Raw genomic sequence first — 110,660 nt, 5'->3', positions numbered from 1 at the left:
GGCTCGAAGGGCTCGGCCTCGACCACGGCGCGCTGCGCATCGACCGCCCGATCGGCACGATCGAGCACACCGAACCCACGCTCGGCACCACGAAGACCTATGAATACGGCCAATGGACGTCGCGGAGCCACACGCAGGGCTTCGACGCCTCCCAGCTGGTCGCCTCGTGGAACGCGAAGACGCCGGCCAAGACCTGGGTCAAGATCGAAGCGAAGGGCCGCACCGCGTCGGGCACCGAGACCTCCTGGTACGTCATGGGCAGGTGGGCGAGCGGAGACGCCGACATCAAGCGCACCAGCGTCGACGGCCAGAGCGACGCCAACGCCGCGGTCGACGTCGACACGCTGGTCATGAAGGCGGGCGTCGCACTTCGCTCGTACCAGCTGCGGGTCAGCCTGTACCGCGAAGCCGGTTCCCGCGCCACGCCGTCGGTGACGTCGGTCGGCGCGATGACGTCGCTGGTGCCGGACCGCTTCGAGGTCCAGCCGACGAAACCGGGCCGCGCCACCGGCATCGAGCTCAAGGTGCCCGCCTACGCGCAGAACCTCCACAAAGGACAGTTCCCGGAGTACGGCGGTGGCGGCGAGAACTGGTGCAGCCCGACGTCCACCGAAATGGTGGCCGAATACTGGGGCAAACGGCCCACGCCCGAAGACATGAAGTGGATCCCGGAGGGTTACGTCGATCCGACCGTCGCGTACGCCGCCCGCTACACGTTCGACTACGCCTACGACGGAACCGGCAACTGGCCGTTCAACACCGCGTACGCCGCTTCACTCGGACTGCGTGGGCACATCACCCGTTTGCACTCCTTGAACGAACTCGAAAAGTACATCGCGCGCGGCATCCCGGTGATCACGTCGCAGTCGTTCAAGGCCGAAGAACTCGACGGCGCGGGTTACGGCACCGCCGGGCACATCATGGTCGTCGTCGGCTTCACCAAGGACGGTGACGTGATCGCGAACGACCCGGCCGCGAGCAGCAACGACCGGGTCCGAAATGTCTACAAACGACACCAGTTCGAAACGATTTGGCAGCGCACCAAGCGGTACAACACGAATGGCGGAGTTTCGAGCGGTCCCGGTGGAGTCGCGTACATCATCACACCTGGGCGCTAAATCGATTCTGCGCGCGCAGCGCGTCCATTGAGGGCGGCGGCGGGGGCATGGATGGACGATACCGCACCCGAGCGGATGTCGCGATCCGGGTCGGCTTCGTGGCAAGCTGCGAAGTCGACTACTCGGAGGTGGGCATGCCGTACGAGGTCCAGGGCGTCGTTTCCCGCGCCAAGGGTGAACCGGTCTCGCTGGAGTCCGTGACGGTGCCCGATCCCGGGCCCGGCGAGGCCGTCGTCTCGGTCAAGGCGTGCGGCGTGTGCCATACCGATCTGCACTATCGCGAGGGCGGGATCAACGACGGGTTCCCGTTCCTGCTCGGTCACGAGGCCGCGGGGTTCGTGGAGGCCGTCGGCGACGGCGTGACCGACCTCGAACCCGGCGACTACGTGATCCTGAACTGGCGCGCGGTCTGCGGTACCTGCCGCGCCTGCCGCCGGGGCAGGCCCTGGTACTGCTTCTCCACGTTCAACGCCGACCGGCCGATGACGCTGGCCGACGGCACCGCCCTGTCGCCCGCGCTCGGCGTCGGGGCGTTCCTCGAAAAGACGCTCGTCCACAGTGGACAGTGCACGAAGGTCGACCCCGCCGCCGAGCCCGCCGTCGCCGGACTGCTCGGCTGCGGGGTGATGGCCGGTCTCGGCGCGGCACTGAACACCGGCGCGGTGAGCCGCGGCGATTCCGTCGCGGTCATCGGCTGCGGCGGTGTCGGTGACGCCGCGATCGCCGGGGCGAACCTGGCGGGCGCGAAGACCATCGTCGCCGTCGACACCGACGACCGGAAACTCGCCTGGGCCAAGGAATTCGGCGCCACGCACACGCTGAACAGCAAGGGGCTGAGCGAAGACCAGGTCGTCGAGGCGATCCAGGAGTTCACCGGCTCGTTCGGCGCGGATGTCGTGATCGACGCGGTCGGCAGGCCCGAAACGTGGCGGCAGGCGTTCTACGGGCGCGACCTGGCGGGCACGGTGGTACTCGTCGGCGTCCCGACCCCGGACATGCGGCTGGAACTGCCGCTGATCGACTTCTTCTCGCGCGGCGGCTCGCTCAAGTCGTCGTGGTACGGCGATTGCCTGCCCTCACGCGATTTCCCGATGCTGATCGACCTCTACCTCCAGGGCAGGCTCCCGCTCGACAAGTTCGTCACCGAGCGGATCGCCCTCGACGGTGTCGAGCAGGCCTTCGAGCGTATGCACCAGGGAGACGTCCTCCGCAGCGTGGTGACGTGGTGAAACTCTTCACCGACGCCGATTTCCCGGCCGATCCGTATCCGGGAGCGCGACCGGGGCATTCGTTCGTCCACTTCGACGGTGCCGGGCACAGCCTCGACACCGCGCCGGAGGGCTGGCGCGAACGCCAGGCGGTACTCGCCTACGGCTCGAACGCGTGCCCGTCCAAGATCACCTGGCTGCGGGAGAACATGGGCCTGGAGGGTCCGGTCGTCGTCTGCCACGCGCGCTGCACCGACCTCGCCGCGGTCTGGGCGTCCGGCCTGCGGTTCCGGGACGGGCAGCGCCCCGCGACGCTGGCCGCCGCCCCGGGCGTCGTCGAGGAGCACGCCGTCTGGTTCGCGACCCCCGGACAGCTGGCCGTGCTCGACGAATGCGAAGGCGCCGGCATCCGGTACAACCTGGTGCGGCTGACCGCCCCGGCCATCACCCTCGACGACGGCACCGTGCTCGACGACGTGCTGGCGTACGTCGGCGCCGCGGACATCCGCCTGCCGATCCTGGTGGACGGCAGGCATATCCGCGTCGCCGACCTCGAACAGCGCCGGGCCGCGGCGCTGAACGGGATCCCGGCCGAAACGCACGGCCTGGACTGCACGCTGGTCGAGGCCAGGACGTTGATCAGAGAAGCTTCCCGGGATTGAGGATCCCGCTCGGGTCGACGGTCTTCTTCGCCGCTCGCAACACTTCGACGCCGATCTCGCCGATCTCCGCCGCCAGATAACGCGCGTGGTCGACACCGACGGCATGGTGATGCGAGATCGTGCCGATGCCGGTGATCGCTTCCGAGGCCGCCGCCTTCGCCCGCTGCCATTGGGCGATCGGGTCGGCCTCGTCGCGCGGCGTGAGCACGGTGAAGTACAGCGACGCACCCGTTTCGTAGGCGTGCGAGACGTGGCACATGATGATGGCGTTGCCGAGCGTCGCGGTGAGCGCGGCACGGACCGCGTCCCGCAGGTCGATCAGTTCCGCCCAGTACGCGGCGGTTTCCAGGGTTTCGACGCAGACCCCGTTGTCCATCAAGGCGTCCCGCTGCCGAGGGCCGGAGAACCGGCCGCGGCGCCAGGATTCGCCGAGCGCGGTTCCGATGCGCACGGCATCGAACCGCGCCAGCACCCGGGCGGTCTCCTGACGCCGCCGGGCGACCTCGCGTTTCGACGCGCCTTCCCAGCCGACGATCAGCAGGCAAGGAGCGTGGACTCCCCGTGCCTTCAGATACCGGCGCAGCGCCTTGGTCTTCCAGCTGTCGTTGAGTGCGAGCGAGACCTCGCTTTCGTCCACATCAGACAGTCGCGTGACGTCCGCGAGCACGTGCCGCTGGGCGAGTTCACGGACCGCGTCGGTGCCCTTCTCCCAGCCGTCGAGGACGAAGCCCTCGTAACGGCGTGCTTCCGGCACCGGGCGGACGCGGAGGGCGACCTCGGTGATCACGCCGAGTGCGCCTTCGCTGCCGATGGCGAGATGCCGCAGATCCGGTCCCGCTGCCGACGCCGGCGCCACGCCGAGCTTCCATTCCCCGCGCGGGGTCGCGAGCCGGACCCCCTTGACCATGTCCTCGAACCGGCCGTAGCCCGACGAGGCCTGTCCGGCCGACCGGGTCGCGGCGAATCCGCCGATGGTGGCGCGTTCGTAGGACTGCGGAACGTGCCCGAGGGTGAAGCCGTGCGCGGCGAGCAGCCGATCGGCCTCCGGACCGGTGACCCCCGCCTGCAGGACCGCGATCCGGGACACGGGATCGACGGAGACCAGTTCGCCGAGCCGGGTGAGGTCGAGCGCGATCACCGAGGCCTTGCCCCCGCGCACCGCGGCGACCCCGCCGACCACCGACGTCCCGCCGCCGAACGGGACGACGCCGATGTCGTGCCGTGCGCAGATTTCCAGTACCGACTGGACTTCGGCGGGATTCTCCGGCAGGACGACGGCGTCCGGCACCGGAAAATCACCGAATCCCCGTCGCCGCATCAGGTCCAGATAGGACAGACCACTGGCCCGCGCGAGCCGTTCCCCCGGCGCCGTCAGGACGTACTCGGCGCCGACGAGTTCTTCAAGGTCTCGCTTGGGCCGTTCGTCCAGCACCGGTTCGGGAACGGACAGCGCCGAATCGGGCGCGAAAGGCGCCGCGGAGCCCAACGGGCCGATACGCTGGACGAGCCACCTCAGGGCCTTGGCCGGAAGGTGGGCGGCATCACCGGCCTCGGGCGTCCAGGATCGTCTTAACCGGTGGTCAATAAGCTCGGTCACGACTACAGTGTTACATATGGACGTAAAACGTCACTCACCTGCGGAAACAGGCGTTTCGGCGCTGGCGGACACCCGATCCCGCCAGGCCTCGACACGTGTGTCCGACGACGTTCTGCTCGACGCCGCGAAGAAGTGCGTGCTCGCCGTCGGCGTGCGGCGGACCACCCTCGCCGAGATCGCCCGGACCGCCAAGGTCAGCCGGATGACCGTCTACCGCCGGTTCCCGGACGTGCGCAGCGTGCTCGCGACCCTCATGACCCGTGAGTTCGGCGGCCTGCTGCAGGGCGCCGCGGAACCCGAAGCCGAGCCCGCCCACTTCCGCGAGAAGCTCGTCCAGAGTTCTTCGGCCGCCGTCGCCGCGCTGTCGGGCGATCCGCTGTTCCGCACCCTGCTGGACCTCGATTCGGAACTGGTCCTGCCGTACATCGTCGAACGGTTCGGGAAGACCCAGCGCTTCGCCGAAGGCGTGATCCTGCACCTGCTGAAGTCGGGCCACGAGGACGGCTCGATCCGCAAGGGCGACCTGGCCGCGCAGGCTCGCACCTTGCTGCTGCTCATCCAGTCCTTCGCGTTCTCGTACCGTCCCGCCATCACGGACGTGGACGAGAAGAAGCTGATGGCGGAGTTCGCCAACGTGCTCGACGCGGCGCTGCGCCCGTGACGCCGGGCTCGCTCAACGCACTTCGGCGCGACCGGGAACTCACGGCGCTGGCCGGCGGCGAGCGGGTCGATCTGGTGGTGGTCGGCGGCGGTGTCACCGGCACCGGCATCGCGCTGGACGCGGCCGCGCGGGGGCTCTCGGTCGCCCTGGTCGAGGCGTACGACCTGGCATACGGGACATCCCGCTGGTCCAGCAAGCTGGTCCACGGCGGGCTCCGGTATCTCGCCAAGGGCGATCTGGCGCTGGCACACGAAAGCGCCGTCGAACGCGGGATCCTCATGACCCGCACCGCCCCGCATCTCAGCAGGGCGATCCCCCAGCTGTTCCCCATGTACCGCAGGACCTCTCGCGGTCAGCAGGCCTTCATCATGACCGGGCTCGTCGCCGGTGACGGCCTTCGCCGCGCGGCCGGGACGCCTGCGTCGGTACTGCCCCGCCCGAGGTCGATTCCGGCCGCGGAGGCGCTGGCGCTCGCACCCGGCCTGTCCCCGCAAGGTCTGCGCGGGGCGCTACTGGCCTACGACGGCGCGCTGACCGACGACGCGCGCCTGGTGGTGAGCCTCGCCCGCACGGCCGCCGCACGCGGCGCGAAGATCCTGACGAGGGTCGAAGCGCTCCGGCTCGACGCGGAATCGGTGCTGGCACGGGACAGGCTCACCGGGCAGGAGATCGAGATCCACGCCCGGCAGGTGATCAACGCGACGGGTGTCTGGGCGGGCGAACTGGCGGAGTCGGTACGGCTGCGGCCGTCTCGCGGTGCACACCTCATCCTGGCTTCGGGGGCGGCGCGGATCGGCGCGACGTCGGTCAACGTGCCCGTTCCCGGCGAGAACAACCGGTTCGTCTTCCTCCTGCCGCAACCGGACGGCCGGGTGTTCGTCGGGGTCACCGACGAACCGATCGACGGCCCCGTGCCGCGGGTGCCGACCGTGCCGGAGTCCGATGTGGACTTCCTGCTCGCAGTGGCGTCGACGGCGTTCACCCGCCCGCTGACCCGTGCCGACGTCGCGGGCTCGTTCGCCGGTCTGCGGCCGCTGGTCGAAGGTGGTGGCGGTCGCAGCGCGGATCTCTCGCGCAAGCACGCGGTGGTGACCGGAGCCGACGGCGTGCTCACCGTCGTCGGCGGCAAGCTGACGACCTACCGGAAGATGGCCGAGGACGCCGTCGACGCCGCGCTGAACCGGTCCGGGCTTCTCGCCGGGCCGTCGCCCACGTCCCGGCTCCCGTTGCTCGGCGCGACACCGCGCGACCGTCTGTCCACTGTGGATGCCCCGCCTCGGCTGGTCGCGAAGTACGGCACCGAAGCGCCGCGGGTCGCGGCACTCGGCGAGGTCGACCCCGAACTGGGTCTGCCCCTGTTCGGCGGGACCGACATCAGCGCCGCCGAGGTCGTCTGGGCCGTGCGGCACGAGGGCGCTCTCGACGTCGAGGACGTCCTGGAGCGCCGCACCCGGCTCAGCCTGGTCGCTCCCGACGCCGAGGCCGCCCGCGCACGCGTCCAGGAGCTTGTCGGCAAGTCGCTCGCCGGCCTCTCCTGATCCTCCTCCCGCATTTAGTCCTCTCAATGCGGTGAGTCATGCCCTCGACTTGACGAGTCGTTGGGTTTTTGCAACAGTATGTTCCATGAGCCCGGTAAGACGCGGCAAAGAGCTGCCGATCTACAACCGGCTTCCCGTGCTCCGGGCCGAGCGTGGACTGAGCAGGGCCGCCCTCGCGGCGGCCGTCGAGGTCAATCCGCAGACCATCGGCGCGCTCGAACGGGGAGACCACTACCCGAGCCTGGACCTGGCGTTCCGCATCTGCGCGGTGTTCGACCTCCCGGTCGAAGCCGTGTTCAGCCGCGAACCGTTCACGCCGCTGTCCACTCAGGTCTACCGGGAGGGGGGAACATGAGCGAGGAGCGAGGCCGTCTCGCGGCGTACTGGGAGCGTCAGCAGGAACGGCTGGACGAGGTGGAACGCAAGCGAGCGCTCAAGCTGCCGACCTGGCGCACGCGGAAACGGCGGCGAGCGTTGAGTGTGCTGATACTCGTCGGCGACCTGATCCTGATCATCGGTGCCGCCCTGTTCCACGCGCAGCCCCCGCCGGTGTTCGTCGTGTGCTGGTTCGGCGGGGCCGTCATCGCCGGCGGCGCGCAATACCTGCTGCGGATCCTCACCGGCAAGATGAGCGGCGGGTTCTCGATGCGGCTCGACGAACGCGAGCGGGAATGGCGCCACCGCGTCACCTACGTCAGCTACCAGGTCCTGGTGGCCTTGATGCTGGTCGCGGTGATCTACGGCCTGGTCGTCTCGGGCACCGAGGACGGCGGCGCACGCGGCGCGATGATGGCCTGCGCGCTGCTGGTCACCGGCACCACGCTGGCCACCGTCATCCTGGGCTGGTCGCTGCCGGACGACGACCCCGAAGACTTCGAAGAGGTGAGCCACGCATGACCATCACCCGGACCCGGTCGGATCGCCGTCGTCTCGCGGTCGCCGCCGTGATCGGCCATCTGGTCGTGATCGTCGGTGCCGCGCTGCTGCGCGAGCCGACGCTGTGGTTCGCCGTGGGCCTGATGGGGCCCGGGCTGTGCCTCTGTGTCGGCACCGCGGCGGTGCTGCGCAAGGCCGTCGGCCGCCCCGGCTCCGCGGCGAAGGATCTCGACGAGCGCGAGCTGCTGCTGCGAAACCGCGCGCACTACGCTGCGTTCCAGGGGATCTGCGTGTTGATGCTGGTGGATCTCGGGTACGGGCTTTACGCGGCGGGGCAACCGGATGCCGGTTCCCTCCTGGCCGCGATGACAGCGGCGTTGCTCGTCTTCGGGACGTCGCTACCGGCGCTGTGGCTCGCGTGGCGGCTGCCGGACGACGACCCTGAAGACTTCGAGGGGGTGGCTCCGGCATGACCGGGGACAAGAAGCGGCACAAGGTGTCCATCGGCGTCGTCGCCGTCGTGCTGGTGGCGGGTGGGGTCCTCGCCGGCGCGGGCCGGGCGGTCCTGGTGTACCGGGCCAGCTCGGTGGTGAGCAACGTCAAGCTGGACGGGCTGATCGAGCGGAACCGCACGGTTTCCGGCGTCCATCGGGGATTCGCGGCGCTGGTGCGGTATTTCGAGGAGGGGAAGTGGAAATGAGCGAGGGGAAACTGGAGATCGACAAGGTCTCCAAACGCTACGGCGCCAAGGTGGCGCTGGACGAGGTGAGCTTCGAGGTCCAGCCCGGTGAGCTGTTCGGCTTCGTCGGCAGCAACGGCGCGGGCAAGACCACCACGATGCGGATCGTGCTCGGGGTGCTGGCGGCCGATTCGGGCCAGGTGCGCTTCGGCGGCGCGCCGATCACCCACGAGACCCGCACCCACATCGGGTACATGCCGGAAGAACGCGGGCTGTACCCGAAGATGAAGGTGCTGGAGCAGCTGGTCTATCTCGCCGAGCTGCACGGGATGTCGGCCAACGACGCCCACCGCAGTGCCGAGAACTGGATCGCCCGGCTCGGGCTGACCGAGCGGCGCAAGGACGAGGTGCAGAAGCTGAGCCTCGGCAACCAGCAGCGCGTGCAGCTCGCCGCCGCGCTGGTGCACGATCCGAAGGTCCTCGTGCTGGACGAGCCGTTCTCCGGCCTCGACCCGCTGGCCGTGGACGTGATGAGCGGGGTGCTGCGGGAGAAGGCCGCGACCGGGGTGCCGGTGGTGTTCTCCAGTCACCAGCTGGATCTGGTCGAGCGGCTGTGCGATCGGGTCGGCATCATCCGAAGTGGACGGATGGTCGCCTCCGGCACCGTCGGGGAGCTGACCGCCGGCGCGGGCAACGGTCTCGTCGTCACCGCCCCCGCCGCGGCGCCCGGCTGGGCTTCGGCCGTCCCCGGCGTCCGGACGATCGAGCAGAACGGCCAGACGACGATCCTCGAACTCGAGACGGGTGCCGACGACCAGGCCGTGCTCGCCGCGGCGCTGGCCACCGGGCCGGTCACCGAATTCACCAAACGCAGGCGTTCGCTGACCGAGCTGTTCCGCGACGCCGTCGCCGAGAAGCCGGCGGCACAGGGAGTTTCCGCATGAACACCGTTTCCTCATGGCGCGCGGTCTGGCTGATCGCCAAACGCGAGCTGAACACCCGGCTGCGCACCAGGTCCTTCGTGGTCGGCACCGCCGTGCTGCTGGTCATGCTGATGGGTTACGTCCTGCTGCAGTCCACGCTGATCGGCAACGAGGACAAGAGCAAGGTCGGCCTCACCGGCCAGACCGCCGGGATCGCGCAGCAGCTGCAGACGGCGGGCGCGGCGATCGGCGAGAAGATCGAGACCGTCACCGTCGCCGATCCGGCGCAGGGCCGGTCGCAGGTCGAGAACGGTGACCTCGACGCGCTGCTGTCCGGCAACGCGACCGAGCTGAAGGTGCTCGTCAAGTCCGAATTGGACACCAAACTGCGCACACTGCTGAACGGCGTTTCCCAGCAGGAAGTGTTGAACGGCATCCTTTCCGAAGCCCAGGAGTCCCCTGAGCAGGTGATGCGCACGGTCCACCAGACGCAGGTCGAGGTCGACTCGATCAAACCGCCGGACCCCGAGAAGTCGCAGCGGATGGTGATCGGGCTGATCGTGGCGGTGCTGCTGTACATCAGCATCGTGACCTACGGGACGCTGGTCGCGCAGGGCGTGGTCGAAGAGAAGTCCAGCCGGGTGGTGGAGATCCTGCTGTCCACCGTCCGCCCGTGGCATCTGTTGCTGGGCAAGGTGATCGGGCTCGGCCTCGTCGGGCTGACGCAGCTGGTGATCATCGGCGGTGTCGGGTTCATCGTCGCTTCGGCGACCAACGTGCTGACGCTGTCCGGCGTCGCGACGGGCGCCCTGCTGTGGGGTGTGGTGTGGTACCTGCTCGGGTTCCTGCTGTACGCCACCGTCTACGGCGCCATGGGTTCGCTGGTCTCCCGGCAGGAGGACACCCAGTCGGTGATCGGCCCGGTCAACATCGTGCTGATCCTCGGCTTCATCGTCGGGTTCAACCTGCTGGCCCAGGCTCCGGAGGGCACGGGCACGAAGGTGCTTTCCCTGGTGCCGCTGCTTTCCCCGGTGCTGATGCCCGCGCGGATCGCGGCGGGCACCGTCGAGGTGTGGGAGATCGTGGCGTCGCTGGGCCTGACCGTGGCCGCCATCGCCCTGTTCACCTGGCTGGGCGCGCGGATCTACCAGAACAGCGTCCTGCGGGTCGGCAGCCGGATCAAGCTTTCGGAAGCCCTGCGCGGCTAACCTTTGATGGCGCCGTAGCGCTCCAAGGCGACCTGCCGTTCGTGCGCGTGGTCGACCATGGGTGCGGGGTAACCCTTGACGTTCTCCGGTTTGTGCACGGCCTTGCCCGGCACAGACCGGAGTTCGGGGACGTAGCGGCGGACGTAGTCACCGGCGGGGTCGAACTTCTCCCCCTGCGTCGTCGGGTTGAAGATCCGGAAGTACGGCGCGGCGTCGGTGCCGCTGCCCGCGACCCACTGCCAGTTCAGCTGGTTCGACGCGAGATCGCCGTCGACCAGATGCTTCATGAAATGCCGGGCGCCGAGCCACCACGGCAGGTGCAGGTCCTTGACCAGGAAGCTCGCCACGATCATCCGGACGCGGTTGTGCATCCAGCCCTCGGCGAGCAACTGGCGCATCCCGGCGTCGACGATCGGGAACCCGGTGCGCCCCTCGCACCACCGCCGGAAAGCCTCGTCGTCGCTCTCGTGTTCCATGGCGTCGAACCGGGAATCGTAATTCTTCCGCGCGGTTTCGGGGCGGTGCCACAGGACGTCGGCGTGGAACTCGCGCCAGGCGAACTCGCCGCGCAGCGCCTTGGCGCCGGAGCCCTCGTTCCCGGCGAGGTCGGCCAGCAGGGTGCGCGGGTGGACGCAACCCCAGCGCAGATACGGCGAAAGCCTTGTCGTACCGGGACGATCGGGGCGGTCGCGGTCCTCGTCATAGGTTTCGAGGCCGTCGTCCAGGAACTCGTGCCAGCGCTCCAGCGCCGCCTTCTCACCGGGCTCGGGCAGCTCCATCCCTTTGAGCGAAGGGGTTTTCGGGAGCTTGACCGACCGCGGCGGCTCCACCCAGTCCACAATGGACTTACCGGTGTCGGCGGGGCGCGGCCAGCCGTGGCGCACCCACGCGCGGTAGAACGGCGTGAACACGCGATACGGGTCGCCGTCGGGCTTGGTGATGCGGCCGGGGGTGATCGCGTACGAGGAACCCGTTTCGGCCCAGGCGATGTCGTGCTCCGCCAACGCCTTCTTGACCTCGTCGTCGCGGCGGCGGCCGTACGGGCCGGTGTCGGCACTGACGTGCACGGTCGCGGCGCCGACCTCGCGAGCCGCTTTGACGACTTCCTCGGCCGGGTCGCCCTTGACGAGCATCAGCCGTCCGCCGAGCTGGTCGTCCAGCGCCTTCAGGCAGCCGTGCAGGAACGCGACGCGCGGGGCGCCGGAGGGTTTGAGGAGCGCGTCGTCGAGGACGTACAGCGCGAGGACGTGCTTGCTGTGCTTCGAGGCCTCCAGCAGGGCGGCGTGGTCACCGAGACGGAGGTCACGGCGGAACCACAGCACTACCGGGGCTTCTCTGGTCACCCCGAAAACCCTATGCGGTACCGGCGGTGAGCGCAGTCCCGGATGCTAGGAACGGGCCGTTCCTTGCGAAATTTGCAAGGAACGGCCCGTTCATAGCGCTTGCGGGAGGGGGGATCAGCGCTCCGAGATGGGCGCGTAGTCCCGCGACGCGTAGCCGGTGTAGATCTGCCGCGGGCGGCCGATCTTGGTGGCCGGGTCCTGGATCATCTCGCGCCAGTGCGCGATCCAGCCCGGCAGGCGGCCGAGCGCGAACAGCACGGTGAAGTACTTCGTCGGGAAGCCGAGCGCCCGGTAGATCAGACCGGTGTAGAAGTCGACGTTCGGGTACAGCTTCCGCTCGATGAAGTAGTCGTCCGAGAGCGCGGTCTCTTCCAGCTTCTTCGCGATGTCGAGCAGCTCGTCGCCGCCCTTGAGCTTGGAGAGGATCTCGTCGGCGGTGTTCTTGATGATCTTCGCGCGCGGGTCGTAGTTCTTGTAGACCCGGTGCCCGAAGCCCATCAGGCGGACACCCTTTTCCTTGTTCTTCACGCGGGTGACGAAGTTCGCGACGTCGCCGCCCTCGGCCTTGATGCCCTCGAGCATGTCCAGCACCGCGCTGTTGGCGCCACCGTGCAGCGGGCCGAACAGCGCGTTGATGCCGGCCGAGATCGAGGCGAACAGGTTCGCCTCGGAGGAGCCGACGAGGCGCACGGTCGAGGTGGAGCAGTTCTGCTCGTGGTCGGCGTGCAGGATGAACAGCAGGTCGAGCGCCTTGGCGACGTCCGGGTCGACCTCGTAGGGCTCGGCGGGGAAGCCGAAGGTCATCCGCAGGAAGTTCTCGACCAGGCCGAGCGAGTTGTCCGGGTACAGCAGCGGCTGGCCGACGGACTTCTTGTACGCGTACGCGGCCAGGGTCGGGACCTTGGCCAGCAGCCGGATGGTGGACAGCTCGACGTTCGGTTCGTCGAACGGGTTGAGCGAGTCCTGGTAGAAGGTCGACAGCGCGGATACGGCGCTGGAGAGCACCGGCATCGGGTGCGCGTCACGCGGGAAGCCGCTGAAGAAGGCCTTCAGGTCTTCGTGCAGCAGGGTGTGGCGCTGGATCTTCTCGGTGAACTCCGACAGCTGCGTCTGGGTCGGCAGCTCGCCGTAGATGAGCAGGTACGAGACCTCGATGAAGGTCGACTTCTCGGCCAGCTGCTCGATCGGGTACCCGCGGTAGCGCAGGATGCCGGCGTCACCGTCGATGTAGGTGATGGCCGAGGACGCGGCGCCGGTGTTCACGAACCCCGGGTCGTGGGTGATGTACCCGGTCGTCGCCAGCAGCTTCCCCAGCTCGATCCCAGGCGCACCCTCCACCGGGTGGATCACCTTGAACTCGTGCTCGCCATTGGGCAGGCGCAGCGTCGCGGTCTCGCCGGACTGCCCCGCAGCCGTCGTCGCGTCGGACATGTAAGTCCCTCTCACGTTCAGCACGGGCCGGCGGCGCCTGTAGGTTCCACAGGTACGCCCTCTTTCACGCGCGTGACCCACGGCCTCGCTGCACACCGCCCCGCTGGGGTATGAATTCCCCTCCACGCTAGTCGAGAATGGGGTCAACGCGCAGCGGGTGAGTTGCTCACAACAGCCCCTTTGGGACCAGGTTCACACGGCGGATGCCATATCCGCGGCCGTCGGCGGTTCCGCCCCACTCCGCGAGACGGTGATCGACGCCGCTTTCGCCGCGAATTCGAGCGCCGCGCGCCAGCCGCCGGCGTCGAGAGTGGACACGTCGCGCACCCCATTCGAGTACAGCCATGCCAGCAGGGCGCCTTGCACGGTGTCCCCGGCGCCGATCGTGTCGACCACGTCGACCCGGCGTGACGGGACCTGCGCGATTTCCCCCGCTCGTGTGATGACGGACAACCCCTGCGCGCCGCGGGTGAGCACGACGGCATCGACTCCGCTAGAGGTCCAGACCTTTGCCGCGTCGACCGGATCGGCGCCTTCGGCGAGCCATTCCGTGTCGTCGTCGGAGATCTTGAGCAGGCGGACATACGGCAGCCAGGACCGGAACCTCGCCCGGTACGCCGCCGGATCCTCGATCAGCGCCGCTCGGATGTTCGGATCGAGAACGGTCAGCACGCCGCGCGCGGATTCGCGGCGCAACAGCGTTTCGTACGTGCTCGCACCCGGCTCCAGGACCATGCCGAGGGTGCCGAGGGAGAGCGCCGTCACATCTTCGGGGAGCGGGCCGGGGTCGGCGACGAGCCTGTCCGCGGTGCCCTCGGTGTAGAAGGTGTACTGCGCGGAACCCTTTTCGTCGAGCGCGACCACGGCGAGCGTCGTCGGCTCGTTTCCCCTCTGCAGCAAGGCGGTGTCGACACCGGAGGCGTGCAACCGGTCCACCAGCGCGACACCGAAGCGGTCATTCGAGACACGGGACAGGAAGCCCGTCGGGACGCCGAGCCGGCCGGCGGCGAGCGCGACGTTGTAAGGACCACCACCCATCCAGGGCAGCAGCGCGCGCAACCCACCGTCCACAGTGGAATCCAACGGTTCACCAGGAACGAGGTCGACCAGCGCCTCTCCACCCACGACGATCACGGGCGCGATGCTAGCCGAGGCGGTGGTTCCACCACCAGAATTGTCAGTTCAGGACATTTTTTGTCGCTATGCCGCCAAGGAGGAGTTCCGACAGCGCGGTGAACGCTTCGGCGTCGGTCACCCCGGTGCGCTGCCCGATCACGCCGGTCTGGATTCCCTCGATGATCAGCCCCGCCATTTCCGCGATCAGCCGCGCGTGCACCTCGCGGAAAACACCGTCGGTGACGCCGCGATCGATGAACGACCGGATCCGGGCGGCCGCGGCGCGGCTGTTGAGCTGATAGGCGTCCCGCGCCGGCGCGAATTCGGCGATGTCGGTCATGAAAGCGGCCGAGGCGCGATTCAGGTATTCGGAGATCCCGGCGAGATACTCGCCGAGGATCTTGCGGGCGTCGTCGATCCCGGCGATCCGCTCCTCCAGCAGCTCGGCGGCCCCCTTGAAAAAGTGGGTGACGACCTTCACCGCGAGCTGCTCCTTGCTGGGGGCGAGCGCGTAGAGGGTCGACTTCGAGCAGCGGAGCCTCGCGGCCAGGTCGTCCAGCGTGAACGGGGAGAACCCCTCGGCGAGGAAGAGCGCTTCGAGTTCCGAGAGCAGCGCTCTCTGACGCGCGGTGGGCTGGCGGCGCGAGGTCATCGGATCACTATCCCCTACGCGAACGGTGTACCCCCAGCGCCGTCTACTGTACGCTGAATCAGCCCACAGTACTGTTTTTAGTACCGTTCAGCTCGGAGGAGCCATGCCGGCGGACCGTCTGCTGCCCAGCACCGAGGCCCAGGATCTGATCGACCTGGCCAAGGAGATCGCGCGCGAGGAACTCGCCCCGATCGCGAGCAAGTACGAAGAGACCGCGCACTTCCCGCGCGAACAGTTCCGGCTGCTCGGGCAGGCCGGGCTGCTCGGCCTGCCGTACTCGGAGCGCTGGGGCGGCGGCGAGCTGCCGTACGAGGTGTACCTGCAGGTTCTGGAGGAGATCGCCGCGGCGTGGATGTCGGTGGGCGTCGGGCTTTCCGTGCACACGATGTCCTGCTTCGCGCTGGCGCACCACGGCACCGACGAGCAGCGTGACCGCTGGCTGCCCTCCATGCTGGAAGGCGGCCTGCTGGGTGCGTACGCGCTCTCGGAGACCCACGCCGGCTCCGACGCGGCCGCTCTCTCGACCCGCGCGCGGCTCGACGGCGACCGGTACGTCGTGAACGGCACGAAGGCGTGGATCACCCATGCGGGTGAGGCCGACTTCTACACGACGATGGTGCGTACCAGCGACGACGGCGGGCAGGGCATCAGCTGCCTGCTCGTCGACGCGGCGACGCCGGGCCTCTCGGCCGCGCCGCCCGAGCGGAAAATGGGTCTCACCGGGTCGACCACGGCACAGCTGATGTTCGAAGACGCCGCCGTCGACGCCGAACGCCGGATCGGCGAAGAGGGCCAGGGGCTGAAGATCGCGCTGTCGTCGCTCAGCTCCGGGCGGCTGGGCATCGCGGCGTGCGCCGTCGGGCTCGCGCAGGCCGCGCTGGACGAGGCGCTCGAATACGCGAAGGGTCGCACGCAGTTCGGGCGGCCGATCATCGAGTTCCAGGGCCTGGAGTTCCTGCTGGCCGACATGGCCGCGACCGTAGAGACCTCGCGCGCGATGTACCTCGACGCGGCCCGCCGCCGCGACCGCGGGCTGCCGTTCCAGCGGCAGGCGTCCATCGCGAAGCTCGTCGCGACCGACGGCGCGATGAAGGTGACCACCGACGCCGTGCAGGTCCTCGGCGGCGCCGGATACACGAAGGACTTCCCGGTGGAGCGGTACATGCGGGAGGCGAAGGTGCCGCAGATCTTCGAGGGCACGAACCAGATCCAGCGCATGGTGATCGCGCGGGAACTGCGGAAAGGCTGACACTCCGCGCTGCTACGATCACCGATGGTCACCACTTGGCCGTGAGACACCGTGGAAGACGCGAGGAGACGCTGTGACAGCCGTTCCCTATTCCACGACCGGGTCGCACGGTGAACCAGGGTGGGCCATCCCGGATCACCTGCTGTCGGTCGCGGAGTACGCGGCGCTCGGTGAGCCCGATTCCGGATTCACCGAGCTCGTGGAAGGCCGCCTCGTCAGGTCACCGAGCCCCAAGAGGAGACACAACAAGGCGCTGTACGCCTTGGCCAGGCAGCTGGAGTCGCAGCTGCCCGAGCACCTGGAATTCGTCCAGGACATCGACGTCGATCTGGGGCTGGTACCGCCCGGTGAGCCAGGTTTCGCCAGGCGCCCGGGTCTGATCATCGCCCTTCGCGAGGCAGGCGAACGGATCGACGAAGAAGACACGATGTATCACGCGGACGACGTCGTCGTGGTGGTCGAGATCGTGTCACCCGGCTCGAAGCGCACCGACTACGTGACCAAACACGGCGAGTACGCCGACGCGGGGATCCCGCATTACTGGATCGTCGACCTCAGCGAACCGGTCTCACTTGTCGCCTGTCACCAGGCGGGCGAACTCGGCTATCAGGACGCTCCGGCCATGACAGGCGAATTCAAGGCCGTCGAACCGTTTCCGGTGAAGCTGGATCTCGACCGGTTGCTGTCGTGAGTGATTCGGGTCCGTGGAACGACCCGAATCACTCACGAGCGGTCAAGCCTCGCGGTAGCGCCGGTCTTCGGCCACGCCGACCCCGGTCGCCTCGTCGAAGTGGTAGACCTCGCGGCCGCGCACGAACACGCGCATCGCCCGGTTCATCACGTCCAGCGGGTCGCCCGACCAGATGACCACGTCGGCGTCGAGGCCCGGCTTCAGCGAGCCGACCTGGTCGTCGAGGTCCAGCATCGCGGCCGGGTTGACGGTCAGCGCCTTCAGCGCGGTCTCCGGGTCCAGACCGTCCTTCACCGACAGCGCGGCCTGGTACACCAGGAAGTTGATCGGCACGACCGGGTGGTCCGTGGTGATCGCGATCTTCACGCCCGCCCTGGCGAGGATGCCGGGCGCGCGCAGGGTGCGGTTGCGCAGCTCCACTTTGGACTTGGTGGTGAACAGCGGCCCGAGGATCACCGGCACGTCCCGCTCGGCGAGCAGGTCCGCGATCAGGTGCCCTTCGGTGCCGTGGTTGATCACCAGTTTGTAGCCGAACTCGTCGGCCAGCCGGATCGCGGTGACCATGTCGTCGGCGCGGTGGACGTGCTGGTCCCAGTACAGCTCCCCGTCGAGGACCTTGGCCAGCGTCTCCTTGGTGAGGTCGACGTCGAACGGCTTGCCCTCGCCGGCGGCGTGCTCGCGCTGGGCGGCGTAGTTGCGCGCGGCGGTGAAGGCGTCACGGATGGTCGACGCGACGCCGAGCCTGGTCGACGGCGTCTGCTTCTTCTCGCCGTACACGCGCTTCGGGTTCTCGCCGAGCGCGCTTTTCACGCTGACACCCTCGGCGAAGATCATGTCGAGCACTGTCCGGCCCCAGGTCTTGACGCCGATCGTCTGCCCGCCGATGGGGTTCCCCGAGCCAGGCTTGATGACGACGCTGGTGACGCCGCCCGCGAGCGCGTCGTCGAAGCCGGGCTCGTACGGGTCGATCCCGTCGATCGCGCGGAACCGCGCGCCGTTGGGGTCGGTCATCTCATTGGTGTCGTTCCCGGACCAGCCTTCGCCGTCTTCGTGCACGCCGAGGTGGGCGTGCGCGTCGATGAACCCGGGCAGCACCCAGCTGCCCGCGGCGTCGACCAGTTCGGCGTCGTCGGGGACGTCGACCTCGGCGTCCGTGCCGACCGCGACGATCTTCCCGTTCTCGATGAGGACCGTGCCGCCGTCGATGGGATCACCGTCGACCGGGACGACGTAACCACCGACGATGGCCTTGACCTGTGCTTTGTCAGACATACTTTGACACGCTAACGAACTGGGCCACCGGTCCGCACGCGGGGCTTTTCGAAATGGACCAGTTCGTAGTGCTTCTCCGGCGTGCGGTGCGTCTCGACGTAGCCGAGCTTCCGGTACATCCGCAGCGGACCGGCGCTCCGCTCCCCGGTGAACAGGCGGAACACGGTCACCGAAGGCGGCGCGGCCGCTTCGGCGGCGAGCAGCAAGGAGCTGCCGAGCCCGTGTCCCTGCCTGTCCGGCGCGACGATGAGCCTGCCGACGAGACCGGCGCCGCCGTCCACGACGATCCGCACGCTCGCCACCAGCCGCCCGGATTCCCTGACGCCCCAGGCGAAACACGCGGGGTCACCCAGGGCTTGTTTCGCCTGCTCGAAGGTTTCCACCAGCGGCGGGAGGTCTAGGTTCTCGTGCTCCCTGGCCTCCGGGACGTACGCCGCGCGCTGCAGCGTGAGCACCTCTCCCGCGTCCGCGGGGCCCAGCCGGAGCGGCGACGACCGTGGCATCGTCAACGTACCCGGATTCCCCAGCTCCCGGTCCACGACGACGCGGGCTCCAGCTCGATCAGATCGGTGCCGGTGTTGAGCGCGTCGGCGGGGCAGGTCATCGGCTCGATCGCCACCGCCCGGCCGCGGCCGACCAGGTCGTCCGGCGTGAAGACCTGCGCCCAGCGGAAGTCCGGGCCCGCCCAGACCAGCAGCTCCCGGTCCTCGTGCGAGAGAACGTGGTGGTGGTTGCCGTCCTCGGCGACGCTCAGCCCGCCGAACGCCGTGTCCAGGTCGACGCCTTCGAGCAGCTTGCCGGACCGGAAGTCGTACTCGGTCCCCTCGACGTCCTGCTCGTCGGCGTACGGCATCTGCTCGTCGCCGAGATACGGCCGGACCCGGCTCGCGGGCAGCGTCAGAGTCAGCTCGTCGGTGGGCGTGTCGCCGATGCGGAAGTAGGGGTGCGTGCCGAGCCCGACACCGATGGGGCTCTCGCCCTCGTTGCGGATCTCGTGTGTCACGACCAGTTCGCGCGGCGAGATCTCGTAGGTGATCGTCGCGCGCAGCGGCACCGGCCAGCCTTCCTGCGCCGGGACGTCGATGGCCAGCGTGATCGACGACTCCGCGTGCTCCAGCAGCTCCCACTCCTCGTGCCGGGTCAGGCCGTGGATCGCGTTGCCGCGCGCCTCTTCGGTGATCGGAAGCTGCTGTTTCTCACCCTGGTGCACCCACTGGCCGCCCTTGGTGCGGTTCGGCCAGGGCAGCAGCACCTGCCCGGCGCCCTTCGGCGGCTTCTCGTCCTCGGCGAACGCCTCGACGTAAGGCACTCCGCCGACCTCGAACGCGCGCAACCCGGCACCGATCTCGGTGATGACGGCTCGCGCGTTGCCGCGGGTGATCTCGAACTGCTCTCCGGTGGGATTGGCCATGCGGACGAGGTTACTGTGAGAACGCCACGCCCGGACGAAGGAGACCGCCGCGATGACCGTTCCCGGCTACCCCAGCACCGTCGGCCGCATCCTGGAACGGAGCGCGCGCCGCGTCCCGGGCCGGGTCGCCCTCACGTTCGCCGATCGCGTGTGGACGTACGCGGAGCTCGACCGCGCGGCGGGCCGGGTCGCGGCGAAGCTGCTCGGCCGCGGGCTCGTCCACGGTGACCGGGTCGCGGCCTTCGGCAAGAACTCCGACGCGTACTTGTTGCTGTACCTCGGTTGCGCGCGGGCCGGGCTGGTGCACGTGCCGGTGAACTTCAACGCCCGCGGCGAGGAACTCGAATACCTGCTCACCCAGTCCGAGCCCGCCGTCGCCTTCGTCGACCCCGCGCTGGCCGAGCACGTCGGCGTCGATCATTTGTCCACAATGGACGTTCTGGACTGGGCGCTGGACGAGACCGTCGAGCCGCACGAGGAATCCGGGGTCGCGGACGATGACCTCGTCCAGTTGCTCTACACGTCCGGGACGACCTCGCGGCCGAAGGGCGCGATGCTCACCCATCGCGCGCTGGTGCACGAGTACTCGTCCTGCATCGCCGCGCTCGACCTGAGCGACCGCGACGTGCCGCTGCACGCGTTGCCGCTCTATCACTCGGCGCAGATGCACGTGTTCCTGATGCCCGGGCTGGCCGTCGGCGCGACGAACCATCTCGTCGAAGGGCCCGACCTCGGCGACATCCTGGCGCGGATTCCCCGGCAGGGCATCACTTCGCTGTTCTTCCCGCCGACCGTCTGGGTGGGACTCGCGAACCACCCCGGTCTCGCGGACGCGGATCTGAGCAACCTCACCAAGGCCTACTACGGCGCGTCGATCATGCCCGTCCCGGTGCTGAACGCGCTCCGCGCCCGACTGCCGGAAGTCGGTTTCTACAACTGCTTCGGCCAGTCGGAGATCGGTCCACTCGCGACAGTGCTCCGCCCCGAAGAGCACGACGCGCGGCCGGATTCCGTCGGCCGCCCGATCCTCTTCGTCGAGACCCGAGTGGTGGACGCCGAGATGAACGACCTCCCGCCGGGCGAACTCGGCGAGGTCGTGTACCGCTCTCCCCAGCTGTGCACCGGTTACTGGGGCAAGCCCGAGGAGTCGGTGGAGGCGTTCGCGGGCGGCTGGTTCCATTCCGGCGACCTGGTGCGGCAGGACGAGGAGGGTTACCTGTTCGTCGTCGACCGGATCAAGGACGTCGTCAACACCGGCGGCGTGCTCGTCGCGTCGCGAGAGGTGGAAGACGCGCTGTACGCGCATGCCGCCGTCGCCGAGGTCGCCGTCGTCGGCCTGCCGCACGAACGCTGGATCGAGGCGATCGCGGCGGTGGTCGTGGTGAAGGAACCCGTCGGAGAAGCGGAACTGATCGAGTTCGCCAAGAAGTCGCTGGCGGCGCACAAGGTGCCGAAGTCGGTGCATTTCGTCGGCGAACTGCCGAAGAACGCGTCCGGGAAGCTGCTCAAACGCGAGCTGCGGCAACAGTTCGGCGGGTCAGCGTCCGCGATCGGTGTCCAGGGACCGCCCGGGCGCGGCGGATTCTCCGGATCCCAGCCGAGTTCGCGGTCTTGAAACACCTGCGTGAGCAACGGGCACCATCGCGGATCGAGATGTTCGCGCGCCCATCCACTGCGCGCATCACGTCCGGAGACGGTTCGTCGACCAGGTTCGCGATCGGCGGGCCGTCGTGTGGAGGCTGTTGCAGTCGGTGCACCAGATCAGGACGCTACCCGGTCTCGCGCAAGATCTCCCAAGCATTGAACCCGTCTTCGGCGTGAGGATCGCCGAGCGCGAGCCAGGCCGGATGCCGTGGGTCGTCGAGGCCATCGACCAGGCAACCGAACCGCGGCGTGAGCGGCGGGTCACCGGGAAAGAGCCCATCGGGATCGTCGACGAGCGAAGTCAGGAACGCGATGTCGGAGACATGACGGCTGAGCACGCCTGGCTTCGGCGGCTCATCGATCAGGGCCTTCACCTTGACCACCAAAGCCGCGGCCAGCCCCGGCAAGTACAGCGTCGCCGACCTTCCGCCATAGGTCGCGGTGAGCGGCCGCGCGTCGTCGAGCGCGGTCTTGCCACCCGGGATCGACACGATCTTTCCGGCGGGCGTCCGGAGTCGTGGCGTGGCACGAGCGCCGAGCTTGTCCGGCGCGAGGATGTCGACCACCATGCCGGTTACCGGATGAAGGTAGCGATGAGCCTTGCCGTCCGCACTGATGCCGTCGACCTCATAGCCCAGCCTCTTGAGCACCTGATGTGCACGAGGGAAGGCGTCGAGCGTGAACCGAACGTCGAAGAGTAGGTCGATGTCCTTCGTCACCCGAGGGATCGACCGATCGGCCAGCAGGCCGTGCAGGATGACCATCTGCCCGCCGATCATGACCCAGGGCTCGGGTAGCCGGTCGGCAAGGTCGAACATCGCGGGCCAGACGACTCGGTCATTCTCGCCCTGCAACAGCGGCAATGCCAGTGTTCCCAGACCGGCTCGCGGCGCGGAATCGCTCATTCGCCGAGCTTATGGACCTCGCCCAAACGAGTGAGAAGTTGTTGTGCCGCGAGGACAGAACGTTCGTCCCCAGCATCGAGGAGGTCCGCCGCGACAGCCGCCGGGATCGCAAGGCCGCCCGCACCCGGCGGACGCAGAACGCCGGACAGGGCGGGAACACGAATCACCACGTTGGGTTCCGCGCTGTTCAGGCGGAGCCGCCGTGACCGCGCGAGTTCGTCGAACCGGACGGCATCCACATAGAACTCTTCATCGGCGCTGCCCGCCATGAGGTCGGCACCGTGGCGCCCGGCAGCGACAGGACCACTGACGACGGCGTACGGATCTTCCCGGAGTCGCGCGAGCGGCCCTGCCAGCATTCGTACGCGGTGCACGCGCGCGCGACCGGAGAGCAGGCGTGGCCAGTGGGCGGGCACGCGTTCCCGCGCGTAGCGCTTGAGCCGGACCCGTTCCGACGGCGAGATCCATGACGGCTGGTAGCCGCTCAACGACCACAGGAAGCCCCACGCCATCCGCGAGGAGAGCGGACGGCCGGCAGCGGGCTTCACCACGCTCTTCCGATGCTCGACCGACCGGGCGTCGACAAGCAGTTCGTGACCTATCCGGACCGCGTCGAGCCTGCCGCCGTGCACGAGTTCGCGGACGCGCTCCCGCGAGATATCCAGAGCTCGCGCCGCCTGCGCGACCGGAAGCAACTGGGCCGAGTCGACCATGTCCACTCCCTTCGATCGCCGATCGGTTCACCGCCAAGTTTACACAAACATCCGTAAGCAAGAAGGTTTGTGTAAACCGCGCTTACTAGACCGGTCGTCATAGTTTGAGCTACAGTCGTCCGCATGGTTCGCCGCACCGACACCCGGCAGCGCATGCTCGACTCCGCCGCCGACCTCTTCCACCAGCAGGGTTACCACGCCACCGGGCTCAACCAGCTCGTCGCCGCCGTCGGCGCCCCCAAGGGATCGCTCTACTTCCATTTCCCCGGCGGCAAGGAGCAGTTGGCCGCCGAAGCCATCCGCCAGTCCGCCGACCGGCTCTGCGACCAGCTGCGCACGATCGCCGCGAACGCGCCCGACATCGTCACCGGTATCGAGAACGTGGTCGACGCGCTGGCGACCTCGCTGGAGGAGTCGGATTTCCAGCGCGGCTGCCCGCTCGCGACGGTCGCGCTCGACGCGTCGGGTGACAGCGAGGCGATCCGCCAGGCCTGCGCCGACGGCTACACCTCCTGGCACACCGTCATCGCCGACGCGCTGGACACCGCCAAGGCGGACCACCTGGCGACGGTCGTCCTCGCCGCCATCGAGGGCGGGTTGCTGCTGGCCAAGACGTTGCACGACACCGCGCCACTGCGCGCGATCGCCCCTCACCTCCGCACCACACTCGAACGGGAGCTCTCCTGATGCGCGTCCATCACCTGAACTGCGGAACCCTGCGGCCGCTCGGCGGCAAACTCATCGACGGCAAGCCCGGCCTGTTCCGCCGCGCCGAACTGATCTGCCACTGCCTTCTGCTGGAGACCGACAACGGGCTCGTGCTCGTCGAAACCGGCGTCGGCACCCCCACCGTCAGTCGGCCGGCTGAATGGCTCGGCGCCGGTTTCGTCCGGATGATCCACCCCGTCAGCGACGACGACCTCAGCGCCACCACCCAGATCCGCAAGCTCGGCTTCGACCCGGCCGACGTGCGCGACATCGTGCTCACCCACCTCGACCTCGACCACGCGGGCGGGCTCGTCGACTTCCCCCACGCGCGGGTCCACGTCCACGATCGCGAGCTTCAGGCGCTGGAGAAGCCGATCGACCGCAAGGAGGCGAGCCGCTACCGCAAGGTGCAGTTCGGCCACGGGCCGATCTGGCGGTCGTACCGCGCCGACGGCGAGCCGTGGTTCGGTTTCGACGCCGTCCGCGAGCTCGAAGGGGTCCCGGACGTGCTGATCATCCCCCTCGCCGGGCACACCCGCGGCCACGCCGGGATCGCGGTCGACACGGGTGACGGCTGGCTCCTCAACGCCGGCGACGCCGTCTTCCACGGCGGCGAACTGGAGCAAAAGCCGCACATCCCCTTCGCCTTGGGCGTCTTCGAGTCGTACATGCAGACGGAGAAGGCGGCACGACTGGACAACCAGCGCCGGCTGCGCGAACTTGTCAGTAACAACGGTGCCGAGGTGACGGTCTTCGCCGCGCACGACGCCACCGCATTCGAACGGCTCAGCCAGAGGAGCAGGCTATGAAGGTGCACCACCTGAACTGCGGCACGATGCGCGCACCGGGAGGCAAGCTGCTCGACGGCCAGCCGGGGCTGCTGCGCCGCTCGGAGCTGGTGGCGCACTGCCTGCTCATCGAGACCGGCGACGGGCTCGTGCTGGTGGACACCGGTTTCGGCCGCAAGGGCGTCGAGAATCCCGGCGCCTGGCTCGGGACGCCGTTCACGATCATGGTCGGCGCGAAGCCGGTCGAGACGGAGACGGCGGCCCACCACGTCGAGGCGCTCGGCCACCGGCTCGAAGACGTCCGGCACATCATCTGCACCCACCTCGACGTCGACCACGCGGGCGGGCTCGCGGACTTCCCGAACGCCGTCGTGCACGTCCGCACGGCGGAGCACGACGCGGCGACGTCGCCGTCCAATCAGAGCGAGAAGCTCCGCTTCCGCGCCAACCAGTTCGCCCACCGTCCACTGTGGAGCATGTACGACGAGGCCGGGGACGACTGGTTCGGCTTCCAGGCCGTCCGCGAGCTCAAGGGCCTGCCGCCGGAGATCCTGCTGGTGCCGCTCGCGGGTCACACCAAGGGCCACACCGGCGTCGCGGTCGACACCGGCGACGGCTGGCTGCTGCACGCGGGAGACGCATACTTCTTCCACGGTCAGATGGACCCGGTGAAGCCGCATTGCCCGCCGGGAATGACCGCGTTCCAGAACATGGTGCAGACGCTGCGCAAACCGCGGCTGGAGAACGTCGAACGGCTGCGCGAGCTGAGCCGGGAACACGCCGACGACGTCACCGTGTTCTCGGCCCACAGCCCGGTGGAGTACCAGGCGCTCAGTCGCTGAAAGAAGGCCGCGGCTAGCCGACCGGCGGCTCGATGGGCTGCCGGTCTTCTTCCTTGTGCGTGGCCCGCATGACGAGCCAGTTGATCCCCCACAGCACGATGCCGACGCCGAGCAGGATCGCGGCGACCTTGTAGTCGCGCGCCGGCCGCCCGGACAGCGGTGTCACCAGGTAGACGCAGAAGATCGCGGCCAGCACCGGGACGATCGTCGGTGCGCGGAAATGCTTGTGCGCCGCCTTTTCCTTGCGCAGCACCAAGACCGCGACGTTGACGATGGCGAACACCGCCAGCAGCAACAGCGCCGTCGTGCCGCCGAGCACCCCGATATCCACAAAGGACACGAGGCCGATCGCGATCAGGCTGGTGAACACGATCGCCACCCACGGGCTGCGGCGGAACGGGTGCACGGTGCCGAGCTGCTTCGGGATGATCCGCTGGTTCGCCATGCCGTAGAGCAGGCGGCTGGCCATCAGCATGTTGATCAGCGCCGAGTTGATGACCGCGAAGAGACCGATCGCCGAGAACACTTCACGCGGGAAGCCAGGCGCCCCGACGTCGAGCACCTTCAGCAACGCGCTGCTCTTGGCCGCCGCCAGATCGTCCGCGGGCACCAGCAGCGAAGAGGTCACCGAGACCATGATGTAGATGGTCGCGGCGATGACCATGCCCCACAGCATCGCCTTCGGGAAGATCCGGATCGGGTCCTTGCACTCCTCGGCCATGTTCACCGAGTCCTCGAAACCGACCATCGCGAAGAACGCCAGCGACGTCGCCGAGGTGATCGCCACCAGCATCGTCTGGTTCTCGGTGTCGAACTCGACCAGCCGCGAGGCGTCCCCGTTGCCGTTCAGCACCGCCCACACACCGACCCCGATGATGATCAGCAGACCGCCGATCTCGATGCAGGTCAGCACCACGTTGGTCTTCACCGATTCGGAGACCCCGCGGAAGTTGATCAGCGCGAGGCCGATCACGAACAGGATCGCCACCAGTGGCATCGGCGCGGTGATGAACTCCTTGAGATAGGTCTCCCCGAACGCCTTCGCCGCCGACGAAGCCGACGTGATCCCGGAGCACATCACCGCGAACGCCACCATGAAGGTGAGGAAGCGGATCTTGAACGCCTTGTGCGTGTAGAGCGCGGCCCCCGCCGCCTGCGGGTACTTCCCGACCAGTTCCAGGTAGCTGAACGCGGTCATGAACGCGACCACGAACGCGATCAGGAACGGCAGCCAGAGCGCGCCGCCCACCCGGCCGGCCACCTGCCCGGTGAGCGCGTAGACGCCCGTCCCGATGATGTCCCCCACCACGAAGAACAGCAGGAGCTTGGAACCCATGACCCGTTTGAGGCTCGGCTGACCGGCCGGACCGGTCTGTTCTGTTGTCGTCGTGTCCGCCATGCGGCAAGAGTGTGCCGCATCACGTCTGTGGCCGACAGTCCGATTTGGTCAGTTCTTCGTCACGGGTTGACGAAGGCCTGCTCGGGGTAATCCACTCAGTTGGCGTCGACCGCGGTCTTCACCAGCGGGACCATCATGTCCTGCGTCATCTTCACCGGACCGGTGTAGTTGACCAGCACCGGGACGTTGCCCACGAGTTCGGCGGACGCCAGCGTCGCGGTCTTGGTCTCGTCGGTGTAGTAGATGGCGCCTTCGCCGACACCGGCGACGTCCTTGGCGTTCTGCTTGGCCTTCTTCAGCGCGGCGATCATCTCGGCGGGCTTGATCTTGTTGCCTTCGAAGCGGGTCACCGCGAGCGCGCCGATCTGCTTTCCGGCGGCCGAGTAGACGCAGCTCTTGGCCTTGCCTCCGTTGGCGGCGTTGTCCTGCACCGGGCCCGGCGCCGACGTCACGCCCTGGATGGAGACGGCCTTGCCGACGGCCTCGGCGGGCAGCAGCGCGCACGGCTCCTTCGCACCGGCGCCACCGGTGGGAGCGGCCGACGAACTCGGCGCGGCGGAGGGCGCGGGAGCCTGGCTCGACGGCTTGGCCGCGTTGTCCGTCTTTTCGTCCCCGGACGAGCAGGCGGAAAGGGTCGCGATGACAGCGGCGAACAGGATGATCGCCCGTGAAATACGCATGGGCCCGACGATAGACCGGACGGCTCAGTCCACCGGGGCCCGGTACCGCCAGAACGACGGGATCAGCAGCGCCGCGCCGACGACCAGCACGATGACCAGCACCCCGCCGCCGGAGGCCGCGGCGGCCGTGCCGACCCCGGCGGCGGCCCAGCCGTGGGTGAGGTCGGCGATCCGCGGGCCGCCCGCGACGACGACGGTGAACACGCCCTGCAGCCGTCCGCGCATCTCGTCGGTGGTGGCGACCTGCAGGATCGACATCCGGTAGATCGCGCTGACCATGTCGGCCGCGCCGGCGAGCGCCATGAAGAACACCGCGAGCCACAGCGAGTTCGCGAGCCCGAAACCGGCGACGGCGGCGCCCCAGACACAGACCGAGACGATCACGCCCGCGCCCTGGTTGCGGATCCTGGTCAGCCAGCCGGAGAAGAGGCCGATCAGCATCGCGCCCGCGGGGAGCGCGGCGTACAGCCAGCCCAGCGCCGGACCGCCGCCGGGCGGGTCGCCGAAGGTGCGCTCCGCCATCTCCGGGATCAGCGCGCGCGGCATGCCCGCGACCATCGCGATGATGTCGACGAGGAACGAGGCCAGCAGGATCTTCTGCGTGGCCAAGTACTTGAAGCCGTCGATGATGTCGCGGATCCCGGCCCGGCGCGCGATCTCGCCGAGCGGCGGGATCGGGGGAAGCCGGTAGACCGCGACGAGCGTGGCCGTCAGCGCGGCGACGTCGATCAGGTAGAGCGTCGAGAGGCCGAGGACCGGGATCAGCGATCCGGCGAGCAGCGGGCCGAAGACCGCGCCGAAGGTGGCCATCGTGCTGCTCAGCGCGGTCGCGGGTGCGATCAGGCTGTCCGGGACCAGCCGGGCGACCACGGCGCTGCGGGTCGGCATGTTGACCGCGAAGAACGCCTGATTGACCGCGAGCAGGCCCAGTACGAGCCAGACGGAGCCGATGTCCAGGAACGCCTGGAGCCACAGGACCGCCGAAGTGAGCGTGACGCCGACGTTGGTGACGAGGAGCAGCTTGCGGCGGTCGACGGCGTCCGCGATGGCGCCGCCCCAGAGACCGAAGACGAGCAGCGGGACCAGTGCGACCAGGCCGGTCAGGCCGACGTAGGCCGACGAGCCGGTGAGGTCGAAGACCTGTTTGGGGACCGCGACGGCGGTGAGCTGACTGCCGATCGCGGTGACCGCGGTGGAGAGCCAGAGGCGGCGGAACGCGGGGATCTTGAGCGGCCGGGTGTCGACGACGATCGAGCCGAACAGCTTGCGGACACCTTTGCGCTGTTCAACCCCCACGTCGTCACTCACAACCAGACAGCTTAGCCGCGCTAACTAACCATCCGCGCGCGATTTAGGTCACCCGATCACGCGTGAAGGCCGTGCCGCCGTGGCCCGGTGACCCAGGTGACCGAGTCTCAGGTGACCCAACGGTCTCCCGGGAGCGCGCCAGCGCGACGGGGAGACTTCACCGCCGCGCGCCCTCTTTTGGGCCGAAGGCCCCCGGAAACGCGATGAAGGGGCGCCTCTCCGCTCAACGTGACGTTGAGCGGAACGACGCCCCTTCGGCGCGTTTGCGGAAGCGCGCGGCAAAAATTACGGCGCGACGCGCTCGATCTGCCAGCCGTCGTCGGTCCGGACGTAGCGGAGCCTGTCGTGCATGCGGTCCTCGCGGCCCTGCCAGAACTCGACGACGTCGGGCCGGATGCGCCACCCGCCCCAGTGCGGCGGGAACGGGATGTTCTCGACGTCGGCGAAGCGGCGCTCGATGCCGTGCAGCGCGGTCTCCAGGGCGCGGCGGCCGTCGACGACGCGGGACTGCGGCGAGGCCCAGGCCCCGAGCTGCGAACCCCGCGGGCGGGACGCCCAGTACTCGGCGGTCTCGGCGACGTTGACCTTCTCCACCTCGCCGCGCACGTGGACCTGACGCTGCAGGGGGTACCACGGGAAGGTGATCGACGCGTAGCGCGTCGCGGTGAGGTCGTGGCTCTTGGTGGACGTGTAGTTCGTGTAGAACACGACGCCGCGCTCGTCGAGGCCCTTGCACAGGACGGTCCGGGAGGACGGCCTGCCCTCCTGGTCGGCCGTGGCGAGCACCATCGCGTTCGGTTCGGCGATCCCGGCGGAGACGGCCTGGTTCAGCCAGTCCTGCAGCTGGGCGGTCCAGGTCTCCGCCAGCGCGGATTCGTCGAAGGCGGCCCCTTCGTAGGCAACCCGCATCCCGGGCAGGCGCACGACGGCGTTGTCTCCGTCGGCAGCGCCAGCAGCGCCGTTCTTGATCTCCGGCATCATCCGCCAAACCTCCGTACCCGGTCGGGGCATCTGTGACTTCGGCTTTGCCGCCGACGGTATTGCCTCCGACGCGGCGGCGAAACCCACTGAACGGTGACACCCGCCACCCCTCCCGGATCATCTGTGTGTAGCCGCTGGACCGCAAGCCGTCACCTCCCCGTTACCCGGCCGAGCCTGATCGATCAAGGCCGAACGTCGGTCACCCGGGATCTTCGCTCCGTTTCGGCCCGCCCGCCCGCGAAATCGCGCCCGGCTTCACAAACGGTGGAAATGCCCTGGACAGACCGGGTCCACGCGGATGGGCAAGGAATTCTTTCCGCTTTTGTTTCGCCGATATTTCGGCGCTCCGCGAATAGTTCTTCCGGTTTTCACGGCGGCGCCCGGGCCCGTCCGAGCCAATTCTGTCGGTTGACAGAAATTACCGGCCGGAACATCTCCCCCGGATGTGCCGTCGGAGGCCTGGCTCCGGGACGCAATTCGCGTCCCGAAACCGGCCTCCGCTTCTTCCGCCGTGTTGTCAGTTCGTGACAGTGAACTCCGCGCGGACGATCCAGCCCCAGCAGTCGTACGTCGCCGTGTAGCGCCCCGGCACCGTCCCCACCGGACCGTCGCCGCGCAACGCGACACCGATGCCGCCGGTGCCGCCGTCGCCCACCACCCGCAAGGGGATCGGGGCGGCGAGACCGTCCGCGACGAGGGACGTCGCGAGCTCGCCCGCACCCGACGGGCGCAGGCAGTAGATATCCGCGGTGACCGTCCCACCTGCGACGACAGCGCTCGGGCTCATGACCAGACTGGACGGTCTGGTCGCGTTCGCCGGTCCGGCACCGGCCAAGGTGGACAAGATCGCCGCCCCCGCGACGCATAACGCGGCCGAACGAATTTTCATCCTCTGCTCCCTCCCGAAGGGCGGGCGAAGATTTCACCCGCCACCCGATGGACGTACGACGTCCTGGACCGGGTTGTCCACCTCGCGAGACTCCGCCCAATGGTGCGAACGGCTGGATTTAGCAGAATGTGACAGCGAATCGTGCAAGAGCCGACGATCACACTAGGTAGACCTTGCGCCACTCGATAGGATCGCCGCCGAGAGCAACGGGGTGATCACCTCTATCCAATATGTTCAGAGGTTTGGATGGGACGGCCGGGTGTGCGGCCGCACCATCCGCCATTGCCGGCCAGGCTTCCGGGAGGGAGTCCGACACCGGTCGATCAGTCCTGCGCTCGAACCGCCGGAACTTTCCACGCCCGAGTTACTCCCCTTCCCCAGGAGTGCGTTGTGATTTCCCGTTCCCGCCGTCTGATGACGGCGTTGTTGTGCGCCCTTTCGCTGGCGGGCGTGACCGCCCTTTCGGCTTGTTCCGACAGTACGGCCGCTTCCGGCACCAAGGTCACGATCGGTTACAGCGCCTGGCCGGGCTGGTTCCCGTGGGCGGTGGCCCAGGAGAAGGGCCTCTTCGAGAAGAACGGCGTCAACGTCGACCTGAAGTGGTTCGACAGCTACACCGAAAGCATCAACGCCCTCTCCTCGGGCGCGATCGACGCCAACAGCCAGACCCTGAACGACACCCTCGCGTCGGTCAGCGGTGGCGCGAAGCTGTCGGTGGTGCTGGTCAACGACAACTCGACCGGTAACGACAAGATCATCGCCCGCGAGGGCATCACCGGCGTCGCCGACCTCAAGGGCAAGAAGATCGCCGTCGAACAGGGCACCGTCGACCACTACCTCCTGCTGCTCGCGCTGCAGGAGGCGAAGCTGACCGAGAAGGACGTCGAACTGGTCCCGCTGCTGACCGACGCCGCCGCGGCCGCGTTCGTCGGCGGGCAGGTCGACGCCGTCGCCGCCTTCGCCCCCTTCACCTCGAAGGCGCTCGAGCGCCCCGGCAGCCGCGCGATCGCGACGTCCGCCGAGTTCCCCGGCGCCATCCCGGACCATCTCGTCGTGTCCGAGCAGATGTCGAAGGAGCGCAAGAAGGAGGTCCAGGCGCTGGTGAACACCTGGTTCGAGACGATCGAGTGGATCAAGCAGAACCGGGACGAGGCCGTGCGGATCATGGCGAAACGCGGCGCCGTGTCGATCGACGAGTACAAGTCCTACGACGCGGGCACCACGATCTTCACCAAGCAGCAGAACCTCGACGCGTTCACCCCCGGCGTCACCCCCGCCCACCTGAACTTCCAGGCTGGCAAGATCGCCGACTTCATCGTCTCCAACGGCCTCGCGCCGAGCCGGCCGAACTTCGACGGGCTGTTCGACGACCAGTACGTCAAGGCGGTGAAGTGAGCACCACGGACGCCGCGAAGCAGGCAGCTCAGCGGGCGGACGCCGCTGACGAGGCCGAAGCGCGCCGTCTCGAAGACGAGCAGCGGCTCGCCGAAGCGCAGGAAGAGCGGCGTGGCGCGCGGCCGGACTGGTCGCCGCTGCCCCGCCGGGCGGGCCTCAAGCCGAACGCCTCGCCGCTGCTCTCGCTCCGGACGCCGATCCCCGCCCGCTGGCGGTGGACGCTGGCGGCGGCCTCGTTCGTGATCCCGCTGCTGATCTGGGTGACGCTGAACGCGCTGGGCACGATCAAGCCGATGTTCCTCCCGACGCCGGTCGCGGTGTTCGACGCGCTGGTGAAGATGATCGAGTCGGGTGAACTGTTCACCGACCTCTGGGCCACCACCCAGCGGGTGCTGCTCGGCTTCGGGCTGGCGGTGCTCGTCTCGATCCCGCTCGGCATCGTGATGGGGACGTTCGACGCGGGGCTGGCACTGTTCGAGCCGGTCATCGCGATGCTGCGCTACCTGCCGGCGAGCGCGTTCATCCCGCTGCTGATGATCTGGCTCGGCCTCGGCGAGCCGTCGAAGGTCGCCGTGCTGTTCCTCGGCACGGTCTTCTTCAACACGCTGATGACCGCCGACGCCGTCCGCGGGGTGCCGCGTTCCCTGATCGACGTGTCCTACACACTCGGCGCGCGGCGCGGCGAGGTGCTGCGCAAGGTGATCGTCCCGCACGCGCTGCCCGGCATGATCGACGCGACCCGCGTCAACGCGGCGGCCGCGTGGAACTTCGTGGTGGTCGCCGAACTGATCAACGCCACCGCCGGGCTCGGCCTGCGGATCATGCGGGCGCAGCGGTTCACCCAGACCGACCGGATCTTCGCGCTGCTGGTCGTGATCGGCCTGCTCGGCCTGGTCATCGACATCGCGCTGCGGCTCCTGCGGGCCAGGGTCGGGAAGTGGGCGGCATGACGCTTCAGCTGAAAGCGGTCGCCAAGGACTACACGGTCCGTGGCAAGACCACCCGCGCGCTCGACGGGATCGACCTGGACATCGCGCGCGGCGACTTCGTCTGCGTGGTCGGCGCGAGCGGGTCCGGCAAATCGACCCTGCTGTCGCTGATCGCCGGCCTGACCGAACCGACCGAGGGCCTGATCACCCTCGACGGCGACGCCGTGACCGGGCCCGGCCCGGATCGCGGGCTGGTGTTCCAGCACGGCGCGCTGTACCCGTGGCGCACCGTGGAGAGCAACGTCGCGTTCGGGCTCGAACTGCTGAGCATCGACAAGGCGGAGCGAGCGCGCCGGATCGACTGGTATCTCGAAGAAACCGGGCTCGACCAGCTGAGGAAGTCTTTGCCCAAACAGCTTTCCGGCGGGCAGAAACAGCGGGTCGCCATCGCGCGGGCGCTGGTGTGCGAGCCCGACGTACTGCTGCTGGACGAACCTTTCGGGGCACTGGACGTCCAGACCAAAGAGGACATGCAGGTCCTGATCCGCCGGATCTGGACCGACACGCACACCACCGTGCTGATGGTGACCCACGACGTCGAGGAGGCCGTTTTCCTCGGCGAGCGCGTCGTGGTGCTGGCCTCGGACCCGGGCCGGGTGGCCGCGGACATCGCGGTCGACCTGCCCGGTGAACGCGACCTCGCGGTCAAACGCGCGCCCGAGTTCGTCTCGCTGCGCGCGTCCATCGAAGACCTCGTCCGGGAGCAGCACCGCGGACACCTCGGGCGGAGCCGGGGAGAAAGGTGACCATGAGGCACGGGAAGTCCCGGCCCGAACGCAGCCGGCGTTCCGGGTTGCTCGGCAGACTCGGCATCCGTGGCAAGCTCAACCTGCTCCTGATGTTGCCGCTGACCGCCGTGGTCCTGGTGTCGGTGCCTTACGTCGCCGGGGAGATCGACGACGCCCGGTCCGCCCGCACCACCGCCGACGTCGCGTCCCAGGCCCGCGCGCTCGGCACCCTCGCCTGGGAACTGCAGCGGGAACGGCTGCTGACGGCGCACTACATCGCGTCCTCGTCGGCGAGCAGTTCGGCGATGCTGAAGCAGCAGGGCGTGGTCGCGGAAACGGTGAACCAGGTGCGGTCGGGGCTGAGCGCCGACGCGCCGGAAGAACTCGCGGCGGCGCTGGTGCGCATCGGATCGCTGAACGAGATCCGGGAGAACGCGCTGCGGCGCGGTGCCTCACTCGACAGCGTGGCGCGGACTTATCACGCGGTGATCGACGCGGTCATCAACTCGCTCCGCCTCGTCCCGCAGCAGACCAGTGACGCGGAGGGTACCCAGCAGCTGACGGCGCTCGACGCGCTGCTGCGCGCGAACGAAGAGAACTCGTTGCGCGGGATGGCGTTGATCATCACGCTGGTCACCCCCGAATCGGGGACGCCGGTGCTCGCGGACGCGAAGCAGCAGTCGTCGCTGTTCCTCGAACGGTTCGTGCAGCAGGCCGACGTCAGCCAGGCCACGCAGGTCGTCGCGGTCGAGCAGGGTGAGACGGGCCGCCGGGTCGACGCGCTGGAGGCCAGGCTCCCCGAAGCTCGCGGCCCGCAGGCCGTGCAGAGCCTGCTGCCCGACATCCTCGGCGCCGTCGACGCCCAGTCGAACCAGCGGCGGCTCGCCCAGGACGCGGTCACCACCGGCATCACCGACGCGGCGACCGCGCGAGCGGACGCGGCGCAGAACCTGGCGTGGACGATCGGTATCGGCGCCGGTGTGCTGTTCCTGCTGGTCGGTGGTCTCGCGATCGCGGTCAGCCGGTCGATCGCGGATCCGCTGCGGAAGCTGACCACGGCGGCGACGTCGGTCGCGGACCTCGCGAGCACCGAACTGGTCCGCGTCACCGACACCGAGCAGGCGGAAGAACTCGCGCCGCGGCTGGCCACCATCGACGTGTCCTCGCAGGACGAACTCGGCAAGCTGGCCGAGGCGTTCAACCGGGTGCAGGCCACCGCGGCCGAACTGGTGGAACGGCAGGCCGTCACGCGGCGCAACGTCGGCCTCATGTTCGCCAACGTCGCGAAGCGCACGCAGAACCTGGTGGGCAGGCAGCTGGCGCTGGTCGACGAGCTGGAGCGCAACGAGCAGGACGTCGCCCTGCTGGCGAGCCTCTACCGGCTCGACCACCTCTCCACCCGCCTGCGCCGGAACGCGGACAACCTGCTCGTCGTCTCGGGAAACCGGGACGAGGCAAGGATTTCCGGTCCGATCGAGTTGTCGACGGCGCTGCGTTCGGCGCTCGCGGAGATCGAGGACTACCAGCGGGTGCGGCTCGGCTCGATGGGCGACGTCCTGCTGTCCTCGCCGTTCGGCTCCGATCTGGTGCTGATCTTCGCCGAGCTGCTGGAGAACGCGACGTCGTTCTCCCCACCGGAGTCCTTTGTGGACGTCGGCACGAAGATCCTGCCCGACGGCTCCTGCCTGATCGTGATCGTGGACCAGGGCATCGGCATGACCGCCGAACGGCTCGCCGAGGAGAACCGGCGGCTGGTCGAGCGCGAGCGGCTCGAACTGGCGCCGACCAGCGTGCTCGGGCTGTTCGTGGTCGGACGGCTCGCGCGGCGGCACGGGCTCAAGGTCGAGCTGACCGAGACCGAGCCGGGCGCGGGTATCACCGCGCGGCTCACCGTCCCGCCGGATCTGCTGACCTACCGGCCGCCCACGCCGAAGTCCGTCCCGGCGCCGCCGGCGTGGCCGACGGTGGAACCGAGCGACGAGCCGGAACCGCTGCGGCTCGCGGCTCCGAGCGAACCGCCGACGCTGGCGATCGCCGGGATGATCCCGCGCGACGGCCAGCAGCCGAGGGACTTCCGGTGGTTCCGCAAGACCGACGGGGCGATCCCGGAACCGGCGCCGCCACCACCACCGCCCGCACCCGTGCCCGAGCCCGTGTACCACGCACCCGCGCCGACGCTCACCGCCGCCGCCCCCGGCGAGACCCGGGGCGGGCTGCGGCGGCGGGTCAAGGGCGCGCAGCTTCCCGGTGCCCCCGAAGCGCCGTCGCGGCAGAAGTCCAGGCATGATCCAGAAGCGGCCAAAGCGGCCTTCGACGGCTTCGAGGCCGGACTCGCGAAGGCCACCGCACCGCCACCACCGGCCGCCGCACCGGCACCGATGCCGACCCCGACACCGGTGCCCGCCGCTTCCCGCGGCGGTCTCACCCGGCGGGTCCCGGGCGCGCAGCTGGCGCCGGGGCTGGCGAAAGGTCCGGCCGCGCGGCACCAGACCGCGCGGGCGGCGCTGAACACCACCAAGCCCAAGGGCATGCGTGACCCCGAGGCCGAGCGTGCCGCGTTCGACGCCTTCAGTAACGGGTTGGAGAAAGCCGTCAACCCGGAGATGCAACAGAGAGAGAAGAGCAAGAGATGACGACCGGAGTCAGCGTCGAAGCCCGGAACTTCAACTGGTTGGTGACGCGCTTCGCGCAGAACACGGCGAGCGCGATGGGCGCGATCGCCGTCTCGGCCGACGGCCTGCTGATCGCGATGTCGTCCGAGCTGGAACGGGCCAACGCCGACCGGCTGGCCGCGATCTGCTCGGCGATGCTCGGCCTCGCGCACGGTGTCTCCGAGAGCCACCCGCTCGGTTCGCCCGACAAGATCATCATCGAGCTGGAGCAGGGCTACCTGCTGGTCTGCACGATCAGCATCGGTTGTTCGCTCGGTGTGCTCGCCACCAAGCAGGCCAGCCTCGGCACGATCGCCTACGAGATGGCGATGTTCGCCAACCGGGCCACCGAGGTGCTCACCCCCGCGCTGATCGAGGAACTCAAGAAGAGCGTCGGCAGCTGAACTGACGAGGGGACAAGGGAATGAGCGACGATCAGGTACCCCAGCCGCGAGGTGCCGAACAGGGCATCTCGCCGCTACGCCCGTATCTGCTCACCGCCGGCCGCGCGCAGCCGGTGGACGGCACGCTCGAAATCGAGGCTCAGGTGCTCACCAGCAGGCTCGGTGCGGCGTCGAACGCGAGGCTGACCTTCGAACGACGGGAGATCGTTTCCCTTTGCCGGGAAACGAAATCCGTCGCCGAAGTGGCGGCGATGCTCGGCCTGCACATCGGCGTGGCCAGGGTGCTCGTGGCGGATCTCGCCGCGCTCGGCTACGTCGTCCTCCGCCGCCCGGCGGGAGCCTTCACCCAGGACCTCGGCATGATCGAAAGGGTCATTCGTGGACTCGAAGCAATTCGCTGAACCGGCGTCGGTCAAGCCGCCGACACCGGTCAAGATCGTCATCGCCGGCGGGTTCGGGGTCGGCAAGACGACCACCGTCGGCGCGATCTCCGAGATCAAACCGCTGACCACCGAGGCCGCCATGACCTCGGCGGGTGCGGCCGTCGACGGCTCCGGCGGGGACGTGCCGTCGAAGACCACCACCACGGTGGCGCTGGACTTCGGCTGCATCACCATCGACGAAGAGGTGAAGCTGTATCTCTTCGGCACGCCGGGGCAGGACCGGTTCGGGTTCATGTGGCACGACCTGGTGCTGGGCGCGCTCGGCGCGCTCGTCATCGTCGACACCCGGCGGCTCGACGACTGCTACCCGGCCGTCGACTACTTCGAGAAGGCCGGGCTGCCGTTCGTGGTCGGGGTGAACGTCTTCGACGGCTCGCTCAAGCACGACCTCGAAGACGTGCGCTGGGCGCTCGCGGTGAGCGAGGACGTCCCGCTGATCACGTTCGACGCGCGGCAGCGCCTCTCGGTACGGGACGCGCTGCTGGCCGTGCTGCACAACACCTTCCGGCGGGCGTCCGCCGCCTCCTGACGCTGCCCCGAGTGTCATGAAAGGGTCGTTCCTGACGTCTTTCGTCCTGAACGACCCTTTCCTGACATCCGGCGGGGGTCAAGCGGGCCGGGTGATGGCGGCCAGCATCAGGGCCCGGAGTTCGGCCGCGACGTCGGCCACCGGCAGCGGCGGCGTATGCGCCTGCCACTCGCGCAGCAGGCCGGTCGCCGCGCCGACGAGCGCGATCGCCGTCAGGTGGTAGTCGCGATCGGGCGCCACCCCGTGCACGGCGGCGTGCCGGGCCTCGGCTTCGATGAACGCGGCCCACCGGTCGACCCATTCCTGGTGCTGCGCCTCCAGCGCGGCGCTGACCCCGACGGCCTCGACGTAGTTGAGCCGCGGCATCCGGGGATCCGAGGTGACCGTGCTGACGAAGACGTCCAGCAGCGTCCCGATCCGGGTGACCGCGTCGGCGTCCTCCAGGCGTTCCAGGGTGCCGGTGACGTGCTCCAGCGCGAGCGCGTTGATGCGCTCGTGCAGGGTCAGCAGCACCTTCTCCTTGCTCTCGAACTCCTCGTAGAAGTTCCGCGTCGAGACGCCGGCGCGGGTGCACAACTCGGTGATCTTCGCCTGCTGGTAGCCCGTCGAGGTGAACAGGTCCAGGGCCGCCAGGAGCAGGCGTTCACGCCGTTCGGCGCGCCGTTGCTCGGGCGCGACCCCGCCGTAGGTGCGGGCCACTCGACCTCCCGATTCGGTAACAGGGATTGCCAGATGCTAGCAACAGCGCCTACATTGCGAAAATCTCGATTACCAAACTGGAGGCAACGGTGCTTCGGACAGTTCTGGTCTCAGCCCTCGCAGCCACCCTGATCGCCGCGCCCGCCGCGCAAGCCGCGCCGAGCGCGCCCGGGGACCTGGTCGACTACAAATCGGTCATCGCCACCGCCCCGGCGAAGGCATGGAAACTCCACTACCGCTCCACCTCGGCGACGGGGCAGCCGAACACGGTGTCGGGCATCCTGCTGGTCCCGCACGCGCCCTGGACGAAGGGCGCGCGCCCGCTGGTCAGCTACGCCGTCGGCACCCACGGCCTCGGCGACCGCTGCGCGCCGTCGACCCGGCTGACGAACGGGTCCGAGAACGAAGTCCTCCTGATGAGCCAAGCGCTCTCGCGAGGCTGGGCCGTCGTCGTGACCGACTACGAAGGCCTGGGCACCCCGGGCACGCACACTTACGCCGTCGGCCAGTCCGAGGGCCGGGCCGTCCTCGACGCCGCCCGCGCCGCTTCCCGGGTCCCCGAAGCGGGCCTGTCCAGTACCGGACCTGTCGGCGTTTTCGGCTACTCGCAGGGCGGCCAGGCCGCGGCTTTCGCCGGCGAACTGCAGCCGTCCTACGCGCCCGACGTCAACCTGGTCGGCGTCGCGGAAGGCGGGGTCCCGGCGGATCTGAACGCGGTCCTGAAGTTCAACGACGGCGGTCCGGCGTTCGGGCTGGTGCTCGGCGCCGCCGTCGGCTACGCGACCGCGTATCCGGAACTGCCGTTCACCGAGGTGCTCAACGCGAAGGGCGAGAAGGCCGTCGCGAAGGTCAAGGAAGCGTGCACCGTCGAACTCGGCGCGGCGGCGCCTTTCGCGCGGCTCAACGACTTCACGACCGTGCCGAACGTTTCGTCGGACCCGCGCTGGCAGGCCCGGCTCGGCGAGAACCTGGCGGGCAAGACCAAACCGGGCGCGCCGGTCTTCCTGTACCACGCGTCGCTGGACGAACTGATCCCGCTTTCGGTCGGCAAGGGCCTGCGCGACCGCTACCAGGCCCTCGGCGCCGACGTCACCTGGCAGGAATTCCCGCTGCTGGAACACATCGGCGGCGTGTCGGCGGGCGGCCCGGTCGCGATGACCTGGCTGGGCACCAAGTTCTGACGGGGAGTCGGTCCGTGAAGGCCTCCTTGAGGGACCCAGAGTCCCTCAAGGAGGCCTTCACGGACTTTCGAAGACCCGGAGCGCGGTCACGGCATCCGGTGCCAAGGAAGTCGTGAGCGTCCCACCAGCGGCGAGCGAGGTACGCGACCACCACTCACCGGAAGCCTCAGGCACCACAGGCCCCCCGACGACCAGATCGGTCGCCAGCACCCGGCGCCCGGCCAGATGCGCGAGACTCGCGTCCAAAGTGGAGTCCCCGATCTCCAAAGTCTGCCGCAGCACCGGAAGTTCACCCCGCGTCACATGCTGGGTCGTCACCAAGGAGCCGGGCCGTTCACCCGCCCGCCCGAGCACCAGCACCTCGCGCGTGTGCAAGTAGGCCTCCGCGGCCAGCGAGGCCCGGAACACGGCGGTATGCCGGGCGCGGGCGGTCACCACGGTCGGCTCCGGCAAGTACGCCAAAGACCCACCATCGTCCACGGCGATGTCCACAAGGGACGAACTCCCCTCACCGTGCAACCCGGGCAAAGCGATCGTCGCCGCCACCCCGGAAAGCCGCAGCGAAGCACCAGGACCGACACGAATGGTCAGCCGCAGCTCGTCCCCGCCCAGCGGCGAGGTCGCCGAGTTGACCAGGTGTACCACCGCCGTCGCACCGGTGCCCCGTTTGGGAAGGAGCGTGAGCGGCGCCATCGAGCGCAGTTCACGCAGTACGGTCCGGCCGCCCTCGAAGCAGGCGGTCAGCCGCGCGTGTGCCTTCACCCCGCGCGGACCGGGAGCAGCGAGCGGACCCAGTCCGCGACCGCCGGCGCGTCGGGAGTGTCCACAAGGGACTGGGTGATCACCGGCAGCTCGCCCCGCATCCGATGCGCGTCCGAGGTCATCACGTCCATGTCCGCCCCGACCAGATGCGCGATGTCGATCTTGTTGATCACCAGCAGATCCGCCGTCGTGACCCCCGGACCGCCCTTGCGCGGCACCTTGTCGCCACCGGCGACGTCGACCACGAACACCTGGCTGTCGGCGAGCCCCCGGCTGAACACCGCGGTGAGGTTGTCCCCGCCGCTTTCGATGATCACCAGGTCCAGCCCGGGGAACCGTTCCTCCAGCCGTTCGACCGCGTCGAGGTTGGCGGTGATGTCGTCGCGGATCGCGGTATGCGGGCAGGCGCCGGTCTGCACGGCCTCGATCCGCTCCGGGTCGAGCACCCCGGCCTTGCGCAGGAAGTCGGCGTCCTCGGTGGTGTAGATGTCGTTGGTGACGACGGCGAGGTTCACCTCGTCGCCGAGCGCCCGGCACAGCGCCGCGGTGAGCGCGGTCTTCCCGCTCCCCACCGGCCCGCCGATCCCGATCCGGTACGCGCGCCCGGCGGTCGGCGCCTGCTCGTAGTGGTCGGGTTCCGCGGCGGTCGGGTCGAAGTTGACCGGATGCACATGTCCGTGACCGTGTCCGTGACCATGCTCAGCTGGCAAAGAGACGCACCTCTTCCTTGTGATGCCGGGCGTGTGCCTCGGCGAACAGATCGAGTGCCGGCGAACCCGGCGCCGGGAGATCGGCCGGATCGTCGCCCGCGACGTCGGCGGCCCGCCGGGAAACCTCCCGGACCTCCTCCGCGAGGCGGGCCACGACGGCGTTGACGGCGAACGGGTCGAGACCGAGCAGCCGTACGGCCGCGCTCGCGGGACCGCTGATCGCGAGGTAGGCCACCGCCATCGCGGCGTCGAAGGGCACGCCGACCAGCGCGCCGACGATCACCGGATGATGCGGTCGCGGAGTTTCCTTCAGCAGCTGGGAAAGCACCGGCGACGGCCAGGCCGCCTTACCCGCCCGCGCCGTCCCGCGCCCCTGTGCACGGGACGCCTCCCGCTGTGCGAGCGAAGGCGTTCTCGCATCGATTTCGAGGTCGAGCCTTCGCCAGTGTCCACTTCGGACGCCCCGCGCGGCCGCGTGCGCCGACGCGGCGGCGAACACCGCGGCCAGCGCACCCGCCGTACGCAAGCGTCCGGAGAGGAAACCCGGCAGATCGCGCTCATGTGTGATCAGCTTCCGGGTCACGGCTTCTTCGAGCCCGCCGGAGTGGACGTGCCCGCCCCCGGGGAACCGGGAGTCGGCCAAGATGATCGCCGCAGTGTTCATCAAAGAGTATCCATCAGAACAAGAAGTACCGTTGCGCCATGGGCAGTTCGGTCACCGGCCGCGGCTCGATCAGCTCGCCGTCGACGTGCACGGCGAAACTGTCCGGCTCCACCCGGATGTCCGGCGTCGCGTCGTTGAGCACCATGTCGGCCTTGCCCCGGGACCGGGTGTTCGAGATCGGCACGAGCTTCCGCGCGATGCCGAACCGCTCCGCCACCCCGCTTTCCAGCGCTTCCGGGGCCACGAAATGGAAGCTGCTCGCGGCGGCGACCACCGGCGCCGCGCCGAACATCGGCCGCGCGAGCACCGGCTGCGGCGTCGGGATGGACGCGTTCGCGTCGCCCATCGCCGCCCACGCCGGGAATCCGCCCTTGAGCACCACATGCGGCCGCACCCCGAAGAACTTCGGTTCCCACAGCACGAGATCCGCGAGCTTCCCGATCTCCACCGAGCCGATCTCGCGCTCCATGCCGTGCGCGATCGCGGGGTTGATCGTGTATTTGGCGACATAGCGACGAGCGCGCAGATTGTCGGCCGCGCCGTCGCCGGGAAGCGCGCCCCGCCGTCGTTTCATGACGTGCGCGGTCTGCCAGGTCCGGATGATCACCTCGCCGATACGGCCCATGGCCTGCGAGTCCGAGCTCATCATGGAGATCGCGCCGAGGTCGTGCAGGACGTCCTCGGCCGCGATGGTCGTCGGCCGGATCCGGCTTTCGGCGAACGCCAGATCCTCGGGCACGGACGGGTTCAGATGGTGGCAGACGACGAGCATGTCGAGATGCTCGTCGAGGGTGTTCGCGGTGTGCGGGCGCGTCGGGTTCGTCGACGACGGCAGGATGTTGGGCAGCCCGGCGACCTGGATGATGTCCGGCGCGTGCCCGCCGCCCGCGCCTTCGGTGTGGTACGCGTTGATCGACCGGCCACCGATGGCGTCCACAGTGGACTCCAGGAAGCCCGCTTCGTTCAGCGTGTCGGTGTGGATCGCCACCTGGACACCGGATTCGCCCGCCACGGTCAGGCAGGCGTCGATCGCGGCGGGGGTGCTGCCCCAGTCCTCGTGGAGTTTGAACCCGCCCGCGCCGGCGGCGAGCTGTTCGCGCAGCGCCTCGTGCCGGACGGTGTTCCCCTTGCCCAGCAACAGCACATTGACCGGCTGGCCGTCCATCGCCTGCAGCATCCGGCCCAGATTCCACGCGCCGGGTGTGACGGTGGTGGCCTTGCTGCCCTCCACCGGCCCGGTCCCGCCGCCGACGAGCGTCGTGAGCCCGGACGCCAGCGCGGTATCGGTCAGCTGCGGGCAGATGAAGTGGACGTGGCAGTCGATACCGCCCGCGGTGAGGATCTTCCCGTTGCCGGAGAGCACCTCGGTGGACGGTCCGACGACCAGCGCCGGGTCGACACCGTCCATCGTGTCCGGGTTGCCCGCCTTGCCGATACCGACGATCCGGCCGTCGCGGACACCGACGTCGGCCTTGACGATCCCCCAGTGGTCCAGGATCACCGCGCCGGTGATGATCAGGTCGGGCGCGCCTTCCGCCCGGGTCGCCATCCCCTGGCCCATGGATTCGCGGATCACCTTGCCGCCGCCGAACAGCACCTCGTCACCGCTGCCCGCCGGCCCCATGCTGCGGTCTTCGGTCACCTCGATGAGCAGATCGGTATCGGCGAGGCGGATCCGGTCGCCGGTGGTCGGGCCGAACAGTTCGGCGTACCGCTCGCGATCGATCGACGGCATCAGTGTTCCCTCCGCAATCCGGGTACCGCGCGGTTCCCGGCCAGCGGGACGAGGTCGACTTCGCGTTCGACTCCCGGCTCGAAACGCACCGACGTTCCCGCGGGCACGTCGAGCCGATGTCCACGGGCGGCTTCGCGATCGAATTCGAGCCCCGGATTGACCGCCGCGAAATGGTAGTGCGAACCGACCTGGACGGGCCGGTCGCCGAGGTTCCGCACCAGCAGCCGGACCCGCGGCCTGCCCGGGTTCAGCTCGACCGGCGCTTCACCGGTGATGATCTCTCCTGGTCGCACTCGCGGCCCTTTCTAGACGATCGGGTCGTGCACGGTGACTAGCTTCGTGCCGTCCGGGAAAGTGGCTTCGACCTGCACGGAATCGACCATCTCCGGCACTCCGTCCAGTACCTGTGCCCGGCCGAGCACCGAACGCCCGCTCGCGACGAGTTCGCTCACCGTCCGGCCGTCGCGAGCGCCTTCGAGGACGTGCTCGGTGATCAGGGCGACCGCCTCGGGATGGTTCAGCCGGACCCCGCGCTCCAGACGTTTGCGAGCTACGTCCGCGGCGACGTGGATGAGCAGTTTGTCCCGCTCCTGGGGGCTCAGGTGCATGGGGAAGGTCTATCACCGGAAACCGCCCGCCGCCGGTTCTCGAAACACAGGATTTACCTCGGCACCAGGTACACGCAAAGTGAACGCCACCGTAACTCTTCGCGTACGAAGGTACTTTTCACTGAATCGTTCTCGTAATCGTGACCGAAAGCACCACATCTTTCGATTGCCCCGCGCCGCGACGTGGAGCAAAGTTTGTCCATCCGTGCGATGAGGCGCGCCTTCGCTGCGTGTATCCCGTCCACGCATGAACACAAAGCCGGGGAATGCGCATCGAAAGGTTTCACCACAGTGAGTACCTCCACGATCAGCACCAATCAGCCGTCCGAGCAAGTCGACGACGGTTTTCGACCGGGTCTCGAAGGCGTGGTCGCCTTCAAGACCGAAATCGCCGAGCCGGACCGTGACGGCGGCGCGCTGCGTTATCGCGGTGTCGACATCGAGGATCTCGCCGGCAAGGTGACCTTCGGTGACGTCTGGGGTCTTCTCGTCGACAGCCGCTTCGGCCATGGGCTACCGCCCGCCGAGCCGTTCCCGCTGCCGGTGCACACCGGCGACGTCCGGGTCGACGTCCAGGCCGCGCTGGCCATGCTCGCCCCCATCTGGGGCTACCGGCCGCTGCTGGACATCACCGACGACGAGGCGCGCGACCAGCTGGCCCGCGCCTCGGTGATGGCGCTTTCGTACGTCGCCCAGTCCGCCCGCGGCATCGGGCAGCCCGCCGTCCCCCAGACCCGGGTCGACGAGGCGAAGTCGATCACCGAACGCTTCATGGTCCGCTGGCGCGGCGAGCCCGACCCTGCCCACGTCAAGGCCATCGACGCCTACTGGGTCTCGGCCGCCGAGCACGGTCTCAACGCCTCGACCTTCACCGCCCGGGTCATCGCCTCGACCGGCGCCGACGTCGCCGCGGCGCTGTCCGGCGCGATCGGCGCGATGTCCGGCCCGCTGCACGGCGGCGCGCCGGCGCGGGTGCTGCCGATGATCGAAGAGGTCGAGAAGACCGGTGACGCGGTCGGCCTGGTCAAGGGCATCCTGGACCGCAAGGAACGGATGATGGGCTTCGGGCACCGCGTGTACCGCGCGGAGGACCCGCGGGCACGCGTGCTGCGCCGGACCTGCCAGGAGCTCGGCGCGTCGCGCTACGAGGCGGCCGCGGAGCTGGAGCAGGTGGCGCTGAAGGAGCTGCGCGAGCGGCGTCCGGACCACCCGATCGAGACCAACGTCGAGTTCTGGGCGGCCGTGATCCTGGACTTCGCCCAGGTACCGCCGCACATGATGCCCGCGATGTTCAGCTCGGCGCGTACCGCGGGCTGGGCCGCGCACATCCTGGAGCAGAAGAAGACCGGCCGTCTCGTGCGTCCGTCGGCCAAGTACGTCGGGCCGGAGCCGCGGAAGCCGGAAGACGTCGAAGGCTGGGACCTGGTGATCAAGCAGTCCTGACGCGCGCTATGAACGGGCCGTTCCTTGCGAAATTTGCAAGGAACGGCCCGTTCATAGCATCTGAGGGACCGAAGAATCGTGCGCCGCGGTCGCCGAAAGCATGGCCGTCAGCTGATCGACCAGCCACCCGTCCAGCGCCTCGCGCGGCACGGACCGCTCCTGCAGCCAGCTCAGCAGAGCGCCCTCCACCACCGCGGTCCAGCAGCGCAAGGTCAGCAGGAACATGGGCGAAGGCTCCGACACCCCCAGCGCGCCGAGGATGAGCTCGACGGCGCGGTTGCGGACCTCGTCGATCGCCGCGTCCGTCTCCGACGTCGCGATCACCGAGCCGCTGCGCAGCAGCGCGACATAACCCGCCCGGTAGTGGTCGGCGACGTCGATCAGCCCGCGCACGGCGGCCCGGAGCCGGGTTTCCGGCGGGCCTTCCTCAAGCCCGGCCAGGCCGTCGATGAGCCCTTCGGTGACCGTTTTCAGCGCCTCGACCTGCAGCTCCCGCAGGCTCGAGAAGTACCGGTAGAACAGCGGCCGGGATACCTCGGCGCGGGCGACGATGTCGTCGACCGTGACGAGTTCGGGCGCGCGCGAGCCGAACAGGTCCAGCGCGGCACGGATCAGGTCCTCGCGGCGCGCCTCCGGCGACATCCTGCGGGGGCGTCCGGTCACGGGGTGACGTCCAGTTTCGCCGCGGCCCGCAGCAGTCCGGGGGTGAGCCGGGAGAGGACGAGCGCGGCCTTGGCCTCGGGCGTCGACGGCTGGATTGCCTTGTCCTTCTCGACGGCGCGCAGGATGTCGCGGGCGACCTTCTCCGGGCCGAAGCCGCGTTTCGCGTACAGCTTGCTGCTCGACTTCTGGCGCCGCTTCTGCTCGATGTCGTCGACGCCGACGAAACGGGTGGTGCTGGTGATATTGGTGTTCACGATGCCGGGACAGATCGCGGTGACGCCGATGTTCTCGGCGGCCAGCTCGGCCCGCAGGCAGACGCTCAGGGTCAGCACGGCGGATTTCGTGGTGGCGTAGGCGGAGAGGATCTTCGACGGCAGGTACGCGGCGGCCGAGGCGACGTTGACGATCTGGCCGCCTTCGGCCCGTTCACGCATCTGCTCGGCGAAGACGCGGCAGCCGTGGATGACGCCCCACAGGTTCACGTCGATGAGGCGTTCCCAGTCCTTCACCGTCGTGTCGAGGAACGGGCCGGACAGGCCGATCCCCGCGTTGTTGACGACGATGTCCGGGACGCCGAACTCCTCTTTGACCTGCTGGGCGAACTTCTCGACCGCTTCGGCGTCGGAGGAGTCCACTGTGTACTCGCCGACGGTCGCGCCCTTGTCCCGCAGCAGTTTCGCGGTGTCGGCGGCGGCGGAGCCGTTGATGTCGGTGATGACGACGTCCGCCCCCTTGTCCGCGAACGCGAGCGCCGTCGCGCGGCCGATCCCGCTGCCGGCGCCGGTGATCACGACGAGCTTGTGCGCGAAACCGCCCGTCCGGGCCCGTTTGAGCGCGCGGCTCTCCTCGCCGCCTTCGACGTGGTCGATCAGCTCGGCGGTGGCGTCGGCGATCACCTGGGGCTTCTCGCGGACCACCCAGTGCGTGCCGACGATCCGGCGGATCCGGAGGTCCGGCGCCCAGCGCTCGATCTCGGTCTGCAGCGGCGTGGTGACGAACTTGTCGCCGGTGGGCGCGAGCACCTGCACCGGGATTTCGGCGGGCCGCGGCTTCGGCCGGGAGAGACGCGTGAACATATTGGCGCGATACAGATTGAGGCCATATAGGCCGTCCGAAGTGGACGGTGCGGCGGCGGCCGGATCCATCCGGCCGATCAGCGCGCCCATCGCGCCGGTGCGCCAGAGCACCTGCGGGATCAGGGGGATCTGGAAGCCGAGGATGTAGGTCGAATGCGCCCACTGGACGAGCGCGTTCTTGAGGCGTTTCGGACTCGGGCGCACCTGCGCGCGGAACCACGCTCCCGCGTGGTCGAGACTCGGCCCGGAGATCGACGTGAACGACGCGAGCCGTCCGCGCAGCCTGTCCCCGGTGACCGAATGCCAGGTCTGGATCGAGCCCCAGTCGTGCGCGAGCAGGTGGACCTTGCCCTCGGGCTGGACCTCGTCGACGATCGCGGCGAGGTCTTCGGACAGCTGGTCCAGTTTGTAGGACGCGCGTCCCGAAGGCTTGTCCGAGCGGCCCGCGCCGCGGACGTCGTAGACGACCACCCGGTAGCGGCGTTCCAGCAGGGCGGCGATGCCGTCCCACATGGAGCCGTTGTCCGGGTAACCGTGGACGAGCACCACCGTGGGCGCGTCGTCGACGCCGGTCACCCGGACCGAAAGGCGGACACCGTCGCTGGCCGTCACCCACGTATGAGACACCCGCTTATCAGACACAGTGTCATGTTAGACAACCTGTCAATAAGGCCGTTTCTTCAGCACCGCGCGGCCGACGGTCCAACCGGTGTCGATCACGAGGACGAACGTCCAGATCCGCCCGATGTTCGACAGCCAGTGACCACTGGAGTTCCAGTACCAGTCGGCCGGGTGGGGGCCGCCGAACAAGGCTTCGACGGGCCAGCTGTGACCGGCGACCGCCAGAGCCGCCTGCGCGACGACGTAGACCCCGGCGTGGATCGCCCAGTTCCGGAACGGGTTCGCGCGCTTGTTCGCCTCCCCCGTCACCGATTCGGCCGCTTGTGGACTGTCCTCGATCGTGCGGGGTACCGGCTTTTCCTTTTGTGACACCGTTTTTCGTGGTTCCACGGGAAACTCCGCAACTCCGACACGTCGTACGGCGCCACGAACCACGAAAGATCCGAAGAGCAGGAGCCCCGCCGCGCCGAAGCAGGCGACGCGCCATCCGGAGTCCGAGCCGTAGAGCTGCCCCGCCAGAAAGGTTCCGGCCGTCGCTCCGAGTAGCGTCGCGCTCTCGTAGATCCCCATCGCCCGGCCGAGGCTCAGCCCGGCCGCCTCGGCGACCACCGCCTGCTCGACCGGGATGGCCGCCGCGAACGCCGCCGCGGACAAGACCCACATGACGGCGAGCACCGCCGGGCTCGGCGCGAAGGACAGCCCGGCAGCGAAGATCGCGCTCGCCACCATGGCCAGCGCGAGGACCCGCGTCCGGCCAACCTTGCGGACGAAACCGTGCAGGTAGTCCGGGAGCAGGCTGTAGACGATGAAGCCGGGGATGAACACGGCGGCGATCTCGCCGAGCTGGAGCTGATGCCCGCGTTGCAGATGCATCAGGAGCAGCAGGGCGACACCGGCCTCGGCCATCGCGGTCAACGCGACGAGCGCGAGCATCGGGCGCATTCTCTTGCCCAATTGCAGCAGCCGCGGCGCGCCCTCCTCGCGCACTTGCGAGGACTTCGCGTTCAGCAGGACCACCGCGGCCACCGCACAGGCCGCCGCGCCGAGCCAGAACACGCCCCGGTAGTCGATCCAGGCGATCGCGGTTAGCGCGACCACGAAGGCGATCCACGTGCCGCCACCCTCGGCCGCGAACAGCTTGCTGAACGCGCCGTCGTCCGCCGCGAGCCCCTCCCCGACCCGCGCCCGCAACGCCACCCAGAACAGCGCCCCACCCGCACCGCCGAGAACCGCGGCCAGATAGGCGACGCCGATGCCCGGCGTCACCGCGTAGACCACAAAGGACAGTCCATAGAGGACAGCGCCGACGGTCGCGATCCGACCCCGGTCGAACCGGTCCGCGAGCGATCCCGCGATCGGTCGGACCACGAACGACACCAGCGTCTCCAGCGCGGTCAGCGCCCCGACTTCGGCGGCCGACGCGCCGAGCTGGCTCCCCACCCACAACGGCAGGAGAAAATCGAGAACCTCCGCCGGGCCTTTGGCCAGTGCGGCGGCGAGCTGGTTCTCCTCCGCCCGCCTCTTCTGTGCTACCTCATCCACCCCGGAACCCCCTGTTCGGATACGACTGTATTCTAAAGAGGCCTGCGCGGGCAAGGAGTCGACGGGGCGAGAGGTGAGGGGTGTGTGGAAATAGGGACGTTGAGTGTCCCTATTTCCACACACCCCCTCGCGACCGGACCGATGACGCCGGACTGTGTGGATTTTGGGACGTTGGATGTCCCAAAATCCACACAGTCATGGGCCGACGCCCTCGAAGAACACGACCGGGCCGCCGGAGAGGAGGATGCGCCAGTGCCGAAGATCGTGGACCGCGCCGAACGCCGCCGGGAGATCGCCGGCGCCCTCCTGCGCATCGTCGCGCGCGAAGGTGTCGAGGCCGTCAGTGTGCGCTCGGTCGCCGCCGAAGCCGGGGTGTCCGCGGGCGCGGTGCAGAAGTACTTCTCCACCAAGGAAGACCTCTTCCGGTTCGCCCTGGACATGACGAGCGAGTTCCTGGAACAGCGCTGGAAGACCCTCGACCAGACCGGGAACCTACTGGACCTGCTGCTACGCCTGCTGATCGAGGCGATGCCGCTCGACGAGCAACGCCGCGCGGAAGTGATCGTCATCAACGCCTTCACCGCCCGCGCCGCCGTCCGGCCGCCCTGGGCCGAGTTCATCCGCACCGGTTACGACGAGCTCGCGGAAATCACGACTCAATACCTCTCGAAAGCGCAGGCGGCGGGCCATGTCCGCGACGACCTCGCGGCGAGCGACCTGGCCGACGCCGTCCTCGCCCTCTCCGACGGCTTCGCGAACCGGATGCTCACCGCCGCCGACCCCGCCGCCCTCCTGCCCTCCCTCGAAACCTCCGTCCGCACGCTACTGACTTCCCGCATTAGTCCTCTGAATGCGGGAGGGCGGTGACACCGGTGTCCATCGATCGGTTGACAACCGGGTTCAGTCCAGCGGACGTCCCGGGACAGCGGACCGCTGAAGCACGATCGACGTATGAACAACGCGGTGAAAGTGCGTGGCCTGCGCAAGGAGTACCCGGGCCACGCGGCCGTCGGGGGGATCGACCTCGACATCGAACAGGGCGAGGTGTTCGCGCTGCTCGGCCCCAACGGCGCGGGCAAGACGACGACGGTCGAGATCCTGGAGGGCCATCGCAAGAGAACCAAAGGCGAGGTCGACGTGCTCGGCGAGGATCCCGGTACGGCGGGCCGGGCCTGGCGGGCGAGGCTGGGGATCGTGCTGCAGACGGCCAACGACGCCGCCGAGCTCACCGTCGCCGAGACCGTCCGGCATTTCGCCCGCTACTACCCGAACCCCCGTGACACCGAAGAAGTGATCGAGAAGGTCGGCCTGACCGAGAAGGCGGGCGCCCGCGTCAAAAGCCTGTCCGGCGGGCAACGACGTCGGGTGGACGTCGCGCTCGGGATCATCGGGCGGCCCGAGCTGGTGTTCCTCGACGAGCCCACGACCGGATTCGATCCGGCGGCCCGGCGCCAGTTCTGGGAGCTGATCAGGAGTCTCGCCCACGAGGGCACCACGATCCTGCTCACCACCCACTACCTCGACGAGGCCGAGGCGCTGGCCGATCGCGTCGCGGTCATCACGCGCGGAGCGATCGTCGCCGAGGGCACGCCGCAGACACTCGGCGGCCGCGCCACCGCGGAGGCCACCGTTCGCTGGGCCGACGAGCACGGCGCCCATCAGGAGCGCACCCACTTCCCGGCCAAGCTGATCCGCGAGCTCTCCGCCGACGGCCGCGAGCCGTCGGAACTGACCGTCCACCGCCCCACCCTCGAAGAGACCTATCTCGACCTGATCGGAGAAGCCCGATGAGCACGCTGACCCTCCCGGGCACCTTCTCGCTCGGCCTCGTCCGCGGCGCCACGGAGATCAAGCAGTTCTTCCGCCTCCGCGAGCAGGTGATCTTCACGTTCGCCTTCCCGTCCCTGCTGATGATCCTGCTCGGCTCGATGCTGAACTCCTCGATGCCCGGCATGGCGATCACCACCGGACAGGTGCTGGCCGCGGGCATGATCGGCTCCGGCATCGTCTCGACGTCGTTCAACAGCGTCGGTATCGGTCTCGCGGCAGATCGTGAAGCCGGTGCGCTGAAACGGCTTCGCGGCACGCCGATGCCCGCGTCGTCCTACTTCATCGGCAAGATCGTCCTGGTCGGCGCGACGAGTATCGCCCAGGTAGTACTGATGTCGATCGTCGGCAGCCTGCTGTTCGACCTGAGCCTGCCCACCGACCCGGTGAAACTGCTGACCGCGCTGTGGGTCTTCCTGCTCGGCGTCACCTGCTGCACGCTGCTCGGCATCGCGCTCGGCTCGGTGACCAAATCGGTCAGCGGCGCGGTCGCCGTGGCCAACCTGATCTACATCGCGTTGCAGTTCATCTCCGGGGTGTTCGTCACGCCGATCACCAATCTGCCGAAGGTTATGGTCGACATCGCTTCGTTCTTCCCGGTGAAGTGGATCTGCCAGGGCTTCCGCTCGGTGTTCCTGCCGGCCGAGGCCGCGACTCAGGAAATGGCGGGGACATGGGAACTTCCGATGGTGGCACTGGTGCTGACGGCGTGGTGCGTCGCGGGGCTGCTGCTGGCGAGGCTGACGTTCCGCTGGTCGAACGAAGGCAAGTGAACGCCTGGGAGCGGTTCTACTGGCTGTGGGAGGTCCTCTTCGGGATCACCTTCGCCGCGACGACGGCACTGGTGCTCTTCGACGACGGGACGACCACGGACAAAACGGTCGCGATCCTGTGTTTGACCGGCATCGCTGTGGCCTACCTGGCGCGGGGACGCCATCTCATCAAGGGCCCGGACTACGAGTACACGCCGTGGGTGTTCACCACCGTGATGATGCTCTTCCTGGCGGGCGCCAACTTCGCCAGCACCACGTCGAGTTTCATCCTGTTCTTCGTTTGCCCGGTGCTCTACATGACGCTGTCGACGAAGACGGCGTCGGTCTTCACCACGATCGGGGTGCTGCTGGGCCCGGCGTCGTCGATCGCGCGGGGCGGCTTCGATCAGCTCGCTCTGCGTATCCTGCTGCCGATGACGGCGATCCTGATCGTCTTCAGCATCCTCGCCGGCCGCTACACCAGCCAAATCATCGAGCAGAGCAAGAGCAGGGCCGCGCTGATCGACCAGCTGAAAGCCAGCCAGGCGGAGGTTTCCCGGCTCTCGCGGGAGGCGGGGACGGCCGCCGAACGCGAACGCATGGCCCGCGAGATCCACGACACGCTCGCGCAGGGTTTCACCAGCATCGTCACGCTCACCCAGGCCATCGAGTCCGAAATGGACAACGATCCGAAGGCGGCCCGCCGTCACCTGGAGCTCGCGGCGCGGACGGCGCGGGAGAATCTGGCCGAGGCGCGGGCGATGGTCGCGGCGCAGGGACCGTCGGCGCTCGCCGCCGCTTCACTGGAGGAAGCCCTGCGCCGCCAGGTGGAACGGCTGACCGAGGAGACCGGGATCGAGGCGTCGATCGAGGTCGGCGGCCCGCTGCCGGCGCTCCCGATGTCCACGGAGGTCGTCCTTCTGCGGGCGGCACAAGAGGCACTGAGCAACATCCGCAAGCACTCCCGCGCCACCCGCGTCTCGCTTCGGCTGTCCGTTGTGGACGGACGTGTCCGGCTCGGCGTCACGGACGACGGGACCGGATTCGACCCCGCCGCGCCCACCGGCGGCTTCGGCCTGGCGGGGATGCGCACGCGCACCGATCAGGTCGGTGGCATCGTGACGCTGAACAGCGAACCCGGAGCGGGGACGACACTGGAACTGGAGGTGCCCGCGTGATCACGATCATGCTGGTCGACGATCACCCCGTGGTACGGGAAGGCCTGCGCGGCATGCTGGAGGCCGAGCCGGATCTGAGCGTCATCGGGGAAGCGGGCTCCGGTGACGAGGCCGTCGCGCTGAGCCGGGTCAAACAGCCGGACGTGATCCTGATGGATCTGCGGATGCCCGGTCTCGACGGCGTCGGCGCGACGCGGAAGATCCTCGCCGACCGGCCGGGGCAGCGGGTCGTCGTGCTCACCACCTACGAGACGGACGCGGACATCCTGCGCGCGGTCGAAGCGGGGGCCTCCGGCTACCTGTTGAAGGACGCTTCGCGCGCGGAGCTGGCTGGCGCGATTCGTGCCGCGTCGCGCGGCGAAACGGTCTTGGCACCTTCGGTCGCCGGGAAGCTGGTGAACCGGGTGCGCAACCCGACGGCGTCACCCTTGTCGGCGCGCGAGATCGAGGTACTCCGGCTGGTGGCGCGGGGAAGCACGAACGCCGACATCGGCCGGACGCTCCACATCAGCGAGGCGACGGTCAAGACCCATCTGCTGCGCGTGTTCGGGAAACTGGACGTTTCGGACCGCACGGCCGCCGTGACCACCGCTATGCGACTGGGCCTGCTCGGGTAGGCAGAATGCGTCCCATGCTTGCCACGACCGAAATGGCGCTGCTTCGCCGCCTCGCGCACGAGCAATCCTCGTGCCGCACCCCGTCCATCGTCGCCGCCGTCGTCCGCGACGGGGAAATCGCCTGGTCCGGAGGGCGCGGACGCGTCAACGGCGAGACACCGGGCGCCGACACGCAGTACCGCCTCGGATCGATCACCAAGACGCTCGTCGCGACGGCCGTCATGCGGCTGCGCGACGAAGGCAAGCTCGACCTCAACGACCCGCTGGAGCAGCACCTGCCCGGCACCGCGTTCGGCTCGGCCACCATCGCGCAGCTGCTGTCGCACACTTCGGGCCTGACCGCGGAATCGCCCGGCTCCTGGTGGGAGCGCACCGTGGGCGCGGACTGGGACGCGCTCGTCGAGAGCCTCAAGGACGGCGCGACGCGGCTGCGGCCGGGCAGCCGGTTCCACTACAGCAACGTCGGCTACGGCGTGCTCGGCGAGCTGGTCGCCCGGCACCGCGGGCAGTCCTGGCTCGACGTCGTCCGCGCCGAGATCCTCGGCCCGCTCGGGATGAACCGGACCTCGCCGCATCCGGAAGGCGCGCACGCGGACGGATTCGCCGTGCATCCCTTCGCCGATCTCCTCATGCCGGAGCCGTCGCCGGATGCGGGCGCGATGGCCCCCGCCGGCCAGCTGTGGTCGACGGCCACCGACCTCGCCCGCTGGACGGCGTTCCTCGGCGGGCACACCGGCGGCGTCCTGAGCGAGCAGACCGTCGCGGAGATGCGCGAAATGGTCACCGTGGACGACGGCGACGCCTGGACCACCGGGTTCGGCCTCGGCGTCATGCTGGTCCGCACGGAAGGCAGGCGGCTGGCCGGGCACACCGGATCGATGCCGGGCTTCCTCGCCTGCTCGCTGGTGGACGCGAACGCCGGTATCGGCGCGCTGGTGCTGACGAACTCGACGGCGGGCGTCGGTATCACGCAGCTGTGCCTCGACCTGATGAACCTGACCGAGCAGCACGAGCCGTCCATGCCCGCGGAATGGCAACCGTCCACTGTGGACCCGAAGCTGCTGGAACTGACGGGGTTGTGGCACTGGGGCCCGACGCCGTATCACCTGCGGCTGCTCCCGGGCGGCCTGTTCTCCCTCGCGCCGACCGACGGGCCGGGCCGCGCGTCGCGGTTCGCGCCGGTGGGCGACGACACCTGGGTCGGTCTCGACGCCTACTACGCGGGCGAAACCCTGCGGGTCGGCCGGGACGCGGCGGGCAAGCCGAACCACCTCGACCTCGCGACGTTCATCTTCTCGCGGACCCCGTTCGACCCGGCCGCGCCCATCCCGGGCGGCGTCGACCCCGAGGGCTGGCGCTAGCGGAAGCGGACGGCGGCGGTCGTGAACTCGCGGCCGCCGCCGGCGCACACCAGGACGTCGCCGTAGTCGGGGTCACCGACGACCCACATCCGGCGCGGGCCGCGCAGTGACTCGGCGAGTTCGCCGGGGCATCGCTCGATGACGAACTTCGCCGGGCGGCCGTCGAGCACGGCCCACCCGCGCGCGGTGTCCGCGTCCGGGTCCAGCGTGGCGGTGGCCAGTGTCCAGGGGCCGAACACGACGTCGAGGACACCTTCACGGCGCCGGATCGTGAACCGCAGCGCCGTCCACCACTGGCGGGTCTTCGGCGAGGCGATCTCCCCCGGCCCGTCTCCGCGCACCCAGCGCGGCAGGCCGGGAACGAACACGAGCACGAGCGTCGCCACGAAACCGAGCGGCGCGCCGATCGCCGCCGTCTCGTCCCACTCGGCGAAGATCGCGTGGACGCCGAAGACGAGGAAGTACAGGAACAGGAAACCCCACCTGGGTCTCCACGGCTCGGGCATCAGGCCGCTGGGGTGTGCCCGACAGCCGCGCCGACGGCCGCGATGAACTTGCGGGCGATGCGCTTGCCCTCGCCCCAGTCGACGAAGCCGAACTTCAAGCTCGTCTGGATCGCCAGCCCGGAGCCCTCCGTCGTCCGCTCCACCTTCACGGTGACCGTCTGCCCGTAGCTGAAGAGGCCGAGCTTGGTCGAGAAGGTGACGTACCCGGCCGCGGCGTCGTAGTAGGGGGCCTGGCCCTTTACCGCGGTGACCCCGTCCGGAAGGGCCTGCCACAACGTCTCGGGAGGCAGGGGGAATCGCTCGTGCACTGTCGCCATGGGGCGAGAAGCTACCCGTGCGGCAGGCACCGGCGGGAGCGAGTTCTCCGATCTCACATACCGGACACGCGACACCGACTTTCAGCAGGGTCGTCCCGACCTGAGAGACTGGGCACATGACCGACGCACCTGAGTTGACCCTCCCCGCGGACCTGAAGCCTGCCGATGGCCGCTTCGGCTGCGGACCGTCCAAGGTCCGTGACGAGCAGCTCGCCAACCTGGCGAAATCCGGTGCCACCTACCTCGGCACCTCGCACCGTCAGAAGCCGGTGAAGTCCCTCGTCGGCCGCGTGCGTGCGGGTCTGTCCGAATTGTTCTCCCTGCCCGAAGGCTACGAAGTGGTCCTCGGCAACGGCGGGACGACCGCATTCTGGGACGCCGCCGCGTTCGGGCTCGTGCGGGAACGTGCGCAGCACTTCACCTACGGCGAGTTCTCCTCGAAGTTCGCCACGGTGACCAAGGGCGCCCCGTTCCTCGCCGACCCGATCGTCGTCAAGGCCGACCCGGGCAGCGCGCCCGAGATCGCCTACGAGGCCGGCGCCGACCTGGTCGGCTGGGCGCACAACGAGACGTCCACGGGTGTCGCGGTGCCGGTGCGCCGCCCCGAAGGCAGCGAAGGCGCCCTCGTCGCCATCGACGCCACCTCCGGTGCGGGCGGCCTGCCGGTCAAGGCCGAGGACTTCGACGTCTACTACTTCGCGCCCCAGAAGTCCTTCGCCTCCGACGGTGGCCTCTGGATCGCGCTGGCCTCGCCGGCCGCGGTCGAGCGCATCGGCGAGATCGGCGCGAGCGACCGCTGGATCCCCGAGTTCCTGTCGCTGACCACCGCGCTCGACAACTCCCGCAAGGACCAGACGTACAACACCCCGGCGGTGTCGACGCTGTTCCTGCTGGCCGACCAGATCGAGTGGATGAACTCGAACGGCGGTCTCGAGTGGACGACCGCGCGCACGCGCGACTCGTCGACCCGGCTGTACGAATGGGCCGAGAAGACCGGCTACACGACGCCGTTCGTCAGTGACCCGTCGCTGCGCTCGCAGGTCGTCGGCACCATCGACTTCGCCGACGAGGTGGACGCCGCCGCGGTGGCGAAGGTGCTGCGCGCCAACGGGATCGTCGACACCGAGCCGTACCGGAAGCTCGGCCGCAACCAGCTGCGCGTCGGCCTGTTCCCGGCCATCGACCCGGACGACATCACGAAGCTGACCCAGAGCATCGAGTACGTCGTCGAGCGCCTGAGCTGAGCTAGCTGTCCGTGAAGGCCTCCTTCCCTACCCTGAGAGTAGGGAAGGAGGCCTTCACGGATTTGAGCGCCAGAAGAAGAAGGCCGTACAGCACATAGGACTCCGTCGCCAGCCACCAGCCGAAGCTCCCGGCGGGGCGCGGCGCGAGCCACATCGGCGCGATCACGAACAGCGCCACCGTCACGGCCGCGAGCGCGTACGAAACGACCGACCGCCGCCAGACCAGCAGCACGAGGATCGGCACGCACCAGATCCAGTGGTGCGTCCACGAAACCGGCGAGACCAGCAGCCCGCCGACGGCGCACGCGGTCAGCGCGAACACCGGTTCCGCCACGCGCACGATCACGAACGCGGTCAGCGCGACCACGGCGATCGAGGCCAGCACCCAGACGACGTCTTCCGCCGAGCCGAATCCGAACCGCGCGAGCATCCCGCGCAGCGACTGGTTGCCGACGTAACCGCGATCGCCGATGCGGCCGGTGTCGAAGAGGATGTCCGTCCAGAACTTCGCCGACGCGCCGGGCGCGGTCAGGAACATCAGCGCCCCCGCGCCGAGGAAACCGGCCACTACCCGGCCCGCGGAACGGAAGTCCTTGCGGAACAAGAAGAACAGGATGAAGAAGGCCGGGGTCAGCTTGATCGCCGCGGCGATCCCGATCAGCAGGCCCTTCGTGCGGGCGCGGCCCGGCAGCAGGGCGTCGAGGACGACGATCAGCATCAGCAGGGTGTTGACCTGGCCGAAGCCGAGCGTCGAGCGGACCGGCTCCATGATCCCGCCGATGGCCTGTGCCCCGATCGCCGCCAGGACGGCGATGGCGCGGCCCCGGACGGCGGAACGATCGGTGAGCGAACCGTTGAGCGTGGCCACGAAGAGGTAGACGACGATGCCGCCCGCGATGATCGACGCGAGCCCGACCAGTCTCGTGGCCAGCGCGGCGGACAGGAGCGTGCCGGGCAGGAACACCGCGGCCGCGAACGGCGTGTAGGTGAAGGGCAGCCAGCCCCCGTGCGTCTGCACCCACGCGCCGTACGGGTCACCCGAGTCGAGAAGCAGCCGAGCGCCGCCGATGTAGACCTCGAGGTCCTGGCCGTCGAACACCTTGAGCGTGAACAGCACGCCGACCACGACGGCTTCGAGCGCGATCAACGCCCCCGCGAGTTTCCGCCCCGACAATCCCACCAGCACCCGGCGAGATTACCCACCGACACCGCGCGTTCAGTCCTCTGGATGCGGTGAACCACCGCATCCAGAGGACGAAACGCGAGCTAGGCGAGGGCCTGGGTGGGCGGGAGCCGCGCCGCGCGCATCGCCGGATAGGCACCGGCGACGGCACCGACCAGTGCCGAGATCCCGACCCCGCCGAGCAGGGCGCCGACGGGGAGCACCGCCGGCCAGCCCTGGCTCAGCGCGTATCCGGACGTCACCAGCACCCCGACCAGGACCCCGGCGATCCCGCCGAGCCCGGACAACAGCACCGACTCGGCCAGGAACTGGCCTCTCACCTGCCGTTTCGTCGCGCCGAGCGCCCGGCGGAGGCCGATCTCCCTGCGTCGTTCCAGCACCGAGATCACCATCGTGTTGGCCACCCCGACGCCGCCGACCAGCAGCGCCACCCCGCCGAGCCCGAGGAACAGCGCGCTGTAGGTGTTCTCCGTCAGCTTCTGCGCCTCCAGCGCCTCCGACGGACGACGGACTTCGACCTCGTTCGGCGCCTCCGGGTTCATCGTCTGCGCGAGCACCGACCGCACGTTCTCGACCTGCGAATCCTTCGCCCGCAGGTACACGGTCGTCGGGTGGCCCTTGAAGTCGAGGAGCCGCTTGGCCACGTCCCAGCCGACCAGTACCGAGCGTTCGATCTCGGGCGCCAGCGGCGTCGGCCCGAGGATCCCGCCCACGGTGAACCACTTCCCGTCGACGTACACCTGCGGCGGCTTGGCCGGGTCGATGTGGTCGATCCCGAGCCGCGCGGCCGCGACCGAACCCAGCACGACGACCGGATAGTCGCGAGTGGCGTCCCGGAGGAACTGCCCGTCGCGGACGGCGCCGCCGATGACGCCGAGAAGATCCGGCGTCGCCGCGTAGACCCCGAGGCCGGACGTCTCGTCCTTGTCGACCTTGTCCGTGCGCCGCACGGTCGCGCCGGTGGTCCCGGTCGCGGACGCCGCCGTCACCGGGGCGATCCGCTTCGCCATCGGCACCGCGCTGTCCGGCAGGGTCGCGTCGCCGCCGAACATCGTCTTGCCCGGTCCCGCCGTGAGCAGGTTGGTGCCGAGCGCGGCCAGCTGGTCTTGCAACGCCTTCGCGCCCGACGCCGGGATCGCGAGCACCGCCACCATCGCGGCGATCCCGATCCCGATGCCGAGCGCGGACAGCACCGCCCGCATCGGCCGCGTCCGCATCCCGTGCGCACCGAGGTTCAGCACGTCACGCGGGCCGAGCCGGGCCGGATCCGGCGTCTTGTCGAGAACGGGCGCGCTCACACCAGCACCCCCGTCCCGGTGTCGAGCCGGATCCGGCCGTCCCGCAGCTCGATCCGCCGCGGGATACCCGCCGCGATCTCCCGGTCGTGCGTGATGATCACGACCGTCGTGCCCTGCGAGCTCAACGTGGCCAGCAGGTTGAGGATCGCCGCGCCGTTGCCCGTGTCGAGGTTCCCGGTCGGCTCGTCGGCCAGCAGGATCGACGGCGAGTTGACGACCGCCCGCGCGATCGCCACCCGCTGCCGTTCCCCACCGGAGAGCTCGTTCGGGAAATGCCCCGCACGATGCGCGAGACCGACGCGGTCGAGCGCGGCCAGCGCCCGCTCGTGCCGTTTCCGCCGCGGCACCCCCGCGTACAGCAGGCCTGTCGCGACGTTGTCGACCGCGCTCACCCCCTCGCTGAGGAAGAACTGCTGGAACACGAACCCGATCCACCGCGACCGCAACGCGGAAAGCTTGCGATCGGGCAGTTTCGCCACGTCGTGCCCGCGCAGTTCGATGACACCGCTGGTCGGCCGGTCGAGTGTGCCCATCAGCTGCAGCAGCGTCGATTTGCCGGAACCGGACGGACCGAGGATGGCGACCATCTCCCTGTCCTCGATGGACAGTGTCACTTCGTGCAGGGCGCGCACGCCGCCGGGATAGGTGCGCGAGGCGTTGCGCACGGCCAGCACCGGGGTCATGACGTCGTCACCACCCGCATCCCGGCGGCGAGGCCGGTACCGGTGACTTCGACGCGCCCGTTGGAGAACAGGCCCGTCTTCACCGCGATGAGACGCCGCTTGCCGCCTTCGTCGACCTCGACGGCGTACCCGCCCTCGGCGAGCGCGAGCAGCGCCCCGACCGGGACCGCCAGCACTCCACTGTGGACTTCCTTGGTGAACCGCACGGACACCGGTGTCGAATCGAGCGATCCCGCCGCGGCCGGATCGTCCAGCTTGATCTTCACCTTGATCTTCGGCTTGCCGTCGTCCTGCCCGGTGCCGTCCTTGCCGTTCTCCGCGACCTTGCCGACCTCGGTGACCACGCCGGTCGTGGTCTTGCCGCCGGTGATGTCGACCCCGACCTTGTCCCCCGCCTTGGCGATGGCCTGCTTGGCGGCGTCGAGTTTGACCTCGACGAGACGTTCAGTGCCGGTGTACTTCAGCAGTTCACCGCCGCCGGGGCCGCCGAGTTGCGCGGCGAGCTGCGAAACCCGGATCTCACCGGGCGCGAGGACGACGTCGCCCTGCCCGAACGCACCGGTCTGCTCCAGGCCCAGCGACTTCTGCCATTTCTTGAGCGCGGCGGCGGTGGCGGAGGTGAACTTCTTGTCGGGTGTGCCGAAACCACCGAAACCGAGCGCCTTCAGATTCTCTTCCAGCTGCTTGACGTCCGGGCCGTCCGTGGCCCCGTCGGCGAGGTCGCGGAAGAACGGCAGCGTGCCGTAGAACAGCGGGACCGGTTTGGCGTCGACGCCGTACACGGCCTTGCCGCGAGTGAGCACGGCGCCCGCGTCCGGCAGGGAGGTGATCGTGCCCTGTTTCCGGCCGGCGAGGGAGCTTTCCTCGCCGTAGCCCAGTTTCCCGTCCGCTTCCTCTTCCTCCTGCAGGTCGGTCTTCTCGACCTTCGCGGTCTCGACCGGGGGCGGCGCCTGCCCGACCTGCTGGGCCTCGGAGGTGACCCTGGTCAGCACGACCACGGACATCGTCCCGACCACGACGACGAGGACCGCCGCGATGATGAACCAGCGTGCCCGGCGCGAACGCCGTGCGCCGCCGGGGCCTTCGTGTTCGCTCATTTCGCCGGAGCCGCCCTCATGGTCATGCCGAGACCGCAGGCCTTCGCCGCTTCTTCGAACTTCTTGGGGTCGCTCATGTCCATCGTCATGGCGGCGCCCTTGCCGCTGGGGTCGGGATCCGGGAAGTCGACCCCGTGCTCGCGCATGCACTTGGCTTCCTTGCGCATCTTGTCGAGTTCTTCCGGCGTGGGCGGCTTGATCTCGCCACCGTTGGGCAGCAGCTTCCGGCACGCGTCGCTCGCGGCCTTCATCTTGCTCTCGTCGCGCCCGGCCTCGCCCGCCTCGATGGAGATCGAGCCGTGCCCGTCGCCGTCGGTCTTGGGATCCGGCATGTCGACGCCGTGCTCCCGCATGCACTTCGCGAAGTTGCGCATCTTGTCCTCGTCGGACACGTTGTCCGCCTGCTTCCCGTCGCCCGCGCCGGCGGCGGGCGGGGAAGAGATCGAAGCGACCTTGTCGCCACCGTCCCCGCCACCACCGCAACCGGCCACCAGCGCGAAGACCGCTCCGGCGATCAGTACCGCCATGGGTCGTTTCCGCATCGCTGCTCCTTCGGTCGTCTTGGCGCCCCGATTTCTACGGAGACGGCGATTCCGGGGCGGTAAGCGATGTTGCTTATGTCGCGCTTACAGTCCCGATCAGCGGAACAGAGATCCGACCTTTCTGCCGTCTTTACGGGTGAACCAGGCCCTCCATGGACCTTTCGGAGGTTCACATCCGACCTCTGGCTTCCTAAAGTCCCCGACGTCCACACCTCAGCGAGGAGGAGTGCATGATTCGCCGCAAGTCACTCCGGGCCTTGGCGGCCCTCGTCATCGCGACCACCGCACTGGGCGCCGTGCCCGCCGCGGAAGCCGCGCCACTCCCGTCCGATCACGCTTACGACGACCCGTTCACCGCCGACCGGACGCGCTGGTGGCGCGACGACCGCTTCGGCCAGTTCATCCATTTCGGCGCGTATTCCCAGCTGCAGGGGAAGTACACCCGCCCTGATGGAAGCGTTTGCCAGGACGCCGAATGGATCCAGCGGAACTGCGGGATCCCGCGCGACGAATACGAGCGGATCGCCGCGAAGTTCAATCCCGCCGGTTTCGACGCGAACGCCATCGCGCAGTCGGCGAAGGACGCCGGGCAGAAGTACGTGGTGATCACGTCGAAGCATCACGAGGGTTACGCGACGTGGCCGACGAAGGTCAACAAGTTCAACCTCCGCGACCACTCGGCGTTCGACAAGAAGCGCGACATCCTCGCCGAACTGAAACGCGCGACGGCCGCACGCGACGTCAAACTCGGCTTCTACTACTCGATCTGGGATTGGCACGACCCGGACTTCCCGGATCCCGCGACGTTCCCGAAGTACAAGGAGCGGATGTACGCCCAGCTCAAGGAACTCGTCGACAACTACCACCCGGCGGTGCTGTGGTTCGACGGCGAATGGAGCACCGACCGGCCCAACAACCCGTGGACCGAAAGGGACGGCGAGGAACTGGAGGCCTACGTCCGCAGCCTCGATCCGTCCATTGTGGTCAACAACCGGGTCGGCAAACGGCGGGTGGTCGACGGCGACACGGGCACGCCCGAACAGGAGATCCCGGACAAGCCGGTCGACGGGCAGCTGTGGGAATCGTGCATGACCCTCAACGGCAGCTGGGGTTACACCGAATGGGACCACAACTGGAAGTCCTCGGCGGATCTGACCAGGAAACTGCTCTCGATCGCCGGCCGCAGCGGGAACTTCCTGCTCAACGTCGGCCCCGATCGCAACGGCCGCGTGCCGCGGGAATCCATCGACAGGCTGAAGCAGATGGGCCAGTGGCTGCGGACGGACAAGCAGTACTCGGCCGTCTACGGCGCGAGCGCGCCGGGCCTGGTCTCCGAACCGGGCTGGGGTGTCGTCAGCCGTCGCGGCGACAAGCTTTACGCGTCGGTGTTCGACTGGCCCGCTTCGGGCGGTTCGCTGACGCTCGACGCGTTGGCGCCATTCCGGGTCCGCGACGCGCGGGTGCTCGGCAGCCGTCAGCACGTGCGGGTCGAGCAGTCGCCCGGAAGCGTGAAACTCACGCCGTCGGGCGGCCGGACGAACGACATCGCGACCGTCATCGAGCTGAGTGTCGACCCCCTGCCGCAGGCGCCCGCCGGCCGCGGGACCGGACTGACCGCCGAGTACTGGCCCAACGCGGACTTCACCGGGACACCGACGGTGCGACGGGTCGAGCCGGGCGTGAACCACAACTGGAAGTTCACCGGCTCACCGGACGCGAAGATCCCGGCGGAGAGCTTCTCGTCGCGCTGGACCGGGCAGGTCGCCGCGCGCGACACCGGGAAATACACGTTCACCACGGTCTCGGACGACACCGTGCGGCTGTGGGTCGACGGGAAACTCCTGATCGACAACATCACGCCACATGGGCCGAGTGTCGACAAAGCGACTCTTGATCTGGTCGCCGGGAGGTCGTACGCGATCCGGCTCGAACACACCGAACGCGGCGGGGAGGCGTCGATGAAGCTGCTGTGGTCGAGCCCGAACACACCGCAGCAGGTGATCCCGGCGAGGCAGTTGCACCCGGCCGGCTGATCCACGCTTATCCCCCGCTTACCCCCATCCGGGGCAGACTGGCCAGGTGAGAGTGCTGGTGGTGGAAGACGAGCGGCTCCTGGCGGACACGATCGCCGAGGGCCTGCGACGGTTCTCCATGGCCGTCGACGTCTGCTACGACGGCGCGCAGGCCCTGGACCGGGTGGGGGTGCACGGCTACGACGTCGTCGTGCTCGACAGGGACCTTCCCGTCGTGCACGGCGACGAAGTCTGCGCCGCGGTGATCGGGACCGGCGGCGAGGCGCGGGTCCTCATGCTGACGGCCGCGGCCGACGTCAACGACCGGGTCGCCGGGCTGGGCCTCGGCGCCGACGACTACCTGACGAAACCGTTCGCGTTCGCCGAACTCGTCGCCCGGGTGCAGGCGCTCTCGCGGCGCGCGCGGCCGGCGTTGCCGCCGGTACTGGAACGCGGCGGAGTCGTCCTCGACCTGCCCCGGCACCAGGCGTCCCGCGACGGCCGGTTCCTTCCCTTGTCCCCCAAGGAATTCGCGGTCTTGGAGGTGCTCATGCGCGCCGAAGGGACCGTCGTCAGCGCGGAAGAACTGCTGGAGAAGGCGTGGGACGAACACGCCGACCCGTTCACGAACGCCGTCCGGGTGGCGATGATGACGTTGCGGCGCAAGCTCGGTGAGCCGCCGCTGATCGAGACCGTGCCGGGCGCCGGTTACCGGTTCGGGTCGTGAAACCGCTCCGGCTCTCCGTCCGCACCAAGCTGACGGCGCTCTACGGCGGCGCGTTCCTGATCGTCGGGCTCGCCCTCCTCATCGTCAACTACCTGTTGGTGAGCTCGACCCTGCCGGATACGGCGGCGTTCGCGAACGGAGCGACCGCGGGAGCCCAGATCGAGGTCGCCAGGGCGTATCCGATGGACACGACGAGCATCCTCCCCACCGAACGAGCCCAGGCCACGCAACTGGTCGCGACCTCGATCACCGAGTACCGCTCGGACGTCCTTACCACCCTGCTGTGGCAATCGCTGGTGGCGCTGGCGATCGCCGGCGCACTCGCGGTGCTGCTCGGCTGGCTGATGGCGAGCCGCGTGTTGCGGCCGTTGCACGCGATCACTTCGACGGCAAGGAAACTCGAGGTCGAGAACCTCGACCGGCGGATCGGCCTCGACGGCCCCGACGACGAACTCAAGGAACTCGCCGACACCTTCGACGGCATGCTCGACCGGCTCGCCGTGTCGTTCGACAGCCAGAAACGCTTCGTCGCCAACGCTTCCCACGAATTGCGGACCCCGCTCGCGGTGCAGCGGACGCTGGTCGAGGTCGCGATGGCCGATCCCGACGTGAGCCCCGAGGTCCGGAAACTCGGCGAACATCTGATCTACACCAACGAGCGCAGCGAACGGATGATCGAGGGTCTGCTCGTACTCGCCCGCAGCGACCGCGGCCTGGCCGCGCGTGCCCCCGTCCGGCTGGACGAGGTCGCGGCGACGGTGCTCCGGTCGGCGGCGGCCATGGCCGAGGAAGCGGGTGTCACGGTGGAGTCGCGGCTGCGCCCGCGGACGGTGTCCGGCGATCCCGTGCTGCTGGAACGGCTGGTCACGAACCTCGTGCACAACGCCATCACCTACAACCGCAAGGGCGGCTGGGTCCACGTCGACATCGGCGGCGATCCGGCGCTGGTGGTGCGCAACACCGGCCCGCAGGTACCGCTGGACGCCGTACCCGCCCTGTTCGAGCCGTTCCGCCGGCTTTCGGGCGACCGCACCGGCGACTCCCGCAACGCCGGGCTCGGCCTGTCGATCGTCCGGTCCATCGCGAAGGCACACGGCGGGACCGCGGGCGCGGAACCGGGCGGCCGCGGCGGCGGACTGGTCGTCCGGGTACGCCTGCCGTAGATTCCCCCGATCGTGACTGTGCGTGTCCAGCGCGTCACGCGGCGACCGGCGCGTCGCTGCTACAGAATGCACTTGCGGTCATGAACAAAATAGTGAGCAGGACACATGACATCGGCGCGCCTCACACGTCAAGGCGACGCGCCGTTTTAACGTGGACACCCACAAAGGTGAAGAATCGGGGAGGCGAGAATGCGAGCGCTACGGGTGGTCGGGCTGCACGAGGACGGTAAGTCCATCGTGTGCGAAGACCCGGCGAGCCGCACGCGCTTCCTGCTCCCCGCGGATGAGAGGCTGCGAGCGGCGGCGAGGGGTGACATCACCCGCCTCGGCCAGATCGAAATCGAGTTGGAGAGCCAAATGCGGCCACGCGAGATCCAGGCACGAATCCGGGCCGGTGAGTCCGTGGAGCAGGTCGCGAGCAGCGCCGGCGTCACCGTGCAGCGCGTCGAGCGGTTCGCGTACCCCGTTCTGCTCGAACGATCCCGCACCGCCGAGCTGGCCCAGCGGGCCCATCCGGTTCGCGAAGACGGCCCCGACGTCCAGACCCTCGGCGAGGTCGTGGCGCACTCCTTCGGGCAGCGCGGTCACGACTACAGCCAGGCGACCTGGGACTCCTGGCGAGGCGACGACGGCAAGTGGGTCGTCGTGCTGCGCTGGAAGGCCGGCCGTTCGGACAACCGCGCGCACTGGTCGTTCTCGCCCGGCGCGCACGGCGGCACCGTGCAGGCCCTCGACGAGAACGCCGAAGTCCTGCTCAACCCCAACGCCTACCGCGCGCCGCGTACGGTCCGCGCGCTGGAGCCCGGCAAGGACGCGGTCGTCCAGCCGACGCTCGATTCGATTTCGGACGAACCGGTCGCGAAGGTGATCGACGCGCCGATAGCCGAGCCCGAAGAAGATGCCGAGCCACCACTTCCGGCTGACGAGCCGGATGAAGTGGCCGAACCCGCTCCACGGGCGAAGGGGAAGAAGAACCACCCCATCGTTCCATCCTGGGAAGACGTCCTCCTGGGCGTCCGATCACAACGAGGTTGAATCCGCACGTAGTGGCCCCTTCCGGTGGAGGGGCCATTACGTGCGTCCGGGGACCTGCGCGATCAGGGATTTCGGCGCCACGAGGCAATACGCGTCGGTGACGATCTGTTCGATCTCGGCCCAGTCGACGTCGGTGTCCAGCCGCACCCCGAGCCACCCCCGATGGCCGACATACGGCGGCCGGAAGAACCGCTCCGGCTCCGCGCCCACCAGTTCCTCCTGTGCCCCGGGCGGCGCCGGGCACCAGAAGGCGACCTTGTCGTCGTGATGCCGGTCGGCGTACATGACAAACGTCTTCTTGCCTCGCACGAACCAGGTCGGCTCGCCGTGACTGAGCCGCTCGGACACTTCCGGCAGCGCGAGACAAAGCCGTCTGAGCGAATCGAGCGGATCACCGGCCATGAATCCCAGTATCCTCGCCGTCGGGGGGATTCATGCAGGATTGGTACGTACGCACGGTCAGATTGCGTTTCCAGGTGTTCACCGGGACGCCGTACGCGCACGTTTCGCCGTTGGAATGGCAGGTCGACCCCGAGGCTCTCCGCGGAATCGCCCGGAGCCGCGGCTACCTGGAGATCGCTCCGATGTTCCAGGGCTGCCTGAGCTTCCAGTTCGCACCTCAGCACGTTCCGCCGGTCCCAATCTTCGACGGTCCGGACCGGCCGGACAAGGATCGGGAACGCTGGCTGCTCAACCACCTCAGCGGCTCGGATCAGGTCTGGATCAGCCTCAAGCACGCGAAACTCTCCGCCCGGCGGGTCGCCGAGGTCGCCGGGACGGAAGGCTTGCGGGTGGCCGCCGACTTCTCCGATCCGGGCGACCGGGTGCTCCTGCTCAGCCGGGATCCGTCACCACCGCCGCTGCCCTTGCCCGCGCCCGCCGGGTTCCGGTTCCGCTACGTCTGGCTGAACTACATCGCGCCCGCCCTTGTCTTCGTCCTCTTCGCCACCGCGGGCGTGATCGTCGGGGCGCCGGCAGGCTTCGAGAACACGATGGCCGAACTGCTGTTCATGGCGGCTTTCGCAGGCGCGATTCCGGCCGCTATGGCCACGAACCTGTTCCCGCGCACCATCCGCGTCGGCTGGCTCGCCCGGGAATTCGACGGCAGCCCCTACGTGGACCTCGCGATGCGCTCCTATCGGATCCCCGCCGACCTGGTCGTGCAGATCGCCGCGTACCACGGTTATGAGCTTTACGGGCAATCGGCGGCACAGGGCGGCGTGCCGAATCTCAAGTTCCGCAAAAGCTAGAAGACGACGATCAGCACGCCGATCCACGCGATCACGATCCCCGCGGCCGCGCCGAACGACGCCCACCGCACGATCGGCACCCGCCGCGCGAGCCACAGCGACGGCGTGATCCCGGCGGTCACGACGGCGGCCGCGAGCAGCGCGAGCCAGCCGTTGGTCTCACGCGCGAGGGTGTTCGCCAGTGCCAGCATCGCCACGACGACCACGGCCGCGACGAACGCCGAAACCGTCAGCCCGGTCAGCCACGGCGTCGGCTCCCCGGGCGGGTCCGGCGTGCCGAAAAGGCGCCGCGCGAGTTCGTTGCGGGGTACGGGGGCGGGCGGGTCGATGATGACGCCGTCGCCGGAGACGGGGTCGACGAACCGCACCGACGTGCCCATCGTGGCGGCGACCCGCTGGGCGAGCTGGCGGCCCCGCTGGGAGACCACGGAAGCGGCTTCGGTACCGGAGGAGCCGACGGCGGAGGCGACCCTGGCCCATTCGTGCAACGCCTGCGCGAGATCCGAACCGATCGCGAGTGAATGCGGGTCCACCTCGCGCGCGCTTTCGCCACCCGGCCCGGCCAGCACCGCGCGTCCCTCACGGATCCGCAATTCCATGGGTTCTCCTCGTGATCGCTCGGGTGCTCACGATAGCGGTGGACGCGTCTCGTAGAACGCGATCGCGCCCGCCGTGGCGACATTCAGCGAATCGACGCCTTCCGGCATCGGGATCCGCACCGCGACGTCGGCGGCGGCGATGGCCTCGTCCGTCAGGCCGGGGCCTTCCGCGCCCAGCATCAACGCGACTTTCTCCGGTGTCTGGTCCCGTAACTGGCGCAGCGAAACGGAATCCGCACGTGGGGTGAGGGCGGCGATGCGGAAACCGCGGTCTCGCAGCAATTCCAGGTCGCCGGGCCAAGACCCGAAAGTGGCGAACGGGACGCGCAGGACGTGCCCCATCGAGACGCGGACACTGCGCCGGTACAGCGGGTCCGAGCATCCGGCGCCGAGCAGGATCCCGTCGACGCCGAGCGCGGCCGCGTTGCGGAACAGCGAACCGAGGTTCTCGTGGTCACCGACGCCTTCGAGTACCGCGAGCACCCGTGCGCCGTCGATGACGTCTTCCACCGACGGCGGCGGAACGGGCCGGTCGGCGACGGCCAGTATCCCGCGGTTCAGGTGGAATCCGACCACGTCGGCCATCGTCTCGGCCGAAGTCACATAACCCGGGACGTCGACGCCGTCCAGGTCACCGCCCAATTCGTGGAATCGCCGCTCCACGCCGAGGAGGGAGCGGACCGGATAGCGGGATTTGAGCAGGCGCTCGACCACGACGGTGCCCTCGGCGATCACAAAGCCACGCCCACCCGGCCTATCGGGACGCCGATCGGCTGTGGACAAGTCGCGGAAATCGTCGAGCCGCGGGTCGTCACGGTCGTCGATGGTGATCAGTTCAGCCACCAGGAGAGTGTGTCATCCGCCCGCTGCGCGGCGTTTGCGTCCGAACGTCGAGGGGTAGGTGGTACGAACGGCGGTATTTTGCTGTCAGTTAACCCCTAGTGACAGAGAGCACCAGTTTGGCCGCTAGCCGGGCGACTGCGATGCGTGAAACCGTTGGGCCGCCTGGCAGTCCCGCCTGGATCCCGCGGAGCGTGGCCAATGAGGAGCTCGACGAACATGGGTAAAAATCTTTCGGCGGACCCCTGTGAACCCCAGGATCGCGGACGTTACCGCCGGAAGGTCCAGCGTTGCCTCGACACCTTGGCCCGAATGCTCACCGATGGAAGTTTTTCCTTCCCGCGCAAGAACATCGGCCTTGAGGTCGAGCTGAACCTCGTCGACGCGGAGCTGCGCCCGTCGATGACGAACACGACGGTGCTCGAAGCACTGAACGATCCGTCGTTCACCACCGAGCTCGGCCAGCACAACCTGGAGCTCAACGTGCCGCCGCGGCCGCTGGCAGGCGAATCCGCGCTGCTGCTGGAGGACGACCTCAACGCGTATCTCGGCGCCGCTTCACGCAAAGCCGAGGAATCCGGCGCTTCACTGGCGATGATCGGCATCCTCCCGACGCTGCGGCACGAGCACTTCGACCAGAAGTGGCTCACCAACAACGCTCGTTATTCGTTGCTCAATGACCGGATCTTCGCCGCTCGTGGCGAGCGCACCGTGCTCTCGATGGAGGGCGCGCCACTGCCGGGCAGGCAACCCGAGCGGCTGCGCAGCTACTCCGAATCGATCCTTCCCGAGGCCGCGTGCACCTCCGTCCAGCTGCATCTGCAGGTCGCGCCGGAGGAGTTCGCGGCGCATTGGAACGCGGCGCAGGCGCTGGCCGGCGTCCAGATCGCGATGGGCGCGAATTCGCCGTTCCTGCTCGGCAAGACACTCTGGCACGAGACCCGGATCCCGCTGTTCCTGCAGGCCACGGACACCCGGCCCGAAGAACTGAAGAACCAGGGCGTCCGGCCGAGGGTGTGGTTCGGCGAGCGGTGGATCACGTCGATCTTCGACCTGTTCGAGGAGAACGTCCGGTATTTCCCCGGTCTCCTGCCCGAGACCGACCGGGAGGACCCGATCGAGGCGCTCGACTCCGGGCAGGCCCCGAAACTCACCGAGCTGCGGATGCACAACGGCACCGTCTGGCGCTGGAACCGGCCGGTCTACGACGTCGTCGACGGCCTGCCGCATCTGCGGGTGGAGAACCGCGTGCTGCCCGCCGGCCCGACTGTCGTCGACATGGTCGCGAACGCGGCCTTCTTCTACGGGGCGCAACGGGCTCTCGCCGAGGCTGACCGTCCAGTGTGGACACAGATGTCGTTCCAGGCGGCCGAGGAGAACATGTACGCGGGCGCGCGCCGGGGTTTCGACGCGCAGCTGTACTGGCCGGGTATCGGCTGGATCCCGCCGGACGAGCTGGTACTGCGGGTCCTGCTGCCGCTGGCGCACGAGGGACTGCGCCGGTCGGACGTTTCGGACGAGGCGAGAGAGCGCTATCTGGGCATCATCGAGCAGCGGTGTCTCACCAGGCGGACCGGCGCGGCGTGGCAGCGGGAGTACGTCCTGCGCGCGGAGGAGCGCGGCGCCGAACGGGAGACCGCGCTGAACCGGATGCTGGGCCGGTACCTGGAGCTCTCCGCCACGGAGACGCCGGTGCACACCTGGTCGCTGGAGGCATAGAGTTTCCGCCCAGGGAGGTGGCTCGTGCCCAAGATCATCGGCCGCTCGCTGGAGGAGCATCGGCGAGAGGTCCGCAGCAGGGTGTTCGAAGTCCTGCGCGGCCAGCTGTACGAGCGCGGGTTCGACGCGATCACGCTCGCGGGTGTCGCCGCCGAAGCGGGCCTCGGCCGGACGGCGATGTACAACCACTTCCCCGACAAGGAAAGCCTGCTGGTGGCCTTCGTCGAGGACGAGGCGACGCGGTACGTCGAACGGCTGACGGCGGCCGTCGCGACCGCCGACACCCCGGTCGAGAAGCTTTCGACGTTCGTCCGGCTGCAGCTGCGGGTGCTGGCCGAGTACCACCTGCCGCCGGGGACGGCGCTCGCGTCCGCGCTGGCGCCCGCCGCGTACCGGCGGATCAGCGCGCACGCCGACCCGATCACCGGCCAGCTGCGGGAGATCCTCGCGGAGGGGGTGCCGGACGAGGATCCCGACGTCCTGATCCCGATGATCACCGCCGCGCTGGGCAGCCGTCAGGTCGTCGACGTGCCACCCGAACGGCTGGACGACGCGATCGAGGGAGCCGTCCGCTTCGTGCTCAGAGCGGTCGGGATGACGGAAAACCCGTGAATTTAGGGTAGCCTAACCCGTGATTGTGCCTTACGCTCTTTCTGACAGCATGTCAGATCGATGCTTGGAGGCTCTGTCCATGCCGGTGACCACCGACGTCGAATCCGGGCCGTTCTCCGCGGCCCTGCGCGCCTCCACCCTGCCCGCCCACGAGCGGGCCAACCACTCCGAGTACATGAACGCGCTGCTCGGCGGCGAGCTCACGCGCGACGGGTACACGCGGCTGGCGATCCAGTACTACTTCATCTACCAGGCCATCGAGCAGGCCGCCGACGAGCTGGCGAAGGACCCGGTGGCCGGCAAGTTCGTCTTCGAAGAGCTGCGGCGGCTGCCCAGTCTCGAACGCGACCTCGAGCACCTCGTCGGCCCGGACTGGCGCGAGACCATCCGGCCGCTGGCCTCGACGGAACGCTACGCGCGGCGCGTGGCCGAGGCGTCGGACTGGTCCGGCGGGTTCGTCGCCCACCACTACACGCGCTACCTCGGCGACATCGCCGGCGGCCAGGTCATCCGGCGGCTGTTGGAGCGCAAATACGAGCTCAGCGAAGCGGGTTCGCTGTTCTACCACTTCGACCAGCTGGGCAGCGCTCCGAAGTTCCGGGACAACTACCGCGAACAGCTGAACGCGGCACCGTGGAGCGAGGGTGAACGCGCGCGGCTGATCGAGGAGGCGATCGTGGCCTTCGAGTGCAACATCGCGGTGTTCGACGAGCTGGCGAGCGAGCTGGACGAGTACCGGGCCGCCTGACCCTCCGCTCGCCCCTGCCTCGGTCCCGAACGCCATGAACGGTCCGTTCCTTGCAAATTTCGCAAGGAACGGACCGTTCATGGCACGCGCGGGCGTCGATTACGCGGTCCGCCGCCGCACCACCAGCACCAAAGCGAGTCCGGCACCCAGCAGCACCAGGCCCCACAGCAACCAGACACCGCTCTCGACACCGGTCGAAGCCAGCGCCGAATCCGGCCGGTACTTCACGTCAGGCACCAGGTCATCGGAGGCCCCCGGCCCGGCGCCGGCACCAGGCCCGGCGCCGCCCGGCCCTGGCAGATGAGCGCACGAGGCACCCAGGCTCACCGTCGCCTCGTCGAGCACCTCCCCGACCTTGTAGAACTTCGCGAACGCCTCCGCGTTGCCCAAGGTGACCTTGATCCCGGCGACGCTCAGCGCCCCCGCGCCTTCGGTCGTCTTCGCCGCCGCGAGGTCCAGCGAAGCGAGCTCGACACCCGGCTGGTTGATCGGCGGTGACGGCGCCCCGCTGGTCGTCTTCAGTTCCACATCGGCGTAGAGCTTGCCCTTCCCCTGTGCCACGACCACCTTCGGCCGTCCGATCGACAACTCGAACGAGTGACCCGGGTAGGCGAAGGTCACCTTGCCCCGGAACTGCGTCGTGAACTCGGTCGCCGACTTGTACTGGGCGTTGTCGAAGCCCCACCGGTACGCCCCGCTCGGCGGACCCGTCCCTTCGATCTTGTCGATATCGGTGATCTCGACACCGTCCGAAGCGGTGATCGACGTGCCCGATCCGGTCCCGACGTAGCGGCGGAAGCTCTGTTTGAAGCCCCACAACAGGTTTCCCTGCTTCACCGAGTCCGGGGTGAGCACGCACGCCGGGGAGGAGGTCGTCGTCGTGACCGGAGCCGAACTCGAAGGCACCACGCTCGAAGTGGGAGCCGGCCCGCTCTTTCCGGGGAAGACGAGCCGCCCGGTGTCCAGGGCCTCGCCCGCCTGGTAGAAGTCGGCGAACGCGGCGGCGCCCGCCGCGGTCAGTTTCGCCGACTCGATGTCGACGGCGACGTTGTCCCCTGCCTGCACCGGAGCCTTCAGCTTGAGGTCCGCCAGCACGACGTCGGACGGCGTCCGCACCTTCTCCGGCGCGGTTTTGGTCCCGTAGAAGGCATAGCCGATCTTCGCGGTGAGCGTCCCGGTGCCGTCGTCGCCGAAGGTGATCCTCGGGTCGGCGATGGTGAAGTCCCAGATCGTATGCGCCTCGAGGGTGTACGTGACTTGACCGGTGTAGGAGACCGTGCCCCTGCCAGACGACTCGTACTTCCATTTGTACGGGTACGGCTCGACGTTCGGCGCCGCGGTGTCGAACACCACCCCGTTCGACGGCGTCACGGTGCCACCGCCACGGGTGATGTAGTCACGCCAGGAATGCCTGAGTCCCCAGGCCAGGCCGGTCGCCGCGTCGCCGGTCTCGGTGAACTTCAACGGTGTCGTGCTGTCCCACGTGAGCACCGGGGTGTCCCAGCCGAAGACGAAGACACTGAACGGCTGCGTCTTCGCGCTGTAGGTCGTCCCGCCCGCGACGTACTCGGCCTTGACGGTGACCGAGTACTCCCAGTTCCCGTCGTCGTCCACCGGGATCTGGCTGCCGACGGCGCCCTTCTTGATCAGACGGCTGACCTGGAAGTCCTTACCGGCCCGATCGCGGACGTCGGCCTTCGCCGGGCCCACGCGGAGGCCGAAGCCCTTGCCGTCGTTGGCGGCCGGATCGAAGCCGGTGCCCTTGACGACGATCTTCGTGCCCGCCGGGTCGAGTCCGGCGCTCGGGGTCACGGTCACCTTGGGCGTGACCGGATCGGCGGCGAGCGCCGGGGTGACGGCGGCTCCCGCCACCAGCGCGGCGCCGGCCAGCACGGCGCCCCATCTTCGCAAGGACACTTCATTCACCTTCCGCGTCGCGGGGCCGCTTGCGGGCCCGGATCAGGGGGACGGCGAGCGCGGCGATCAGCACCACGCCCGCCACGACGGCGATCCACCACCACGAGCCGGATTCCCCGCTCCGCACTGCGGGTTCGGCAACCGGCACAGCCTCGGGGGATTCCACAGTGGACAAGAGGGGCGCCGAAGACGACGCCGGTGCCGCGCTGGAGGAGGGCGACGGCACCGGCGAAGACGAAGGAGGCGGTGGCGCGACGGCCTGTGTCGTGGCCGTCTTCGGCACCGCGAACGTCACCGGCGTGAAGGTCTCGTTGTTCGCGTTGACGACGCCGTGCGCGCCGACGGTGATCAGTCCACATCGGACTCGCTCACAGTCGACGTCGACGATCTTCCCGGTCCGGTCGGCGGCCTTGAACCGCGCGCCGGGAATCACCAGTTTCGCCGACCACGTCCCGTCCGCGGCGATCTCGCCGTTGGCCGCGGACGCGGTGTCACTGCCGGGAAAGGCGAGGAACCGCTGGAAGCCGTTGTTGTCCTTCGCTTCCTTGTCCTTGACGTACCGGTAGGTGGCACCGGCCGCCCCGCCCTGGCTCGGCTGCCACGCGCCATCCGCGACCCAGCCGAACAGCAGGTAGATCCCGCCGTATCCCTTCGGCACGGACTGGAAGCCGGTTCCCTTGACCTGCAAGGAGGTCGCGTACTCCGGATCCGCGGAACCAGGTGAGAACGTCACGGCCGCGTCCGCCGCCGCGGCGGGTACGGGTGCGGCGATCACGAGCAGCGCGGCTGCGACGGCCACTCTCATCAGCTGTTTCATCGGCGCTCCTCGGCCGCTCGGTGGGGCAGGACGATCGGTTTCCCGGTGCGGGGGTGGGTGAGGACCTCCACGGCATGCCCGTAGACCTCGCTCAGCAACGACTCCGTCAACACTTCGGCGGGTGTGCCCTCGGCGGCGAGTTCCCCGTCGGACAGCACCGCGATACGGTCCGCGTACGCGGCGGCGAGCCCGAGGTCGTGCAAGACTACGAGCACCGCGTCGCCCGCTTCGGCTCGCGCTGCCGCGAGGGTGAGGACCTCTTCGCTGTGCCGGAGATCCAGCGCGGCGGTGGGTTCGTCGAGCAGCAGGATCCCCGCTCGCTGGGCGAGCACCCGCGAAAGTGCCGCCCGTGCCTGCTCGCCACCGGACAAGGTGGTGAACCGGCGCTCGGCGAATTCGGTCATCCCGGTCGCCTTCAGCGCGGCCGCGATCTCGGTGTCGTCGAAGTCCTCGGCTTCCGTTCCCCGCCAAGGGGTCCGGCCCATCCGCACGACGTCGGCCACGGTGAACGGGAAGGTCACCGTGTTCTGCTGGAGCAGGACCGCGCGCCGTCGCGCGAGTTCGATCCCGCTCCAGGCACCGAGTTCGGCTCCAGCGACGAGGACCCGTCCCGAATCCGGGCGAAGGTCTCCGGCGAGCAGTCCGAGCGTGGTCGACTTGCCCGCGCCGTTCGGTCCGACGACCACGAGGACCTCGCCAGAGCGCACCTGCAGCGATACGTCGCGAAGCAGCGTCTTTCCTTCGACCGTATAGGAAACGTGGTCGAGTTCGGCACCGTTCATGCCCAGCCACCCGAACGACGCCTGGTGCGCAGCAGCAGCCAGAAGAAGAACGGCCCGCCCACGAACGCGGTCAGCATGCCGATCGGCAGATCGGCGTAGGTGAACAGGGTTCTGGCGCCGAGATCCGCCGCCGCGAGCAGCAACGCGCCGCCGAAGAGGCTCGCCGGGATCAGCACGCGATGCCCGGGGCCGAGCAGCATCCGCAGCCCGTGCGGCACGATCAGGCCGACGAACCCGATGATCCCCGAGTACGAGACGGCCGCGGCCGCCATCAGCGCGACGACCACGACCGCGCCGAGCCGCAGCTTCTCGACGTCCACGCCGAGATGCCGGGCCTGCCGTTCCCCGAGTGCGAGGAGGTCGAGTCTCCTTGCCAGCGCCAGGGAAACGGCGACGCCGGCGGCGACCAGCGGCAGTACCGTCACCACATAAGGCCAGCGCGAACCGGCCAGGGAACCCAGCTGCCAGAACACGATCTGCTCACGGGCGGCCTGATCGGCGGAGAACATCAAGAACGAGATGATCGCCATCGCGACCGCGTTGACCGCGACGCCGGTCAAGATCAGCGTGACCACTTCGGAGCGCCCGCGCGACCGCGAAAGCGCGTAGACGAGCAGTGTGGTGACGAGCCCGCCCGCGAATCCCAATGCCGGTGTGGTGAAGGCGCCGAAGAACGTCCAACCGGCCACAATGGACAGACTCGCCCCGACGGCCGCGCCGGACGAGACGCCGACCACGGCCGGTTCGGCGAGCGGGTTGCCGAACACGCCCTGCATCAGCGCGCCGCAGACGCCGAGGACCCCGCCGACCAGCAGTGTCATCACCACGCGCGGGAACCGGACCTGCCACAGCGCGCCCTCGGCGAACGGGTCGAGCCGCGTTTCCGAAAGCCCGACCCGGTGCAGTACCGAACCGAAGACCTGAGAGAGCGGGATGCCGTATTGCCCGGTGCCCGCGGAGACGAGGGAAACCGCGACGACTCCGGCGATGAGTGCGGCGAAGACCGCCGTCACCCGGAAACCGCGGTTCATCCGGCGTCCGGGGCGTAGAGGGCCCGCGCCAGCGCGTCGAGCACACCGGCGGTGAGCGGGCCGAAGCTCAGGATCTGCGAGTCGGCCATGTCGACGATGCGGCGATGCCGCCCGGCGGGCGTCTGCGCCACGCCGGGCACCTGGAGCGCGCCGTCGACCCCGCCGACGGACTCGAGCCCCTTGGTCATCATGAGGATCACGTCGGGCCCCGCCTTGGCCAGCGCCTCCGGGTTGACCGGGCGCATGCCCTCGATACCCGCCTCGGTGGCGACGTCGATCGCGCCGAGCGCCCCGATCAGCGAATCGGCGCCGGATCCCTTGCCGAACAGGTGATACACCCCCGCCTGTCCGCGCATGTACAGGAAGACGACGCGAAGCTTGCGTCCCGGATCGGCGGGCGCGAGCTTCGCGATCTCCGCCTTCTTGGCCTCGACTTCGGCCGCGAGCCGGGTCGCGAGGTTTTCGCCCGCTTGGGAAACGCCGAGCGCGGCGGCGACCCGACGGACGATGTCGCCGACGTTGTCCATCGAGCGTTTCGCGTCGACGACCACCACGGGAACGCCGGACGCGCGCAACTGCAGCACGACGTCCCAGGGACCCAGTGTGGTGTCGGTGATCACCACGGTCGGCCGCAGCGCCAGGATCGCCTCGGCGTTGAGGCGGTGGCCGTTCACGGTGACCAGCGGCAGGTTCCTGGCCGACGGGAAGCCGGTGGAGACGTCCCGGCCGACGACGTTGCCGCCGAGGCCGAGGCCGAACACGGTCGCGGCGAGCGTGCCGGACATGTCGAAGGCGAGGATCCGGCTGGTGTCGGCCACCGTGACCGGCGTGCCCTGGTGATCGGTGACCGTCGCCGGGAGGTGCTGGACCGCCGGTTTCTCGCCGGCGATGTCGGCCCGCGCGAGCCGCGCGGTATTCGGACCCGCATGGTTCTTCGGCTCCGCCAAGGGTTCGACCTGCGAAAGCGCGCGAAGGTCAGCGCCGGTCTCGACGGCTTTCGTGGCCGCTAGCGGTGGAGTCGAACATCCGGTGACAACGATGGCCAGGAGCAGAGCGACCGTGGGCAGCGACCCCCTTGACAACATTAGGCAAGGCTAACCATATTTACCGGCGAATAGGTAAGCCTTACCTAACGCTGTGACCTCCTTGTAATCGAAGGGAACCTTCATGTCGAAGAGATCGGTCCTGCTCCGCGCCGCACTCGTCACGACCGCCGCGACCGCGGCCGTCACCGCGCTCGCCGCCCCCGCCTCGGCCGCGCCGGGCAGTGCGACCCACAACGGCAAGACCCTCTCCGCCTCCAACGCCACCGGCCTCGCCTCGGCGGGCGAGACCATCACCGTCACGGGCAGCGGCTACAGCTCCACCGAGGGCTACTACGTCGCGCTGTGCGCCGTTCCCGAGGACTACGGCTACGGCACCAAGCCGAGCCCCTGCGCGGGCGGCGACGGCCAGGGCGGCACGGGCGTCGGCCCGTCCGCCTGGGTCACCAACCTCCCCGGCGGTTCCTCGCCGATCGCCTCGAACGGCACCTTCACCACGCAGATCCGGATCGCCGAGGTCAACTCCGGTCTCGACTGCTCGAACCCTTCGGTGACCTGCGCGATCATCTCGCGCCGCGATCACTTCGCCTCGAACGACCGGAACTCGGACGTCTTCATCCCGGTCTCCTTCTCCTGATGGCGGGCCGGTCGCGGGGCAGGGCCCGGCCCGCCCCGCGATCGGCGGTCCGCCAGTCGCGGCACGCGAGTGTCCTCAATGGACGCCCAAGCCAAGGGCCCGCGGCCGGTGAAACACTCCCGCCAGAATCACCTACACGGTGGTTTACGGCTTGATGACCGCCGTCACATCACCTTGACCTCCAGCTAACTGGAGCTAGCAAGGTGGGTTTCAGGCGGTGGTCCCACCGGGTACAGCCGCTACGAACGGGTCGTTCCACCTGGGGAGAAACGCGGCGCCCCCAGTCGCCGCAAACGGGTGAAGACGACTAAGTTCGTCCTTGGAAACTTGTGTCGAAGACAGAAGGAGGGCCGATGGCCCGCTACGTGCTCCCCGATCTCGACTATGACTACAGCGCCCTGGCGCCGCACATCTCGGGCGAGATCAACGAGCTGCACCACAGCAAGCACCACGCGACCTACGTCAAGGGCGCGAACGACACGCTCGACAAGATCGCCGAGGCCCGCGAGGCCGGCAACTTCGGTGACATCGTCGGCCTGCAGACCACGCTGGCGTTCCACCTCGCCGGGCACGCCAACCACGTCGTGTGGTGGAAGATCCTCTCCCCGGAAGGCGGCGACAAGCCCACCGGCGAGCTGGCCTCCGCGATCGACGAGGCGTTCGGCTCCTTCGACAAGTTCAAGGCGCAGTTCACCGCGGTCGCCACCACGATCCAGGGCAACGGCTGGGCCGCGCTCTCCTGGGACCCGATCGGCAAGACGCTGATCACCCAGCAGCTGCGCGACCACCACAACAACCTGGTCCTCCCGACCACGCCGATCCTGCTGGTCGACGTCTGGGAGCACGCGTTCTACCTGGACTACAAGAACGTGAAGCCGGACTACGTCAAGGCGCTCTGGAACATCTTCAACTGGGCCGAGATCTCCAAGCGGTTCGACAACGCCGTCGCCGGTGGCAACGGCCTGCTGCTCGGCTGACTTCTCACCACGAAGCGGGGCTCTCCTTCCAGGAGGGCCCCGTTCTTCGTTTCTTGACCTCCAGCCAAGTCGAGGTGTCAAGGTGGACGCATGGACGTCGCCGCATACCTCGATCGACTCGGGCTCGACCGCCCCGCCACCGCGGACGTCTCCGCGTTGCGGACGCTGCAGGAGCGCCACCTCGCGGTGGTGCCGTTCGAGAATCTGAGCATCCACCTCGGCGAACCGATCGTCCTGGACACCGAGACGCTGTCCGACAAGATCGTGCGGCGGCGCCGTGGCGGCTTCTGTTACGAGCTGAACGGCCTCTTCGCCGCCTTGCTGGGAGAGCTGGGCTTCGACGTCACCCTGCGGGCGGCGAAGGTCTTCCGGCCGGACGGCACCCTCGGGCCGCCGTTCGACCACGCCGTCGTCCACGTCGAGCTGGAGGAGCCGTGGCTGGCCGACGTCGGCTTCGGCCGATTCAGCCGGTTTCCGCTCAGGCTGTCCGCCACCGAGGCACAGGCCGACCCGGACGGCGAGTTCCTGGTGCTCGACGCGCCCCACGGCGACATCGACGTCCTCCTGGACGGCAAACCCCAGTACCGGATCGAGCGGCGGCCGCGGGCACTGGACGAGTTCGTCCCGACGGCGTTCTGGCAGGCGACCTCACCGGACTCGCATTTCACACAGGGGCCGACCTGCTCGCTGCCGACCAAGCACGGCCGGGTCACGCTCGCGGGCGACAAGCTGATCGTCACCACCCACGGCGTCCGCACAGAGACCAGGCTTTCGGGTGACCAGGAGATCCTCGACGCCTATCGGAAGGAGTTCGGGATCGAACTCGACCGAGTACCGGAACGGTCTTGACGCCGATCGGCGAGGTCATCGACCATGAACCTCCGGAATGAACGAAGCCCCGCCTCCGGGGGTGACCCGGTTGCGGGGCTTCGTCCGTTCCCGAACTGACTGCCGCTCCCACCACGAAGCGGACGTGTATGAGGTTAGCCTAACCTCATCTCCCCGGGCAAGGGGTTCGGCCAGGAGACGCCGATCTCACCCTTATGAGTGACGGCAGACTTGTTCTCATGAGTCTTCTCAACGGCAAGGCCGTGGTGATCACCGGCTCCGGGCAGGGCCTGGGCAGGGCTTTCGCGCACCACGCGGCCGCACAGGGCGCGGCGGTCGTGGTGAACGACATCGAATCGGGCATCGCGGAAGAGGTCGCGAAGGAGATCCGCGCGCTGGGCGGGCGTGCCGTGTCCCACGACGGCTCGGTCGCCGACGCCGGGCAGGCCGCCGGGCTGATCGACCGGTGCGTCACCGAGTTCGGGAGGCTCGACGGCCTGGTCAACAACGCCGGCGTCAACTACCGGGCCGAACCGTGGGCGGACGACCCGGCGCGGATACGCGAAGTGGTCGAGGTCAACGTGCTCGGCCCGCTGTTCTGCGGGACCGCGGCGGCGAAGGTGCTGCGTGCCCAGGGCGGCGGCGTGATCGTGAACGTCGGCTCCGGCTCGATGATCGGCCAGCGGCGCGCGGCCGCGTACTCGGCGTCGAAGGGCGCCGTCGCCTCGATGACCGCCTCGTGGGCGGTGGACCTGGCCGAACACGGCATCCGGGTCAACGCCGTCGCGCCGGTGGCCTGGACGCGGATGGCCCGGAACGATCCGAGCGTCGTCCAGACCCCGGAGCACACCCCGGAACGGGTGGCCCCGCTGGTGACGTACCTGCTCAGCGACCTCTCGGCGGGGATCACCGGGCAGATCCTCCGGTTCCGCGGCGACATCCTGTGCGTGCTCCGGCAGACCGCGATCAAGGACCCCGTGCTGGAACGGGACGGCTGGACCGTCGAAGACATCGCGGACGCGGTGGACGGCGACCTGAGGGAGGCGCTGGAACCGCCTCCCTCGACCAGGTGGAAGTGAGGTTCTCTTGAGGGGTAAGGCAAAGGCGGCGTGTCCTGAAGGCCTCCTTTGAGACGTTGAAGGTCTCAAAGGAGGCCTTCAGGACATCAGGATTCGGTCCACCCCTCCGGATCCGCCCATCGGGTTGGCGTTTCGCCGGACATCGGACGCCCGACGCACTAGCTTCACCCCGTGGCCACCCCGAACGACTACCGCGCCATCGCGCGCAAGACCGACCGTCCGATGTGGATCTGGGCGGGCTGCGCGCTGGTCAGTGTCCTGCTGCTGTTCGGCGTCGGTATCGTCGTCGCGATCACCCTGCTGAACCAGAACGACGAACCCGAAGCCAAACTCCCCGAAACCTGGCCGTCCACGTCCGGGCAGGCGCTCCGCCCGGTCACGATGCCGACGGGCGAGATGGTGGCCGCGCTGACGCGCGAAACCGGCGCGCAGGTGCTGTGCCAAGCGATCCCGGAGCAGCGCTGGGAGGAGATCCTCGGCGGTCGCACGCTTCGCGAGGCGGGCGGGTCCTGTCACGCTGTCACCGCGCGACTCGACGTCAGCGCGCAGATGATCCCCGCGCTGCCCGAGGACACGAGCCGGGGTGTGCCCACGAAGACCACGGTCGCGGGCAAGCTCGCGGTCATCGCCACCGACAAGGACGGCACCAGCCTCGGTGTCGAGCTCGCCGAGGTCGCGCCGCACAACGGCGCCTCACCGGTGCTGCACGTTTCCGTCCGCGGCAGGACCGCCGAGGGCCCCGAAGCCGAACAGAAGGCGAGGGCCCTGGCCGAGGCGCTGATCGCGGGTGCGATGCCGCCGGGGCCGAAGTTGCCGAAAATCGGCGAGGACGGCGAGATCCCGCTGGAGAAGATCGAACCCGGCCCGATCAAGGACCGGCCGCTCCCGGTGATCTCGTGGCTGCTGTGCGGAGAACTCGGCCGCGCGCTCGGCGTCCCGTCCGACACGGCGAAGCCGACGTTCTTCGCCGGATGCGAGCTGAACGGCGTGACCGCGGACTACAGCGAGCTGTCCTCGGCCGTCGCCCCGAACACGACCATCGCGGGGCTGCCCGCCCAGCTCGACGAACGAGGCGTCGTCGTGCAGCTCACCGACGACCCGGAGGGGCAGACACTGAAGTTCAAGGGCGCCGGCGATCTCCGGGCGCTCGCCGAAAAGGCGGTGCCGCCGCTACTCGGCCGCTAAGCCCGGTAGTTCGACAGGAGGTCACCCAGAAGGGTCTCGTACGCCTTGCGCTCGAAACGGGCGCCGGTGAACCGGTACTCGTCCGAGTCTTCGAAGGGCTCGTAGTCGGTTTGCCAGCCGAAAGCCCGCCATTCGACCACGTCGTCTCCGAAGACGACCTCGACGCTGTACCCACCGCAGCCGAGATCGCCGCACAGCGGACACACCAGCAGCGCGACCCGGCCGTCGTCGAAATCGCCCGGCAGGCGGCCCAGCAGACGGCAAAGCGTCCCGACCGCCGCCTCCCGCCACAGCTCGTCGTCCAGGAACAGCGTCGTCCGCTCCTGCACGGGAACCATCGAGCACAACGCGACGCCGTCGATCGTCCAGTCGAGAAACCCGGTCGCCGACGGTTCGACGCCGAGCCTGTTCACACCCGCTCCCGCTTCAGCACCCGCAGACCGTTCCCGAACCGCCGCACCGGCAGGCTCACCCCGCCACGCCGGATCAGCACGACGGCGCACACCACCGCGGCGACCGCCGAGATCGCGCCGCCGATGTAGAACGGCGAGCGGCCGCCGAAGACGTCGGCCATCCAGCCGGTCATCGGGCCGCCGATGGGGTTGCCGCCGATCAGCACCAGCACGTACAGGCCCATCACCCGGCCGCGCATCTCCGGGCTGACCGCGGTCTGCACGAGCGCGTTCGCCGTGTTCAGGAAGGTGATCGTGGCGAAGCCGAGCGGGATCAGCGCGAGGCCGAAGGTCAGGTACGTCGGCATGAACGCGGTGATCACCTCGAACGCGCCGAGCAGGAACGCCGAGATCAGCAGCAGCCGCACGCGCGGACCGCCGCGGGTGTTGCGGCGGGCCGACATCAGCGCGCCGGTGAAGGTGCCGACGGCGACCAGCGTCGACAGCAGGCCGTAGCCGTCCGCGTTGGTGTGGAAGACGTTCGCGGCGACGATCGGCAGCGACGTGAAGTACGTGATGCCGAACGTGCTCACGAAGAACACGAGCACCATCACGGTCATCAGGTCGCTGCGCCGCCGGACGTACCGCAGCCCCTCGACGAGCTGCCCCTTCTCGCGCGGGATGGCCGGGCCGCGGAAGAGCTTGTCCGGGTTCATCAGCACCAGCGCGGTGATGACGGCGCCCGTGCTCACCGCGTTCGCCATGAACAGCCAGCCGGTGCCGACCCAGGTGATCGCGAATCCCGCGATGGCCGGGCCGACGATGCGGGCCATGTTGAAGATCGACGAGTTGAGCGCGACGGCGTTGGTGACCTTGTCCCTGCCGACCATCTCGGCGACGAACGACTGCCGCGCGGGCACCTCCAGCGAGGCCGTCACGCCGAGAGTGAAGCAGAGCAGGTACACGTGCCAGAGCGCCGCGATCCCGCTCAGATCGAGCGCGCCGAGGACGACGGCCTGCGTCAGCACGGCGATCTGGATGCCGATCAGCAGCCGCCGCTTGTCGACGCGGTCGGCCAGCACACCCGCCCACAGCGAGAGGAACAACGTCGGCGCGAACTGCAGCGCGACCGCGATGCCGAGCGCGATCGGGTCGTTGCCGCTGAGGGTGAACACCAGCCAGTCCTGCGCGATGCGCTGCATCCAGGTGCCGATGTTCGAGATGACCTGGCCGGTGAAGAAGAGCCGGTAGTTGCGGACCTTCAGCGAGGAGAACATGCTCCCGCGCGGCTTCCCGCGCGCGGGTGGTGGCGGTGGAGCGGGTTCGGAGGTAGCGGCGGTCTTGGAAGGACACTGTGTTTCGCTACCCGTGGTCGTCACCGCTGTTAGTTCCCCGCCATCCTGTCGATGATCTCGGAGGCGCGAGAGAGCACTTCACGTTCTTCCGCGCTCAACTCCGCCAATTGCTTGTCCAGCCAGATCTCCCGCGCGGTGATCTGCTCGATCACGTAGGCCCGGCCGCGATCGGACAACTCGACGATGGCCTGGCGGCCGTCCGTCGGATGCGGCCTGCGCTCCACGTAACCCATCTCTTCGAGCGCGGCGATCACCCTCGTCATCGAGGGTGGCTGGACACCTTCCTTCGCGGCGAGCTGGCCAGGGGTCAGCGCACCGCATTTGTGCAACGTCGACAACGCGGACACCTGGGTCAGCGAGATGCCGTCACCGGCACGCTGGGCCCGCAGCCGTCGATTGAGCCGCACCACCGCGAGACGCAGGCGGCTCGCAAGTGAGCGCTCGTGCGTGTCTCCGGACATATAGTTAGCATACCTCACGATCGGATCATCGGCCCGTGAGATCACCCACGGCTGACATAACCGCTGGTCAGTTGAACGCGGCCTGGATCGGCCCGACCGCGAAATAGGCCACGAACATGATCGCGATACCCCACATCAGCGGGTGCACGCCCTTGGCCTTCCCGGTGACCGCCCGGATGACGACGTAGCTGACGAAGCCGGCGCCGATGCCGTTCGCGATCGAGTAGGTGAACGGCATGACCACGATCGTCAGGAACGCGGGCAGCGCGACGGTGAAGTCGGCGAAGTCGATCTCCTTGACCTGGCTCATCATCAGCGCGCCGACGACGACCAGCGCCGGTGCGGCGGCCTCGACCGGGACGATCTGGTAGAGCGGGGTCAGGAACATGGCCGCGATGAAGAGCACGCCGGTGACGACGTTCGCGAGCCCGGTCCTGGCGCCCTCGGCGATACCGGACGCGGACTCGACGTACACGGTGTTCGAGCTCGACGACGCGAACCCGCCTGCCGCGCCGGCGAGACCGTCGACGAACAGCGCCTTGCCGACGTTCGGGAGCTTGCCGTCCGGCGGGAGCAGGCCGCCTTCCTTCGCCAGCCCGGTCATCGAGCCCATGGTGTCGAAGAAGTCCGCCAGCACCAGGGTGAACACCAGCAGCACCACGGTGATGATCGGCAGCCGCGTCCAGGCGCCGAAGGAGATGTCGCCGACCAGTGAGAGGTCCGGCAGGCCGAGGACCTGATCCGGCAGCGCCGGGTAACCGAGGTTCCAGCCCTGCGGGTTCACGCCCTTGGACGGGCCGACCTTGGTGATCGCCTCGACGACGATCGCCAGCACGGTCGACGCGAGGACACCGATCAGGATCGCGCCCTTGACCCGCTTCGCCACCAGGATGCCGGTGACCAGCAGGCCGACGACGAACACCAGCGTCGGCCACGAGGCGATCGAACCGTTGATGCCCAGCCCGACCGGCACCGTCGTCTTCGCGTCGTCCGGGACGCGGCGGACGAATCCGGCGTCGACCAGGCCGATCAGGCAGATGAACAGGCCGATGCCGACCGCGATCGCGGATTTCAGCGGCGGCGGCACGGCGTTGAACACCGCCGTCCGGATACCGGCGAAGACCAGCAGGACGATGACCAGACCCTCGATCACCACCAGGCCCATCGCCTCCGGCCAGGTCATCTGGGAGGCGAAGGTGACCGCGATCAGGCTGTTGATGCCGAGGCCGGTGGCGATGGCGAACGGGTAGTTCGCGACCAGGCCCATGATGATCGTCAGCACCCCGGCGACCAGCGCGGTCACCGCGGCGACCTGCGGCACGGGGAGGATGTTGCCGAGGACGTCCTTGTGCGCGCCCGCGTCTTCGGCGGAGAAACTGCCCAGGATCAGCGGATTCAGCACCACGATGTAGGCCATCGTGAAGAAGGTGACGATCCCGCCGCGGATCTCACGCCCCGGTGTCGAGCCGCGCTCGCTGATCTTGAAGAACCGGTCCAGTGTGGACCGGGTGCGCTGCTCCGCCATCGCGTACCACCCTTCGCCCGTTGCCGGGTACCCTTCCCCACGTGGGCGAATCGATCAATTCCGGGGAAGTAAACGGTTCATTGCGGCCAACGCCGGAGCTGCCGAAGCGGCTGACCGACCTGACGCCGGTCGTGATCGTAGGTACCTCGCTCTGGGCGGTCGCGACCGTGGTCCTGTTCTTTGTGACCGACGGCATCTGGGTGCAGACGGCGGTCTCCGGCGTCGTGCTCGGCTTCATCGGTCTCGCGATCATCGCCTGGCAGCGCGCCGCCGCCCGCCGCGGCTCGAAGAGCGCCCAGCGCCTTTAGTTCAGGAGGGCCGAGGGCGAGGGGTCGTCGAGCAGGGCCGTCAGGACGTGGCGGTCGGCCCATCGGTCCGTGGCCCAGGCGAAGGCCCGGCCGAGGCCTTCGGGGGTGTCGGCGGCGTGCAGCCTGCCGTCGGACCACCAGGCGACCTCGTGTTCCGCGTCCTCGAAGGTCACCGTCAGCGCCTCGTGCAGCAGCACTCCGCCCTCGGGCGGTTCGACGCCCAGCTGATCGGCGGCCAGCCGGAGCGCGGACAGCTCCGTCCACGGCACGTACTCACCGTCTTCGGTGACCTTGGCGTCGAGACCGCTCGCCACCGGCAGGTCCAGCAGTTCCGCCAGCGCGGCGGCGCCGCTCGCCGCGACGACCATCCGCTCCGGCGGCAGCACGGCGGCGAACCACGGCACGTCGAGCACGACGGCGTCGCGAGCGTCGACGGCCGAGCCGTCCGCGGCGCGGACCCGGTCCGGCGCGGGAACGTCCACTGTGTACTCGGCGAGGGCCGCGTGCGCCCGGGAAGCGAGCCCGGGGCTCACCTTGCGCTCGGGGTCCCCGAGCCGCTCCAGGAGATCTTCGACGTCTTCGGCGTCGGCTCCCAGTTCCGTCCGGACACCGGCGGCGAGCAGGATCTCCTTGCTCAGCCCCGAATCCGGGACGACGTCGTAGAGCCCGGCCAGCGCCGGCGCTTCCGGCATCCGCCAATCGAGCGGCGCTTGCCCGTCCAGCAGCGCGTACCGCGCGAGCCACCAGCCGGTGTGCCCACCGGGTTCGGTGAGGGCGCGCCAGGTTTCGGGACGCGCCGCGAGCAGGCGCAGCGCCTCCGGCCAGGCGTCGTCGCCGACGAGGTCGAGGTCGCGCACGGCGAGCACCCGTGACGGCGGCCGTTCCCGGGAGTCCCACCACTCGTGCTCGTCGGGCAGTCCGTGTTCGGGTTCGAGCGGTTCGTCGTCGGTGATGATCGCGAACGAATCGAGCACGCCGACCGCGACGAGCGTGGCCATCGGCCAGTCTTCGGCGAATTCCTCGTCCAGCACGGACAAAGCGCCGTCTTCTTCGAACACCTCGGGGTCGAAGATGTCGCCGAGCGGCGACGTCGGCAGGACGAGTTCGTCGGCGCGACGCCAGCCGTCCTCGCTCGGTAGCGCCAGCGCACCCGCCCATTCGGGGGCTTCGTCGCCGACCTCGGCGATCAGGCGGAGCACCGCGCCCGCGAGCGCCATACCGTCCAAACCGGACCGGACGTCTTCGACACTGCGTTCGACGGCCGCGCTCAGGGCGTCGGCTTCCAGCAGATCGCTCGCCTCGGCATGCTTGGCACCCAAGCGTTCCAGCAACGGATGTGCCGCGGCCGGGTGCACCAGCCGCAACCCGATGATGTCCACATCGGACAGAAGTTCGAGCAGTTCCGCCGAGCCGCCGACGAGCAGCGCGTCACGGACACCGGGCAAGGTGCGGCCGTCCGACATCGGCACCGGCAACGCGCCGAGATCGTCCTTGGTGAGGTCGTGGGCTTCGAGCGCCGGGAGCAGCACATCGTAGAGCGAGCGCCACCACGATGGCTCGCGCTGGGCCCCGGTCAGCAGCTCGATGGCTTCGGCGGGCGAAAGCGACCGTGCGCCGACCGCACGAAGGTCCACACCGGACAGTGAAATCAGTCCGGGCACGAGATCGGCCAGCAGCGGCGCCAATCCCGGCACGTCCACCGAAAGGACACGCGCCTGGCGCCCCGGCAGGTCATCACCCGCCTGCGCGGGAAGCCAGGGTGAGTCGCTGAGGTTCTCAAGGATGGCCTCGCGCAGCGTTCCGTCCACAGTGGAACGCGGGAAACCCGCGCCGGGTACGAGCGCCAGACGTTCCTTGCCCGGCAAGGAACAAACGAGGTCGACGTACTCCCGCGCCGCGTTCTTCAACGCCGCGGTCAGCTCCGGCCCCGGCAGCGCGCGGCGGCGGGACGGCTCGATCGGGAGCGTCGCGATCAGCCTGGCGGGCAGGGAAAGCTCGTCGTCGGTGGGGGTCGGCGCGTGCAGCACGTCTTCACCGAGCGGGCGGGGCGAACCGGATCCGTCCAGCGGGACGGCCCAGACGACCTCGCCGCGATGGACCTGCCAGTGCTCGGAACCATCCGGCGACGCGATCTCGACGACACCGTCGCCGAGATCGGACCGGCGCCAGACACCGCCTTCGACCTCGACACTCTCCAGCCAGGGCAAGGTGAGCAGGAGATCGCCGATGTCGTTCTTGAGGTCCGCCAGCAGAACCTGACCGTCGACGCCCTCGCGCAGCGGGAGCCGGACCTCGGTGGTGAAACCTTCGGGCACGGGAGGCTCGTCCTCCGCGACCGGCCACGGCAGCCGCAGCACGGGAACGTCGCCGGTGCGATCGGCTTCGGCCCGCGTGCGTGCCGCGGAGAACGCGACCCCACCGGTCACCGAAACGATCCTCGGCTCGGCGGAAACCGTGAGCACGGCGGCGAATCCGACGCCGAACCGGCCGACGGTCTCCTCCCCCTTGCCGGAAGCGCGAAGGGAGGCAAGGGATTCGACCCCGCGGGCGTCCAAAGGCGCGCCCGTGTTGGCGAACCTCAGCTCGCCGTCCACAACGGACACCCGAAGCCTGCCGCGGTCACCGGCGGCGAGGGCGGCGTCGGCGGCGTTCTGCGCCAGCTCGACGAACAGCCGGTCGCGGTAGCCACCGACACGCAGGTCGTTCTCGGTGTTCGTGTCCTCGGTGAACCGCGTCGGCGAATCGGCCCACGCCCGCAGGACGGCGGCGCGGAGCCGCTCGGTGCCGAACGGGTCAGTGCTCACTGGCGCTTTCGGCCTCGACCTGCGCCTCGTCAGCGGTTTCCGAGGATTCGACGGCTACGGCCTCCGGCTCGACCTCCGGCTGTACCTCCGCGGTCTCGGGCGCCTCGGCCACCGGAGCCTCGGGCTCGTCGACGACCGTGGCCTCGGCGGGCTCGGGCTCGGGTTCGGGTTCGGGAGCCTCGGCAGGGGTCTCCGGAGCCGGCTCGAAGTCCATCAGCGAGTCGTCGTAGACCAGTTCCGCCACCGGCACCGACGAGGTCACCTCGACCTCGATCTCGGAATGCGCGCCGCAGCCGTACTCGACGTCGACGACATGGCCGTCCGCCGGGGAGATGTCGTTGGTGCACGCGCCGAAGGCCGCGCTGAGCGACCCCGCGAGCGGCACGAAGAAGCCGCAGCTCCCGCAGACGTCGGGCGCGCTGCGCGCCATATCCGACCGCGGGCCGAACTCACCGCCGTGCCAGCGGGCGGCGGCGTCGAGCCTGCCGTGCCGGGACAGCACGTGGACCCGGCCGAGACCGGTCTCCTTGGCGACCGCTTCGACCGCAGGGTCGTCGGACTCCAGGTACGCCGGGGCGAGCCGCGGGTCGTCCTTCTCCACCGGGAAGATGTCGCCGACGCCGAGGTCGCCCGCCTGCACCCGGCGGTCCCACGGCACCCACGCCGGGGCGACCCGGGCGTCCGGACCCGGGATCAGCACGACCTCGCTGACCGTGATCGGCTCGTCCTCACCGGCGAGCGCGACCGTCACCGACCAGCGCCAGCCTCGATACCCCGTCACGGTCGCCTCGAACAGGTGGCTCGCGGAGACCGCGTCCTCCCGGTCCACGCCGACGTGCGCGCCGACCTGTTCGGCACCGGCGTCCTCCAGCACCGCCGCGCGGGCCAGATCGACCGCCTCGGCGAGTTTGCGCTGGATGGAGCCGTCGTCCAGGGTCAACAGCAGGGTCATGCCCCCATTCTGCCGCACGCGATATCGCGGTCCGTGTCAGGCTGTCCGCGTGCGCACGCTGATGACCACCTCGCTCCTGCTGGCCGCCGTCCTCGGTGGCTGCGCCGCCGCGCCGGTGAGCGACGCCGCCCCGCCCGCGCCCGAGAAACTCAAGGTGCGGGTGCTCTCGACACTGCCCCACGACCCGGCCGCCTTCACCCAGGGCCTCGAGTTCTCCGGCGACACCCTGTACGAGGGCACCGGCCTGGTCGGGAAGTCGTCCATGCGGGCCGGGCCCGCGGGCGGCACGCCGTCGGTCCGGCGGGAACTGCCCGGCCTGTTCGGCGAGGGCATCACGGTGCTCGGGGCGACGGCCTGGCAGATCACCTGGAAGGACGGCGTCGCGATCGAACGCGACGCCAAGACGCTGGCCGAGCTGAGGCGGGTGACGTACACCGGCGAGGGCTGGGGTCTGTGCCACCGCGACGGGCGGCTGATGATGAGCGACGGGTCGTCGAAGCTGACCTTCCGCGATCCTGTGTCCTTCGCGCCGACAGGCAGTGTCGATGTCGGCCGTGACCAGCTGAACGAGCTGGAATGCGTCGGCGACGCCGTGTACGCGAACGTCTGGCAGACCGACCGGATCCTGCGGATCGACGCCGCGACCGGGCGGGTCACCGGCGAGATCGACGCTTCCGGCCTGCTGGAGGAGGCCGAGCGTGGTTCAGCGGACGTCCTCAACGGCATCGCGGCGGTGCCCGGCACCGACGAATTCCTGATCACCGGCAAGCTCTGGCCCCGGATGTTCAGGGTGAAGTTCGTCCCGGTTTAGGTCGAAAACAGCGAAGCTTGCTTCTCCTTTGAGGGTGGCGGCGGGGGCATGGATGGAGAAAGCAGTGGTGAACGCGCGAAGCGAGTCCCGCGTAAGGCAGGATTGAACCGTGGGAATCTTCGGCTCGAACTCTGGACCCGACGGCACGCGTTCCGGCCGGTCGGGCAAGGAGCGCGGCCGCAAGAGCAAGCGGAAGTGGACGCCGGAGCCCGGCGCCGCCCAGGCGCGCAGCTGGTCCGCACCGCCGCCGACCAGGGTCGACCAGCAGCCGGTGCCGCCGCGCGCGGCCCGCCCGCAGCCGCCGCACCAGCCCCAGTACCAGCCGCATCCGGCCGGGCCCACCGCCGACGAAGCGCGCACCAGCGCGATCCCGATGGGACACCAGCAGCCACCGCCGCCCCCTCCGCCGAGGACTCCTCCCCGTGGCGCGCGGCCGTACCCGCCCGATCCTTCGCAGCGTCAGACCGAACCCGTCCGGCGTCGTCCGGGCGGGTTCTACGACGAACACCCGCCGGGAAGCGGCGAGTACGAGCACTACGACACCGGCGGTTACGCGGGCGAGCCGCGCTACGCCGAGGAGCCGCCGCACGAGCACCCGACGACCGCGGCCCCGCCCCGCGCGGGCTCCCTGCCGAGGATGCCGAAGAAGATCACGGTCACCCGGGTCGCGGCGATGCGCAGCCGTCAGCTCACCGGGCAGGCCGTCGGCGCCTTCCAGCGCGCGACGAAGGCGGACGGCGCCGACAAGTCGGGTCTCACTTCGCTGACGTACGCGGTGATGCTGAACTACGCCAGCGACGCCGCGATGGCGATCGCGCTGGCGAACACCCTGTTCTTCGCCGCCACCAGCGGGGAGAGCAAGGGCAAGGTCGCGCTCTACCTGCTCATCACGATCGCCCCGTTCGCGCTGGTCGCGCCCGTGATCGGCCCGGCGCTGGACAAGATCCAGCGCGGACGGCGGCTCGCGATGTGCGTGTCCTCGGCGGGACAGGCGCTGATGGCGATCGTGATGGCGCTGCATTTCGACGACTGGCTCCTGTACCCGGCGGCGCTGGGCATGATGGTGCTCTCGAAGTCGTTCACCGTGCTCAAGGCCGCGGTGACACCACGGGTGCTGCCGCCCGAGATCACGCTGTCCAAGACCAACGCGCGGCTGACCGTGTTCGGCCTCGTCGCGGCCGGCGTGTTCGGCGCGCTGGCGAGCGGGGTCAACGCGATCTGGGGTTCACAGGGCGCGCTGTGGTTCACCATGCTGATCTGCGTCGCGGCCGCGGTGCAGTCGATGCGCATCCCGTCCTGGGTCGAGAAGACCGAGGGCGAGGTACCCGCGTCGCTGTCCGCGCATCCCGAGCGGCGGGTCAAGAAGCAGCGGCAGCCGATGGGGCGGCAGATCGTCGTCTCGCTGTGGGGCAACGGCACCGTCCGCGTGCTGACCGGGTTCCTGATGATGTTCTCCGCGTTCGCCGTGAAGGCGCAGGCCGAAGGCAGCGGGCAGAGCCCGTTCGACCAGTTGCTGCTGCTCGGCATCATCGGCGCCGCGGCGGGCGTCGGCGGTTTCCTCGGCAACGCGCTGGGTTCGCGGCTGCACTTCGGCAAACCGGATCAGGTGATCCTGGCCTGTGTCGGAGCCTGTCTCGGCATCGCGATCATCGCCACCGTGGCGGCCGGGCTGGCGACGGCGGCGATCGTCGCGCTCGTCGGCGCGACCGCGAGCGCGCTGGCGAAGATCAGCCTCGACGCCGTGATCCAGGAGGATCTGCCGGAAGAGTCGCGCGCTTCGGCGTTCGGGCGGTCGGAGACCGTACTGCAGATGTCCTGGTGTTTCGGCGGCGCTGTCGGCCTGCTGCTGCCACCGACGTACTGGATCGGCTTCCTGGTGCTGTCGATCCTGCTGGCCGTCGGGTTCACGCAGACGTTCATGGTCCGGCGCGGGACTTCGCTGATCCCGGGACTCGGCGGCGACCGGCCGCTGCGCCCGGAGCCGACCAGCGAATCGCCGATCCCCTCGCAGCCCGGTGACTCCCGGTGGCGGCCGGGCTCGTAATCTTCACCGTATGCGGCGACTTCGTATTTTGGCCCTGCTCGCGGCGGGTGGTTTCGTGGTGGCCGGTTGCGCGGCCCCCGGCCCCGAAGAGGTGACCTTCTTCGCCGACGGCAAGACGGTGAACGTCTCCCCGCTGGCCGCGTGCGACATCAAGAGCAACCAGTGCACCACCAGGCCCGACGCCGCGGGCAAGCTGCGGATCCGGCCGGGGAAGCCCGTGCAGATCTCGGTGCCGAGCGCGATCGCGGAAACGCCGTGGAAGGTCACGGTGCAGTACGTGAACGGCAAGGGCGAGCCGCAGGAGCTCAAGCAGGACATCATCACGTCGCTGGACCGGTTCGCCTACACCGTGACGACACCCCGGCCCGACGACCAGATCCTCGTCGTCGAGGTCGCGCAGGCTTCGGTGATCAGCCAGACCGGACGGCCTGAGGACGCCGAGGCGGTCACGACGGCGATCTGGTCGCTGCAGGTCGAGCCGCCGGCCGCCTGAGCTCCTCCCCTCACGTGCCATGAACGGTCCGTTCCTTGCGAAATTTGCAAGGAACGGACCGTTCATAGCGCGCTACGAGGGTGGGGCCGCCGATCAGGGATCGAGGTCCCGCGCGACGGCGCGCATGATCTCGGCGATCTGCTTGGTGTTCTTGCGGTCCGGGTAGCGGTTGCGCCGCAGATCCGGCTGCACCTTGAGCTCGAGCAGCTTGATCATGTCCTCGATGAGCCCGTGCAGCTCTTCGGCGGGGCGACGGCGCGCCTCGGCGACCGAGGGCGGCGGATCCAGCAGCCGGACGGAGAGCGCTTGCGGGCCGCGGCGGCCGTCGGCGACACCGAACTCGAGGCGCTGGCCCGCCTTGAGCCCTTCGACGCCCTGCGGCAGCGCGGCTTTGCGGATGTAGACGTCGGCGCCCCCATCCTGGGTGACGAAACCGAAACCCTTCTCCGCGTCGTACCACTTGACCTTGCCGGTCGGCACTTCCCTCACCAATCCTTTGCTGTCCCGCTCACAACGAACGCGCCCGGGGGCGTACCCAGGGCGCGCGTCCCATAAGCGTATCTCGCCACAGGCCCTGTGGAGAAGCGGATACCGGCGGATACCCTCTCCTTCATGGAGACCGCAGTAAAGGAGGCCGCTGTGGCCGTCCCCGAAAAGCCCGGCAAACCGATCCTCATGCGCGTCGGCATCGGCCTGTTCGCGCTGGGCATGATCGCCGTCACAGCGGTTTTCGTCATGTTCGCCGCCGGACTCGAAAACCTGCCGGTGTGGCTGTCCGCCGCGGCGGGCGTGATCACTCCGCTGGGGCTCGCCCTCGGCCTGATCGCCCTGATTCGCGAGGCTCGCCGAAAGAGCTGAACCAGCCGGGGAACTCGGTCAGCGAGTCGAACACCACGTCGGCTCCTTCCGCGAGCAGCTCTTCCTTGGTGCACGGGCCCGTCGTGACCCCGACCGGGACCGCATCCGCCGCCAGCGCGCCGCGGATGTCGCCGACGTGATCCCCGACGTAGACGCGGGCGCCGTGCTCGGTGAGCGCGGCGGCCTTCTCGGTCGACCACAGCTCCCCGACCAGGACGTCGACCTCCAGACCGAGCGCGTCCAGGTGAAGTTTCGCGTTGGGCCCGTATTTGCCGGTGACGACGACGGTGCGCCCGCCCGCCGCGCGAACCGCGTGCAGTGCTTCGGCCGCCCCGGGCAGCGCGACCGTCACCGGCACGACCGTCTCCGGGTACATCGCGCGGAAGCGTGCCACCAGCTCCGGGATGCGCTCCTCCGGCGCGCCGAAACCGCGCAGGCTGGCGTCGAGTGGCGGGCCGAGGTTGGCCGCGAAGTATTCGCCGTCCAGCGGCAGGCCGGATTCCACGCCGAGCGCGTTCATCACCGCGACCATGCCCGGCCGCGGATCGATCAATGTCATGTCGAGGTCGAACCCCACGGTGATGCCCACACGATCACGGTAGCCGTCACCACCGACCGATTTACATCGGATCGGCGCTCGTCAACTTCTTTGACATGGACGTGATCTGTGTCAAGCTAGCGGTGTGGGCGAGATCACGAGCTTCTCCGATCGGACCAAGGCCTCCCTGCGGGAGGCGCTGCTCGACGCGGCCACCGAGCTGCTCACCGAACACGGCTACACGGCCCTGCGGATGGCGGACGTCGCCGCTCGCGCCGGCGTGAGCAGGCAGACCGTCTACAACGAGTTCGGCAACAAGGGCACGCTCGCCGAAGCCGTGGTCCTCCGGACGACTTCGGAGTTCCTGGAAGGCATCCGCCTGCGCGTCCAGGACGCGCCGGACCTGCGCGACGGGATCCGTGAGGCGGTCGTGTACACGATCGAGCACGCCCGCGAGAACCGGCTCGTCGCCACCACGCTGGGCACCGAAGCGGGCGAGGACCTGCTTCCCCTGCTCACCACCAAGGGCGAACCGATCCTGACCGCGGCCACCGAGGTCGCGGCCGGGCAGTACCGCGAGTTCGAGCCGTCGCTCTCCCCGGAATCCGCCACGCTGCTGGCGGAGACCGTCGTCCGGCTTTCCCTGTCCCATCTCGTCATGCCGACGCATTCGGCCGACGAGGCGGCGGCGGCGGTCGTCGCCGTGCTGGCACCCGCGATACGGGCGCTGACCACCGATTCGTCCACAATGGAGTGACACGAAGGGGTACGTCATGACCGACACGCTCTCCGAGCTGCGGACCGGGTTTTCCTCACTGCGCAAGGGCGGACTGAACTGGGACTCGTTCCCGCTGCGGCTGTTCGTCAAGGGGAACAAGAAGTTCTGGAACCCGGCCGACATCGACTTCTCCCGCGAACGCGAGGGCTGGGAAACCCTCAACCCGGAACAGCAGCGGTCGACGACCTATCTGGTGGCGCAGTTCATCGCGGGGGAAGAGGCGGTCACCGAAGACATCCAGCCGTTCATGCGGGCGATGTCCGCGACCGGCCGCTTCGGCGACGAGATGTACCTGACGCAGTTCTGTTTCGAAGAGGCCAAGCACACCGAGGTGTTCCGGCGCTGGATGGACGCCGTCGGGCTGACCGAGGACCTGCACCCGTACGTCGCGGAGAATCCCCACTACCGCAAGCTTTTCTACGAAGAGCTGCCACAGTCCCTGCGCGCGCTGGAAGACGATCCCAGCCCGCTCAACCAGATCCGCGCGAGCGTCACCTACAACCACGTCATCGAGGGCAGTCTCGCGCTGACCGGGTACTACTCGTGGCAGCTGATCTGCACGCAGCACGACATCCTGCCGGGCATGCAGGAACTGGTGCGCCGTATCGGCGACGACGAACGCCGCCACATGGCGTGGGGCACCTTCACCTGCCGCCGTCACGTCGCCGCGGACGATTCGCTGTGGGACGCGGTGCAGCAACGGATGGGCGAACTGCTTCCCCACGCGCTGGGCATGATCCAGTGGGTGCAGGACCAGTTCGAGGAGATCCCGTTCGACAACGATCCGGAGGAGATCATCCAGTACGCGGCCGACCGGGCGCAGCGGCGTCTCGGCGCGATCGAGTCCGCGCGCGGGATGCCGCCGGAGCAGATCGACCTCGACTACTCGCCGGAAAACCTCGAAGAGACCTTCGGCGAGGAAGACGCGAAGGCGATCGCCGCGGCTGCCGCCAACTCCGCGGCCTGATCGCGCGTGAAGGCCCCCTTCCCTCGGCTGAGCCGAGGGAAGGGGGCCTTCACGCGCGTTATCCGGCGGGCCAGTACACGGCGTGGCTACGGCCGTTTTCGTTGTCGGACAAGCCGGCGATCGTCCCGTTCGCGGTGATGTGGGTGGCGACGCTGTAGGAACCACCTGGCAACGCGCCGAGAACCGTCGGAGTGCCGTTCGCCGACCACTTCGTCGCGATGTTGTTCTCCAGGCCCACGACCGTCCCGGCCCGGTCGACGTCGTAACCCAGTCCGCGCGCGGTCGAAAGCGTCGTGCGGATCCCCGCACGGTTCCACTTGACCGGGCTTTCCGTGCCGAACACCAGATAGCCGCCGCCGGCCGCGACACCGGCGTTGTTCACCGCGCGCGCCCAGCCCGGGTCCCGTTCCGGCCAGTCGAGCCAGGTCATCCGCCCGTCACGCTCCCACCGCACGGGTTTCGGGTTGCCGTTCACGTCGGCGCTTCCGACGATCACGCCGAAATCGTTCATGTCCTCCGCGGTGCTGTACGGATTTCCCGGGGAAAGATCGGTGATCGCACCGGCGAGATTCCAGCGCACGACGTGGTTGTTCCCGGCGGCGTCGGACGCCGTTCCGGCGACGGTCCTGCCGTCCGGGGTGATCCATTCCGCGTTCGCGTAGGCGCCGCCCGGCAGCCCGCCGAGGTCCACCACCTTGCCATCCGGATTCCACCGGACCGCGTGCATCGTCCCGTCCGCCGCGCGCCCGGCGCCGACGATCACCCCGCCGTCGGTGATCGCGTTCGCGGTCGCGTAGTCCCCGCCGGGCAGGTACGGCAAGGCGGTCACCGTGCCGTCGGATGCCCACTTGACCGCCGCTTGGTTCCAGTTCGCGTCCTTGTGGGCCCAGCCGACCGCGACCCCACCGCGGTTGACGTCCGTCGCCTTGCTCTGCTCGCCGCCGAGACCGGGCAACGCGGAGATCCGGCCCCGCGCGTCCCATTTCGCCGCGTGGTACTTGATCTGACCTTCCAGCGGTGTCGACGAACCGACCATGACGCCGTCGTCGTTGATCGCGTTGACCTCGCTGTACTGGTCCCCCGGCAGCGTGCCCAGATCGATCGGGACGGTCGCGGTGGCGGCCGCCACGCCGGGCAGTATCAGTGGCAGGACCACCAGCGAGCCGGCCAGAGCGAGAACTCTTCTGCTTCGCTTGAGTGTCATGACCTTCTCCCCTTCGCGGCGGTTCGGGTCCGCCGCGAAGGGAACACGCGGCAACGTTGTGACAGGTTGCCTCGAAGTGTCAGCTTGGGCTGAAAGGGCCCTTCACCACGTCTGACGCGGTGAAGGGCCCTTTCAGCTCCTTACGCTCAGAGCCCGATCGCGCCGAGGGTGCCGCTCACCACGCCCTGGTCGCCTCCGCCGTCGGTGCTGGAGTGGGTCTCACTGGACCCGGCACCGTCCTGGCCGGCCCAGCCGCTGTGCTGCCGTAGGTGTCCGCCGAGGCGATGCCCGCGGCTCCGATGGTCAGTGGCAACGCCAGTGCCGAGGCGATCAATGTGCGGCGAATCGTACGCATGAGAATTCCCCTTTTCCTTACGGTTGCGGGATTTCTGTTCGGGACGCTGTCACCGTCCTGATCGCAGGCTGCCCGTCGTGGCGGAGTCCCATGCGTACGGAAGCTGTGAACGATCACACCGCGCGGGAGGCCCATCCGAAGCGAGCAGGCCTCCGAAACGGCGGTCAGGCGTGTTCGGTCGCCGCAGCCTTCTCCAGCCCGAGGATGCTGATCGACTCCGCCCGCATCTCGACCTTGCGCACCTTGCCGGTCACCGTCATCGGGAACTCCTCTACGACATGGACGTAGCGCGGGATCTTGTAGCGCGCCAGCTTGCCCTCGCAGAACTCTCGCACCGCTTCGGCCGTCAGCGGCTCCGCGCCCTCGCGCATGCGGACCCAGGCCATGAGTTCCTCGCCGTACTTCTCGTCCGGGACGCCGATCACCTGCGCGTCGAGGATGTCCGGATGGGTGTAGAGGAACTCCTCGATCTCGCGCGGGTACAGGTTCTCACCGCCGCGGATGACCATGTCCTTGATCCGGCCGGTGATGTTGACGTACCCGTCGGCGTCCATGATCGCGAGGTCGCCGGTGTGCATCCACCGCGCCGCGTCGATCGCCTCGGCCGTCTTGTCGGCCTGTTCCCAGTAACCCAGCATCACCGAGTAGCCGCGGGTGCAGAGCTCGCCCGGTTCGCCGCGTGGCACGGTCAGCCCGGTCTCCGGATCGACGACCTTGACCTCCAGATGCGGACCGACCCGCCCGACCGTCGACACCCGCCGCTCCACCGAATCGTGCGCCCGGGTCTGCGTCGAAACCGGCGACGTCTCGGTCATGCCGTAGCAGATCGACACCTCCGTCATGCCCATCCGGTCGATGACCTGCTTCATCACCTCGACCGGGCACGGCGAGCCCGCCATGATCCCGGTGCGCAGTGAGGACAGGTCGTGGGAGGCGAAGTCCGGGTCGGCCAGTTCGGCGATGAACATCGTCGGAACCCCGTACAGGGACGTGCATTTCTCGGCCGCGACGGCTTCGAGGGTGGCCTTCGGCTCGAACGCGGGCGCCGGGATGACCATGCAGGCGCCGTGGCTCGTCGCCGCGAGATTGCCCATCACCATGCCGAAGCAGTGATAGAAGGGCACGGGGATGCAGATCTTGTCGGCTTCGGTGTAGTTGCAGAGTTCGCCGACGAAGTAGCCGTTGTTGAGGATGTTGTGGTGGCTGAGCGTGGCCCCCTTGGGGAAACCCGTGGTGCCGGAGGTGTACTGGATGTTGATCGGGTCGTCCGCGGAGAGTTCGGCCTGCCGCTTCACCAGCGGCGCGCGGCCGGCTTCGCGGCCGGTCTCCAGCAGCGACGGCCACTCCGGGCCGTCGAGCAGCACGACGTGTTCCAGCGCCGGGCATTTCGGTCCCGCTTCGGCGATCATGCCCGCGTAGTCCGAGGTCTTGAACGAGTTCGCGGCCACGATGAGCTTGATCCCGGCCTGGTTCAGCACGTATTCGAGTTCGTGCGAGCGGTACGCCGGGTTGATGTTGACCAGGATCGCGCCGATCTTCGCGGTGGCGTACTGGACGCAGGTCCACTCCCAGCGGTTCGGCGACCAGATGCCGACGCGGTCGCCCTTGGCGATCCCGAGGTCGAGCAGGCCCAGCGCGAGCGCGTCCACTTCGGCCGCGAGTTCGGTGTAGGTCCAGCGTTTCCCGGCCGCGCGGTCGACGAGCGCGTCCCGGTCACCGAAGGCGGCGACGGTGCGGTCGAAGTTGTCGCCGATGGTGTCCCCCAGCAGCGGGGTGGCCGAGATTCCCGATGCGTAGCTCGGTACTGCGGGGGCGTCGGGCATGGAGACTCCTGCGTTCGGCGGCATCGACGCGTCGAGTCTAGGAACGCGGCGTGACGGCGGCCACCTGCAAGTGGAGACCACCTCGGGGGAAACCCGGAGGCCCGCTCCGGCGGTGGCCGATATCGTCGAGGGCATGCGCCTCTACATCGTCGACGCCTTCACCTCCGAAGCCTTCGCCGGTAACTCCGCCGGTGTGGTGCTGCTGGACTCCCCGGGCGACGCGGGCTGGATGCAGTCCGTCGCCGCCGAGTTGAAGCACGCCGAGACAGCCTTCGTCGAGGTCGGTGGCGAAGGGCCGAAGTCGCTTCGCTGGTTCACGCCGGAGACCGAGGTCGATCTGTGCGGGCACGCGACGCTGGCGACCACACACGTCCTCGGCGGCGAGCAGACCTTCACGACGAGAAGCGGCGAGTTGCGCTGCCGAGCCGAGGACAGCTGGGTGTCGATGGACTTCCCGGCCGATCCGCCCCGCGAGTCGGACGACGACCTGTCCTCGATCCTGCCGGGCCTGGAGTTCGAGTACGTCGGGCGCAGCAAGCACAACCTGTTCGCGGTGGTGGACGACGCTTCCGTGGTGCGCTCGCTCGCCCCGGATCTGGCCGCGCTGCGCGCGCACTGGAACGGGCGGCTGATGGTCACCGCCCCGGGTGACGTGGACGGGATCGACTTCGTCACCCGGTTCTTCGCGCCGGGCGTCGGCATCGACGAAGACCCGGTCACCGGTTCCGCGCACTGTGTCCTCGCGCCGTACTGGGCCGCCCGGCTCGGCCGCGACAAGCTGGTCGGCGAACAGGCCTCGGCCCGCGGCGGCATCGTGCGGATGAGTCTCGAAGGCGACCGCGTCCTGCTTTCGGGGCAGGCGGTCACCGTGGCCAGCGGGGAGTTGCACGTCTGATGCGCCTGATCCTGAACGTCATCTGGCTCGTGCTGTGCGGCTTGTGGATGGCGCTCGGCTACATCGTCGCCGGCGTCATCTGCTGCATCCTGATCGTCACCATCCCGTTCGGGCTGGCGTCGTTCCGGATCGCGGCGTACGCGCTCTGGCCGTTCGGCCGCACCGTGGTGGACCGGCGGGACGCCGGGGCCGCGTCGACGATCGGCAACGTCATCTGGTTCATCTTCGCCGGGCTTTGGCTCGCCATCGGGCATGTGCTGACCGGGGTGGCGCTGTGCGTCACGATCATCGGGATCCCGCTGGGCGTGGCGAACTTCAAGATGATCCCGGTCTCGCTGATGCCGCTGGGCAAGGAGATCGTCGAGCTTCCGTGACGGCTCAGTCCTCGGGTTCCCACGGCAGCGGGATGATCAGGCAGGGGCCGCCGACGAACAACCCGCCGTCGATCCCCAGCGCCTTCCCGCCCGCGTAGAGATACGGTCCCTCGATCTGCGCGGGGTGGATTCCCAGCTGGTCCGCGATGACGCTGTGCCCGTGCACGATCCGCTCGCCGCCGAGCCGGTCCATGAGCTGTTGCGCGACGTCGGCGCCTTCCGGGCCGCGGAAGGCGTAACGCGTGGTCATCCGCCGCCACACGTCCCACCAGGCCTCGATGTCGCTGCCTTCGAGGATCTCGCGGCCACACGCGTTGATCCCGTCGATGTCGTCGCCCCAGCCGAGGTACTCGAGCGTGTCCGAATGCATCAGCAGGTGGTCCGCGGCCAGCGTCAGCATCGGGCGCGAAGTCAGCCATTCGATATGCTGCGGGGTGAGCCTGTCCTGGTCTTCGAGCAGCCCGCCGTTGATCTCCCAGCTGCGGGCGAAGCTCCGCGGCCCGAAGTCGGACGGCACCTCCGTGTCGCCGAAGTGGTACATCCCGAGCAGCAGGATCTCGTGGTTGCCCAGCAGCGTCCCGCAGTGCCCGCCCGCCGTCGCGGCCTGGCGTTCCAGCCGCATCACCAGGTCGATGACGCCGACGCCGTCCGGCCCCCGGTCGACGAAGTCTCCGAGGAACCACAGGGTCGCTTCGCCACCGGCCCAATCGTCGTCGGAGTCGAGCAGCCCCTTCTCCCGGAGCGCCTCGGCCAGCTCGTCCCGGTGTCCGTGCACGTCACCGACCACATAGGTCGGGGACGTGGGCTGATCGTCGTGCATCGTCTGACGATAAGCCCTCCGCATGCGACCGTGCCGCTCAGCCTTCGCCGAACGGGTCGCCGGTGCGCCCGACCAGATCGGCGATCGAGTCGATGATCTTGGTCGGCCGGTACGGGTAGTGCTCCGCGCTCTCCCGCGTGGAGATGCCGGTGAGCACGAGAATCGTCTGCAATCCGGCCTCGATTCCCGAGTGGACGTCGGTGTCCATCCGGTCGCCGATCATCAGCGTCGACTCCGAATGCGCGCCGAGCCGCCGCAGCGCGGAGCGCATCATCAGCGGGTTCGGCTTGCCGACGTAGTACGGCGAGCGGCCGGTCGCCTTCTCGATCAGCGCGGCGACCGAACCGGTGGCGGGCATCGAGCCCTCCATGCTCGGGCCGGTGGCGTCGGGGTTGGTGGCGATGAACTTCGCGCCGCCCTCGATCAGCCGGATCGCGCGGGTTATCGCGCTGAAGCTGTACGTGCGCGTCTCGCCGAGGACGACGTAGTCCGGGTCGCGTTCGGTCAGCACGTAGCCGACCTCGTGCAGTGCCGTGGTCAGGCCTGCCTCGCCGATCACGAACGCCGAGCCGTTCGGACGCTGCGACGCGAGGAACTTCGCGGTCGCCAGCGCGGAGGTCCAGATGGCCTCCTCGGGGATGTCGAGACCGGTCCGCTCGAGCCTCGCCCGCAGGTCACGCGGGGTGTAGATCGAGTTGTTGGTCAGCACCAGGAAGCCGATGTCGTTGGCGCGCAGCTCCTTGAGGAACTCGTCCGCGCCGGGTACGAGGTGCTCTTCCTGGACCAGCACGCCATCCATGTCGCTGAGGTATGTCCAACGGCGCTCGTTCATACCGCCCACCCTAATGATCCGAGACGGCGTGAACAGCCACGGACGCCGCCTTGACCGAAAGATTGACCGGTGTGCCGGGTTCGAGCGCCAGCTCGGCGACCGCGGCCGGGGTGAGATCGGCGGCGAGACCCGCCGCCCAGTCGTCACCGCGGGCCCGGACGCGGATCACCGGCCCGTGTGGTTCGAGCGCCTCGACGATTCCCTCGACGGTGTTGCGCGGGCTGCCCCGATGCTCGCCGTCGCGTAGGTACACGGCGACGGCGCTGGGCGCGAAGACGGCGACGGCCGCTTCGCCCTCGACGACGTCCTCGGCCGGGATTCCGGCCAACTGCCCGCCTGACGTGCGCAAACCGCCTTCGACGGCGACGCCGGGCACCAGGTTCAGCCCGGCGATCCGCGCGGTGAACGCCGTGCGCGGCGCGGAGAGGACCTTGCGGGTCTCGCCGCGTTCGACGATCCGGCCGCCGTCGAGGACGGCGACGTGATCGGCCAGCGCCAGCGCGTCGAGCGGGTCGTGGGTGACCAGGACGGTCGGCGGTCCGGAACGCAACACCCGTCGAAGCAGCCCTCGGATGGCGGGCGCCGCGTCGACGTCCAGCGCGGCGAAGGGCTCGTCGAGCAGCAGAAGTCCCGGCTCGGCGGCCAGCGCCCGCGCGATCGCGACCCGCTGAGCCTGCCCGCCGGACAGTTGCGCGGGCCGCCGTCCGGCCAGGTCGAGCGCGTCCACTTCGGTCAGCCACTCCCGCGCGCGCCGCTTCGCCTCGGCGCGCCCGGCTCCGGTCGAGCGCGGCGCGAAGGCGACGTTGTCCAAAGCGGACAGATGGGGGAAGAGCAGGGCGTCCTGGGAGAGCAGGCCGATCCCGCGCGCGTGCGGCGGCAGTCCGGCCAGGCCACGTCCGCCGAGCGTGATCCGTGCCCGGTCCGGCCGGAGCAGACCGGCGAGGCAGCCGAGCACACTGGACTTCCCCGACCCGTTCGGGCCGAGCAGCGCGAGCACCCCGCCGGCAGGGACTTCGAAGCCGACGTCCAAGGTGAACTCGCCGCGCCGGAGTGCGATCTCGGCCGATAGGGTCACGACCGGACTCCTTCGAGCGCGCGCGGCCGGGCGAGCGCGATCACCGCGACGGCGACCAGGATGAGCAGCAACGCGAGTGCCACGGCGCTGTCGACGTCGACCTCAGCCTGGGTGTAGACCTCCAGCGGCAGGGTCCGGGTCACCCCTTCGAGGCTGCCGGCGAAGGTGATCGTCGCGCCGAACTCGCCCAGCGCCCGCGCGAAGCTGAGCACGATGCCCGATCCGAGCGCGGGCAGCAGCAGCGGCAGCGTGACCCGGCGGAACACCGTCCACGGCTTGGCTCCCAGCGTCGAAGCGACCCGTTCGTAGCGGTCACCTGCGCCGCGGAGGGCTCCTTCGAGGCTGACCACCAGGAACGGCATCGCGACGAACGTCTGCGCGATGACCACCGCGGCCGTGGTGAACGGCACCTGCTCACCGGTCAGCGTGGTCACCAGGATGCCGAGGAAACCCTTGCGGCCCAGCAGGTACAGCAGCGCCAGCCCGCCGACCACCGGCGGCAGGACCAGCGGCAGCAGCACCACCGCGCGCAGCACGCGGACACCACGCGCCCCCGAACGCGCGAGCACCACGGCGAGCGGGACACCGAGCAGCACACAGGCCACAGTGGACAGTCCGGCGGTGACCAGCGAGAGCTTGAGGGCGTTCAGCGACGACGTCGAGGTGATCAGGCTCGGGAAGCGCGTCAGGTCAGAACGCACCAGCAGGCCGACGACCGGCAGCACCACCAGCGCCAGCGCGCAGATCGCCGGCGGCCAGAGGATCCAGGGCACCCCGCCCCGCGCGGGGTCACGGCGTACCAAAACCGACCTTCGCCAATTCCTTCTTCCCTTCCTCACCGAGGACGAACCCCCTGAACAGCCCGGCGAGCTGAGCCTGCGGGGCGTCCTTCACCACCGCGATCGGATAGTCGTTGATCGCGCCCGCGGCCTCGGGGAAGTCCACTTTGTCCACCTTCGCGGCCGCCGACGTCGCATCGGTGACGTAGACGAGCCCGGCGTCGGCGTCGCCCGACTGCACCTTCGCGAGCACCGACTTGACGTCCTGCTCCTCGCTGGCGGGTTTGAGCGTGACCCCGGACGACTGCTGGACCTTCTTCGCCGCCGACCCGCACGGCACCTGCGGCGCGCAGACGACCACGGTCAACCCGTCCTTCGCGAGGTCGGCCAGGCCCTTGATGCCCTTCGGGTTGCCCTTCCCGACCGCGATCGCGAGCCGGTTGGTGGCGAACACCGACGGCTGCCCGTCGAGCAAGTCGCCCTTCGCCGCCTTGTCCATATTGGCCTGATCGGCGGAGGCGAACACGTCCGCCTTGGCGCCTTGGGTCAGCTTCTGGACCAGCGCCGAAGAGCCCTCGAAGCTGAACTTCACGGTCACCCCGGAGTTCTGCGCCTCGAACCGCTTGCCCAGCGTCCCGAACGACTCGGTCAGCGACGCCGCCGCGAACACGGTCAGCGTCCTCGACTCGGCCGTCGCGGTGACGGGCTGATCCGAACCGCAGGCGGTCGCGGCCAGTGCCAGCACGAGCAGGGCGGGGACGAGTCTCCTCATCGGCTTCCTTCCGGGGTTTCGATCACGACGGTGGTCGCCTTGACGACGGCGACCGCGAGCACTCCCGGCCGCAGCCCGAGTTCGCGGACGGCTTCGGCGCTCATCAGGGAGACCACGCGATGCGGGCCGCATTGCAGCTCGACCTGCGCCATCACCTTGTCCGTGACGACCTCGGTGACGAGGCCGACGAAGCGGTTGCGCGCGGAGCGGCCGACGTTCGACGGATCGTCGGGCTGTTCGGCCTGCGCCTTGGCGAACGCGGCGAGCTCGGCGCCGTCGACGACCTTGCGGCCCGCCGAATCGTCGAACGCGGTCAGCTGGCCGGCTCGTACCCAGCGGCGGACGGTGTCGTCACTGACGCCGAGCAGACGAGCGGCCTCGGATAACCGAAATTGCGGCATGACTGGAGACTACTTGCCGCAGATGCGGAATGGCTATGGTCGCGAAGAAGTGCCGGGGAGTTCGTCGCGGAGGCCATCGAGCAACGCGCTCTGGAATCGCTCAAGTACTTTCCGCTCGTCCGGAGAGAACTGTTCGAGCACCGACTTCATGTTCGTGTACGCGGATTCGAAGAGCGGCGCGTACCGCTCCATGGCACCGGGAACGACCTCGATCAGAACCTTCCGGCGGTCGGCGGTGTCGCGGACGCGGCGGGCGAGCCCCGCCTTCTCCAGCCTGTCCATGACGCCGGTCACAGCGCCCGTCGACAGCCCGGTCAGCTCGGCGATCCTGCCCGCTGTCAACGGTCCCGGCGCCTGCCCGGCGAGTTCGAGCACCTTGTGGTCGGTGGCGGACAGGCCCATCCGCTCGGCGATGCGCGCGTGCCGGAGAACGGTCAGCGTGCTGCTTTCCCTGCCGAGATGGGCGAACCGGGCCATTTCCTCCGCCGAGAGCGGATATTTCGCCATCCGGAAACCCTTCCGATTCGGTGCCTGCCGAATTCTAGACAGTCGGTTTTCGCCAGGTTCGGGGTTAGTCTGGTGACAATGACAGCGATCGATCTCGGGTTTCCCCGTGTCCCCGGTACACGCGGTCGCCCCAGCGCGCCCAGGCCGGACAACCCCGCTCTGATCGACACTTTCGGCCGCGTGGCGACCGACCTGCGGGTGTCGCTCACCGACAAGTGCAATCTGCGCTGCACCTATTGCATGCCCGCCGAAGGGCTGGAATGGATGCCGAGCGCGGACGTGCTGACCGACGACGAACTCGTGCTGCTGCTGCGGATCGCGGTCGAACGGCTCGGGATCACCGACATCCGGCTCACCGGCGGCGAACCACTGCTGCGCCAAGGGCTGGAGAAGATCGTCGAGCGGGTCGCGGCGCTCGAACCGCGACCGCGGCTTTCCATGACCACCAACGGGATCGGGCTCGCGAAGCGCGCGAGGTCGCTCGCTGACGCCGGTCTGGACCGCATCAACGTCTCGCTGGACACCGTCGACCGCGCGCTGTTCGAGACGATCACGCGCCGCGACCGGCTTTCGCACGTGCTCGCCGGCATGGCCGCCGCGCGCGAAGCCGGGCTGGACCCGGTGAAGGTCAACGCGGTGCTCATGCGCGGGCTGAACGAAGACCAGGCCGTGCCGCTGCTGAAGTTCTGTCTCGCCGAGGGATACCACCTGCGGTTCATCGAGCAGATGCCGCTGGACGCGCAGCACGGCTGGAACCGGGCCGACATGATCACCGCCGAGGAGATCCTCGGCATGCTCGGCGAGGAGTTCTCGCTGTCGCCGTTCCCCGCCGCGCGTGGCGGGGCGCCCGCCGAACGCTGGCTGGTCGACGGCGGACCGGGCGACGTCGGCGTGATCGCGTCGGTGACGCGCCCCTTCTGCGGCGCCTGCGAGCGGACCCGGCTGACCGCGGACGGCGCGGTGCGCTCGTGCCTGTTCAGCAACGACGAGACGGACCTCCGCGCCCTCGTGCGCGCGGGCGCGCGCGAAGAAGAGGTGGCGGACGCCTGGCGGGCGACCATGTGGGGCAAGCTCGCCGGACACGAGATCAACGAGGCCGGGTTCGCGCAGCCGATCCGGCCGATGAGCGCGATCGGCGGCTGACATGGTGACCATCGTGGTGCGGTACTTCGCGTCGGCCCGTGCGGCCGTCGGCGTCGAAGAGGAGAAGGTGACCCTCCCGGACGGCGCCCGCGTCGCCGACGCCGTCGCCCACCTTCGCGAGCTTCACCCGGAGAAGCTGGCGAAGCTGCTCGACGCGGTCTCGTATCTGCTGGACGGCGTCGCGGTGCGGGATCTCACGCGGCCGCTGAACGACGCGGCCGAACTGGACGTCCTGCCCCCGTTCGCCGGCGGCTGACCCGTCGCTGACCTGCGCCTGCCGGCGAGGTGTCGCGAAAGCCACTTTCGCGACGTCAGATGATGCTGGTGGTTTATTCGGTGAGCCGTGTTCGGTCTGATTGTGATCAGTTGGTCGCAGGTCCGTGAAGGCCTCCTTCCCTACCTTCAGAGTAGGGAAGGAGGCCTTCACGGATTACGTGATCGTCATCCGCGGGCCCGGCAGCCGCAGCGACACCACCAGTCCCTGTAGTCACAGCGACGGCGTGTGAAGGCCCCCATCCCTCGGCTCAGCCGAGGAAACTCGACCTTCACACCTTGCCGAGTACAGGAAGACCTCCTCAGCCCCACCGAATAGACCAACAGCGACGTCAGATGTCCCGAAAGTGGACTTTCGCGACATGATCGCCGTCGCACCATTGCCGCTGACCTGCGCGAACCTCGAAAGTGGTAGCAAAGGTCCCTTGCTCGCCGTCTTGAGTTCACCGTCCGGTCGCCGAAGCAGCCGAGGATGCGCCAGTGATCACTCCCCGCCGTATCCTCGCCGCGCTGCTGGCCGCGGTCGCCGCCACGAGCCTCGCGACCGCGCCGGCCTCCGCCCACGAACGTGGCGTCAAGCCGTTGCCGCAGGCGCACAGCCACAACGACTACGAGCACACCCGTCCGCTGCAGGACGCGCTCGACCAGGGCTTCACCAGTGTCGAGGCCGACATCTTCCTGGTGGACGGGCAGCTGCTGGTCGCCCACGACCTCGCGGACACCCGCCCGGACCGCACCCTGGAGTCGCTCTACCTGGAGCCGCTGCGCAAGCGGGTGCTGGCCAACCACGGCGTCGGCGTCTACCGGCAGCGTGCGGAGTTCCAGCTGCTGATCGACGTCAAGGGCGACGCGAACAGCACCTACGCGGCGCTTGAGAAGCGGCTGTACGACCCGCGCTACTCCTTCCTCTTCTCTCTGTACGCGTTCGGGCACGTGAAGAAGCGGGCCGTCACCGCGGTGATCTCCGGCGGGCGCCCCAAGGACGTGATGCTCGGGCAGAAGTTCCGGCTCGCCTTCTACGACGGCCGGATCAAGGATCAGAACGACCTCGGCATCGGCTCGGATCCCCGGGTCACCCCGCTGGTCTCGGACTCCTGGACGGGGCTGTTCACCTGGACCGGCGTAGGCCCCTTCCCCGCCGAGGAGCGGGCGAAACTGCACGACCTGGTCAAGCGGGCCCACGCGGCGGGTCAGCGCGTGCGCTTCTGGGCCACACCGGACGCCGCCGGGCCAGGCCGTGACGCGTTGTGGAAAGAGCTGGTCGCCGCCGGGGTCGACCACCTGAATACGGATGACCTGCCGGGACTGGCGAACTTCTTGAGGTCTCGCTAAAGTGCGCGGCCCATTCGCGCGCGAAGGCGCACGAATGGGCCAGTCATCCCTTAATCCACGTGATGCAAGCCTCACGATCTGTGAATTATCTCGGTCAGGAAACGGCCAGATAACGGCCCGCTGACCTGCACAAACAGCCGAATCGTTATGGGTTGCGTGCTGTTACTGTGATGTAGGTCACGGCTCGAATAATTTCCGTCCCGGCCGTTCGTTACGTACCGTCGCTTTTCGGTTGGCCCCGACCGACCACGCAACACCGGGAACCCGTAGCGCCGAGCCCTGTCCAACGGATTCCCGGACCCAACCCCGAGCGAAAGCATTTCCGGACAGGGACGAGGGGACCGAGCCGACGCGTCGTGCGTCAGGCGAAGTCAGCCGGCCCGAGACGGCCGGCCAAGACCCGCGGGTCTTCCCTCAGCACCGACTCGTAGGCGCAGGGAGCGAGATCTATTCACATGTCTTACCGAGGCAAGCACCGCAAGATGTCCGCCGCCACCCGTCACATCGCCCGCGTCGCCATTGCGGGTGTCGCGGTCGGCGCTCCCCTCGCAATCGCCGCGACCCCCGCGTCGGCGACCAACTGGGACGCCATCGCGCAGTGCGAGAGCAGCGGCAACTGGAGCACCAACACCGGTAACGGCTACTACGGTGGTCTGCAGTTCTCGCAGAGCACCTGGCGTGCCTACGGCGGCACCGGCAGCGCGCACAACGCGTCGCGCGAGCAGCAGATCGCCGTCGCCGAGCGCGTCCTCCAGGGCCAGGGCATCGGCGCGTGGCCGCACTGTGGCAAGAAGGGCGGCTCCGCCAGCCCCGCCAAGGCCAAGTCGAGCGCCCCGAAGGCCACCAAG

Annotated in this window: 117 protein-coding genes (2 of these 117 only partly in view); 59 read left to right on the top strand and 58 right to left on the bottom strand. The window is 68.9% G+C overall.

Features of this window, described 5'->3' with window-relative positions; all coding sequences use genetic code 11:
- The 3 genes from ACIBTM_RS12025 to ACIBTM_RS12015 all read left to right on the top strand — a co-directional run.
- Positions 1–1,118, top strand: partial view of a C39 family peptidase gene (locus ACIBTM_RS12025; protein WP_395876493.1) — the 3' portion only. It extends 148 nt beyond the left edge of the window; only the last 1,118 of its 1,266 coding nucleotides appear in the window; the start codon falls outside the window, past its left edge; the stop codon is at positions 1,116–1,118.
- Between the two features lie 134 nt (positions 1,119–1,252).
- On the top strand, positions 1,253–2,347 hold the full coding sequence (locus tag ACIBTM_RS12020; RefSeq protein WP_395876789.1) for an S-(hydroxymethyl)mycothiol dehydrogenase: 1,095 nt from the start codon (positions 1,253–1,255) through the stop codon (positions 2,345–2,347).
- A complete protein-coding gene (locus ACIBTM_RS12015) occupies positions 2,341–2,988 on the top strand; it encodes a gamma-glutamylcyclotransferase (RefSeq protein WP_395876492.1) in 648 nt (215 codons plus the stop codon). Before ACIBTM_RS12020 ends, ACIBTM_RS12015 begins: the two co-directional genes overlap by 7 nt.
- Here the strand turns inward: ACIBTM_RS12015 and ACIBTM_RS12010 are convergent.
- On the bottom strand, positions 2,966–4,585 hold the full coding sequence (locus ACIBTM_RS12010; RefSeq protein WP_395876491.1) for an FAD-binding oxidoreductase: 1,620 nt from the start codon (positions 4,583–4,585) through the stop codon (positions 2,966–2,968). The two genes, ACIBTM_RS12015 and ACIBTM_RS12010, sit on opposite strands and share 23 nt — an antisense overlap.
- Positions 4,586–4,682: 97 nt before the next feature.
- Here ACIBTM_RS12010 and ACIBTM_RS12005 point away from each other — a divergent pair, with 97 nt between their 5' ends.
- From ACIBTM_RS12005 to ACIBTM_RS11970, 8 genes are all read left to right on the top strand, one after another.
- The gene (locus tag ACIBTM_RS12005; protein ID WP_395876788.1) at positions 4,683–5,246 is read left to right on the top strand and encodes a TetR/AcrR family transcriptional regulator; all 564 of its coding nucleotides are present in this window, start codon (positions 4,683–4,685) and stop codon (positions 5,244–5,246) included.
- Positions 5,243–6,784, top strand: a complete 1,542-nt coding sequence (locus tag ACIBTM_RS12000) for a glycerol-3-phosphate dehydrogenase/oxidase (RefSeq protein ID WP_395876490.1) — start codon at positions 5,243–5,245, stop codon at positions 6,782–6,784. Before ACIBTM_RS12005 ends, ACIBTM_RS12000 begins: the two co-directional genes overlap by 4 nt.
- Positions 6,785–6,869: 85 nt before the next feature.
- Positions 6,870–7,139: a helix-turn-helix transcriptional regulator gene (locus tag ACIBTM_RS11995; protein WP_034308595.1), complete on the top strand. Its 270-nt coding sequence runs from the start codon at positions 6,870–6,872 to the stop codon at positions 7,137–7,139.
- Complete coding sequence (locus tag ACIBTM_RS11990) at positions 7,136–7,681, top strand: hypothetical protein (RefSeq protein WP_395876489.1); 546 nt, start codon at positions 7,136–7,138, stop codon at positions 7,679–7,681. Before ACIBTM_RS11995 ends, ACIBTM_RS11990 begins: the two co-directional genes overlap by 4 nt.
- Entirely contained in the window at positions 7,678–8,133 is a 456-nt protein-coding gene (locus ACIBTM_RS11985; RefSeq protein ID WP_395876488.1) for a hypothetical protein, read from the top strand. Before ACIBTM_RS11990 ends, ACIBTM_RS11985 begins: the two co-directional genes overlap by 4 nt.
- Complete coding sequence (locus tag ACIBTM_RS11980; protein WP_395876487.1) at positions 8,130–8,360, top strand: hypothetical protein; 231 nt, start codon at positions 8,130–8,132, stop codon at positions 8,358–8,360. Before ACIBTM_RS11985 ends, ACIBTM_RS11980 begins: the two co-directional genes overlap by 4 nt.
- Positions 8,357–9,283, top strand: a complete 927-nt coding sequence (locus tag ACIBTM_RS11975) for an ABC transporter ATP-binding protein (protein WP_395876486.1) — start codon at positions 8,357–8,359, stop codon at positions 9,281–9,283. Before ACIBTM_RS11980 ends, ACIBTM_RS11975 begins: the two co-directional genes overlap by 4 nt.
- Positions 9,280–10,470: an ABC transporter permease gene (locus tag ACIBTM_RS11970; protein ID WP_395876485.1), complete on the top strand. Its 1,191-nt coding sequence runs from the start codon at positions 9,280–9,282 to the stop codon at positions 10,468–10,470. Before ACIBTM_RS11975 ends, ACIBTM_RS11970 begins: the two co-directional genes overlap by 4 nt.
- Here ACIBTM_RS11970 and ACIBTM_RS11965 read toward each other — a convergent pair.
- The 4 genes from ACIBTM_RS11965 to ACIBTM_RS11950 form a co-directional block, all read right to left on the bottom strand.
- Complete coding sequence (locus tag ACIBTM_RS11965) at positions 10,467–11,813, bottom strand: cryptochrome/photolyase family protein (protein WP_395876484.1); 1,347 nt, start codon at positions 11,811–11,813, stop codon at positions 10,467–10,469. The two genes, ACIBTM_RS11970 and ACIBTM_RS11965, sit on opposite strands and share 4 nt — an antisense overlap.
- Before the next feature lie 114 nt (positions 11,814–11,927).
- A complete protein-coding gene (locus ACIBTM_RS11960) occupies positions 11,928–13,244 on the bottom strand; it encodes a citrate synthase (protein ID WP_395876483.1) in 1,317 nt (438 codons plus the stop codon).
- 192 nt (positions 13,245–13,436) lie between these two features.
- The gene (locus tag ACIBTM_RS11955) at positions 13,437–14,378 is read right to left on the bottom strand and encodes a carbohydrate kinase (RefSeq protein ID WP_395876482.1); all 942 of its coding nucleotides are present in this window, start codon (positions 14,376–14,378) and stop codon (positions 13,437–13,439) included.
- Positions 14,379–14,421: 43 nt separating this feature from the next.
- A complete protein-coding gene (locus ACIBTM_RS11950; RefSeq protein WP_395876481.1) occupies positions 14,422–15,012 on the bottom strand; it encodes a TetR/AcrR family transcriptional regulator in 591 nt (196 codons plus the stop codon).
- A 103-nt stretch (positions 15,013–15,115) separates the two neighbouring features.
- Between ACIBTM_RS11950 and ACIBTM_RS11945 the strand changes: the two genes are divergently transcribed.
- Complete coding sequence (locus ACIBTM_RS11945) at positions 15,116–16,261, top strand: acyl-CoA dehydrogenase family protein (RefSeq protein WP_395876480.1); 1,146 nt, start codon at positions 15,116–15,118, stop codon at positions 16,259–16,261.
- Positions 16,262–16,334: 73 nt separating this feature from the next.
- Complete coding sequence (locus tag ACIBTM_RS11940) at positions 16,335–16,952, top strand: Uma2 family endonuclease (protein WP_395876479.1); 618 nt, start codon at positions 16,335–16,337, stop codon at positions 16,950–16,952.
- Between the two features lie 42 nt (positions 16,953–16,994).
- On the opposite strand, the gene ACIBTM_RS11935 is transcribed toward ACIBTM_RS11940, so the two are convergent.
- Genes ACIBTM_RS11935 through ACIBTM_RS11925 form a run of 3 tightly spaced genes read right to left on the bottom strand, consistent with a single transcriptional unit; the run spans position 16,995 to position 19,635 of the window.
- Positions 16,995–18,224, bottom strand: coding sequence for an amidohydrolase (locus ACIBTM_RS11935; protein ID WP_395876478.1), 1,230 nt, complete (start codon positions 18,222–18,224; stop codon positions 16,995–16,997).
- An 11-nt stretch (positions 18,225–18,235) separates the two neighbouring features.
- Positions 18,236–18,727, bottom strand: coding sequence for a GNAT family N-acetyltransferase (locus ACIBTM_RS11930; protein ID WP_395876477.1), 492 nt, complete (start codon positions 18,725–18,727; stop codon positions 18,236–18,238).
- A gap of 2 nt (positions 18,728–18,729) precedes the next feature.
- A complete protein-coding gene (locus ACIBTM_RS11925; RefSeq protein ID WP_395876476.1) occupies positions 18,730–19,635 on the bottom strand; it encodes an aldose 1-epimerase family protein in 906 nt (301 codons plus the stop codon).
- A gap of 52 nt (positions 19,636–19,687) precedes the next feature.
- Here ACIBTM_RS11925 and ACIBTM_RS11920 point away from each other — a divergent pair, with 52 nt between their 5' ends.
- A complete protein-coding gene (locus tag ACIBTM_RS11920) occupies positions 19,688–21,250 on the top strand; it encodes a fatty acyl-CoA synthetase (RefSeq protein WP_395876475.1) in 1,563 nt (520 codons plus the stop codon).
- A gap of 154 nt (positions 21,251–21,404) precedes the next feature.
- Here ACIBTM_RS11920 and ACIBTM_RS11915 read toward each other — a convergent pair whose 3' ends face one another.
- Together ACIBTM_RS11915 and ACIBTM_RS11910 are read right to left on the bottom strand one after the other, a co-directional pair.
- Positions 21,405–22,184: a hypothetical protein gene (locus ACIBTM_RS11915; RefSeq protein WP_395876474.1), complete on the bottom strand. Its 780-nt coding sequence runs from the start codon at positions 22,182–22,184 to the stop codon at positions 21,405–21,407.
- Positions 22,181–22,897 (bottom strand): helix-turn-helix domain-containing protein, encoded by a 717-nt coding sequence (locus ACIBTM_RS11910; protein ID WP_395876473.1) that lies wholly within the window; start codon positions 22,895–22,897, stop codon positions 22,181–22,183. The genes ACIBTM_RS11915 and ACIBTM_RS11910 overlap by 4 nt, the downstream gene beginning before the upstream one ends.
- A 123-nt stretch (positions 22,898–23,020) precedes the next feature.
- Between ACIBTM_RS11910 and ACIBTM_RS11905 the strand changes: the two genes are divergently transcribed.
- From ACIBTM_RS11905 to ACIBTM_RS11895, 3 genes are read left to right on the top strand one after another with little or no spacing between them, the layout of a single operon-like run.
- On the top strand, positions 23,021–23,584 hold the full coding sequence (locus ACIBTM_RS11905; RefSeq protein WP_395876472.1) for a TetR/AcrR family transcriptional regulator: 564 nt from the start codon (positions 23,021–23,023) through the stop codon (positions 23,582–23,584).
- The gene (locus ACIBTM_RS11900; protein WP_395876471.1) at positions 23,584–24,414 is read left to right on the top strand and encodes an MBL fold metallo-hydrolase; all 831 of its coding nucleotides are present in this window, start codon (positions 23,584–23,586) and stop codon (positions 24,412–24,414) included. The genes ACIBTM_RS11905 and ACIBTM_RS11900 overlap by 1 nt, the downstream gene beginning before the upstream one ends.
- On the top strand, positions 24,411–25,235 hold the full coding sequence (locus tag ACIBTM_RS11895; protein ID WP_395876470.1) for an MBL fold metallo-hydrolase: 825 nt from the start codon (positions 24,411–24,413) through the stop codon (positions 25,233–25,235). The genes ACIBTM_RS11900 and ACIBTM_RS11895 overlap by 4 nt, the downstream gene beginning before the upstream one ends.
- A 13-nt stretch (positions 25,236–25,248) precedes the next feature.
- Here the strand turns inward: ACIBTM_RS11895 and ACIBTM_RS11890 are convergent, their stop codons facing one another.
- The 5 genes from ACIBTM_RS11890 to ACIBTM_RS11870 form a co-directional block, all read right to left on the bottom strand.
- On the bottom strand, positions 25,249–26,634 hold the full coding sequence (locus ACIBTM_RS11890; RefSeq protein WP_395876469.1) for an APC family permease: 1,386 nt from the start codon (positions 26,632–26,634) through the stop codon (positions 25,249–25,251).
- Between the two features lie 95 nt (positions 26,635–26,729).
- Positions 26,730–27,314 carry a DUF3558 domain-containing protein gene (locus tag ACIBTM_RS11885; RefSeq protein ID WP_395876468.1) on the bottom strand — a complete coding sequence of 195 codons (585 nt, stop codon included), beginning with the start codon at positions 27,312–27,314 and terminating at the stop codon, positions 26,730–26,732.
- 24 nt (positions 27,315–27,338) lie between these two features.
- On the bottom strand, positions 27,339–28,622 hold the full coding sequence (locus ACIBTM_RS11880) for an MFS transporter (RefSeq protein ID WP_395876466.1): 1,284 nt from the start codon (positions 28,620–28,622) through the stop codon (positions 27,339–27,341).
- 285 nt (positions 28,623–28,907) lie between these two features.
- On the bottom strand, positions 28,908–29,603 hold the full coding sequence (gene pdxH, locus ACIBTM_RS11875; RefSeq protein WP_395876465.1) for a pyridoxamine 5'-phosphate oxidase: 696 nt from the start codon (positions 29,601–29,603) through the stop codon (positions 28,908–28,910).
- A 517-nt stretch (positions 29,604–30,120) separates the two neighbouring features.
- Positions 30,121–30,492 carry a hypothetical protein gene (locus ACIBTM_RS11870; protein ID WP_395876463.1) on the bottom strand — a complete coding sequence of 124 codons (372 nt, stop codon included), beginning with the start codon at positions 30,490–30,492 and terminating at the stop codon, positions 30,121–30,123.
- 390 nt (positions 30,493–30,882) lie between these two features.
- On the opposite strand from ACIBTM_RS11870, the gene ACIBTM_RS11865 reads away from it, so the two are divergent.
- From ACIBTM_RS11865 to ACIBTM_RS11835, 7 genes are read left to right on the top strand one after another with little or no spacing between them, the layout of a single operon-like run.
- Entirely contained in the window at positions 30,883–31,887 is a 1,005-nt protein-coding gene (locus ACIBTM_RS11865; RefSeq protein ID WP_395876462.1) for an ABC transporter substrate-binding protein, read from the top strand.
- Positions 31,884–32,837 (top strand): ABC transporter permease, encoded by a 954-nt coding sequence (locus ACIBTM_RS11860; protein WP_395876461.1) that lies wholly within the window; start codon positions 31,884–31,886, stop codon positions 32,835–32,837. The genes ACIBTM_RS11865 and ACIBTM_RS11860 overlap by 4 nt, the downstream gene beginning before the upstream one ends.
- Positions 32,834–33,622 carry an ABC transporter ATP-binding protein gene (locus ACIBTM_RS11855; protein ID WP_395876460.1) on the top strand — a complete coding sequence of 263 codons (789 nt, stop codon included), beginning with the start codon at positions 32,834–32,836 and terminating at the stop codon, positions 33,620–33,622. Before ACIBTM_RS11860 ends, ACIBTM_RS11855 begins: the two co-directional genes overlap by 4 nt.
- A gap of 2 nt (positions 33,623–33,624) precedes the next feature.
- Positions 33,625–36,237 (top strand): nitrate- and nitrite sensing domain-containing protein, encoded by a 2,613-nt coding sequence (locus tag ACIBTM_RS11850; RefSeq protein ID WP_395876459.1) that lies wholly within the window; start codon positions 33,625–33,627, stop codon positions 36,235–36,237.
- Entirely contained in the window at positions 36,234–36,659 is a 426-nt protein-coding gene (locus ACIBTM_RS11845; protein ID WP_005156032.1) for a roadblock/LC7 domain-containing protein, read from the top strand. Before ACIBTM_RS11850 ends, ACIBTM_RS11845 begins: the two co-directional genes overlap by 4 nt.
- A gap of 20 nt (positions 36,660–36,679) precedes the next feature.
- Complete coding sequence (locus ACIBTM_RS11840; RefSeq protein ID WP_395876458.1) at positions 36,680–37,060, top strand: DUF742 domain-containing protein; 381 nt, start codon at positions 36,680–36,682, stop codon at positions 37,058–37,060.
- Positions 37,038–37,631, top strand: coding sequence for a GTP-binding protein (locus ACIBTM_RS11835; RefSeq protein WP_395876457.1), 594 nt, complete (start codon positions 37,038–37,040; stop codon positions 37,629–37,631). Before ACIBTM_RS11840 ends, ACIBTM_RS11835 begins: the two co-directional genes overlap by 23 nt.
- 78 nt (positions 37,632–37,709) lie before the next feature.
- Here the strand turns inward: ACIBTM_RS11835 and ACIBTM_RS11830 are convergent, their stop codons facing one another.
- Complete coding sequence (locus tag ACIBTM_RS11830) at positions 37,710–38,330, bottom strand: TetR/AcrR family transcriptional regulator (protein WP_038507949.1); 621 nt, start codon at positions 38,328–38,330, stop codon at positions 37,710–37,712.
- Between the two features lie 89 nt (positions 38,331–38,419).
- On the opposite strand from ACIBTM_RS11830, the gene ACIBTM_RS11825 reads away from it, so the two are divergent.
- On the top strand, positions 38,420–39,511 hold the full coding sequence (locus tag ACIBTM_RS11825) for a lipase family protein (RefSeq protein ID WP_395876456.1): 1,092 nt from the start codon (positions 38,420–38,422) through the stop codon (positions 39,509–39,511).
- A 57-nt stretch (positions 39,512–39,568) separates the two neighbouring features.
- On the opposite strand, the gene ACIBTM_RS11820 is transcribed toward ACIBTM_RS11825, so the two are convergent.
- From ACIBTM_RS11820 to ACIBTM_RS11795, 6 genes are read right to left on the bottom strand one after another with little or no spacing between them, the layout of a single operon-like run.
- Positions 39,569–40,273 carry an urease accessory protein UreD gene (locus ACIBTM_RS11820; RefSeq protein WP_395876455.1) on the bottom strand — a complete coding sequence of 235 codons (705 nt, stop codon included), beginning with the start codon at positions 40,271–40,273 and terminating at the stop codon, positions 39,569–39,571.
- Entirely contained in the window at positions 40,270–40,983 is a 714-nt protein-coding gene (gene ureG, locus ACIBTM_RS11815) for an urease accessory protein UreG (protein ID WP_395876454.1), read from the bottom strand. Before ureG ends, ACIBTM_RS11820 begins: the two co-directional genes overlap by 4 nt.
- Positions 40,973–41,647 (bottom strand): urease accessory protein UreF, encoded by a 675-nt coding sequence (locus ACIBTM_RS11810; RefSeq protein WP_395876453.1) that lies wholly within the window; start codon positions 41,645–41,647, stop codon positions 40,973–40,975. The genes ureG and ACIBTM_RS11810 overlap by 11 nt, the downstream gene beginning before the upstream one ends.
- 13 nt (positions 41,648–41,660) lie before the next feature.
- Entirely contained in the window at positions 41,661–43,382 is a 1,722-nt protein-coding gene (locus ACIBTM_RS11805) for an urease subunit alpha (RefSeq protein WP_395876452.1), read from the bottom strand.
- Complete coding sequence (locus ACIBTM_RS11800) at positions 43,382–43,675, bottom strand: urease subunit beta (protein ID WP_395876451.1); 294 nt, start codon at positions 43,673–43,675, stop codon at positions 43,382–43,384. The genes ACIBTM_RS11805 and ACIBTM_RS11800 overlap by 1 nt, the downstream gene beginning before the upstream one ends.
- Before the next feature lie 12 nt (positions 43,676–43,687).
- Positions 43,688–43,990, bottom strand: a complete 303-nt coding sequence (locus ACIBTM_RS11795) for an urease subunit gamma (protein WP_395876450.1) — start codon at positions 43,988–43,990, stop codon at positions 43,688–43,690.
- Between the two features lie 291 nt (positions 43,991–44,281).
- Between ACIBTM_RS11795 and ACIBTM_RS11790 the strand changes: the two genes are divergently transcribed.
- Positions 44,282–45,433, top strand: coding sequence for a citrate synthase 2 (locus ACIBTM_RS11790; RefSeq protein WP_378372265.1), 1,152 nt, complete (start codon positions 44,282–44,284; stop codon positions 45,431–45,433).
- Between the two features lie 51 nt (positions 45,434–45,484).
- Here the strand turns inward: ACIBTM_RS11790 and ACIBTM_RS11785 are convergent, their stop codons facing one another.
- The 3 genes from ACIBTM_RS11785 to ACIBTM_RS11775 are packed head-to-tail and all read right to left on the bottom strand — an operon-like array spanning position 45,485 to position 49,335.
- Positions 45,485–46,075 (bottom strand): TetR/AcrR family transcriptional regulator, encoded by a 591-nt coding sequence (locus ACIBTM_RS11785; RefSeq protein WP_395876787.1) that lies wholly within the window; start codon positions 46,073–46,075, stop codon positions 45,485–45,487.
- A gap of 17 nt (positions 46,076–46,092) precedes the next feature.
- On the bottom strand, positions 46,093–47,784 hold the full coding sequence (locus tag ACIBTM_RS11780; RefSeq protein WP_395876449.1) for an SDR family oxidoreductase: 1,692 nt from the start codon (positions 47,782–47,784) through the stop codon (positions 46,093–46,095).
- Between the two features lie 51 nt (positions 47,785–47,835).
- Complete coding sequence (locus tag ACIBTM_RS11775; protein WP_395876448.1) at positions 47,836–49,335, bottom strand: MFS transporter; 1,500 nt, start codon at positions 49,333–49,335, stop codon at positions 47,836–47,838.
- A 252-nt stretch (positions 49,336–49,587) separates the two neighbouring features.
- Between ACIBTM_RS11775 and ACIBTM_RS11770 the strand changes: the two genes are divergently transcribed.
- From ACIBTM_RS11770 to ACIBTM_RS11745, 6 genes are all read left to right on the top strand, one after another.
- On the top strand, positions 49,588–50,202 hold the full coding sequence (locus tag ACIBTM_RS11770; RefSeq protein ID WP_395876447.1) for a TetR/AcrR family transcriptional regulator: 615 nt from the start codon (positions 49,588–49,590) through the stop codon (positions 50,200–50,202).
- A gap of 84 nt (positions 50,203–50,286) precedes the next feature.
- Positions 50,287–51,126: an ABC transporter ATP-binding protein gene (locus ACIBTM_RS11765; RefSeq protein ID WP_395876446.1), complete on the top strand. Its 840-nt coding sequence runs from the start codon at positions 50,287–50,289 to the stop codon at positions 51,124–51,126.
- The gene (locus tag ACIBTM_RS11760; protein WP_395876445.1) at positions 51,123–51,935 is read left to right on the top strand and encodes an ABC transporter permease; all 813 of its coding nucleotides are present in this window, start codon (positions 51,123–51,125) and stop codon (positions 51,933–51,935) included. The genes ACIBTM_RS11765 and ACIBTM_RS11760 overlap by 4 nt, the downstream gene beginning before the upstream one ends.
- Positions 51,932–53,092 carry a sensor histidine kinase gene (locus ACIBTM_RS11755; RefSeq protein WP_395876444.1) on the top strand — a complete coding sequence of 387 codons (1,161 nt, stop codon included), beginning with the start codon at positions 51,932–51,934 and terminating at the stop codon, positions 53,090–53,092. The genes ACIBTM_RS11760 and ACIBTM_RS11755 overlap by 4 nt, the downstream gene beginning before the upstream one ends.
- The gene (locus ACIBTM_RS11750; protein WP_037348043.1) at positions 53,089–53,709 is read left to right on the top strand and encodes a response regulator transcription factor; all 621 of its coding nucleotides are present in this window, start codon (positions 53,089–53,091) and stop codon (positions 53,707–53,709) included. Before ACIBTM_RS11755 ends, ACIBTM_RS11750 begins: the two co-directional genes overlap by 4 nt.
- 14 nt (positions 53,710–53,723) lie before the next feature.
- Positions 53,724–55,070: a serine hydrolase domain-containing protein gene (locus tag ACIBTM_RS11745; protein ID WP_395876443.1), complete on the top strand. Its 1,347-nt coding sequence runs from the start codon at positions 53,724–53,726 to the stop codon at positions 55,068–55,070.
- Here the strand turns inward: ACIBTM_RS11745 and ACIBTM_RS11740 are convergent.
- Together ACIBTM_RS11740 and ACIBTM_RS11735 are read right to left on the bottom strand one after the other, a co-directional pair.
- Entirely contained in the window at positions 55,067–55,576 is a 510-nt protein-coding gene (locus ACIBTM_RS11740) for a hypothetical protein (protein WP_395876442.1), read from the bottom strand. The two genes, ACIBTM_RS11745 and ACIBTM_RS11740, sit on opposite strands and share 4 nt — an antisense overlap.
- Positions 55,576–55,893, bottom strand: a complete 318-nt coding sequence (locus tag ACIBTM_RS11735; protein WP_395876441.1) for a hypothetical protein — start codon at positions 55,891–55,893, stop codon at positions 55,576–55,578. The genes ACIBTM_RS11740 and ACIBTM_RS11735 overlap by 1 nt, the downstream gene beginning before the upstream one ends.
- Before the next feature lie 116 nt (positions 55,894–56,009).
- Here ACIBTM_RS11735 and serC point away from each other — a divergent pair, with 116 nt between their 5' ends.
- Positions 56,010–57,137, top strand: a complete 1,128-nt coding sequence (serC, locus tag ACIBTM_RS11730) for a phosphoserine transaminase (protein WP_395876440.1) — start codon at positions 56,010–56,012, stop codon at positions 57,135–57,137.
- A gap of 1 nt (position 57,138) precedes the next feature.
- On the opposite strand, the gene ACIBTM_RS11725 is transcribed toward serC, so the two are convergent.
- From ACIBTM_RS11725 to ACIBTM_RS11705, 5 genes are all read right to left on the bottom strand, one after another.
- Positions 57,139–58,323 carry a glycosyltransferase 87 family protein gene (locus ACIBTM_RS11725; protein WP_395876439.1) on the bottom strand — a complete coding sequence of 395 codons (1,185 nt, stop codon included), beginning with the start codon at positions 58,321–58,323 and terminating at the stop codon, positions 57,139–57,141.
- A gap of 80 nt (positions 58,324–58,403) precedes the next feature.
- Positions 58,404–59,618, bottom strand: coding sequence for an ABC transporter permease (locus ACIBTM_RS11720; protein ID WP_395876438.1), 1,215 nt, complete (start codon positions 59,616–59,618; stop codon positions 58,404–58,406).
- A complete protein-coding gene (locus tag ACIBTM_RS11715; RefSeq protein WP_005156069.1) occupies positions 59,615–60,301 on the bottom strand; it encodes an ABC transporter ATP-binding protein in 687 nt (228 codons plus the stop codon). Before ACIBTM_RS11715 ends, ACIBTM_RS11720 begins: the two co-directional genes overlap by 4 nt.
- On the bottom strand, positions 60,298–61,398 hold the full coding sequence (locus ACIBTM_RS11710) for a peptidoglycan-binding protein (protein WP_395876437.1): 1,101 nt from the start codon (positions 61,396–61,398) through the stop codon (positions 60,298–60,300). Before ACIBTM_RS11710 ends, ACIBTM_RS11715 begins: the two co-directional genes overlap by 4 nt.
- Positions 61,395–61,940, bottom strand: coding sequence for a hypothetical protein (locus ACIBTM_RS11705; protein ID WP_395876436.1), 546 nt, complete (start codon positions 61,938–61,940; stop codon positions 61,395–61,397). Before ACIBTM_RS11705 ends, ACIBTM_RS11710 begins: the two co-directional genes overlap by 4 nt.
- A gap of 230 nt (positions 61,941–62,170) precedes the next feature.
- Between ACIBTM_RS11705 and ACIBTM_RS11700 the strand changes: the two genes are divergently transcribed.
- From ACIBTM_RS11700 to sepH, 4 genes are all read left to right on the top strand, one after another.
- Positions 62,171–63,973 carry an alpha-L-fucosidase gene (locus tag ACIBTM_RS11700; protein WP_395876435.1) on the top strand — a complete coding sequence of 601 codons (1,803 nt, stop codon included), beginning with the start codon at positions 62,171–62,173 and terminating at the stop codon, positions 63,971–63,973.
- Between the two features lie 46 nt (positions 63,974–64,019).
- The gene (locus ACIBTM_RS11695; protein ID WP_037348058.1) at positions 64,020–64,679 is read left to right on the top strand and encodes a response regulator transcription factor; all 660 of its coding nucleotides are present in this window, start codon (positions 64,020–64,022) and stop codon (positions 64,677–64,679) included.
- On the top strand, positions 64,676–65,842 hold the full coding sequence (locus ACIBTM_RS11690) for an ATP-binding protein (RefSeq protein WP_395876434.1): 1,167 nt from the start codon (positions 64,676–64,678) through the stop codon (positions 65,840–65,842). The genes ACIBTM_RS11695 and ACIBTM_RS11690 overlap by 4 nt, the downstream gene beginning before the upstream one ends.
- Positions 65,843–66,031: 189 nt before the next feature.
- On the top strand, positions 66,032–66,877 hold the full coding sequence (gene sepH / locus ACIBTM_RS11685) for a septation protein SepH (RefSeq protein WP_395876433.1): 846 nt from the start codon (positions 66,032–66,034) through the stop codon (positions 66,875–66,877).
- Positions 66,878–66,913: 36 nt separating this feature from the next.
- Here the strand turns inward: sepH and ACIBTM_RS11680 are convergent, their stop codons facing one another.
- The gene (locus ACIBTM_RS11680) at positions 66,914–67,279 is read right to left on the bottom strand and encodes an MmcQ/YjbR family DNA-binding protein (RefSeq protein ID WP_395876432.1); all 366 of its coding nucleotides are present in this window, start codon (positions 67,277–67,279) and stop codon (positions 66,914–66,916) included.
- 32 nt (positions 67,280–67,311) lie between these two features.
- Here ACIBTM_RS11680 and ACIBTM_RS11675 point away from each other — a divergent pair, with 32 nt between their 5' ends.
- Entirely contained in the window at positions 67,312–68,127 is an 816-nt protein-coding gene (locus tag ACIBTM_RS11675) for a hypothetical protein (protein WP_395876431.1), read from the top strand.
- On the opposite strand, the gene ACIBTM_RS11670 is transcribed toward ACIBTM_RS11675, so the two are convergent.
- Both ACIBTM_RS11670 and ACIBTM_RS11665 read right to left on the bottom strand, forming a co-directional pair.
- Positions 68,124–68,726 (bottom strand): DUF2537 domain-containing protein, encoded by a 603-nt coding sequence (locus ACIBTM_RS11670; protein WP_395876430.1) that lies wholly within the window; start codon positions 68,724–68,726, stop codon positions 68,124–68,126. The two genes, ACIBTM_RS11675 and ACIBTM_RS11670, sit on opposite strands and share 4 nt — an antisense overlap.
- 27 nt (positions 68,727–68,753) lie before the next feature.
- Positions 68,754–69,569 (bottom strand): TrmH family RNA methyltransferase, encoded by an 816-nt coding sequence (locus ACIBTM_RS11665; protein WP_395876429.1) that lies wholly within the window; start codon positions 69,567–69,569, stop codon positions 68,754–68,756.
- A 216-nt stretch (positions 69,570–69,785) separates the two neighbouring features.
- Here ACIBTM_RS11665 and ACIBTM_RS11660 point away from each other — a divergent pair, with 216 nt between their 5' ends.
- The 3 genes from ACIBTM_RS11660 to ACIBTM_RS11650 all read left to right on the top strand — a co-directional run bounded on the left by ACIBTM_RS11660 (position 69,786) and on the right by ACIBTM_RS11650 (position 72,645).
- Positions 69,786–71,285, top strand: coding sequence for a glutamate-cysteine ligase family protein (locus tag ACIBTM_RS11660; RefSeq protein ID WP_395876428.1), 1,500 nt, complete (start codon positions 69,786–69,788; stop codon positions 71,283–71,285).
- A 24-nt stretch (positions 71,286–71,309) separates the two neighbouring features.
- The gene (locus tag ACIBTM_RS11655) at positions 71,310–71,897 is read left to right on the top strand and encodes a TetR/AcrR family transcriptional regulator (RefSeq protein WP_395876427.1); all 588 of its coding nucleotides are present in this window, start codon (positions 71,310–71,312) and stop codon (positions 71,895–71,897) included.
- 79 nt (positions 71,898–71,976) lie between these two features.
- Positions 71,977–72,645 (top strand): heme oxygenase (biliverdin-producing), encoded by a 669-nt coding sequence (locus ACIBTM_RS11650; RefSeq protein ID WP_395876426.1) that lies wholly within the window; start codon positions 71,977–71,979, stop codon positions 72,643–72,645.
- A 99-nt stretch (positions 72,646–72,744) separates the two neighbouring features.
- Here the strand turns inward: ACIBTM_RS11650 and ACIBTM_RS11645 are convergent, their stop codons facing one another.
- The 5 genes from ACIBTM_RS11645 to ACIBTM_RS11625 are packed head-to-tail and all read right to left on the bottom strand — an operon-like array spanning position 72,745 to position 78,277.
- Entirely contained in the window at positions 72,745–74,562 is a 1,818-nt protein-coding gene (locus tag ACIBTM_RS11645) for an HtaA domain-containing protein (RefSeq protein WP_395876425.1), read from the bottom strand.
- Between the two features lies 1 nt (position 74,563).
- Positions 74,564–75,379 (bottom strand): hypothetical protein, encoded by an 816-nt coding sequence (locus ACIBTM_RS11640; protein WP_395876424.1) that lies wholly within the window; start codon positions 75,377–75,379, stop codon positions 74,564–74,566.
- Entirely contained in the window at positions 75,376–76,161 is a 786-nt protein-coding gene (locus tag ACIBTM_RS11635) for a heme ABC transporter ATP-binding protein (protein WP_395876423.1), read from the bottom strand. Before ACIBTM_RS11635 ends, ACIBTM_RS11640 begins: the two co-directional genes overlap by 4 nt.
- Positions 76,158–77,192, bottom strand: a complete 1,035-nt coding sequence (locus ACIBTM_RS11630; protein WP_395876422.1) for a FecCD family ABC transporter permease — start codon at positions 77,190–77,192, stop codon at positions 76,158–76,160. The genes ACIBTM_RS11635 and ACIBTM_RS11630 overlap by 4 nt, the downstream gene beginning before the upstream one ends.
- Positions 77,189–78,277, bottom strand: a complete 1,089-nt coding sequence (locus tag ACIBTM_RS11625; protein WP_395876421.1) for a hemin ABC transporter substrate-binding protein — start codon at positions 78,275–78,277, stop codon at positions 77,189–77,191. Before ACIBTM_RS11625 ends, ACIBTM_RS11630 begins: the two co-directional genes overlap by 4 nt.
- Positions 78,278–78,359: 82 nt before the next feature.
- On the opposite strand from ACIBTM_RS11625, the gene ACIBTM_RS11620 reads away from it, so the two are divergent.
- The 5 genes from ACIBTM_RS11620 (at position 78,360) to ACIBTM_RS11600 (ending at position 82,941) form a co-directional block, all read left to right on the top strand.
- Positions 78,360–78,872, top strand: coding sequence for a hypothetical protein (locus ACIBTM_RS11620; RefSeq protein WP_395876420.1), 513 nt, complete (start codon positions 78,360–78,362; stop codon positions 78,870–78,872).
- 353 nt (positions 78,873–79,225) lie between these two features.
- The gene (locus ACIBTM_RS11615; protein ID WP_016337537.1) at positions 79,226–79,849 is read left to right on the top strand and encodes a superoxide dismutase; all 624 of its coding nucleotides are present in this window, start codon (positions 79,226–79,228) and stop codon (positions 79,847–79,849) included.
- Between the two features lie 90 nt (positions 79,850–79,939).
- A complete protein-coding gene (locus ACIBTM_RS11610) occupies positions 79,940–80,698 on the top strand; it encodes an arylamine N-acetyltransferase (protein ID WP_395876419.1) in 759 nt (252 codons plus the stop codon).
- A gap of 218 nt (positions 80,699–80,916) precedes the next feature.
- Positions 80,917–81,756 (top strand): SDR family NAD(P)-dependent oxidoreductase, encoded by an 840-nt coding sequence (locus tag ACIBTM_RS11605; RefSeq protein ID WP_395876418.1) that lies wholly within the window; start codon positions 80,917–80,919, stop codon positions 81,754–81,756.
- Between the two features lie 171 nt (positions 81,757–81,927).
- Positions 81,928–82,941, top strand: coding sequence for a hypothetical protein (locus ACIBTM_RS11600; RefSeq protein ID WP_395876417.1), 1,014 nt, complete (start codon positions 81,928–81,930; stop codon positions 82,939–82,941).
- Here the strand turns inward: ACIBTM_RS11600 and ACIBTM_RS11595 are convergent.
- From ACIBTM_RS11595 to ACIBTM_RS11580, 4 genes are all read right to left on the bottom strand, one after another.
- Positions 82,938–83,354 (bottom strand): hypothetical protein, encoded by a 417-nt coding sequence (locus tag ACIBTM_RS11595; protein ID WP_395876416.1) that lies wholly within the window; start codon positions 83,352–83,354, stop codon positions 82,938–82,940. The two genes, ACIBTM_RS11600 and ACIBTM_RS11595, sit on opposite strands and share 4 nt — an antisense overlap.
- Positions 83,351–84,610: an MFS transporter gene (locus ACIBTM_RS11590; protein WP_395876415.1), complete on the bottom strand. Its 1,260-nt coding sequence runs from the start codon at positions 84,608–84,610 to the stop codon at positions 83,351–83,353. The genes ACIBTM_RS11595 and ACIBTM_RS11590 overlap by 4 nt, the downstream gene beginning before the upstream one ends.
- Positions 84,611–84,717: 107 nt before the next feature.
- The gene (locus tag ACIBTM_RS11585; protein WP_016337543.1) at positions 84,718–85,149 is read right to left on the bottom strand and encodes a MarR family winged helix-turn-helix transcriptional regulator; all 432 of its coding nucleotides are present in this window, start codon (positions 85,147–85,149) and stop codon (positions 84,718–84,720) included.
- Positions 85,150–85,216: 67 nt separating this feature from the next.
- Positions 85,217–86,674 carry an NCS2 family permease gene (locus tag ACIBTM_RS11580; protein ID WP_395876414.1) on the bottom strand — a complete coding sequence of 486 codons (1,458 nt, stop codon included), beginning with the start codon at positions 86,672–86,674 and terminating at the stop codon, positions 85,217–85,219.
- 80 nt (positions 86,675–86,754) lie between these two features.
- Between ACIBTM_RS11580 and ACIBTM_RS11575 the strand changes: the two genes are divergently transcribed.
- Positions 86,755–86,982: a DUF2530 domain-containing protein gene (locus tag ACIBTM_RS11575; protein WP_395876786.1), complete on the top strand. Its 228-nt coding sequence runs from the start codon at positions 86,755–86,757 to the stop codon at positions 86,980–86,982.
- On the opposite strand, the gene ACIBTM_RS11570 is transcribed toward ACIBTM_RS11575, so the two are convergent.
- Together ACIBTM_RS11570 and ACIBTM_RS11565 are read right to left on the bottom strand one after the other, a co-directional pair.
- Positions 86,979–89,786, bottom strand: coding sequence for a sacsin N-terminal ATP-binding-like domain-containing protein (locus ACIBTM_RS11570; RefSeq protein ID WP_395876413.1), 2,808 nt, complete (start codon positions 89,784–89,786; stop codon positions 86,979–86,981). The two genes, ACIBTM_RS11575 and ACIBTM_RS11570, sit on opposite strands and share 4 nt — an antisense overlap.
- The gene (locus ACIBTM_RS11565) at positions 89,776–90,738 is read right to left on the bottom strand and encodes a DUF3027 domain-containing protein (RefSeq protein ID WP_395876412.1); all 963 of its coding nucleotides are present in this window, start codon (positions 90,736–90,738) and stop codon (positions 89,776–89,778) included. The genes ACIBTM_RS11570 and ACIBTM_RS11565 overlap by 11 nt, the downstream gene beginning before the upstream one ends.
- A gap of 49 nt (positions 90,739–90,787) precedes the next feature.
- On the opposite strand from ACIBTM_RS11565, the gene ACIBTM_RS11560 reads away from it, so the two are divergent.
- From ACIBTM_RS11560 to ACIBTM_RS11550, 3 genes are all read left to right on the top strand, one after another.
- Positions 90,788–91,549: a glutaminyl-peptide cyclotransferase gene (locus tag ACIBTM_RS11560; RefSeq protein WP_395876411.1), complete on the top strand. Its 762-nt coding sequence runs from the start codon at positions 90,788–90,790 to the stop codon at positions 91,547–91,549.
- Between the two features lie 109 nt (positions 91,550–91,658).
- Positions 91,659–93,593 carry an MFS transporter gene (locus tag ACIBTM_RS11555; RefSeq protein ID WP_395876410.1) on the top strand — a complete coding sequence of 645 codons (1,935 nt, stop codon included), beginning with the start codon at positions 91,659–91,661 and terminating at the stop codon, positions 93,591–93,593.
- Positions 93,594–93,603: 10 nt separating this feature from the next.
- Positions 93,604–94,086: a DUF2771 family protein gene (locus tag ACIBTM_RS11550; protein WP_395876408.1), complete on the top strand. Its 483-nt coding sequence runs from the start codon at positions 93,604–93,606 to the stop codon at positions 94,084–94,086.
- Between the two features lie 93 nt (positions 94,087–94,179).
- On the opposite strand, the gene ACIBTM_RS11545 is transcribed toward ACIBTM_RS11550, so the two are convergent.
- Positions 94,180–94,566, bottom strand: a complete 387-nt coding sequence (locus tag ACIBTM_RS11545; RefSeq protein WP_016337551.1) for a cold-shock protein — start codon at positions 94,564–94,566, stop codon at positions 94,180–94,182.
- 132 nt (positions 94,567–94,698) lie between these two features.
- Here ACIBTM_RS11545 and ACIBTM_RS11540 point away from each other — a divergent pair, with 132 nt between their 5' ends.
- Complete coding sequence (locus ACIBTM_RS11540; RefSeq protein WP_051972318.1) at positions 94,699–94,944, top strand: hypothetical protein; 246 nt, start codon at positions 94,699–94,701, stop codon at positions 94,942–94,944.
- Here the strand turns inward: ACIBTM_RS11540 and ACIBTM_RS11535 are convergent.
- A complete protein-coding gene (locus tag ACIBTM_RS11535; RefSeq protein ID WP_395876407.1) occupies positions 94,880–95,533 on the bottom strand; it encodes an HAD family hydrolase in 654 nt (217 codons plus the stop codon). The genes ACIBTM_RS11540 and ACIBTM_RS11535 overlap by 65 nt on opposite strands.
- Positions 95,534–95,627: 94 nt before the next feature.
- Here ACIBTM_RS11535 and ACIBTM_RS11530 point away from each other — a divergent pair, with 94 nt between their 5' ends.
- Complete coding sequence (locus tag ACIBTM_RS11530) at positions 95,628–96,239, top strand: TetR/AcrR family transcriptional regulator (protein ID WP_395876406.1); 612 nt, start codon at positions 95,628–95,630, stop codon at positions 96,237–96,239.
- A 16-nt stretch (positions 96,240–96,255) separates the two neighbouring features.
- Positions 96,256–97,227, top strand: coding sequence for a R2-like ligand-binding oxidase (locus ACIBTM_RS11525; RefSeq protein ID WP_395876405.1), 972 nt, complete (start codon positions 96,256–96,258; stop codon positions 97,225–97,227).
- A 58-nt stretch (positions 97,228–97,285) separates the two neighbouring features.
- Here ACIBTM_RS11525 and ACIBTM_RS11520 read toward each other — a convergent pair whose 3' ends face one another.
- From ACIBTM_RS11520 to ACIBTM_RS11510, 3 genes are all read right to left on the bottom strand, one after another.
- Positions 97,286–98,431 carry a hypothetical protein gene (locus tag ACIBTM_RS11520; protein ID WP_395876404.1) on the bottom strand — a complete coding sequence of 382 codons (1,146 nt, stop codon included), beginning with the start codon at positions 98,429–98,431 and terminating at the stop codon, positions 97,286–97,288.
- A 175-nt stretch (positions 98,432–98,606) separates the two neighbouring features.
- A complete protein-coding gene (locus tag ACIBTM_RS11515; protein WP_395876403.1) occupies positions 98,607–98,786 on the bottom strand; it encodes a hypothetical protein in 180 nt (59 codons plus the stop codon).
- Between the two features lie 164 nt (positions 98,787–98,950).
- Positions 98,951–100,609, bottom strand: a complete 1,659-nt coding sequence (locus ACIBTM_RS11510; protein WP_395876402.1) for an AMP-binding protein — start codon at positions 100,607–100,609, stop codon at positions 98,951–98,953.
- Between the two features lie 133 nt (positions 100,610–100,742).
- On the opposite strand from ACIBTM_RS11510, the gene ACIBTM_RS11505 reads away from it, so the two are divergent.
- Together ACIBTM_RS11505 and ACIBTM_RS11500 are read left to right on the top strand one after the other, a co-directional pair.
- Positions 100,743–101,504 (top strand): PhzF family phenazine biosynthesis protein, encoded by a 762-nt coding sequence (locus ACIBTM_RS11505; protein WP_395876785.1) that lies wholly within the window; start codon positions 100,743–100,745, stop codon positions 101,502–101,504.
- On the top strand, positions 101,504–101,878 hold the full coding sequence (locus ACIBTM_RS11500; RefSeq protein WP_007033375.1) for a YccF domain-containing protein: 375 nt from the start codon (positions 101,504–101,506) through the stop codon (positions 101,876–101,878). The genes ACIBTM_RS11505 and ACIBTM_RS11500 overlap by 1 nt, the downstream gene beginning before the upstream one ends.
- Positions 101,879–101,882: 4 nt before the next feature.
- Here ACIBTM_RS11500 and ACIBTM_RS11495 read toward each other — a convergent pair whose 3' ends face one another.
- Genes ACIBTM_RS11495 through ACIBTM_RS11465 form a run of 7 tightly spaced genes read right to left on the bottom strand, consistent with a single transcriptional unit; the run spans position 101,883 to position 107,064 of the window.
- Positions 101,883–102,698 carry a metallophosphoesterase family protein gene (locus ACIBTM_RS11495; protein ID WP_395876401.1) on the bottom strand — a complete coding sequence of 272 codons (816 nt, stop codon included), beginning with the start codon at positions 102,696–102,698 and terminating at the stop codon, positions 101,883–101,885.
- 37 nt (positions 102,699–102,735) lie between these two features.
- Complete coding sequence (locus ACIBTM_RS11490; protein ID WP_034308369.1) at positions 102,736–103,530, bottom strand: HAD-IIA family hydrolase; 795 nt, start codon at positions 103,528–103,530, stop codon at positions 102,736–102,738.
- 10 nt (positions 103,531–103,540) lie between these two features.
- Positions 103,541–104,605, bottom strand: coding sequence for a sulfate/molybdate ABC transporter ATP-binding protein (locus ACIBTM_RS11485; RefSeq protein ID WP_395876400.1), 1,065 nt, complete (start codon positions 104,603–104,605; stop codon positions 103,541–103,543).
- A complete protein-coding gene (locus tag ACIBTM_RS11480; protein WP_395876398.1) occupies positions 104,602–105,378 on the bottom strand; it encodes an ABC transporter permease in 777 nt (258 codons plus the stop codon). Before ACIBTM_RS11480 ends, ACIBTM_RS11485 begins: the two co-directional genes overlap by 4 nt.
- 16 nt (positions 105,379–105,394) lie before the next feature.
- Positions 105,395–106,156, bottom strand: coding sequence for a molybdate ABC transporter substrate-binding protein (gene modA, locus ACIBTM_RS11475; protein WP_395876397.1), 762 nt, complete (start codon positions 106,154–106,156; stop codon positions 105,395–105,397).
- Positions 106,153–106,557 (bottom strand): molybdopterin-binding protein, encoded by a 405-nt coding sequence (locus tag ACIBTM_RS11470; protein ID WP_395876396.1) that lies wholly within the window; start codon positions 106,555–106,557, stop codon positions 106,153–106,155. The genes modA and ACIBTM_RS11470 overlap by 4 nt, the downstream gene beginning before the upstream one ends.
- 33 nt (positions 106,558–106,590) lie before the next feature.
- Entirely contained in the window at positions 106,591–107,064 is a 474-nt protein-coding gene (locus tag ACIBTM_RS11465) for a MarR family winged helix-turn-helix transcriptional regulator (RefSeq protein ID WP_395876395.1), read from the bottom strand.
- Between the two features lie 78 nt (positions 107,065–107,142).
- Here ACIBTM_RS11465 and moaA point away from each other — a divergent pair, with 78 nt between their 5' ends.
- The 4 genes from moaA to ACIBTM_RS11445 all read left to right on the top strand — a co-directional run.
- The gene (gene moaA, locus ACIBTM_RS11460; protein ID WP_395876394.1) at positions 107,143–108,207 is read left to right on the top strand and encodes a GTP 3',8-cyclase MoaA; all 1,065 of its coding nucleotides are present in this window, start codon (positions 107,143–107,145) and stop codon (positions 108,205–108,207) included.
- Position 108,208: 1 nt separating this feature from the next.
- A complete protein-coding gene (locus tag ACIBTM_RS11455; protein WP_395876393.1) occupies positions 108,209–108,463 on the top strand; it encodes a MoaD/ThiS family protein in 255 nt (84 codons plus the stop codon).
- A 497-nt stretch (positions 108,464–108,960) separates the two neighbouring features.
- Entirely contained in the window at positions 108,961–109,812 is an 852-nt protein-coding gene (locus ACIBTM_RS11450) for a phosphatidylinositol-specific phospholipase C/glycerophosphodiester phosphodiesterase family protein (RefSeq protein ID WP_395876392.1), read from the top strand.
- 455 nt (positions 109,813–110,267) lie between these two features.
- Positions 110,268–110,660: the 5' portion of a transglycosylase family protein gene (locus ACIBTM_RS11445; RefSeq protein WP_395876391.1), read on the top strand. Its footprint extends 237 nt past the window's final position; only the first 393 of its 630 coding nucleotides appear in the window; the start codon lies at positions 110,268–110,270; the stop codon falls past the right edge of the window.

Source organism: Amycolatopsis sp. NPDC049868, assembly GCF_044461365.1.
In the GTDB taxonomy this organism is placed as follows: domain Bacteria; phylum Actinomycetota; class Actinomycetes; order Mycobacteriales; family Pseudonocardiaceae; genus Amycolatopsis.
This window is presented reverse-complemented; position numbering and strand designations above follow the sequence as displayed.

Excerpts from the sequence above, each read along its gene's own strand:
- ACIBTM_RS12020 (WP_395876789.1), top strand. The coding sequence starts at position 1,253 with ATGCCGTACGAGGTCCAGGGCGTCGTTTCCCGCGCCAAGGGTGAACCG.
- ACIBTM_RS11995 (WP_034308595.1), top strand. The coding sequence starts at position 6,870 with ATGAGCCCGGTAAGACGCGGCAAAGAGCTGCCGATCTACAACCGGCTT.
- ACIBTM_RS11990 (WP_395876489.1), top strand. The coding sequence starts at position 7,136 with ATGAGCGAGGAGCGAGGCCGTCTCGCGGCGTACTGGGAGCGTCAGCAG.
- ACIBTM_RS11985 (WP_395876488.1), top strand. The coding sequence starts at position 7,678 with ATGACCATCACCCGGACCCGGTCGGATCGCCGTCGTCTCGCGGTCGCC.
- ACIBTM_RS11980 (WP_395876487.1), top strand. The coding sequence starts at position 8,130 with ATGACCGGGGACAAGAAGCGGCACAAGGTGTCCATCGGCGTCGTCGCC.
- ACIBTM_RS11975 (WP_395876486.1), top strand. The coding sequence starts at position 8,357 with ATGAGCGAGGGGAAACTGGAGATCGACAAGGTCTCCAAACGCTACGGC.
- ACIBTM_RS11970 (WP_395876485.1), top strand. The coding sequence starts at position 9,280 with ATGAACACCGTTTCCTCATGGCGCGCGGTCTGGCTGATCGCCAAACGC.
- ACIBTM_RS11960 (WP_395876483.1), bottom strand. The coding sequence starts at position 13,244 with ATGTCCGACGCGACGACGGCTGCGGGGCAGTCCGGCGAGACCGCGACG.
- ACIBTM_RS11950 (WP_395876481.1), bottom strand. The coding sequence starts at position 15,012 with ATGACCTCGCGCCGCCAGCCCACCGCGCGTCAGAGAGCGCTGCTCTCG.
- ACIBTM_RS11945 (WP_395876480.1), top strand. The coding sequence starts at position 15,116 with ATGCCGGCGGACCGTCTGCTGCCCAGCACCGAGGCCCAGGATCTGATC.
- ACIBTM_RS11935 (WP_395876478.1), bottom strand. The coding sequence starts at position 18,224 with ATGTCTGACAAAGCACAGGTCAAGGCCATCGTCGGTGGTTACGTCGTC.
- ACIBTM_RS11930 (WP_395876477.1), bottom strand. The coding sequence starts at position 18,727 with ATGCCACGGTCGTCGCCGCTCCGGCTGGGCCCCGCGGACGCGGGAGAG.
- ACIBTM_RS11925 (WP_395876476.1), bottom strand. The coding sequence starts at position 19,635 with ATGGCCAATCCCACCGGAGAGCAGTTCGAGATCACCCGCGGCAACGCG.
- ACIBTM_RS11920 (WP_395876475.1), top strand. The coding sequence starts at position 19,688 with ATGACCGTTCCCGGCTACCCCAGCACCGTCGGCCGCATCCTGGAACGG.
- ACIBTM_RS11915 (WP_395876474.1), bottom strand. The coding sequence starts at position 22,184 with ATGAGCGATTCCGCGCCGCGAGCCGGTCTGGGAACACTGGCATTGCCG.
- ACIBTM_RS11910 (WP_395876473.1), bottom strand. The coding sequence starts at position 22,897 with ATGGTCGACTCGGCCCAGTTGCTTCCGGTCGCGCAGGCGGCGCGAGCT.
- ACIBTM_RS11905 (WP_395876472.1), top strand. The coding sequence starts at position 23,021 with ATGGTTCGCCGCACCGACACCCGGCAGCGCATGCTCGACTCCGCCGCC.
- ACIBTM_RS11900 (WP_395876471.1), top strand. The coding sequence starts at position 23,584 with ATGCGCGTCCATCACCTGAACTGCGGAACCCTGCGGCCGCTCGGCGGC.
- ACIBTM_RS11895 (WP_395876470.1), top strand. The coding sequence starts at position 24,411 with ATGAAGGTGCACCACCTGAACTGCGGCACGATGCGCGCACCGGGAGGC.
- ACIBTM_RS11890 (WP_395876469.1), bottom strand. The coding sequence starts at position 26,634 with ATGGCGGACACGACGACAACAGAACAGACCGGTCCGGCCGGTCAGCCG.
- ACIBTM_RS11885 (WP_395876468.1), bottom strand. The coding sequence starts at position 27,314 with ATGCGTATTTCACGGGCGATCATCCTGTTCGCCGCTGTCATCGCGACC.
- pdxH (WP_395876465.1), bottom strand. The coding sequence starts at position 29,603 with ATGATGCCGGAGATCAAGAACGGCGCTGCTGGCGCTGCCGACGGAGAC.
- ACIBTM_RS11870 (WP_395876463.1), bottom strand. The coding sequence starts at position 30,492 with ATGAAAATTCGTTCGGCCGCGTTATGCGTCGCGGGGGCGGCGATCTTG.
- ACIBTM_RS11855 (WP_395876460.1), top strand. The coding sequence starts at position 32,834 with ATGACGCTTCAGCTGAAAGCGGTCGCCAAGGACTACACGGTCCGTGGC.
- ACIBTM_RS11850 (WP_395876459.1), top strand. The coding sequence starts at position 33,625 with ATGAGGCACGGGAAGTCCCGGCCCGAACGCAGCCGGCGTTCCGGGTTG.
- ACIBTM_RS11845 (WP_005156032.1), top strand. The coding sequence starts at position 36,234 with ATGACGACCGGAGTCAGCGTCGAAGCCCGGAACTTCAACTGGTTGGTG.
- ACIBTM_RS11840 (WP_395876458.1), top strand. The coding sequence starts at position 36,680 with ATGAGCGACGATCAGGTACCCCAGCCGCGAGGTGCCGAACAGGGCATC.
- ACIBTM_RS11810 (WP_395876453.1), bottom strand. The coding sequence starts at position 41,647 with ATGAACACTGCGGCGATCATCTTGGCCGACTCCCGGTTCCCCGGGGGC.
- ACIBTM_RS11805 (WP_395876452.1), bottom strand. The coding sequence starts at position 43,382 with ATGCCGTCGATCGATCGCGAGCGGTACGCCGAACTGTTCGGCCCGACC.
- ACIBTM_RS11795 (WP_395876450.1), bottom strand. The coding sequence starts at position 43,990 with ATGCACCTGAGCCCCCAGGAGCGGGACAAACTGCTCATCCACGTCGCC.
- ACIBTM_RS11785 (WP_395876787.1), bottom strand. The coding sequence starts at position 46,075 with ATGTCGCCGGAGGCGCGCCGCGAGGACCTGATCCGTGCCGCGCTGGAC.
- ACIBTM_RS11765 (WP_395876446.1), top strand. The coding sequence starts at position 50,287 with ATGAACAACGCGGTGAAAGTGCGTGGCCTGCGCAAGGAGTACCCGGGC.
- ACIBTM_RS11760 (WP_395876445.1), top strand. The coding sequence starts at position 51,123 with ATGAGCACGCTGACCCTCCCGGGCACCTTCTCGCTCGGCCTCGTCCGC.
- ACIBTM_RS11745 (WP_395876443.1), top strand. The coding sequence starts at position 53,724 with ATGCTTGCCACGACCGAAATGGCGCTGCTTCGCCGCCTCGCGCACGAG.
- ACIBTM_RS11740 (WP_395876442.1), bottom strand. The coding sequence starts at position 55,576 with ATGCCCGAGCCGTGGAGACCCAGGTGGGGTTTCCTGTTCCTGTACTTC.
- ACIBTM_RS11735 (WP_395876441.1), bottom strand. The coding sequence starts at position 55,893 with ATGGCGACAGTGCACGAGCGATTCCCCCTGCCTCCCGAGACGTTGTGG.
- serC (WP_395876440.1), top strand. The coding sequence starts at position 56,010 with ATGACCGACGCACCTGAGTTGACCCTCCCCGCGGACCTGAAGCCTGCC.
- ACIBTM_RS11715 (WP_005156069.1), bottom strand. The coding sequence starts at position 60,301 with ATGACCCCGGTGCTGGCCGTGCGCAACGCCTCGCGCACCTATCCCGGC.
- ACIBTM_RS11710 (WP_395876437.1), bottom strand. The coding sequence starts at position 61,398 with ATGAGCGAACACGAAGGCCCCGGCGGCGCACGGCGTTCGCGCCGGGCA.
- ACIBTM_RS11705 (WP_395876436.1), bottom strand. The coding sequence starts at position 61,940 with ATGCGGAAACGACCCATGGCGGTACTGATCGCCGGAGCGGTCTTCGCG.
- ACIBTM_RS11700 (WP_395876435.1), top strand. The coding sequence starts at position 62,171 with ATGATTCGCCGCAAGTCACTCCGGGCCTTGGCGGCCCTCGTCATCGCG.
- sepH (WP_395876433.1), top strand. The coding sequence starts at position 66,032 with ATGCGAGCGCTACGGGTGGTCGGGCTGCACGAGGACGGTAAGTCCATC.
- ACIBTM_RS11680 (WP_395876432.1), bottom strand. The coding sequence starts at position 67,279 with ATGGCCGGTGATCCGCTCGATTCGCTCAGACGGCTTTGTCTCGCGCTG.
- ACIBTM_RS11675 (WP_395876431.1), top strand. The coding sequence starts at position 67,312 with ATGCAGGATTGGTACGTACGCACGGTCAGATTGCGTTTCCAGGTGTTC.
- ACIBTM_RS11670 (WP_395876430.1), bottom strand. The coding sequence starts at position 68,726 with ATGGAATTGCGGATCCGTGAGGGACGCGCGGTGCTGGCCGGGCCGGGT.
- ACIBTM_RS11660 (WP_395876428.1), top strand. The coding sequence starts at position 69,786 with ATGGGTAAAAATCTTTCGGCGGACCCCTGTGAACCCCAGGATCGCGGA.
- ACIBTM_RS11650 (WP_395876426.1), top strand. The coding sequence starts at position 71,977 with ATGCCGGTGACCACCGACGTCGAATCCGGGCCGTTCTCCGCGGCCCTG.
- ACIBTM_RS11640 (WP_395876424.1), bottom strand. The coding sequence starts at position 75,379 with ATGAAACAGCTGATGAGAGTGGCCGTCGCAGCCGCGCTGCTCGTGATC.
- ACIBTM_RS11635 (WP_395876423.1), bottom strand. The coding sequence starts at position 76,161 with ATGAACGGTGCCGAACTCGACCACGTTTCCTATACGGTCGAAGGAAAG.
- ACIBTM_RS11630 (WP_395876422.1), bottom strand. The coding sequence starts at position 77,192 with ATGAACCGCGGTTTCCGGGTGACGGCGGTCTTCGCCGCACTCATCGCC.
- ACIBTM_RS11625 (WP_395876421.1), bottom strand. The coding sequence starts at position 78,277 with ATGTTGTCAAGGGGGTCGCTGCCCACGGTCGCTCTGCTCCTGGCCATC.
- ACIBTM_RS11620 (WP_395876420.1), top strand. The coding sequence starts at position 78,360 with ATGTCGAAGAGATCGGTCCTGCTCCGCGCCGCACTCGTCACGACCGCC.
- ACIBTM_RS11615 (WP_016337537.1), top strand. The coding sequence starts at position 79,226 with ATGGCCCGCTACGTGCTCCCCGATCTCGACTATGACTACAGCGCCCTG.
- ACIBTM_RS11610 (WP_395876419.1), top strand. The coding sequence starts at position 79,940 with ATGGACGTCGCCGCATACCTCGATCGACTCGGGCTCGACCGCCCCGCC.
- ACIBTM_RS11605 (WP_395876418.1), top strand. The coding sequence starts at position 80,917 with ATGAGTCTTCTCAACGGCAAGGCCGTGGTGATCACCGGCTCCGGGCAG.
- ACIBTM_RS11590 (WP_395876415.1), bottom strand. The coding sequence starts at position 84,610 with ATGTTCTCCTCGCTGAAGGTCCGCAACTACCGGCTCTTCTTCACCGGC.
- ACIBTM_RS11585 (WP_016337543.1), bottom strand. The coding sequence starts at position 85,149 with ATGTCCGGAGACACGCACGAGCGCTCACTTGCGAGCCGCCTGCGTCTC.
- ACIBTM_RS11580 (WP_395876414.1), bottom strand. The coding sequence starts at position 86,674 with ATGGCGGAGCAGCGCACCCGGTCCACACTGGACCGGTTCTTCAAGATC.
- ACIBTM_RS11565 (WP_395876412.1), bottom strand. The coding sequence starts at position 90,738 with ATGACCCTGCTGTTGACCCTGGACGACGGCTCCATCCAGCGCAAACTC.
- ACIBTM_RS11550 (WP_395876408.1), top strand. The coding sequence starts at position 93,604 with ATGCGGCGACTTCGTATTTTGGCCCTGCTCGCGGCGGGTGGTTTCGTG.
- ACIBTM_RS11540 (WP_051972318.1), top strand. The coding sequence starts at position 94,699 with ATGGAGACCGCAGTAAAGGAGGCCGCTGTGGCCGTCCCCGAAAAGCCC.
- ACIBTM_RS11525 (WP_395876405.1), top strand. The coding sequence starts at position 96,256 with ATGACCGACACGCTCTCCGAGCTGCGGACCGGGTTTTCCTCACTGCGC.
- ACIBTM_RS11520 (WP_395876404.1), bottom strand. The coding sequence starts at position 98,431 with ATGACACTCAAGCGAAGCAGAAGAGTTCTCGCTCTGGCCGGCTCGCTG.
- ACIBTM_RS11515 (WP_395876403.1), bottom strand. The coding sequence starts at position 98,786 with ATGCGTACGATTCGCCGCACATTGATCGCCTCGGCACTGGCGTTGCCA.
- ACIBTM_RS11510 (WP_395876402.1), bottom strand. The coding sequence starts at position 100,609 with ATGCCCGACGCCCCCGCAGTACCGAGCTACGCATCGGGAATCTCGGCC.
- ACIBTM_RS11505 (WP_395876785.1), top strand. The coding sequence starts at position 100,743 with ATGCGCCTCTACATCGTCGACGCCTTCACCTCCGAAGCCTTCGCCGGT.
- ACIBTM_RS11500 (WP_007033375.1), top strand. The coding sequence starts at position 101,504 with ATGCGCCTGATCCTGAACGTCATCTGGCTCGTGCTGTGCGGCTTGTGG.
- ACIBTM_RS11495 (WP_395876401.1), bottom strand. The coding sequence starts at position 102,698 with ATGCACGACGATCAGCCCACGTCCCCGACCTATGTGGTCGGTGACGTG.
- ACIBTM_RS11490 (WP_034308369.1), bottom strand. The coding sequence starts at position 103,530 with ATGAACGAGCGCCGTTGGACATACCTCAGCGACATGGATGGCGTGCTG.
- modA (WP_395876397.1), bottom strand. The coding sequence starts at position 106,156 with ATGAGGAGACTCGTCCCCGCCCTGCTCGTGCTGGCACTGGCCGCGACC.
- ACIBTM_RS11470 (WP_395876396.1), bottom strand. The coding sequence starts at position 106,557 with ATGCCGCAATTTCGGTTATCCGAGGCCGCTCGTCTGCTCGGCGTCAGT.
- ACIBTM_RS11465 (WP_395876395.1), bottom strand. The coding sequence starts at position 107,064 with ATGGCGAAATATCCGCTCTCGGCGGAGGAAATGGCCCGGTTCGCCCAT.
- moaA (WP_395876394.1), top strand. The coding sequence starts at position 107,143 with ATGACAGCGATCGATCTCGGGTTTCCCCGTGTCCCCGGTACACGCGGT.
- ACIBTM_RS11455 (WP_395876393.1), top strand. The coding sequence starts at position 108,209 with ATGGTGACCATCGTGGTGCGGTACTTCGCGTCGGCCCGTGCGGCCGTC.